General features: G+C 57.4%; 93 protein-coding genes, 1 pseudogene and 1 other annotated feature (1 of these 95 only partly in view). Of the genes and pseudogenes, 36 read left to right on the top strand and 58 right to left on the bottom strand.

Translation table 11 applies throughout. The features are described 5' to 3' along the window. Positions 1-1,028: pseudogene (locus KORM41_RS13785) on the top strand (IS3 family transposase); the annotation flags it as partial. Further along, positions 81-197, top strand: a sequence feature (AL1L pseudoknot). (Overlaps the previous pseudogene by 117 nt.) Here the strand turns inward: KORM41_RS13785 and KORM41_RS13780 are convergent. The 10 genes from KORM41_RS13780 to KORM41_RS13735 all read right to left on the bottom strand — a co-directional run bounded on the left by KORM41_RS13780 (position 1,025) and on the right by KORM41_RS13735 (position 9,976). Continuing rightward, the gene (locus tag KORM41_RS13780; protein WP_156431986.1) at positions 1,025-1,783 is read right to left on the bottom strand and encodes a hypothetical protein; all 759 of its coding nucleotides are present in this window, start codon (positions 1,781-1,783) and stop codon (positions 1,025-1,027) included. The pseudogene KORM41_RS13785 and the gene KORM41_RS13780 sit on opposite strands and share 4 nt — an antisense overlap. A gap of 103 nt (positions 1,784-1,886) precedes the next feature. Further along, positions 1,887-2,933, bottom strand: coding sequence for a type II toxin-antitoxin system antitoxin DNA ADP-ribosyl glycohydrolase DarG (gene darG, locus KORM41_RS13775; RefSeq protein ID WP_068149128.1), 1,047 nt, complete (start codon positions 2,931-2,933; stop codon positions 1,887-1,889). Continuing rightward, positions 2,934-3,614 (bottom strand): DUF4433 domain-containing protein, encoded by a 681-nt coding sequence (locus KORM41_RS13770; RefSeq protein WP_231727275.1) that lies wholly within the window; start codon positions 3,612-3,614, stop codon positions 2,934-2,936. Positions 3,615-3,740: 126 nt separating this feature from the next. Further along, positions 3,741-4,067 (bottom strand): HesB/IscA family protein, encoded by a 327-nt coding sequence (locus KORM41_RS13765; protein ID WP_068149123.1) that lies wholly within the window; start codon positions 4,065-4,067, stop codon positions 3,741-3,743. Between the two features lie 26 nt (positions 4,068-4,093). Then, positions 4,094-4,594, bottom strand: coding sequence for an SUF system Fe-S cluster assembly protein (locus KORM41_RS13760; RefSeq protein ID WP_197421161.1), 501 nt, complete (start codon positions 4,592-4,594; stop codon positions 4,094-4,096). A gap of 26 nt (positions 4,595-4,620) precedes the next feature. Further along, on the bottom strand, positions 4,621-5,865 hold the full coding sequence (locus KORM41_RS13755; protein WP_068149109.1) for a cysteine desulfurase: 1,245 nt from the start codon (positions 5,863-5,865) through the stop codon (positions 4,621-4,623). Between the two features lie 11 nt (positions 5,866-5,876). Further along, positions 5,877-7,169 (bottom strand): Fe-S cluster assembly protein SufD, encoded by a 1,293-nt coding sequence (gene sufD / locus KORM41_RS13750; RefSeq protein WP_068149105.1) that lies wholly within the window; start codon positions 7,167-7,169, stop codon positions 5,877-5,879. 44 nt (positions 7,170-7,213) lie between these two features. Beyond that, positions 7,214-7,951 carry a Fe-S cluster assembly ATPase SufC gene (gene sufC, locus KORM41_RS13745; protein ID WP_068149101.1) on the bottom strand — a complete coding sequence of 246 codons (738 nt, stop codon included), beginning with the start codon at positions 7,949-7,951 and terminating at the stop codon, positions 7,214-7,216. 15 nt (positions 7,952-7,966) lie between these two features. Beyond that, positions 7,967-9,436, bottom strand: coding sequence for a Fe-S cluster assembly protein SufB (sufB, locus tag KORM41_RS13740; protein ID WP_068149098.1), 1,470 nt, complete (start codon positions 9,434-9,436; stop codon positions 7,967-7,969). 69 nt (positions 9,437-9,505) lie between these two features. Further along, entirely contained in the window at positions 9,506-9,976 is a 471-nt protein-coding gene (locus tag KORM41_RS13735) for an SUF system Fe-S cluster assembly regulator (protein WP_197421154.1), read from the bottom strand. Positions 9,977-10,210: 234 nt separating this feature from the next. Here KORM41_RS13735 and KORM41_RS13730 point away from each other — a divergent pair, with 234 nt between their 5' ends. Genes KORM41_RS13730 through KORM41_RS13720 form a run of 3 tightly spaced genes read left to right on the top strand, consistent with a single transcriptional unit; the run spans position 10,211 to position 12,822 of the window. Further along, the gene (locus KORM41_RS13730) at positions 10,211-11,179 is read left to right on the top strand and encodes a thiamine pyrophosphate-dependent dehydrogenase E1 component subunit alpha (RefSeq protein ID WP_082719933.1); all 969 of its coding nucleotides are present in this window, start codon (positions 10,211-10,213) and stop codon (positions 11,177-11,179) included. Beyond that, positions 11,176-12,180: an alpha-ketoacid dehydrogenase subunit beta gene (locus tag KORM41_RS13725; protein WP_068149086.1), complete on the top strand. Its 1,005-nt coding sequence runs from the start codon at positions 11,176-11,178 to the stop codon at positions 12,178-12,180. The genes KORM41_RS13730 and KORM41_RS13725 overlap by 4 nt, the downstream gene beginning before the upstream one ends. A 9-nt stretch (positions 12,181-12,189) precedes the next feature. Next, positions 12,190-12,822: a cytochrome b/b6 domain-containing protein gene (locus KORM41_RS13720; RefSeq protein ID WP_068149082.1), complete on the top strand. Its 633-nt coding sequence runs from the start codon at positions 12,190-12,192 to the stop codon at positions 12,820-12,822. Positions 12,823-12,889: 67 nt separating this feature from the next. On the opposite strand, the gene KORM41_RS13715 is transcribed toward KORM41_RS13720, so the two are convergent. Together KORM41_RS13715 and KORM41_RS13710 are read right to left on the bottom strand one after the other, a co-directional pair. Further along, complete coding sequence (locus KORM41_RS13715) at positions 12,890-13,360, bottom strand: c-type cytochrome (RefSeq protein ID WP_068149077.1); 471 nt, start codon at positions 13,358-13,360, stop codon at positions 12,890-12,892. 210 nt (positions 13,361-13,570) lie between these two features. Beyond that, positions 13,571-13,987, bottom strand: coding sequence for a GcrA family cell cycle regulator (locus tag KORM41_RS13710; RefSeq protein ID WP_068149074.1), 417 nt, complete (start codon positions 13,985-13,987; stop codon positions 13,571-13,573). A gap of 146 nt (positions 13,988-14,133) precedes the next feature. Here KORM41_RS13710 and KORM41_RS13705 point away from each other — a divergent pair, with 146 nt between their 5' ends. The 9 genes from KORM41_RS13705 to bla all read left to right on the top strand — a co-directional run bounded on the left by KORM41_RS13705 (position 14,134) and on the right by bla (position 23,716). Continuing rightward, positions 14,134-14,982, top strand: a complete 849-nt coding sequence (locus KORM41_RS13705) for an ABC transporter permease (RefSeq protein WP_068149072.1) — start codon at positions 14,134-14,136, stop codon at positions 14,980-14,982. Positions 14,983-15,023: 41 nt separating this feature from the next. Continuing rightward, positions 15,024-15,392 carry a hypothetical protein gene (locus tag KORM41_RS13700; RefSeq protein ID WP_068149070.1) on the top strand — a complete coding sequence of 123 codons (369 nt, stop codon included), beginning with the start codon at positions 15,024-15,026 and terminating at the stop codon, positions 15,390-15,392. Between the two features lie 198 nt (positions 15,393-15,590). Then, on the top strand, positions 15,591-17,990 hold the full coding sequence (locus KORM41_RS13695; protein ID WP_068149066.1) for a TonB-dependent receptor: 2,400 nt from the start codon (positions 15,591-15,593) through the stop codon (positions 17,988-17,990). Positions 17,991-18,184: 194 nt separating this feature from the next. Further along, a complete protein-coding gene (locus KORM41_RS13690) occupies positions 18,185-18,442 on the top strand; it encodes a type II toxin-antitoxin system Phd/YefM family antitoxin (protein WP_068149064.1) in 258 nt (85 codons plus the stop codon). Then, complete coding sequence (locus KORM41_RS13685; RefSeq protein ID WP_068149062.1) at positions 18,439-18,822, top strand: type II toxin-antitoxin system VapC family toxin; 384 nt, start codon at positions 18,439-18,441, stop codon at positions 18,820-18,822. Before KORM41_RS13690 ends, KORM41_RS13685 begins: the two co-directional genes overlap by 4 nt. 752 nt (positions 18,823-19,574) lie before the next feature. Next, positions 19,575-20,768, top strand: a complete 1,194-nt coding sequence (locus tag KORM41_RS13680; protein WP_068149060.1) for an aspartate aminotransferase family protein — start codon at positions 19,575-19,577, stop codon at positions 20,766-20,768. A gap of 42 nt (positions 20,769-20,810) precedes the next feature. Further along, positions 20,811-21,749, top strand: a complete 939-nt coding sequence (argF, locus tag KORM41_RS13675; RefSeq protein WP_068149057.1) for an ornithine carbamoyltransferase — start codon at positions 20,811-20,813, stop codon at positions 21,747-21,749. A 64-nt stretch (positions 21,750-21,813) separates the two neighbouring features. Next, the gene (locus tag KORM41_RS13670; protein ID WP_068149056.1) at positions 21,814-22,821 is read left to right on the top strand and encodes an Hsp33 family molecular chaperone HslO; all 1,008 of its coding nucleotides are present in this window, start codon (positions 21,814-21,816) and stop codon (positions 22,819-22,821) included. 145 nt (positions 22,822-22,966) lie between these two features. After that, complete coding sequence (gene bla / locus KORM41_RS13665) at positions 22,967-23,716, top strand: subclass B1 metallo-beta-lactamase (protein ID WP_068149054.1); 750 nt, start codon at positions 22,967-22,969, stop codon at positions 23,714-23,716. Positions 23,717-23,722: 6 nt separating this feature from the next. Here the strand turns inward: bla and KORM41_RS13660 are convergent, their stop codons facing one another. The 3 genes from KORM41_RS13660 to KORM41_RS13650 all read right to left on the bottom strand — a co-directional run bounded on the left by KORM41_RS13660 (position 23,723) and on the right by KORM41_RS13650 (position 28,522). Continuing rightward, positions 23,723-25,192, bottom strand: coding sequence for a TrkH family potassium uptake protein (locus tag KORM41_RS13660; protein ID WP_068149169.1), 1,470 nt, complete (start codon positions 25,190-25,192; stop codon positions 23,723-23,725). Positions 25,193-25,332: 140 nt separating this feature from the next. Then, positions 25,333-27,534, bottom strand: coding sequence for a TonB-dependent receptor (locus KORM41_RS13655; protein ID WP_068149050.1), 2,202 nt, complete (start codon positions 27,532-27,534; stop codon positions 25,333-25,335). 133 nt (positions 27,535-27,667) lie between these two features. Continuing rightward, complete coding sequence (locus KORM41_RS13650) at positions 27,668-28,522, bottom strand: LysR family transcriptional regulator (protein ID WP_068149048.1); 855 nt, start codon at positions 28,520-28,522, stop codon at positions 27,668-27,670. A 127-nt stretch (positions 28,523-28,649) separates the two neighbouring features. Here KORM41_RS13650 and KORM41_RS13645 point away from each other — a divergent pair, with 127 nt between their 5' ends. Then, positions 28,650-28,859, top strand: a complete 210-nt coding sequence (locus KORM41_RS13645; RefSeq protein WP_068149046.1) for a hypothetical protein — start codon at positions 28,650-28,652, stop codon at positions 28,857-28,859. Between the two features lie 4 nt (positions 28,860-28,863). Beyond that, on the top strand, positions 28,864-29,463 hold the full coding sequence (locus KORM41_RS13640) for a 2OG-Fe(II) oxygenase (protein ID WP_068149044.1): 600 nt from the start codon (positions 28,864-28,866) through the stop codon (positions 29,461-29,463). Positions 29,464-29,472: 9 nt separating this feature from the next. On the opposite strand, the gene KORM41_RS13635 is transcribed toward KORM41_RS13640, so the two are convergent. Next, entirely contained in the window at positions 29,473-30,705 is a 1,233-nt protein-coding gene (locus KORM41_RS13635; protein ID WP_068149042.1) for a cation:proton antiporter, read from the bottom strand. Between the two features lie 95 nt (positions 30,706-30,800). Next, the gene (locus tag KORM41_RS13630; RefSeq protein WP_068149041.1) at positions 30,801-38,108 is read right to left on the bottom strand and encodes a DUF4347 domain-containing protein; all 7,308 of its coding nucleotides are present in this window, start codon (positions 38,106-38,108) and stop codon (positions 30,801-30,803) included. A gap of 478 nt (positions 38,109-38,586) precedes the next feature. On the opposite strand from KORM41_RS13630, the gene KORM41_RS13625 reads away from it, so the two are divergent. From KORM41_RS13625 to KORM41_RS13605, 5 genes are all read left to right on the top strand, one after another. After that, the gene (locus tag KORM41_RS13625; RefSeq protein ID WP_068149038.1) at positions 38,587-39,213 is read left to right on the top strand and encodes a phage tail protein; all 627 of its coding nucleotides are present in this window, start codon (positions 38,587-38,589) and stop codon (positions 39,211-39,213) included. Between the two features lie 45 nt (positions 39,214-39,258). Then, positions 39,259-39,705, top strand: coding sequence for a DUF6916 family protein (locus tag KORM41_RS13620; RefSeq protein WP_068149034.1), 447 nt, complete (start codon positions 39,259-39,261; stop codon positions 39,703-39,705). Between the two features lie 20 nt (positions 39,706-39,725). Next, a complete protein-coding gene (locus KORM41_RS13615) occupies positions 39,726-40,349 on the top strand; it encodes a phage tail protein (protein WP_068149031.1) in 624 nt (207 codons plus the stop codon). A gap of 91 nt (positions 40,350-40,440) precedes the next feature. Continuing rightward, entirely contained in the window at positions 40,441-40,791 is a 351-nt protein-coding gene (locus KORM41_RS13610; RefSeq protein ID WP_068149029.1) for a DUF6916 family protein, read from the top strand. Positions 40,792-40,820: 29 nt separating this feature from the next. Further along, entirely contained in the window at positions 40,821-41,381 is a 561-nt protein-coding gene (locus tag KORM41_RS13605; RefSeq protein WP_068149026.1) for a GNAT family N-acetyltransferase, read from the top strand. Between the two features lie 26 nt (positions 41,382-41,407). Here the strand turns inward: KORM41_RS13605 and modC are convergent, their stop codons facing one another. The 3 genes from modC to modA are packed head-to-tail and all read right to left on the bottom strand — an operon-like array spanning position 41,408 to position 43,949. Next, entirely contained in the window at positions 41,408-42,505 is a 1,098-nt protein-coding gene (gene modC / locus KORM41_RS13600; RefSeq protein ID WP_082719929.1) for a molybdenum ABC transporter ATP-binding protein, read from the bottom strand. Then, positions 42,502-43,191 (bottom strand): molybdate ABC transporter permease subunit, encoded by a 690-nt coding sequence (modB, locus tag KORM41_RS13595; protein ID WP_068149024.1) that lies wholly within the window; start codon positions 43,189-43,191, stop codon positions 42,502-42,504. The genes modC and modB overlap by 4 nt, the downstream gene beginning before the upstream one ends. Further along, on the bottom strand, positions 43,191-43,949 hold the full coding sequence (gene modA, locus KORM41_RS13590; RefSeq protein ID WP_197421152.1) for a molybdate ABC transporter substrate-binding protein: 759 nt from the start codon (positions 43,947-43,949) through the stop codon (positions 43,191-43,193). The genes modB and modA overlap by 1 nt, the downstream gene beginning before the upstream one ends. Before the next feature lie 367 nt (positions 43,950-44,316). Between modA and KORM41_RS13585 the strand changes: the two genes are divergently transcribed. From KORM41_RS13585 to KORM41_RS13570, 4 genes are all read left to right on the top strand, one after another. After that, positions 44,317-45,315, top strand: a complete 999-nt coding sequence (locus KORM41_RS13585) for a heme-binding protein (RefSeq protein WP_197421150.1) — start codon at positions 44,317-44,319, stop codon at positions 45,313-45,315. A 91-nt stretch (positions 45,316-45,406) separates the two neighbouring features. Next, the gene (locus KORM41_RS13580) at positions 45,407-47,533 is read left to right on the top strand and encodes a ferritin-like domain-containing protein (protein ID WP_068149017.1); all 2,127 of its coding nucleotides are present in this window, start codon (positions 45,407-45,409) and stop codon (positions 47,531-47,533) included. Then, positions 47,533-48,504: an MNIO family bufferin maturase gene (gene bufB / locus KORM41_RS13575; protein WP_082719928.1), complete on the top strand. Its 972-nt coding sequence runs from the start codon at positions 47,533-47,535 to the stop codon at positions 48,502-48,504. Before KORM41_RS13580 ends, bufB begins: the two co-directional genes overlap by 1 nt. After that, positions 48,501-49,322 (top strand): HvfC/BufC N-terminal domain-containing protein, encoded by an 822-nt coding sequence (locus KORM41_RS13570; protein ID WP_068149014.1) that lies wholly within the window; start codon positions 48,501-48,503, stop codon positions 49,320-49,322. The genes bufB and KORM41_RS13570 overlap by 4 nt, the downstream gene beginning before the upstream one ends. Before the next feature lie 20 nt (positions 49,323-49,342). Here the strand turns inward: KORM41_RS13570 and KORM41_RS13565 are convergent, their stop codons facing one another. From KORM41_RS13565 to KORM41_RS21890, 3 genes are all read right to left on the bottom strand, one after another. Next, positions 49,343-50,221 (bottom strand): helix-turn-helix transcriptional regulator, encoded by an 879-nt coding sequence (locus tag KORM41_RS13565; protein WP_068149009.1) that lies wholly within the window; start codon positions 50,219-50,221, stop codon positions 49,343-49,345. Between the two features lie 142 nt (positions 50,222-50,363). After that, on the bottom strand, positions 50,364-51,962 hold the full coding sequence (locus KORM41_RS13560) for a methyl-accepting chemotaxis protein (RefSeq protein WP_068149006.1): 1,599 nt from the start codon (positions 51,960-51,962) through the stop codon (positions 50,364-50,366). A 181-nt stretch (positions 51,963-52,143) separates the two neighbouring features. Next, a complete protein-coding gene (locus tag KORM41_RS21890; protein WP_156431985.1) occupies positions 52,144-52,383 on the bottom strand; it encodes a hypothetical protein in 240 nt (79 codons plus the stop codon). Between the two features lie 13 nt (positions 52,384-52,396). Between KORM41_RS21890 and KORM41_RS13555 the strand changes: the two genes are divergently transcribed. Genes KORM41_RS13555 through KORM41_RS13545 form a run of 3 tightly spaced genes read left to right on the top strand, consistent with a single transcriptional unit; the run spans position 52,397 to position 56,645 of the window. Next, positions 52,397-53,836 carry a hypothetical protein gene (locus KORM41_RS13555; RefSeq protein ID WP_068149004.1) on the top strand — a complete coding sequence of 480 codons (1,440 nt, stop codon included), beginning with the start codon at positions 52,397-52,399 and terminating at the stop codon, positions 53,834-53,836. 17 nt (positions 53,837-53,853) lie between these two features. Then, the gene (locus KORM41_RS13550; protein WP_068149001.1) at positions 53,854-55,701 is read left to right on the top strand and encodes a multicopper oxidase family protein; all 1,848 of its coding nucleotides are present in this window, start codon (positions 53,854-53,856) and stop codon (positions 55,699-55,701) included. A 5-nt stretch (positions 55,702-55,706) separates the two neighbouring features. Further along, positions 55,707-56,645 carry a nucleoside hydrolase gene (locus KORM41_RS13545; RefSeq protein WP_068148999.1) on the top strand — a complete coding sequence of 313 codons (939 nt, stop codon included), beginning with the start codon at positions 55,707-55,709 and terminating at the stop codon, positions 56,643-56,645. 49 nt (positions 56,646-56,694) lie between these two features. Here KORM41_RS13545 and KORM41_RS13540 read toward each other — a convergent pair whose 3' ends face one another. The 24 genes from KORM41_RS13540 to KORM41_RS13425 form a co-directional block, all read right to left on the bottom strand. Beyond that, complete coding sequence (locus tag KORM41_RS13540; protein WP_231727271.1) at positions 56,695-58,119, bottom strand: TolC family protein; 1,425 nt, start codon at positions 58,117-58,119, stop codon at positions 56,695-56,697. Then, positions 58,119-59,159, bottom strand: coding sequence for an HlyD family secretion protein (locus KORM41_RS13535; protein WP_068148994.1), 1,041 nt, complete (start codon positions 59,157-59,159; stop codon positions 58,119-58,121). Before KORM41_RS13535 ends, KORM41_RS13540 begins: the two co-directional genes overlap by 1 nt. A gap of 15 nt (positions 59,160-59,174) precedes the next feature. Beyond that, positions 59,175-60,878, bottom strand: a complete 1,704-nt coding sequence (locus KORM41_RS13530) for an ABC transporter transmembrane domain-containing protein (protein WP_068148989.1) — start codon at positions 60,876-60,878, stop codon at positions 59,175-59,177. Positions 60,879-61,302: 424 nt separating this feature from the next. Continuing rightward, positions 61,303-63,615 (bottom strand): carbamoyltransferase HypF, encoded by a 2,313-nt coding sequence (gene hypF / locus KORM41_RS13525; protein ID WP_068148985.1) that lies wholly within the window; start codon positions 63,613-63,615, stop codon positions 61,303-61,305. A gap of 18 nt (positions 63,616-63,633) precedes the next feature. Further along, positions 63,634-65,088, bottom strand: a complete 1,455-nt coding sequence (locus KORM41_RS13520; RefSeq protein ID WP_068148982.1) for a nickel-dependent hydrogenase large subunit — start codon at positions 65,086-65,088, stop codon at positions 63,634-63,636. Further along, positions 65,085-66,098 carry an NADH-quinone oxidoreductase subunit B family protein gene (locus KORM41_RS13515; RefSeq protein ID WP_068148979.1) on the bottom strand — a complete coding sequence of 338 codons (1,014 nt, stop codon included), beginning with the start codon at positions 66,096-66,098 and terminating at the stop codon, positions 65,085-65,087. Before KORM41_RS13515 ends, KORM41_RS13520 begins: the two co-directional genes overlap by 4 nt. Next, positions 66,088-67,050, bottom strand: coding sequence for a sensor histidine kinase (locus KORM41_RS22395; RefSeq protein WP_269448980.1), 963 nt, complete (start codon positions 67,048-67,050; stop codon positions 66,088-66,090). The genes KORM41_RS13515 and KORM41_RS22395 overlap by 11 nt, the downstream gene beginning before the upstream one ends. 47 nt (positions 67,051-67,097) lie before the next feature. Next, positions 67,098-68,585, bottom strand: a complete 1,488-nt coding sequence (locus KORM41_RS13505; RefSeq protein ID WP_068148972.1) for a sigma-54-dependent transcriptional regulator — start codon at positions 68,583-68,585, stop codon at positions 67,098-67,100. A gap of 17 nt (positions 68,586-68,602) precedes the next feature. Next, positions 68,603-69,625 (bottom strand): hydrogenase expression/formation protein HypE, encoded by a 1,023-nt coding sequence (gene hypE / locus KORM41_RS13500; RefSeq protein ID WP_068148970.1) that lies wholly within the window; start codon positions 69,623-69,625, stop codon positions 68,603-68,605. Beyond that, on the bottom strand, positions 69,622-70,767 hold the full coding sequence (gene hypD / locus KORM41_RS13495) for a hydrogenase formation protein HypD (RefSeq protein ID WP_068148967.1): 1,146 nt from the start codon (positions 70,765-70,767) through the stop codon (positions 69,622-69,624). Before hypD ends, hypE begins: the two co-directional genes overlap by 4 nt. Further along, positions 70,764-71,018, bottom strand: a complete 255-nt coding sequence (locus KORM41_RS13490) for a HypC/HybG/HupF family hydrogenase formation chaperone (protein ID WP_068148964.1) — start codon at positions 71,016-71,018, stop codon at positions 70,764-70,766. Before KORM41_RS13490 ends, hypD begins: the two co-directional genes overlap by 4 nt. Before the next feature lie 9 nt (positions 71,019-71,027). Further along, entirely contained in the window at positions 71,028-71,930 is a 903-nt protein-coding gene (gene hypB / locus KORM41_RS13485) for a hydrogenase nickel incorporation protein HypB (RefSeq protein ID WP_068148962.1), read from the bottom strand. Further along, positions 71,930-72,271 carry a hydrogenase maturation nickel metallochaperone HypA gene (gene hypA, locus KORM41_RS13480; protein WP_068148958.1) on the bottom strand — a complete coding sequence of 114 codons (342 nt, stop codon included), beginning with the start codon at positions 72,269-72,271 and terminating at the stop codon, positions 71,930-71,932. The genes hypB and hypA overlap by 1 nt, the downstream gene beginning before the upstream one ends. A gap of 1 nt (position 72,272) precedes the next feature. Continuing rightward, entirely contained in the window at positions 72,273-73,358 is a 1,086-nt protein-coding gene (locus KORM41_RS13475; protein WP_068148954.1) for a hypothetical protein, read from the bottom strand. Continuing rightward, the gene (hybE, locus tag KORM41_RS13470) at positions 73,355-73,975 is read right to left on the bottom strand and encodes a [NiFe]-hydrogenase assembly chaperone HybE (protein WP_068148951.1); all 621 of its coding nucleotides are present in this window, start codon (positions 73,973-73,975) and stop codon (positions 73,355-73,357) included. The genes KORM41_RS13475 and hybE overlap by 4 nt, the downstream gene beginning before the upstream one ends. After that, the gene (locus tag KORM41_RS13465; RefSeq protein ID WP_068148950.1) at positions 73,972-74,190 is read right to left on the bottom strand and encodes a rubredoxin; all 219 of its coding nucleotides are present in this window, start codon (positions 74,188-74,190) and stop codon (positions 73,972-73,974) included. Before KORM41_RS13465 ends, hybE begins: the two co-directional genes overlap by 4 nt. Then, the gene (locus KORM41_RS13460; protein ID WP_068148946.1) at positions 74,190-75,047 is read right to left on the bottom strand and encodes a hydrogenase expression/formation protein; all 858 of its coding nucleotides are present in this window, start codon (positions 75,045-75,047) and stop codon (positions 74,190-74,192) included. Before KORM41_RS13460 ends, KORM41_RS13465 begins: the two co-directional genes overlap by 1 nt. Before the next feature lie 11 nt (positions 75,048-75,058). Next, entirely contained in the window at positions 75,059-75,478 is a 420-nt protein-coding gene (locus KORM41_RS13455; protein WP_231727270.1) for a thioredoxin domain-containing protein, read from the bottom strand. A 63-nt stretch (positions 75,479-75,541) separates the two neighbouring features. After that, on the bottom strand, positions 75,542-75,817 hold the full coding sequence (gene hypC, locus KORM41_RS13450; RefSeq protein ID WP_068148936.1) for a HypC/HybG/HupF family hydrogenase formation chaperone: 276 nt from the start codon (positions 75,815-75,817) through the stop codon (positions 75,542-75,544). Continuing rightward, positions 75,817-76,506, bottom strand: a complete 690-nt coding sequence (locus tag KORM41_RS13445; protein ID WP_068148933.1) for a HyaD/HybD family hydrogenase maturation endopeptidase — start codon at positions 76,504-76,506, stop codon at positions 75,817-75,819. The genes hypC and KORM41_RS13445 overlap by 1 nt, the downstream gene beginning before the upstream one ends. Positions 76,507-76,750: 244 nt before the next feature. Further along, complete coding sequence (cybH, locus tag KORM41_RS13440; RefSeq protein WP_068148930.1) at positions 76,751-77,461, bottom strand: Ni/Fe-hydrogenase, b-type cytochrome subunit; 711 nt, start codon at positions 77,459-77,461, stop codon at positions 76,751-76,753. Positions 77,462-77,470: 9 nt separating this feature from the next. Then, positions 77,471-78,040 (bottom strand): HupE/UreJ family protein, encoded by a 570-nt coding sequence (locus KORM41_RS13435; protein ID WP_068148929.1) that lies wholly within the window; start codon positions 78,038-78,040, stop codon positions 77,471-77,473. Positions 78,041-78,051: 11 nt separating this feature from the next. Further along, positions 78,052-79,851 (bottom strand): nickel-dependent hydrogenase large subunit, encoded by a 1,800-nt coding sequence (locus KORM41_RS13430; RefSeq protein WP_068148926.1) that lies wholly within the window; start codon positions 79,849-79,851, stop codon positions 78,052-78,054. Continuing rightward, positions 79,851-80,927, bottom strand: a complete 1,077-nt coding sequence (locus tag KORM41_RS13425; protein ID WP_068148924.1) for a hydrogenase small subunit — start codon at positions 80,925-80,927, stop codon at positions 79,851-79,853. Before KORM41_RS13425 ends, KORM41_RS13430 begins: the two co-directional genes overlap by 1 nt. Positions 80,928-81,415: 488 nt before the next feature. Between KORM41_RS13425 and KORM41_RS13420 the strand changes: the two genes are divergently transcribed. Together KORM41_RS13420 and KORM41_RS13415 are read left to right on the top strand one after the other, a co-directional pair. Further along, complete coding sequence (locus KORM41_RS13420) at positions 81,416-82,669, top strand: DUF3422 domain-containing protein (protein WP_082719926.1); 1,254 nt, start codon at positions 81,416-81,418, stop codon at positions 82,667-82,669. Positions 82,670-82,978: 309 nt separating this feature from the next. Beyond that, complete coding sequence (locus tag KORM41_RS13415) at positions 82,979-84,955, top strand: BCCT family transporter (RefSeq protein WP_197421149.1); 1,977 nt, start codon at positions 82,979-82,981, stop codon at positions 84,953-84,955. Positions 84,956-84,964: 9 nt separating this feature from the next. On the opposite strand, the gene KORM41_RS13410 is transcribed toward KORM41_RS13415, so the two are convergent. The 11 genes from KORM41_RS13410 to mutM all read right to left on the bottom strand — a co-directional run bounded on the left by KORM41_RS13410 (position 84,965) and on the right by mutM (position 101,554). Further along, positions 84,965-86,947, bottom strand: a complete 1,983-nt coding sequence (locus KORM41_RS13410) for a tetratricopeptide repeat-containing sulfotransferase family protein (RefSeq protein ID WP_068148917.1) — start codon at positions 86,945-86,947, stop codon at positions 84,965-84,967. Between the two features lie 91 nt (positions 86,948-87,038). Then, positions 87,039-89,564 carry a TonB-dependent receptor gene (locus KORM41_RS13405; protein ID WP_197421145.1) on the bottom strand — a complete coding sequence of 842 codons (2,526 nt, stop codon included), beginning with the start codon at positions 89,562-89,564 and terminating at the stop codon, positions 87,039-87,041. A 748-nt stretch (positions 89,565-90,312) separates the two neighbouring features. Then, positions 90,313-92,766, bottom strand: coding sequence for a DNA topoisomerase (ATP-hydrolyzing) subunit B (gyrB, locus tag KORM41_RS13400; RefSeq protein WP_068148914.1), 2,454 nt, complete (start codon positions 92,764-92,766; stop codon positions 90,313-90,315). Between the two features lie 21 nt (positions 92,767-92,787). Continuing rightward, the gene (gene recF / locus KORM41_RS13395; RefSeq protein ID WP_068148912.1) at positions 92,788-93,993 is read right to left on the bottom strand and encodes a DNA replication/repair protein RecF; all 1,206 of its coding nucleotides are present in this window, start codon (positions 93,991-93,993) and stop codon (positions 92,788-92,790) included. 97 nt (positions 93,994-94,090) lie between these two features. Further along, positions 94,091-95,206: a DNA polymerase III subunit beta gene (dnaN, locus tag KORM41_RS13390; protein WP_068148911.1), complete on the bottom strand. Its 1,116-nt coding sequence runs from the start codon at positions 95,204-95,206 to the stop codon at positions 94,091-94,093. Positions 95,207-95,537: 331 nt separating this feature from the next. After that, entirely contained in the window at positions 95,538-96,938 is a 1,401-nt protein-coding gene (locus tag KORM41_RS13385; RefSeq protein WP_068148909.1) for an alginate export family protein, read from the bottom strand. A 129-nt stretch (positions 96,939-97,067) separates the two neighbouring features. Next, the gene (gene dnaA, locus KORM41_RS13380; RefSeq protein ID WP_068148906.1) at positions 97,068-98,426 is read right to left on the bottom strand and encodes a chromosomal replication initiator protein DnaA; all 1,359 of its coding nucleotides are present in this window, start codon (positions 98,424-98,426) and stop codon (positions 97,068-97,070) included. 586 nt (positions 98,427-99,012) lie between these two features. After that, positions 99,013-99,276 (bottom strand): 30S ribosomal protein S20, encoded by a 264-nt coding sequence (rpsT, locus tag KORM41_RS13375; RefSeq protein WP_068149149.1) that lies wholly within the window; start codon positions 99,274-99,276, stop codon positions 99,013-99,015. 183 nt (positions 99,277-99,459) lie between these two features. Continuing rightward, positions 99,460-100,236 carry an enoyl-CoA hydratase gene (locus tag KORM41_RS13370; RefSeq protein WP_068148902.1) on the bottom strand — a complete coding sequence of 259 codons (777 nt, stop codon included), beginning with the start codon at positions 100,234-100,236 and terminating at the stop codon, positions 99,460-99,462. A 104-nt stretch (positions 100,237-100,340) separates the two neighbouring features. After that, positions 100,341-100,700: a hypothetical protein gene (locus tag KORM41_RS13365; protein ID WP_068148900.1), complete on the bottom strand. Its 360-nt coding sequence runs from the start codon at positions 100,698-100,700 to the stop codon at positions 100,341-100,343. A 17-nt stretch (positions 100,701-100,717) separates the two neighbouring features. Next, positions 100,718-101,554: a bifunctional DNA-formamidopyrimidine glycosylase/DNA-(apurinic or apyrimidinic site) lyase gene (gene mutM / locus KORM41_RS13360; RefSeq protein ID WP_068148897.1), complete on the bottom strand. Its 837-nt coding sequence runs from the start codon at positions 101,552-101,554 to the stop codon at positions 100,718-100,720. A gap of 116 nt (positions 101,555-101,670) precedes the next feature. On the opposite strand from mutM, the gene ubiE reads away from it, so the two are divergent. The 7 genes from ubiE to KORM41_RS13320 all read left to right on the top strand — a co-directional run. Continuing rightward, on the top strand, positions 101,671-102,444 hold the full coding sequence (gene ubiE / locus KORM41_RS13355) for a bifunctional demethylmenaquinone methyltransferase/2-methoxy-6-polyprenyl-1,4-benzoquinol methylase UbiE (protein ID WP_068149146.1): 774 nt from the start codon (positions 101,671-101,673) through the stop codon (positions 102,442-102,444). 25 nt (positions 102,445-102,469) lie between these two features. After that, positions 102,470-104,005 carry a 2-polyprenylphenol 6-hydroxylase gene (gene ubiB, locus KORM41_RS13350; protein ID WP_068148893.1) on the top strand — a complete coding sequence of 512 codons (1,536 nt, stop codon included), beginning with the start codon at positions 102,470-102,472 and terminating at the stop codon, positions 104,003-104,005. Positions 104,006-104,478: 473 nt separating this feature from the next. Continuing rightward, complete coding sequence (locus KORM41_RS13340; RefSeq protein ID WP_068148886.1) at positions 104,479-104,889, top strand: DoxX family protein; 411 nt, start codon at positions 104,479-104,481, stop codon at positions 104,887-104,889. 94 nt (positions 104,890-104,983) lie between these two features. Next, positions 104,984-106,186: a bifunctional phosphopantothenoylcysteine decarboxylase/phosphopantothenate--cysteine ligase CoaBC gene (gene coaBC / locus KORM41_RS13335; protein ID WP_068148883.1), complete on the top strand. Its 1,203-nt coding sequence runs from the start codon at positions 104,984-104,986 to the stop codon at positions 106,184-106,186. Between the two features lie 5 nt (positions 106,187-106,191). Continuing rightward, entirely contained in the window at positions 106,192-106,656 is a 465-nt protein-coding gene (gene dut, locus KORM41_RS13330) for a dUTP diphosphatase (protein WP_068148880.1), read from the top strand. Positions 106,657-106,659: 3 nt separating this feature from the next. Beyond that, positions 106,660-106,923: a hypothetical protein gene (locus KORM41_RS13325; protein ID WP_068148877.1), complete on the top strand. Its 264-nt coding sequence runs from the start codon at positions 106,660-106,662 to the stop codon at positions 106,921-106,923. Positions 106,924-106,946: 23 nt separating this feature from the next. After that, on the top strand, positions 106,947-107,100 hold the 5' end (the start) of the coding sequence (locus KORM41_RS13320; RefSeq protein WP_068148873.1) for a cytochrome c. The gene runs 314 nt beyond the window's last position; only the first 154 of its 468 coding nucleotides appear in the window; its start codon is at positions 106,947-106,949; its stop codon lies off the right edge, out of view.

Genomic DNA, 107,100 nt, shown 5'->3' with positions numbered 1-107,100 from the left:
GAGGTTGCCGACAAGCTGAAGGCCCTTGAACGGGAGAACCGGGAACTGAGGCAAGCCAACGAGATCTTGCGCAAGGCATCGGCTTATTTTGCCCAGGCGGAGCTCGACCGCCCACTGAGACGTTGATCAGTTTTATCGACGAGCACCGGGACCTGTATGGGGTCGAGCCGATCTGTCGTTTGCTGCAGATCGCCCCATCCACATACCACCACCATCTGGCCTGTCGCCGTGACCCGTCACTTCTGTCTGCACGGGCACAGCGCGATATGGCACTGAAGCCGGAGATTGCCCGTGTCTTTGAGGAGAACTTTCTGGTCTACGGTGTCCGCAAAATATGGCGTCAACTCGGCCGTGAAGGCTTTCATGTGGCCCGCTGCACAGTCGAGCGTCTGATGCGCGAGATGGGGCTACAAGGCGCCATTCGAGGCAAGCCTGTTCGCACCACCTTTAGCGACAAGTCAGCCCCTTGTCCACTTGACCAAGTGAACCGCGAGTTCCATGCCCCGGCACCCAACATGTTGTGGGTGTCTGACTTCACTTATGTCGCCACATGGCAGGGCTTTGTTTATGTAGCTTTTGTCATTGATGTGTTTGCCAGGCGCATCGTTGGCTGGCGGGTCAGCAGGACGGCACATACGGGCTTTGTGCTGGACGCACTTGAACAGGCTCTGCATGACCGCAGGCCAGCAAGAAAAGGCGGGCTTATCCATCACAGTGACCGGGGCAGCCAGTATGTCTCGATCCGATACACCGAACGCTTGGCAGAAGATGGTATCGAACCATCGGTTGGCAGCGTCGGGGACAGTTACGACAACGCACTCGCCGAGACGATCAACGGGCTCTACAAGGCCGAAGTCATCCATCGGCGAGGGCCGTGGCGGTCATTTGAGATGGTTGAATTTGCGACGCTTGAATGGGTCGACTGGTTCAATCATCGACGCCTGCTGGAGCCAATCGGCAACATTCCACCTGCCGAGGCTGAGAGAAATTACTACGCCATGCTGGACGAACGCCCCATGGCCGCTTAACTTAAACCAACCTGCCTCCGACAATCCCGGGGCGGTTCAATCAGCGTCTGGCTCTCGCTACTGTCGGTCACATCCGCAGTCTGGAACGACAGGCCGATGGTGTTCTCGAAATCCTTGGTCCAGGAAAGGTTCACACCCTTGATATTGTGGAAGATGCGGTCTTCGATCGCGTCGATATCTTTCGCCAGCCCCCCGTCGGGCTGCCAATAGGCTGTCACGGTGGGCCAGGCCTCATCCCGCGGCGTGTAAATCAAGGACGCGCCGCTTGTGAATTCGGAAAAGCTGCGGTGTGTCGTCAGCGGGCGTGTGGTGTTGGGCACCAACGGCCCGGCGTGGATGGTGTTCCACTCGCCGACCGTCGTCAGGCTTTTCCCGAGCCTGAGGACAAGATTGTCCTTCAGGTAGGTGTCGTTATAGAGGCGCTCCAGCACCAGCTTGGCGGTGCGGCCCGTGAAGGGGTCGTGGTTTTCCTTCAACACGGGCATGCCCGCGACCTCCCCCTCGAAGAAGGGGTTGAAGAAGCGGTTGAAACGGCCCTGCACAAAAATCGCCAGGTCATCGACAAACAATTCGGCGTCGCCGCCCTTTGGCGCTTCGGCCTCCACCACCAGGTAGCCAGAGACATGAATGTCGTCAAACCGTACGCCCTGCCCGAGCTTATAGTCGTCCTCCGCCTGCGCGGGCAAAGCCGATGCCACAAGCCCCACCGCCCCGCATAGCCGTGCAAGGGGGTAATTTTTTCTATGGCGTCCCATGAACGCGCCTCCACTAGCCCACAAATCAATGAGTTAGCTTAACGTGCGTTCAACTATCTGTCAGGGGGTAAAATGGTCGCAGTGGGGGAGGTGTTGTTTGTTACTAATGGGCTTGAATTAGTCCGTCTTCGTTGAGTCTTAAGAAGGCAGTCGATATTGAAGCATCAGTAAAGTTTCTGCTTTTGTGATCATTCCACGACTTAATCGCGCTGATAATCTCTGCTTTGCGATGAATGCCTTCAACCTCGTGGAGATAATGAACGCTAGCTAAAAGCTCCATGCCAAACGGGCTTTCATAGCCCTCAATTAAGAGCCCGAGTTTTTGGATAATCTCATTAGTGGATGTATCTCGTTCTGACGACAAAAATTCATCTGCTTGGCTGTAAGCGGCTCTTGTCGCTTGAATTTCTGCCTCCGCTTTGGAGAAACCACTAATGTAATTCAGGCGTTCGAACTCAGACAATATTGTATTCAAAGACTCTGAATATGGACCGTGGGTGTTCCGAGTGAATTTAAGATTAAATGGCACTCCAAGAGCTTGAAGAAAGTAAATAATCTTTTGAAGGCTTATGCGTGTTAAGTGGCCACCAAAGAATACTTCGAAATCTCCCACAGCCTTGACTAAGGCTGCGCGTGCCAATGTCATCTTAGGTGGAATATTCTCGTATTCGGGAGAACTAAAGTGATTTTTGGGCGCATAGACAACGAAATCAACACCGTCAATACCGGCTAGTTTTGATTCAATGACTTTGCGGACATCGTTCCAAGGAAGTCCTCCGTTGCCACATCCAAGAGGTGGGACTGCAACAGACTTAATACCTAGCTTTTGGACTTGGATAACAAAGTCGTCTAAACCCTCACTGATATAGGACATTTTCGACTTAGCCCGCCAATGTTGCTTGGTTGGAAAGTTGATCAAATACCTAGGACCGCTTTCGACGAGCATACCGCCATTGTCGTAAATGAACATATGGCCAGGGGAGAGCTGCTTTTGATCGCACAATTTTTTATAGGCTTTAAAATTTTCAGGCCAGCGACGTTTGAATTCTAAGGCAACACCCTTACCCATTACACCTACACAGTTAACGGTGTTCACGATCGCCTCAGACGGATCGTCAAACATATTCCCTTTTTTGTAGATGATGGGCATTTAATAATAGCATCCAGTGTTCGTATAAACCGGTATGTTTATATCGGATTCAGACAGCCAGTTCTCAATTTGGATTTTGATCTCGTCCCTCTTTACAACGATACACTCCAGGACTTCCAATGGCAAAACATCTTTAACGAGAAATTCTGCCATTCTTTTCGATGCCCGGTTTGGCCGAGAGTCTGTGTCGTGTTGCCATTGGCACACGCCAGGGTAACCAATTTGTGGGATGGAAGCTCGGATTGGTTGTTCGTCAAAGACGTGCCAGTCTACATGTGCATCAAGGTTGTTTAGATCATTATCATATTTGGGTATTTGCGAGAGTGTGTTGCAGGCTACGTCAGAAAACCAAAAGTGTAGATTGTTGGCTGCAATTTTGGTGACGTCACAGACAAGAAAGACAAGGTCCTGCATGTTGGCGATACCTAAATCAAGTCCGTTGGGATTAACCAGGTGCACGTTTCCAGCATGAATAGTATAGGCCATCTTCGTTAGAGGTGAGAAATAAAATGGGACAAAATCATTCACGGAACTATTGCATGGGGTGAAAAAATCTGTTGAATTTCTTCTCTGTACAATGTTGGCGTAAGAGGTCTGAAAACACCTTTGAAGTGGCATATGATTTTTTGAGCCAACAAATCCATCACGAAGGAATATTGGTATATTTTGAAAGTATGTCATCCTGAATATGTGACGGTGGTTCATAAATTTCTTGCTTGAGCCTATACTGCAAAGTTGAACTTTATTTACCCACTAACATGAAATATCCGCCAAATAAAATGGATAGGTAGAGCGGCATTGGCTCTTCTAAACGTGGAAGCTTTCGCCGCAGCCGCAGCGGCCCTTCTCGTTCGGGTTGGTGAATTTGAAGCCGGTTGAAAACATGCTGTCTTCCCAGTCCATTTCGGTGCCCAGCAGAAACAGAAGTGATTTCCTGTCCACAAACACCTTCACGCCCTTGTCTTCGACAAGCTCAAAGTCGTCCACCGGTTCCTCGACATAATCGACCGTGTATCCAAGCCCCGAGCAGCCATGGGTGCTGGTGCCCAGCTTGATGCCCACGGCGCTTTCGTTTTTCGCCAGGATCGCCTTGATATGCTCTGCGGCGCGGTCTGTAATCTGGATTACTGCCATCATTTTCTCCTATAGCGAATGTGGGCTTAAAGAAGCCCCAGTTCAAGCCGGGCCTCGTCTGACATGTTGGACATATCCCATGCCGGTTCCCACACCAGCGACACTTCGGTGCCGTTCACGCCTTCAACGCTGTTCACCTTCAGCTCCACCTCGCCGGGCATGCTTTCGGCCACAGGGCAGTGGGGGGTCGTGAGCGTCATGGTCACCTTGACGTTCCAGTCGTCATCGATGTCGATGCCGTAAATCAGGCCCATCTCATAGATATTGACCGGGATTTCCGGGTCATAGATTTCACGGAGCGCTTCAACAATGCGCGCTTCAAGCTCGTCTTTTGACGCAGGCGGGGTGCCGCCAGCCTTTGCAGGCGTGCTTGCGTCCTCAGCCGTTTCCTCATTGCGGTCCTGCTCCAGGAACTTGTTGAGGAAATAGCCGCCTTCCTGTGGGCTCACAGTCGGGCGCTCAACCGCCGCTTTCGGCTGGTTCTCATCCGGCACTTCAGCGCCCGCAGCAGGGCTTGAAAGGTCCATGATATCGCGTTCTTTATCTGTATCCATCATCCAAAGATGTCCGTTACTTTTTTAAGGCCCGCAACCAGGCGGTCCACGTCTGATGTGTCGTTATAGATGCCGAAGCTGGCGCGCACGGTGCCCGGCACGCCGAAGCGGTCCATGATCGGCTGGGCGCAGTGGTGGCCGGCGCGCACGGCGATACCCTGGCGGTCCAGGATGGTGCCGATATCGTGCGGGTGCGCGTGCTCCATGGTGAAGCTGATGAGCGCGCCCTTCTCCGCTGCCGTGCCAATGATGCGCAGGCTGTTGAAGGCGCCAAGCTCGCGTGTCGCGTATTCCAGCAGCGCCTGCTCGTGCGCGTGGATGTTCTCATACCCAAGTGCGGTGATGTAATCCAGCGCATGCTTCATGGCGATGCCGCCTGCAATGTTGGGCGTGCCTGCCTCGAACTTGTGCGGCAGGTCGTTGAAGGTGGTTTTTTCAAACGTGACGGTGGAGATCATGTCCCCGCCGCCCTGCCATGGCGGCATTTTGTCCAGCAGGTCTTCCTTGCCGTAAATCACGCCGATGCCGGTGGGGCCGTAGGCCTTGTGGGCGGAGAAGGCGTAGAAATCAGCGTCAAGGTCTTGCACGTCGATTTTGAGGTGCGGGGCGGCCTGGCAGCCGTCAATCAGCGTCACGGCGCCCGCGTCGTGCGCCATGCGGATGATGTCCTTGACCGGGTTCACGACCCCGATGGAGTTGGAGATATGCGCCACCGCGACCATCTTGGTGCGGCCTGAGAGCAAGCCCTTGTAGGCGTCCATATCCAGCGAGCCGTCGTCATGAACCGGGATCACGCGGATCTTCGCGCCTCGCTCTTCGGCGATCATCTGCCACGGCACGATGTTGGAATGGTGCTCCATCTCCGAAAGGATGATCTCATCGCCTTCGCTTAAGAACGTCCGGCCCCAGGCTTGGGCCACAAGGTTGATGCCTTCGGTCGCGCCGCGCACGAAGATGCATTCCTTGGACTTGGCCGCACCGATGAAATCCTTCACCGTTTCGCGCGTGGCCTCGTAAGCCTCGGTCGCATCCTGGCTGAACTTGTAAACGCCGCGGTGGATGTTGGCATAATAATGCTCATAGAGCTCTTTTTCCGCCTCGATCACAACGCGCGGCTTCTGGGCCGACGCAGCAGTATCCAGGAACGTCAGCGGCTTGCCGTAGACGGTTTCACTGAGGATCGGGAAATCCTTGCGGACTTTCGCCACATCCAGGCCTTGAATTATCGGTGCTGCCTCAATCATCGCTTTACTCTTTACTTGCTCTCAGGGACGGGCTTGTCCGCGCGCGCCGTCATCCAGTCGCCCACACGCGCCATCAGGGCGTCGCGCACGGGCTCGTTTTCTATGCGCTCAAGCGCGGAGGCTGCGAAGGCTTCCACCAGCATCTGGCGCGCGGTCACCGGGTCGATGCCGCGGCTGGTCAGGTAAAAGATCGCTTTCGCGTCCAGGTCACCCACCGTGGCGCCATGGCTGCATTTGACATCGTCGGCGAAAATTTCAAGCTCGGGCTTGGCGTTTGCTTCCGCCGTGCGGTCGAACACCAGCGCCTTGAAGCTCTGGTCGGCTTCCACCTTCTGCGCGTCTTTGTTTACAGTCACTTTGCCCTGGAAACTGGTCTTGCCGCGGCTGTCGGCCACCGTGCGGAAAATCTGGTCGCTGGTGGTGTGCGGCATGGTGTGGCTGATGTGCGTCAGCGTGTCATGGCTTTGGCCGGTGGCCGCAAGGGCCACACCGTCCACCGTGGCCCGGCTTTCGTCAGACATCAGGCGCACATGCGCCTCAAACCGCGCAACCTTGCCGCCAAGCGACAGGTTACAGGCGTGATACTGGCCGCCCGCGCCTACGCCCGCAAACACCTTGCCGGTGTGGATGGCAGCCGCGCCTTCTTCCTGCAGCCGGGTGTGGCTCAGCTTCGCGCCCTCAGCCACGCGCCCCTGCAGGATGCTGTTGGTCCAATATGCGCCGTCGTCGCCGATGAAGCGCTCAACAATATGGGCGCTCGCGCCTTCACCCAGCTCAATGATATGGCGGGTATGGGCGGCGCGGTCTGCCGTATTTGTCATGATATGGATGATCTCAACCGGGTCGTCGATCTCCACGCCTGCGGGGATCGCAATCACCATGCCGTCTTTGGCAAGCGCGGTATTCAGCTGCGAGACACCGTCGCGGCCGCGCACCAGTTCGTTCGCCCGGTCCGGGTTGGCCATGAAATGGTTCGCCAGCGGCCGCACGGATGCTGCCTGCCACAGGTCACCCATGTCGGACCGGCTTTCGCTGAAGCGGCCATTCACGAACACGAAGCGCGCCGCCGTTTCACCGAAGGCTTCCGGGATCGTGGGTTTTTCGCCTGCGTGGGTGGCGGGCGCGAAGGCCTTGCCGCGCAGGTCACGCAAGTCGCTGTAGCGCCAGTCTTCCGACCGGGCTGTCGGGAAACCGTGGGCGACGAAGTCACTCATTGCCTGGGCGCGCGCACCGTCCATGCCCGCGATCGAGCCCTTCAGGCTTTCGGCTTGGTCTTGGTAGCTTTTTGTTACCGCGTCATTCATAAATGGTCCCTAACCCATTTGTGGATGGCTGTGTACGGTGTGGCCTAGGCCACGTCCGCATAGCCTTTTTCTTCAAGCTCAAGCGCCAGTTCCTTGCCGCCCGATTTCACGATCCTGCCGTCGATCATCACATGCACATGGTCGGGCTGCACGTAATCAAGCAGGCGCTGATAGTGAGTGATCAGAAGCACTGCCGTGTCTTCGCGGCGCTGCACATTGATGCCTTCCGCCACGGTTTTGAGCGCATCGATATCAAGGCCACTGTCGGTCTCATCCAGTACGGCGAGCTTGGGGTCGAGAACGGCCATCTGCACCATCTCGTTCCGCTTTTTCTCGCCGCCTGAGAAGCCCACGTTGACAAAGCGCTTCAGCATGTCCGGGTCCATGCCCAGGAGCTTGGCTTTCTCGCGTACGAGCTTCATGAAGTCCGCCGCAGACATATCATCCTGGCCATTCTGCTTGCGCACGCTATTGAGGGCAGTACGCAGGAAATTCAGGTTCGACACGCCAGGGATTTCCACCGGATACTGGAAACCCAGGAACAGGCCGGCGGCCACACGCTCGTGCGGATCCATTTCCAGCATGTTCTTGCCCATGAACTCAATGGAGCCAGAGGTGATTTCATAATCGTCGCGGCCCGCGATGGTGTTGGCGAGCGTGGATTTGCCGGCGCCGTTGAGGCCCATGATGGCGTGGGTTTCACCGGCCTTGATCTCAAGGGAAACGCCCTTCAGGATTTCCTTGTCGGCGATGGTTACATGGAGGTCTTTGATCTTAAGCATCTTTATCTATCCACTTTAGCCAACGCTGCCTTCAAGGGAGATGCCAAGAAGCTTCTGGGCTTCCACGGCAAATTCCATGGGCAGGTGCTGCATTACTTCCTTACAGAAACCGTTCACGATCATGGCGACCGCTTCTTCTTCATCCAGGCCGCGCGCGCGGCAATAGAAAAGCTGGTCTTCCGAAATCTTTGAGGTTGTCGCCTCATGCTCGATCGTGGCGGACGGGTTCTTCACTTCGATATAGGGCACGGTGTGCGCGCCGCATTCGGATGACACCAGAAGCGAGTCGCACTGGGTATAGTTGCGCACATTATCGGCCCCTGACATCACTTTCACGAGGCCGCGGTAGGTGTTCTGGCTCTTGCCCGCCGATATACCCTTCGAGATGATCGTCGAGCGGGTGTTCTTGCCCTGGTGGATCATCTTGGTGCCGGTGTCGGCCTGCTGGTAATTGTTGGTGACGGCAACCGAGTAGAACTCGCCCACAGACCCGTCGCCTGCCAGCACACAGCTGGGGTATTTCCAGGTGACGGCGGAGCCGGTCTCAACCTGGGTCCAGCTGACTTTCGAGTTCTTGCCTTTGCAGAGTGCCCGCTTGGTCACGAAATTATAGATGCCGCCCTTGCCTTCCTTGTCGCCCGGATACCAGTTCTGGACAGTGGAATATTTAATTTCGGCGTCGTCCATGGCGATCAGCTCAACCACGGCGGCGTGCAGCTGGTTCTCGTCCCGCATCGGCGCGGTACAGCCCTCAAGATAGGATACATACGAGCCCTCGTCGGCCACGATCAGCGTGCGTTCGAACTGGCCGGTGTTTTCCGCATTGATGCGGAAATAGGTCGAGAGCTCCATCGGGCAGCGCACGCCCTTGGGGATGTAAACAAACGTACCGTCGGTGAAGACAGCGCAGTTGAGGGCGGCGAAATAATTGTCGCGCACAGGCACCACGCTCGCCATATATTTCTTCACCATGTCCGGATATTCGCGGATGGCTTCGGAAATCGACATGAAGATCACGCCGGCTTTCTTCAGTTCCTCGCGGAAGGTGGTGGCAACAGACACGCTGTCGAACACGGCGTCCACAGCAACCTTGGCCGCGCCCTCAACGCCCGCCAGCACTTCCTGCTCGCGGATCGGGATGCCCAGCTTCTCGTAGGTCGCCAGCAGCTCCGGGTCTACTTCATCCAGGCTCTTCGGCCCGTCTTTCTTCTTCGGGGCGGCGAAATAATAGCTGTCGTTATAGTCGATCGGTGGGTAGTTCACCTTGGCCCAGTCTGGCTCATCCATCTTCAGCCAGGCATGGTAAGCCTTCAGGCGCCATTCCAGCATCCACTCCGGCTCTTCCTTTTTGGCGGAAATGAAACGGATGACGTCTTCGGACAGGCCTTTGGGTGCCATATCCATATCGATATCGGTGACAAACCCGTATTTATACTCGCCCGTAACGTCCTGGACTTGTTTTTGGGCTTCAGCGGTTCCGGCCATGGTGGCGGCTCCTTACGTTATCCATACTCAATAAACTGACGACTCGCTTGGCGCTTCGTTTCAGTGGCCTCAGGCCGTTGCGGCCTTCTTGTCGGCCTGTGCCTTCTGCTCGAAGCGCGAGGCCAGGTCAAAAGTGCCTTCGGGGCCTGCGAGTGCAGAGAGCTTTACGTCCTCAAGCGCGCCGCGGACTGCATTGTTGATCAATTGCCAGCGCGGGCGCATGTGGCAGATATCATCGAAGCTGCAGTCGCTTGAGCCCGTTTCGGCGCAGTGCGTCAGCGAAATCGGGCCATCGATGGCTTCGATAATGTCAGCGACAGAAATCTCATCCGCGGGTTTTGACAATGAGAAACCGCCCTTGAGCCCGCGATGCGACGCAAGAAGCCCGGCCTTGCCAAGGGCATTCAGGATTTTGGCAACAGTGGGCGCCGGGATGCTGGTGGCACCTGAAAGGTCTTGCGCGCTGAGGCGCGCGTCGGCATGCGACATTTCGCACATTAACACGACGGCATAGTCTGCTAGATTGGTTAGCCGGATCACTGTCTTGTCCTTGCTCTCTCACCCCGTTGCGGGGCGCCAGTTCAAACCATATCGGTAAATTCTTACCAATTTACTCTGAATTGACACACATATGGGCATGTCTGGCTAAGGAGTCAACAGATTTACAGCGCCTTATTGCGCATTTCTGACAAAATTACACCTATTTAATGCAGGACATGGGTAAAACTGTGGTTAAGGCCGACAAATTTCGCTAAACCCCGGGTAGGGAAGCGTATGGTATACGGACCGTTTATGGAACTTGAAGACCTGACATCGCTGTTTGAAAAGGCCCATTTCATTCGGGCGTTCGAAGGCGCGCTGGCGGCTGCGGCGGACGCGGGCGAGGTGCCGGGGCTGGTGCACCTTTCAAACGGGGCAGAGATACTTGAACTTGCGGTCGCATCCGCGCTGGACCCCAAGAAAGACCAGGTGACCGGCTCGCACCGCAGCCACGGCATCGCGCTTTCACTCGGGGTAGACCCGCAGGCGCTGGCATGTGAAATCCTTGGCCGCGAAGGCGGGCTTTCGCGTGGGCTTGGGGGCACGCAGCATCTGATCGCGCCCGAAAGCGGTTTTCTGGGGTCAAACGGCATTGTTGGCGGGCAGGTGCCGCTCGCACTTGGTGCCGCGCTCAGCGCCAAAACGCTTGAGACCGGCGGTATCGCCGTCAGCTATTTTGGTGACGGGGCGGCCAACCAGGGCGCGGTGATGGAATCGCTCAATCTGGCTGTTGTGCTCAAGCTTCCCATTTTGTTTGTGTGCGAAAACAATGGCTTTGGCCAGTCCACTGCCTCCAGTTATTCGGCGGGCGGCACAAGCCTATTGGGGCGCGCGCGCGCCTTTGGCCTTGCCGCCGATCATGTAGACGGCACGGACCCGGTTGAATCCGCCAAGACGGCTGAACGGCTTGTAAGCTGGGTGCGCACATCCGGTTCGCCCGCCTTCCTTGAGGCCAGCGTGCCGCGCCTGTCCGGCCACTATCATGGGGATGAGGAAAAATACCGGGCCGCAGACAGCCAGGCGGCTGACCCGCTGCAGCGGCTGGAGGCGATGATTTTGAACCGCGATGTGCCTTCAGGGCTCGTTGAGGACATGAAGCACCGCGCCCATGAACGGGCCTGTGCCGTTATTGATAAAGCCATCGCGGCGCCCGATGTCAGCGACACGGCTCTTGATGCCTATATCAAGGAGGCACAGTCATGACCCGCATGAGCATTTCCGAAGCGCTGAACCGCGCCCACCATGACATCATGGCTGCAGACGAGCGGTCGCTGGTGATCGGTGAAGACATCCGCGGCGGCAGCGGGGTTGACGGCGGGCTTGAGCTCGGCGGCGTGTTCGGGGTGACCAGCGGTCTCGCAGCCAAATTCGGCGAAGGCCGGGTGATCGACACGCCCATATCGGAGACCGCCTTTGTCGGTATGGCCACGGGTGCGGCCATGACCGGCTTGAAGCCGATTGTCGAGGTAATGTTCTGTGATTTCATGGGCGTCTGCTTTGACCAGATCATGAACCAGGCGGCGAAGGCGCGCTTTCTCTCTAATGGGCGGTTTGATCTTCCGCTCACCATCCGCACCACCATGGGCGCGGGGGACGGCTCAGGCGCCATGCACAGCCAGTCCACCTTCGGCATGCTGGCATCCGTCGCGGGGCTGACCGTCGTATGCCCCAGCACACCTGCGGATGCGGCAGGGCTTCTGAAGTCTGCGGTCAAGGCCAAGGGCCCAACCGTGATCATGGAACACAAGGGCCTTTATGATTTTGCTGAGGATGTTCCGGACGAGCTACCGCCTGTGCCGATCGGCAAGGGGCGCCTGATGCGTGAGGGCACAGACCTGACCGTTGTGGCGGTCTCTGCCTTCGTGCACAAGGCTGTGGAGGCAGCCGACACGCTCGCGGCAGAGGGTATCAGCGTCGAGATTATCGACCCGCGCACCATCAAGCCGCTTGATGAAGCCATGATTCTGGCGAGCGTGAAAAAGACAGGGCGGCTGTTGGTTGCGGCGGAAGATGCAGCCTTTGGCGGGTTCGCCGATCAGCTGACGGCCTTCGTGGCAAGAAGCGCCTTCTCCAGCCTGACGGCGGCGCCGGTTTCGGTCACACCGCCGGACGTGCCGGTGCCCTATGGCCGCAAGGCGGAAGCCGTATGGCTGCCGGGCGTGGATGAAATTCTGAATGCGGCTCGCACGCTGGCATCCGCATAAGGAGGGCTTATGAAAATCTGGGACATTGCCATCAGACTTTTCCATTGGACGCTGGTCGTTGCGTTTGTCATGGCGGCTTATTCGGCGTTTCAGGACAAATTCGGCATCTATGCCGATATGCACACCTATGCGGGCGTGACGATCCTGATCCTGATGGTCTGGCGCATCCTGTGGGGGCTTGTGGGCTCTGAAAGCGCCCGGTTCAGCAGCTTCGTGCGAGGCCCCAAGGCCATCATGGGATACTTGAGGCATGGCGACACTGCGAAATGCGCCGGGCATAACCCGCTGGGGGCGCTCAGCGTCGTTGCAATGCTTCTCCTATTGTTGGCGCAGGCGGTGATGGGGCTTTTCGCCACCGATGACATGTTCTTCTCCGGCCCGTTGAACGGTGAGGCAGGCAGTTGGGCGGGGACGCTGACGCGGCTGCACAAGCAACTCGGTCTGGTGCTGATCGGCCTTGCCACTTTCCACGTGCTGGTGGTGCTTTACTATACGCTGATCAAGAAGGCGGGCATCCTGCGCGCCATGATCACCGGCACCAAGGCGGAAGCGAAGAAAGCGCCAAGGATGGCGTCACCCTGGCTGGCGCTTGGGGTTTTGGTCCCCGTGGCGGCCACCCTCTGGTTCGCCATTCTGGGCTAGGAACAGAAACGGCCAATAAAAAAGGGCGCCGGAGGGCACCCTTTCTGTGTCGGTTAAACTGACCAACCTAGTCCAGGTCGGCTTTATATTTGTCGTGGCAGCTTTTGCAGTTTGATCCGAGCTGCTTCATGGCCGGGCCGATCTGCGCCATGTCGCCGGTCTCCGTGGCGGCTGCGAAAGCCTGGGCGTCAACTTCCATCTTGTCGAGGCGGTCGGCGAAATCTTCCCAATTGTCCCAGATCTCGTCCTTGGCTTCGGTAAAGCCTTCCATGCCGCGAGTGTCCTTTTCAAAGGACGCCTTGGTCTTGGTAGACGCTTCGGCCATCTTTTTCGCAATGGTCGGCAGTTCGGCAGGCGTGCCTTCCTCGCCCTTCATGATCTTGCTGATCTTGCCAAAGCCCTTGCCGAACACTTCCATGATATCGTGGCGCACTTTCGATTCCTTGAAGCGCTTGCCTTCGCCGTGTGCAGTGGCTGGGACGGCTGCACCCAGCATAAGCGCTGCAGCAACAGTGCCTACCAGAAGCTTTTTGGTCATGTATCTCTCCCTGTTGATCTTGAGCGGTGATGACGCACCGGGTGTTCTCTGGCCAAGCATTACCCAAGCCGCGATTAAGGGCAAGCGCCTTCCCAATCGCGATTTTGTGATCGGTGCGACGCGGCCCCAAAATAAAAGACCCGCAGGGTGCCCACCTGCGAGTCGCAAATTCTGATTCGGTTTTCTGCCCGTTTGAGCAGCGCGCGCGTTCTATAGAATGGTGCGCGGTGGCTGCTGGCGCTTGTCGCGGCGCGGCGGCTGTGCCTGATAGGCTTCAGCGCAGTGGCCAGCACAGTAAGGCATGCCCGCCTCGGCCTGCTTGCCGCAGAAATGGAAGTCCGTGTCCCCGGGGTGGCCAATCGGCCACTTGCACATGCGGTCCGTCAGGTCCAGAAGCGTAACTAACTGTTTATCAGCCTTTTTTGCGACCTTCTTGGGCGCGGCTTTCTTCTTGTCCTTGTCGGCCTTCACAGGAGATGGGCGCGATTTCAGGCCAAGGCGGTGGGCCTTGCCGATCACGGCGTTGCGGGTCACACCCTCGCCCAGTTCCTTCGCGATCTGGCTGGCGCTCAGGCCATCGTCCCAAAGTTTCTTGAGCTTGTCGATCCGCTCATCCGTCCATGCCATGGTCTTTTCCCTGTATTTCTTTTTTGGGTGCCGGTGACTCCCGAGTCACCCGATTCCCTAAAGCTTATATCGCCCAACGACCCCTCTTGCCAAGGGGACAAACGACACCATATGGTGAGGCCCGCAATTTTTTACGGAGTCAGCCCATGGAATCGACCACATCCAGTATCACGCCAGACGACGCCAACGAAAGCTACCCGGAACTGGGGAGCCGGACCATCGGGGCTGTCAACTGGGTGGGCCTATGGACGCTCTATATGCGCGAATCGCGCCGCTTCATGAAAGTATGGGCGCAGACGCTGGCGGCACCGGCGGTTACCACCATCCTGTTCATGGTCATTTTCACGCTGGCGCTTGGCGGCCGCGGCCGCATGGTGGCGGATATGCCCTACGGCCAGTTCCTGGCGCCGGGCCTGATTGTGATGGCGATCCTGCAGAATGCCTTCGCCAACACCTCAAGCTCGATCCTGATCGCAAAGGTGCAGGGCAATATTGTCGACACGCTGATGCCACCCTTGAGCGCGCTTGAGCTCACTATCGGTTTTGTCGCGGGCGGGGTTACACGCGGGCTTCTGGTGGGGCTTTCCGTGGGCACTGCTTTCTGGGCCATGCCCGGCGTGACCATGGAAATTGCCCACATCTGGGCGGTGGTCTATTTCGCGCTGGCGGCCAGCATCATGCTGTCGCTCATCGGCGTGCTCACCGGTGTGTGGGCGGAAAAGTTCGACCATTCGGCGGCCATCACCAACTTTGTGATCGCGCCGCTCAGCCTTCTGTCAGGCACCTTCTATTCGATCGAGCGCCTCTCGACTGGCTGGCAGGTCTTCAGCCAGATCAACCCTTTCTTCTATATGATCGACGGCGTGCGCTACGGCTTTATCGACCGGGCCGACAGTGACCTCATGACCGGCATTATCTATACGCTGGTGCTCAACACCGTACTTGTTCTGTGGGTCTACCGCGTGTTCAAAACCGGCTACCGCCTGAAGGCGTAAAACGGCGAGTTTCTATTGATCGGTCAATATGTTGGATTCGAATGACGCAGATAATTTCGAGAGCTAATATCAAAGAAGTTCTTGAAAGGTGGGCCGAAGGCACCTTGTCTGCTGAGGAAGTGCATGCTTGGGCGGGGCAGCACTATCAGAACCGTGCGTATGATTTTGAGGATCGTGAAGATCAAGAAGAAAACTCGGTCTCGAATGAAGTTTTAGCACAGTTGGATATGTTGGATATGAACCTGCTGGTTCCAGAAGATATCCCTTCATATATAGAGTTTTTGTCAACGCCATTGGGTGGCTTTGATGACGGTTATTCCAAGCTCAAAGCATATTTGGGGACAGTGAATATTGATGTCCGAAGAGAGCAATTGAAGGGAACATCTCCCTATCAACCATTCTGTAGATAAACTATTGCTATAGTTGTAAGCAAACCCCGGTTTTCCGGGGGTTTTTACATTAATCGTCCAATCGTTCGATTTTATTAACTATTTTATTCCTAAAACACTTCCGCTCTTCGTCATAGAGAGTGTCAGCGGGCAGATGGGTGCCCGCCGATTGCTTAAAAAAACATCGGCGCAAAGTGCCGAACCAGGGAGGTATTCTTTATGATATCCAAGAAAACACTGTTGCTGAGCTCCTCTGTTGCCGCGCTTGTGGGCGCGTCCGCGGGCACGGCAATCGCACAAGACAGCGATTTCACCTTTGAAGAAATCGTTGTGACGGCAACCAAGCGCGCGTCCTCCATCCAGGATGTGCCTTTCTCGATCAACGCCATGAGCGAGACCGACATCAAGCGCACAGGCGCGAGCAATCTGGAAGACCTGGCGCGTAACGTTGCCGGCCTCCAGATCCAGAACCTGGGGCCGGGCCAGAGCCAGGTTGCCATCCGCGGCGTATCTGCCGGCCAGATCGTGCGCGACCAGCCGGGCGTGAAAGAGCAAGTCGGCGTTTACCTGGACGAATCCGTCATCTCGCTCTCGCTCTTTACGCCAGACCTTGACCTTTATGACCTGAACCGCGTTGAAACGCTGCGTGGCCCACAGGGCACACTTTTCGGGTCCGGTTCCATCGGCGGCACCATCCGTTACATCACCAACCAGCCAAGCTTCGACGGCATCGCAGGCAGCTTTGAAGCTGACCTCAATACCGTCAAGGGTGGCGGCACTGGCGGCAGCCTGAAGGGCATGATCAACGTGCCGCTTTCCGACACTATCGCTGTGCGCGCTGTGGCCTACCACACGGAATATGGCGGCTTTATCGATGCCATCCGCGAAGGCGGCTCAATTGACAAAGACGTCAACAGCGGCAACCGCACCGGCGGCCGTTTTGCCCTGACGTTCCAACCATCCGACAGCGTGACCTTCACGCCGCGCGTGGTGTATCAGGAAATCGACATGAACGGTTTCAACCGGCAGGAAGTGTTCAACCTCTATGCCAACCCGTTCACTGATGCATCCGTGGCCGGTGGCCGCGAGCCTGTATCGTTTGATGAGCGCCAGCAGTTCCTGCTCCTGGACGAAGCGTTCGAAGACCAGACCATGATCGCCGACGCCACGCTTGAGATCAGCCTGGACAGTGTCGATATCACGTCCGTGACCAGCTACACCGACCGCGATATCCTGGTGTCCCGCGATGCGTCTGCGCTGACCGGCAGTGTGTCGGTTGACCTTGGCTACCCAACCGAAGCTGTGATGCTGCCATCGAACCTGCGTGACACCACCAAGGTGGAAAGCTTCACCCAGGAGCTGCGCCTGTCGTCAAACGGTGACGGCCCGCTGCAGTGGGTTGTGGGTGCCTTCTATTCCGACACCGACCGCTTCTATAAACAGTTCCTGCCAACGCCGGGCTATGACGGTTTCACAGACGCCGTTCTGGGCGCGGGTACGGCTGCTGCGACGTCCATGGGTGTTGGCCCAGTTGATTCGCCATTCTACAGCGAACTGCCATACTCGATCGAGCAGATCTCCCTCTTTGGTGAGATGACCTACGACATCACAGACCGCCTGCAACTGACAGCCGGTGGGCGCTATTATGACTATAGCGAAGAGCGCTATGTCACCCAGGTTGGCCTGTTCGGTAACGGTGTTGTTGACCAGCTTGATGAGACATCCGCCAACGGCTTCACGCCGCGGGTGCTGGCACGCTATGACGTTTCTGACGACGTCACAGTGAACGCGCAGGTGTCCAAGGGCTTCCGTCTGGGCGGCGTGAATGACCCGCTCAATACAGCGCTCTGTAACGCATCTGACCTGGAGATCTTCGGCGGCTTCCAGAACTATGAAGACGAAACGCTGTGGAACTATGAAGCAGGCATCAAGGTGAATAAGCGCAAGGTGTCCTTCAACGCCGCTGCCTTCTATACCGATATCTCGAACCTGCAGGTCACGCTGGACGCGGGCTCCTGTTCGTCGCGGATCAGCTTTAACGTGCCGAAAGCCCACACCATGGGCGTTGAGGCAGAGTTCAAGGCACGTCCAACCGACAACTTCGAGTTCACTTTCGCGGGCAGCCTGATCGAATCGGAGTTTGATTCGACCGTGACTGACAGCACTAACGCGGTTCTGGGCGGCGTGCGCGACGGCAACCGTTTGCCATCCGTGCCGAAGTTTCAGTTTGGCACCACGGCCACTTACTTCTTCCCTGCTGATTTCATCGCAAACGGCGCGGAAGCCTATTTCTCCGCCACCTTCCAGCATCGCGGCAGCATCTTCACGCAGCCGTCTGACCAGGAAGCAGGCGCAGGCAGCTTCACATCCGGCCTGCCGTTCGGTGGTGCATCGGGCGCGGACACCACGGTTCTTGATCTGGAGCTCGACAGCTACCAGACCATGAACCTGTCGTTCGGTGTAGAGATGGAGCGCTGGGACGTTGTGGCCTACATCAACAATGTGTTTGATGAAAACGCCAACCTGTCGTTCGACCGAGAGCGTGGCGGCCGCGCCCGTCTGGCGTTCCGCACCAACGAGCCTCGCACCATCGGTGTGAAGTTCCGCACCCGCTTCTAAGGGCGGACCAAGAGACTGAGGGAAGGGTTACCCGCAATGCTTTCCCATGCGGGTAACCCTTCCCGAACAGGGGAGCCGACATCTGTCGGGTCCCCTTTTTTCTACCGCTTGAGGAAGGAGTTTGGACCACATTATGGTCCATAATCTTGACATTTCAAATTTGGACTATATTATGGTCCACAAAGGAGTGTTATATGGAAATCGCTATTCACGAAGCTAAGGGCAAGCTTTCCGGCCTTATTAAAGCCGCCGAAACAGGGGAACACGTGGTATTGACTAGGCACGGACGGCCTGTGGCGGAAATCAAACCCCTTATCGCACCAAAGACAGCTGCCGAAAAGCGGGAGGCGTTGATGGCGATCGCCTTGCGGGCTAGGGACAAACAGGCCCAGGGTGCGGATGCCGCCCACGCCGCCGACTTCCTCTATGACGACACGGGGATGCCTTCGTGATTGTTGTCGATACCTCCGCGATTATGGCTGTGTTGCTGAGTGAGCCGAGGGCGGACGAGATTATCCGGTGTTTGTCAGACAATGACCTCTGCATGTCGGCGGGTACCTTGTCTGAGCTGATGATCGTGGCTGCCGCGAGAGGCTTGGCTGATGAGCTGAACGACACGCTGGAGGCCATTGGGATGGAGATTGCCAATGTCGACGGCGCTATCGCCAAAGGCGTGCAGGAAGCTTTCCTGGCCTGGGGCAAGGGGCGGCATCCGGCATCGCTGAACTTCGGCGACTGTTTTGCCTACGCCACGGCAAAAAGCATGGCTGTACCGCTCTTGTTCGTCGGTGATGATTTCAGCCAGACGGATGTGGGTGTGGCCTTGCAATAAAGGACATATTATGAGCGATGAGTATGAAAAGCGTCATGTATTGTTGCGTGACGAAAGTAGGCAGGCTTTTAAGGAGTCCCGTAAGCAGCTATCGTATTACATGCTTTCACTGCCTTTCGCTCTCTAGAGCATCGCCATATCATCTTTCGAAAACCCCCGACATATTGTCTTTGTAGGTCTCGAAATTGCGGTGTGGGGAGCATTCCTAGCCGCAGGTATATGCGGAATCAAAGCAAAGCATTCAGAAATCGAGGTGTTCCGCCAATCCTCTCTAATACACTCTAACGCAGCCGAAAGAGCCGCTGGTAAAAATCCTGGGGACGCTTTTGATAGTCCTTCGTGTAGCGATAGGGGTCGGAAAAAAGAGAATGCGAACGCGGCTAGTATCAAAATGTATAAATGGCAGCGCTCGGTTCTTATTGGTTCTGCGAGTTTATGGATTGTGTCACGCGCTTCCGCAGCAATTTATTTAGCAGCCGGTTAGATATTGCAGATCTCATCACCGTAAACCTCTGTGCCGGAACTACTAGGCATGTCTGTAATCCCCTCTTCCCCCAATTCAACAGAACTTCCCGGATAGCCCAGTTTTTTTCGTGTTTCCTGCGGTGGGCGGCCATTGACTTGGTCGTGCCGTAGGGGCATCCTCTGAACCCTGAAAAGCCGGGCCGGATAAGGGCTCGGCTCAACGCATTTATATAGCCCTGCCATATCACCCAAACAGAGCCTCACAAGAGGCCGGATGGAGAGAAGACGTGATTAGCCCATTGATGCCAACCTACGCCCGTATTCCTGTCGCTTTCGAGCGCGGCGAAGGCATGTATCTATATGACACCGACGGCAAGAAATATCTGGATTTCTATTCCGGCATCGGCGTGATGTGCCTGGGGCACAGCCACCCCACTCTTGTGAAAGCGCTTGCCGAGCAGGGCGCAAAGCTATGGCACACGGCCAATACTTATGAAATCCCGCTTGGCACCAAGCTGGCCGAGCGCCTGTGCGCGGCCTCCTTCGCTGACACTGTTTTCTTCACCAACTCGGGCGCTGAGGCAATCGAATGCGCCATCAAGATGGTGCGCAAGTATCATTATGACAAAGGCAACAAGGGCAAATACCGCCTTGTGACCATGTCGAACGCCTTCCATGGCCGCACGCTGGCGGGCATTGCCGCCGCGGGCCAGGAAAAGCTGACGAAGGGGTTCGAGCCCCTGCCGGACGGCTTTGATGTGGTGCCCTTTGGCGACATTGAAGCCGTGCAGGCCGCCATCGGGCCAGAGACCGGCGGCATCATGGTTGAGCCCGTGCAGGGCGAAGGCGGCATCCGCCCGATCCCCAAAGAGCAGATGCAGGCGCTCCGCGCCCTGTGTGATGAGCACGGCCTTCTGCTGGTGTTTGATGAAATCCAGTGCGGCATGGGCCGGACGGGCAAGCTGTTCGCCCACGAATGGTCTGACATCAAGCCGGATATCGTGACAGCCGCAAAGGGCATCGGCGGCGGCTTCCCGCTGGGCGCCTGCCTGGCGACTGAAGAAGCCGCTTCGGGCATGACGGTCGGCACCCACGGCAGCACTTATGGCGGCAACCCGCTGGCGATGGCTGTCGGCAACGCGGTGCTGGACGAAATGCTGGCCCCGGGCTTCCTCGAGCGCGTGCGCGACATGGGCGACAAGCTTCAGGCGCGGCTGGGCGCCCTGCAGCAGCGCCACGGCGACTATATTTCCGAAGTGCGTGGCATGGGCCTGATGGCCGGTATCCGCCTGCCGGAGGTGCCAACCCGCGATGCGGTGGTGGACATGATTGGCCGGGGCATGCTGCCGGCTGTGGCGGGCGACATGGTTATGCGCATGCTGCCGCCGCTGATTATCGAAGACGAGCATCTGGATGAGGCCATGGACAAGCTGGACGCGGCCATGAACGACTGGCGGGCCAACGGCCTGCCGGGCAAATAGCCAACGAGTAACCCTGTATCTTAGTGAAGAGGAAACAGTGAGATGACGAGCACACCCAACAGCCACTTCATTGACCTGAAGGATATCCCGGCGGAGACGCTTCGGCATATCCTCGATACGGCCAAGGAATGGAAAGAGGCACGACGTCATCTCCCCAAGGGTGCGGTGGATGAAGGCGCGCCGCTCGCGGGCCATGCGCTTGCCATGATTTTCGAGAAGTCCTCCACCCGCACGCGCATCAGCTTCGAGATGGCCATGCACCAGCTGGGCGGCAAGGCCGTTGTGCTGCAGGGCGGCAGTATGCAGCTCGGGCGCGGCGAAACCATCGGCGATACCGCCCGCGTGGTCAGCCGCTATGTGGACGCTATCATGATCCGCGCCAACACCCATGAAGCGGTCATCGAGCTTGCGGAAGAGGGTGATGTGCCGGTGATCAACGCGCTCACGGACCGGTCGCACCCGTGCCAGATCATGGCTGATATCATGACGATTGAGGAGCGTCTGGGCCCCATCAAGGGCAAGAAGCTTGCCTGGGTAGGCGACGGCAACAATGTGGCCACGTCGCTCATCGAAGCGGCGGTGAAGTTCGACTTCACGCTGATGCTGGGCTGCCCGGAAAACTTTGCGCCCTATGACGATGTGCTTGAATGGGCAGAAGTTGAGGGCGGCGACATCCATGTGGTGACGGAAGCCGAGGCCGCCGTGTGGGATGCTGACGCCGTGTTCACAGACACCTGGGTGTCGATGGGCGATGACCGCACAGGCAGCCGCGTGCGTGCGCTGGAGCCCTTCCAGGTCAACCGGGCGCTGATGGAAAAGGCGGCGGATGACGCCGTGTTCCTGCACTGCCTGCCCGCCCACCGCGGCGAAGAAGTGACCAACAATGTGATGGACGGCCCCCAAAGCGTGGTGTGGGACGAGGCGGAAAACCGCCTGCATGCCCAAAAGGCAATCCTTGCCTGGTGCCTCGGAAAGATATAAAAGCGCCGGGAAACGGGCCCCAAGGGGCCCTTTGGCCTTTTAGTTGAGTTTGGAAAGCGGTCCCATGAGCGAAACCCCGATCGTTGTCAAAGACCCGGCAGGCAGCCGGGACAATGAAATCCGCCCCTTTGCCATTGAAGGCATGGACGTGCGCGGCCGCGCCGTGCGGCTTGGCACGGTGGTGGACCAGATCCTGAAGGCGCACGACTATCCGGAACCTGTGGCGAAGATTTTGGGCGAACTGCTCACGCTCACCGCCATGCTTGGTTCCATGCTCAAATTTAATGGCATTGTCACAATCCAGACCAAATCCGGCGGCCCGGTGCCGATGATGGTTGCGGATTATGAGCTCAAGGAAGACGGGGTTGGCCGCCTGCGCGGCTACGCGGACATTAACGCAGAGACCATGGCCCAATATGGCAAGAACCCAAGCTTCCACGGCCTGATTGGGTCCAAGAACGGTTATCTGGCGCTCACCATCGACCAGGGCGAGGACATGGACCGCTACCAGGGTATTGTTGAGCTGAAGGGCGAGACGCTGTCGGAAGTGGCGCGCAACTATTTCCAGAACAGCGAGCAGACGCCCACGGAAATTCGCCTGCGGTGTGATCATGACCCGGTGACCAACTATTGGCGCGCGGGCGGCATCATGGTGCAGCATCTGGCGCGGGGTGAAACCGGCCAAGAGCGTATTCTTGAGCGCAACACTGCCGAGGAATGGAACCGGGCAAGCGTTCTGATGCACAGCGTCAAGACGGAAGAGCTTCTCGATCCGCAGCTGACGCTCGATCAGCTGCTTTACCGGCTCTATAACGAAGACGGCGTGCGCGTGTTCGACAGCGTGGCCCTTGTCCACGCCTGCCGCTGCAGCCGCGAGCGCCTGATCACCGTGATCAGCCAGTTTTCTGACGACGATATCGATCATATGACGGTGGACGGCAAGATCAGCGTGCACTGCCAGTTCTGCAATTCCACCTATGACTTCACGCCGGAAGAGGCCCACGCGGCCCACGCCGCAGCGGCGGAAGGCGTTCCTGAAGAGACATCCGACGAGACTTCAGATAAGAATTAAGGTCTGACTCGGGCCCGACTCGGCCGACTCAGCAAAAGGCGTGCCCAGAGGAACCTGATCCCGGCGCGCCTTTTTCTTTGTCCATTTTTCGCCGTCATTCCATGCCACAAGGATGGGCAGCCGATGTTTGTCCGAGGAGGTCTCTGTGCGCGTGCTTGTGTTGTTTCTGTTCCTTATGCTTATCGCCCCGGTGGGGCGCGCGGAAGATGAAGGCGTGCGCATCCGCCCGCTCGTGAACGGTGTATGGCTGCATGTCTCAAGCCACACGTTCGAAAACGGCTACAGCGCCACATCGAACGGCCTGATCGTGCGCGACCGCGGCCATCTTGTGCTGGTGGACAGCGCTTGGGGCGCGGCTGCGACCGCTACGCTCCTCGATGAAATCGAAGCCGCAATCGGGCTCAAGGTCACCATGGCGGTGGCCACCCATTCGCACGCCGATCGCGCGGCGGGGGCAGAGGTGATGAAAGCCCGCGGCATCCGCTTTTATGCGTCGCGCAAGACCCGCCAGTTGATGATTGCCCGCGGCGAAGTGCCGCCCGAGTATGAGCTTGATCTTGCGGACGAGGCGGGCGCCACCACAAAGCTCGGCCCGCTGGAGGTCATGTTCCCCGGCACGGCACATACCACCGATAATCTTATCGTGTGGCTGGGGCGCGAGAAGCTCTTGTTCGGCGGCTGCGCGGTCCGCGAGGCTTCTGCCCGCAACCTTGGCTATTATAAGGAAGGCGACCCTGGCAATTGGGGTGCTGCGATGGCGCTTGCGAAGGATCATTACGGAAGCGCAACGATTGTTGTGCCAGGCCACGGCACGGTCAGTAACACCAGCCTTCTGGACCACACGGCCACCTTGGCTACCAAGCACCTGATGAAGAAGGCTGGAATGCCGGACTAACCGTGCCTAGTCCCGCCAGAAGTGCGGGTCGAACAGCATGATCAGGGTAAAGACCTCCAGCCGGCCCAGGATCATGGCGAAACTGAGCAGCCATTTGGCGGCGTCCGGCAGGCTGGCGAAATTGCCCGACGGGCCGACGATGTCGCCAAAGCCTGGCCCCACGTTCGTGATGGCGGTGGTCGCGGCAGATAGCGCGGTGACAAAATCGATATCCATCATGGCCAGCATGAGCGTGACGATGGCGATGGAGGCAAAGAAGGCCGCCAGGAACGCCAGCACCGACAGCGGCAGGTCGGTGGGCATGCGCGCACCGTGATAATTCAGGATCACCACCCGGTTCGGGCTGTTGAGCCTGAGCAGCTGTTCGCGAAGCGTGATCCACAGAACCTGAAACCGGTAAACCTTGATTCCCCCCGACGTTGATCCGGCGCAGCCGCCTGCGAATGTCAGCAGGAAGAAGCCGGCCACCGCTCCTGTGCCCCACAGTGTATAGTCGGTGGAGGCGAACCCCGTTGTGGTGACGATGGAGACGATGTTGAAGGCCGCCATGGTCAGCGCATGGAAAAAGTCCCAGTCCCGGTCGGCCATCAGCATGAAGGTGGAACCCAGGATGATAATGGCCAGGAAGCGCAGGAAGGCTTTGATCTGCGGGTCGCGCGCGAAGGCGTGCTTTCGTCCCCGGGCGAACTTGATGTAGGCGATGAAGGGAATGCTGCCTGCCAGCATGAAAAGAATGCCAACCCACTGTGCCCCCATGCCGAAGCCGGCAAACGAGCTGTCATGCGTGCTGAAGCCGCCTGTCGCCAGGGTCGCGAGCGCGTGGTTGACCGCGTCGAACATGGACATGCCGGACAGGTAATAGGCGATAGCGCAAAGGGCGGTCAGTGCCACATAAACGCCGGTGATCCATTTCACCAGCTGGGCAGACTTGGGCACAATTTTTTCGGATTTGTCACTGCTTTCGGTGCGGAAAAGCTGCATCCCGCCGATGCGCAGGAACGGCAGCATGATGATGGCCATCACCACAATGCCGATGCCGCCGATCCAGTTGAGGAGCGACCGCCACAAAAGGATGCCCGGCAGCATGGTATCCAGCCCCGACAGAACCGTGGACCCGGTGGTGGTGATCCCAGAGACGGTCTCGAACACCGCGTCAGTGTAGGAATGCGTGGCATCTTCAGGCAGGCCAAGCCCCAGAAGCGGCAGGGCCGCAAAGATGGGCAGCACCAGCCAGGTTGTGGCGGTTAGAAGGAAAGCCTGCTTGATGTCCAGATTGACTGGCTCGTCATCCCGCGTTGCCAGCACAAGGGCCAGCCCGATAAAGCCGGTAAAGGCAGATGAGAAGATAAACTCCCAAGGCGTGGTGCCTGCCATCTGGGCTTCCACCACGGCCGGAACCATCATGAAGAAGGCAAGCGCCACCAGAAGGAGGCCGATAACCTGAACGATGGGGCGGAAGTCGATGCGGAAAGTCATGGGCATGATTGGCCGTCACAGTGTGGGCAGGGCCCTAAGGGCCCATTGGCGCAGTGTGTGAGGCGCTTTCCTTTCTTGGCAAGCCTTTACACGACGAACGCTAGAAACTGAGGAGGCTCAAGTCAAGCCTCTCAAGCGTGCTAGAAAGCGTATGTCAGCTCGAGCCCATAGCTTCTGGGGGCGGTCTGGGCTTCCACAATGGTGCCGAAAAAGTCCCTCAGGCTCGCCGCGGTGCCGCCGTCCCCAAATCCGTTCTGAAGCCAGAATGCCGCGGTCCAGCCGCCCGCCGGGCTACTGACGCCAACCTTGGCGTTCAGTTGGGACCGGCTGGATATCCGCCCGAACGGCACCTTGCTGCCACCCAGAAGCGTTTGTTCGGAAACATTGTCCGGCGTGATGAAATAGCCGTCAGCGAAGGAAGCGTTCAGGTTTAAGAAGCCCATCAGGGCTTCAGTGACCGCGCGCTCATAAGCGATGCTCAAGCTGGCTTCCACGTCCGGCGCTTCAAGCTTGTTGCCGGAAACATCCGTGGCACCCACGCCGCCATCGGTGAACTGGCGATATTCTGCATCGAGAAGCGCGAGCGAGGCTGAGGCGGAAAGGCCTTCCGCAGGTGTCGCCGTCAGTTCAAACTCCATGCCTTTGGTGCGCACCTTGGCCGCGTTCGCGATGACGATAACCGTACTGCCGCCGCCCTGGTCCAGGAACTGGTTGACCTGAAAGTCCCGATAATCCACCCAGAAGGCCGTGGCACTGAACCAGCCAAGGCCATCCCACAGGTTGCCCTTGAGGCCGGCCTCATAGCTGCGGGCGCTTTCCTTGTCGAATTCAAGCTGGTCGGGGAAGATGGCGGCGCTGACATAATCCAGGTTATAGCCGCCACTTTTGAAGCCTTCACCATAGCGCAGGAAAGCAGTGAAATCATTGTTAGGTTCATAGGTTACGCTGATGGTGGGGGATATGTCGCTATCGTGCCTGGTGTCCAAAAGGGTTCCTGTTGCCAGCCCGAAAGCGGGTGCGCCCCTTGTGTCGATGCCCCAGTCCACGGCCTTCTCGTCACGGGACCATCTGAGCGCCGCCGACAGGGTGAGTGTGTCATTGAGGCGGTAGTCCAGGCTGCCATAAAGCCCCCAGGCTTCAGTGTCTACGCGCCCCACGCTCGCCATATCAGCACCCTCTGCGGCGCCCAGGAGGAAAGCTGCTGCCCCACCGATGGCGTGGCGGTCGGTCTCGCCTTTCTGGTCCAGGTAAGTTAGGCCGAATACATAGCCGAGCGGTTTGTCTTCTGGTGATGTCAGCCGCAGTTCCTGCGAGAAATGTCCATAGTCTTCGCGGTAATCCAGATAGAGGATATCAATGCTGGAATAGTCCGTGTCGTAGGAATGCCCTGTATCATTGGCGCGAAGGCCGGTGAGGGAGAGAAGCTCCAAACCGCTCTCGAAGGTCCAGGCCAGGCTGAGGCCCGCGCCTTTGGTTACCACGCTCTGGCGGGGTACGCGGTTGAAGTCCACCTCAAAGGCGTTTGGGGCTGCTGTTTCAGGGAAAATGCCGAAGGTATCGGAGTTCGGGTCGCCGATCAGCATGCTCTCATCAATTTCGTTCCGGTCCAGGCTCAGGTGCGCCTCGAACTGGTCTGACGGACGGTACAGCATTTGTGCCCGCAGGCTGTTCCTGTTGCGGTTATCGATTTTTGAGCCATCGAAAATATTGGTGGTTAACCCGTCGCGCTTATGGAGGTTGGCAGAAAAGCTCGCAGAGAGCGTATCCGACAGCGGCACATTGATGCTGCCGCCAAGAGTGCGGGTGTCGAACCGACCATAGCGGGCAAGGAACCGCCCGGCCAGATCGGGGCCCGGCTTCTGGCTGACAAGCGTCACCGCCCCGGCGATGGAATTTCGGCCAAAAAACGTGCCCTGTGGTCCGCGCATCACTTCCACCTGCGCGATATCCAGCAGCGATTGGTTCAGGCCGTAAGACGGCCCCAGATAGATGCCGTCCAGATACAGGCCGACGCGTTCGTCAAAGCCGATGTTGCGGCTGAAGGAGCCGACGCCGCGCAATGAGACGGTATTATTGTAGGCAAACTGGGCCGCGGTGCGCAGGTTCGGGACCGCCAGTTCCAGGTCCTCAAGCGACACCAGTGTCCAGTCCTCGATTGCCGCCATGCCAACCACGCTGATGGAAACCGGCGTGTCCGTCAGGGCCTGCTCGCGCTTTCGGGCATGCACGATGATTTCTTCCATCGCCCCTTCGGTATCATCGCCAGATACGGGTGCAGCAACGGTGCAAGTCAATGCGGCATAGATGAGGGTAGGCAGGCGGGTGTGGCGGAAAATGGACACAGTGAGGCTCCCCTGGCGTGAAATGTCCCCTCCTCCCCGAATGGACGCGGCCACTATAGAAAAAAGCTGCGACCGCGGCAAACGTTACACAAATTATGCGGGCAATAGCCGGTTGAGTAGTGAAACGGGCGGGTCAGGAAAGGCTTTCGGCGGCAATCTGCCGAAGCCCCTGAAGCACTGTGCCGATCAGGGCGCTGTCGTGATCCTCGGGGAAGGCTGCATAGACCGGGTAGGTGAATATGGGCGCACCCTCGACACGCGTGAGGGTGCCTGCCGCCAGGTAGGGTGCGGCGATGCGCATGGGAAAATAGCCCGATGCAATGTTGTTCAGCAGAAAGGAAATCCCGAGAGACCCCACATTCAGGTTCAGGCTGGGCATCGTGGCATTGGGGAAATTAAGCGCATGATCCGCCTCAAACTCCGGCCCCCAATCAATATAGACATATTCCGGTTCTTTGCCACGCTCGGGCGGAGAAGCACTGCTCACCAGCACCAGCTGTTCTTCAAATATCTGCCGGATTTCCGTTCCCGGGCGGGCTTCGGGACGATACAGCACCACAAGGTCCAGCGTGTCATCGACCAGCTGCTGCATCAGCTGGCTTGAGGATGCAATCATCTGGGCGCGAATGGCCACTTTGGGCGCGTGGCTCCGCATCCAGGGCAGCCAGTGCAGAAGGAAGCCATCCCACAGGCTGGGCTGGCCGCCGATTGTCAGCATCTTCTGCTGGCCTTCGGGCATGGCGACCGCCAGTTTTGCCTGGTCCCACTGGCGTTGGATGGCGCGGGCATGGCGGGCAAACGCCTGGCCGGCGCGTGTGGGTGCGGCGCCCGTCTTGTTGCGCACAAACAGCTCCTGCCCAAGCATGTCCTCAAGCGCCTTGATCCGGGCGCTGACTGTACTTTGTGCCACATTCACCTTCTCGGCGGCACCAAGGAAAGTGCCGGTTTCCAGAACCGCCAGAAATGTCCGTGCCTGCATGATGTCCATGACTGCCTCATGTATCGATTTTTTCGATATAAACTATCTAATTTATCCGCTTTTCAAATGAAAAGCGCAAGCGCAGAAGAAAAATGAACGGTCCCATGCGGGGCCGAGTCCCTTCTGGAGCAATGCGATGACGCGGTCTGGATTTTTTGACGATGAGCTGGGGCTGGATTATGAGCCCAGCTATAGCGATTCCTACGACGATGAATGGCCGATCGACGAAGCGACACTCGCGGCGGCGCTCAAGCGTGGGCGCACCATGGGCCAGATCGCCAGCAAATACAGCGTCAGTGTCGGTGACGTCGCCGACCTGATCGACCTTTACGATCTGGACCGCTGAGACCATGGCTCCGCGCGGCGATATCGGCTTCATGCCTGCCGTGTCCAGCAGGGAGGCGGTTGTTAGTTTGCCTGACTTTCTGAGCGCTGAGGAATGTGACCGCCTGATTGCCTATGGCGAGACCGCAGGCATGGCGCCAGGGCGTCTGACCGGCGGCGTGATGGTATCAGGCATTCGCTCCGCCAGCACCCTGTGGCTGGATGATGACACCCTGCCGTGGCTTGGTGACCGGTTGATCGAGGGCCTCGCGCTTCTCAATCGGCGCTGGTTCGATTTCGCGCTCATGGGCTTTGATGAAGGCTTCCAGCTGTTGCGGTATGACGGGACGGCAGAGGGCGGCGATTTCTATGACTGGCATATCGATATTGGCCGACAGGGCCTGAATGCCAGCCGCAAGCTCAGCCTGGTGCTGCAGCTTTCGGACCCGGCGGACTATGAAGGCGGATGCCTTGAGGTGAATGCTGACGGCACACCGGCGGCGCAGGTGCGCGCGCGCGGCACACTGACGGCCTTCCCGAGTTATGTGCTCCACCGGGTGACGCCTGTGACCGCGGGGCGGCGCTATTCACTCGCTGCCTGGGCGCATGGCCCGGCCTTCCGCTGAGGCGGGTCTTCAGCCCCTGGTCTGATTTTTCCTGAGCACCAGCTGCAACAAGAGCGGCGTAAGTGCGGTGGTGAGCACGCTGACGAGCACAAGCGCCGTCAACAGGGGTGTGCCGGCAGGGTTATCGCCCGCGCCGTTAAATACACCAGCGTCCACAGCGATACCAAGTACCACAAGGCCCACCACGCCCCGCGCGGCCATGCCGGTGCCGATGATAACGGCGTCGCGGGGGTTGAAGCCCAAAAAGAGCGCGGGCACCCCGGCGCCAACGATTTTGCTCAGCAGTGCAAACACCAACAGCCCGACCAGGAGGGCAGGCATATCTCCGGCGGCGCCAATATCGACGTAAAGCCCCATCGACAGGAAAAAGAGCGGCCCCAGAACGCCTTGTACCATGGTGTTCACAATGGCCAGAATTTCAGTGTAGCTGCGCCCGCCAACCCGCGATTTTTCGAAATACAGGCCTGCCATGAAAGCGCCAATCACCCAGTGCAGCCCCATGGTTTCGGCGAGCCAGCCATACCCGAGAGCCGCGGTGACAAGCGCGCTGAACTCGATCGCCGAAGCCTTCATGAGCTTCAGGCCCTTCTGCACGCGGGGATAGACATGAACCCCAAGAAGCATGGTGATGGTGAAGAAGGCTGCCACCTTCAGCGCCATCAGGCCCAGGTCGGCGGGGGCAGGCAGGCCGCCTGTTTCCACAATCGCCAGCAGGAGCGCGATCAGCACCAGCCCGATAATGTCGTCAAACAGCGCGGCGGTGATGACCATTTCACCGGCACTGCTTCTCAGCTTGTTGAAGTCGGTCAGCACCTTGACCACCACCGGAAGCGCAGTGATCGAAAGCACAACACCGGTCACCAGAGCCTGGCTATGGTGTTCCGGCCCCATGGGCAGCCATTCCCACGCCAGCCACACACCGCCCACCAGCGGCACCAGCACCCCCCCGAGGGCAATCCACAAGGCCTTGCCCGAGGCCTGTGCGATCTCACGCGGTTCCAGCTCAATACCCGCCAACAGCACAAGGAAAAACACCGCGATATCAGCCGCAGCGGCCACGAATTCATCCTTGATGATGGCAGGCAGGAAAGGAACGCTGTCGCCGAAATTGCTGGCGGCCATGGCGATCAGCACGCCGGCCATCATTTCACCCACGGACACGGGCAGGCGTGCGCGCTCTGCGACAAAGCCGCCAAAGCGGGCCAGCAGAAGGAACAGGAAAAGCGCGAGCATCACATTCATGATGTCATCATGACGCGTTTTTCAGCCTGAAGCCAGATATGTGTGGGGTAAAAAAGGGACCGGCGACAAAGTGCCGCCAGTCCCGAGCGTTTAGGCTATATCGTGATAGTCATACTCGCCAGATCGCCGGTATCCAGGCCGACCAGGAACACGCTCTGGCCGTTTCCAAGATCGATCAACAGGCCGTCCTGGCCGTTCTGCGTGACATCGCTTGCGGCTGCCTGGACATCCGCCAGCGCGCCAAAGCCCGCGCCGCTATATTGCAGGTCCAGGGCGTCGTTTGCGACTTCGAAGTCGGTGATGGTGTCATTGCCGGAGTTGGCGCCGAAGATGAAGACGTCATCGCCGTCGCCGCCAGAGAGCAAGTCGTCATCGTTGCCGGCCCAAAGGGTGTCATCACCGGAGCCGCCGATGACGGTGTCGCTGCCTTCACCGTTATAAAGCATGTCGTCGCCGGTGCCGCCGTCAACGGTGTCGCTGCCAAACCGGCCCCACAGGAGGTCGTCATTGTCGCCGCCGTTGATGGAATCGTCCCCGGCGCCACCGCCAAGGCTGTCGAACCCGCCGCTGCCGAGCACCGTGTCATTGCCAAGGTCACCCAGGCCGGCATAAACAAGGTCATTGCCTGACCCGCCATCGACTGTATCGTTGCCGGTGCCGCCCTTGAGGAAGTCGTCGTCGCCGCCGCCGTTGATATCGTCGTTGCCATCGCCGCCGTCGATCGTGTCACGTCCGTTGCCGGTGTTGACGCGGTCGTTGCCGCCAAGGGCCAGGACGAAGTCATCATCGTCGCCGCCATCAAGGGTGTCAGGGTCATTGCCGCCCGTAATTTCGTTGACATCAATAACAGTGATGGTGAAGTCGTCGCTGTCGGATGCGCCTTCGTCGTCGGTGGCAGTGAGTGTCACGGTAACCGTGCTTTCGGTCTCGAAATCCAGTGTCTCGCCAGCTTTCAGCTTCAGCTGGTTGTTCGCATCGATGATGAAGCGGCTGTCGCTGACAGTGTAGGTCAATACATTGTCGTCCACGTCGGTCGCGCTTACGGTGCCGATCACGGCGCCCGGGACAGTTTCCTTCACGCTGCTGTTTGACAGGCTGATGTTGTTTGGCGCGTCGTTGCGGGCCGAAACAGAAACATTCATTGTCGCTGTGCTGGTCGCAAAGCCCGTGCCGTCATTGACGGTGTAGGTAAAGCTGGTGGAGCCAGACTGGTTCGATGGTGGGCTGTAGGTCAGGTTGCCGATGTCGGCGACGGCGATCACGTCGCCAGCCGTGACAGCGACACCGGAAAGCTTCAGCGTGCCGGTGCTTGGCAGCGTGTCGATCCGGACACTCTGGAGCGTGTCGCCCGTGTCTACATCGCTGAAGTTGAAGTTGCTTTCCGCAAAGGCCTTGCTGGTGTCCTCAGCCGTCGCGATCGAGCCGCCGCTGCTGGTTGGCAGGTCGTTGACGCCAGTGACATCCACGCTGACCGTGCCGATGGCAACGTCGCCCGACCCGTCGCCGTCATTTGCCGTAACGGTAATGGTGGCGGCATCTGCAGTATCAACGTCCGCAGCCGTTGTATACTGGATGCGGGAGGCGGTATCGAGATAGGTATCGATATCGTCCGGCGCACCTGCGAGCGTGATGGTAGTTGCGTTCACCAGTGTTGCCGTGACGCCGCCGCCCACGCCCGCGCCGTCGGCCGGTGTGCTGAAGGTGCCTGCATCAATGCTGAGCGTCACGGTGATGCTGGCGCTGTCCACGTCGCCGAAGTTGGCGGCAGACAGATCCACATCGCTGGCCGTGTCCTCTATGACGGTCACATCTGTTGGCAAGGTTGCGCCCGTTGGATCGTCATTGACTGCCGTGATGTCGATATTGACGGTGCCGATGGCCACATCGCCGGAGCCGTCACCGTCATTTGCGGTCACGGTAAGGGTCGCTGCATTGTCACCATTGGTATCCGCACTGCCGGTATACTGAATGCGGGACGCTGTATCGAGATAGGTATCGATATCGTCTGGCGCACCCACCAGCGTGATGGTGGTAGCGTTCACCAGTGTTTCGGTGACGCCTGCGCCCACGCCCGCGCCGTCGGCCGGTGTGCTGAAGGTGCCGTCATCGATCGTGAGTGTCACGGTGATGCTGGCGCTGTCCACATCGCCGAAGTTGGCGGTGGAAAGATCCACATTGCTGGCTGTGTCCTCTGTTACGGTCACATCCGTTGGTAGCGTGGCGCCCGTTGGGTCGTCGTTCACCGCCGTGATGTCGATATTGACGGTGCCGATGGCCACATTGCCAGAGCCGTCGCCATCATTGGCCGTCACTGTAATGGTGGCCGCGTCATTGCCGTTGGTGTTTGACGAGCCGGTATACTGGATGCGGGAGGCAGTATCGAGATAGGTGTCGATATCGTCCGCATCGCCGACCAGTGTGATGGTGGTGGCATTCACCAGTGTTGCCGTGACGCCTGCGCCGACAGCCGCGCCACTGGCGGGTGAGCTGAAGGTGCCGTCATCAATCGTGAGCGTCACGGTAATGGAGGCACTATCGTCGTCCGTGAAGTTGGCGGCGGAAAGATCCACATCGCTGGCCGTGTCTTCTGTGACAGTCACATCCGTTGGCAGGGTGGCGCCTGTTGGGTTGTCGTTGACAGGATCAACATTGATCGTGATGTCTGCCGAACCGGAAGCCGGGTCCGTACCCGCATCGACAATGGTGACGCGCACAACGCGGTCGCCGTCTGTCGGATTGTCCCCGCCCGTATTGTCATACTGGATCGCGCGCAGGAGGTCCTGAACGCGCGCCGGTGTGGCATCGGTGTTGAAGTTGACCACCAGGTCATTTCCCGCAGCGATATTATTGCCAAGGGTGCCAACAATCGTACCGCCGACGGAGACATTGGAGCCTGCCGTTGTGCCCGCGAGGGACACGGTGCCGGACGTGTCGAAGGTCAGCAGGTCTTCCGCGGCCTGTCCGCCCGACTGGAAGGTGGCTGTCAGGTTGCCGCCGTCAAAGTTGGCGGAATCCGCATCCGTAAGTGTGGCATTGCTGCTGACGTCAATTAGGGTTGCGCTATCGCCTTCGGTGAAGGTGAAGCTGTCGCCGTCCACATTGCTGATCACAGGTGGATTTGGCGTTACGGTCAGCGTAAAGGTGGCTGCGGTGTCTTCGTCACCGCCGTTCGCGGTGCCGTCGCCGTCATTCAGGGTCAGCGTGAATGCACGTGCGCCAATGCCGGATGGCCCTTCAAAGGTCAGGGCGCGGATCAATGTCTGGATATTGGCAGAGGTGGCATTGGCGGTATCGAAGTCGATTTGCAGCGTGCTGCCGCCCTGGCCGTCGTTCGTGGCATGGACCGTACCGATCGCCGTGCCGCCCACACTGATGGTCTCGCCCGCTGCGATGGTGCCGTCGCCGCCGGAGGTCACAGTAGTGCCGTCAACACCCCAGTTACCGTTTGCTGTGCCACTGAGTTGCGACAGGGTCAGGGACCCGCCGTTATAATCGGCTGAATCCACGTTGGTGACGGTAACGTCATTCAGATCTGTTACGTCCTGGGCACTAGGTCCGGCAATAATTTCGCTGGCGCTGTCACCATTGAGGTTCGCGATGCCCGGGGCGTCGTTGACTGCCGTGAGAGACACAGTCGATGTGATGTTTGGTGCCGCTGTGTCGCTGCCACCGTTCGCTGTGCCGCCGCTGTCGGCGATGCCGGTGATCGTAACCACACGGTTTCCAGCCGTCGTCGGGTCATCGCTGGCATTGGCATAGGCCATCCCATCCACCAGCGTCTGGAACTGGGCCTCGGTCAGGGTGGCGCCGGTGAAGCTCACTGTTGCGGTGGTGCCCACAACGCTGACGGATACCGTCAGGCCATTGGTGGCAGTATTCACAACATTGCCATTCGTTAGCTGGATGGTAGAGCCATCGAACGTCAAGGTTTCATCCGCACCGTCGCTGACGTTGGTGACAGTCAGCGTCATGCTCGTGATGGTTTGGCCAGCCTCAACCGTGTCTGCTGTGACGCCGGAGAACAGGTCGCTATTGGCGCCGCCTTCAATGAAGTTCGGGTCGCTGCCCGTGGCGCTCAGTGTCGGTGCGTCATTGACGCCGGTGATGGATACAGTGGTTGAGCCGGTGGCGATACCAGGGTTGTCGCCCGAGCCTTGCGCGTTGGCGGAGTTGCCGTCAGAGAGCGACCAGTCAATCTGCACGCTGGCTGCCGGGTCGTTGCTGCTGTTCGAGTAGCGAATGGCCTGCATCACCTCGTTCACCAGCGCCGTGGTCGGCGTGGTGCCAACGTCTTGGAATGTGATGGTCAGCTCATCGTCGTCGCCAGCGTTCGAGATAGTCGCGATAACACTACCGCCCGCGGTAATGGTGCCGCCACCGTTCGGGCCGCCCGCAACCGTCAGGTTGCCACCTGAGACAACCGAAAGGCTGTCATTGGCATTCGCACCGCCATTGCGCAAAACCGTGAGCGATGCACCGCTATAGTCGCCGCTGCCGCCGTTGAGGCTGTCCAGTTCGGCGTCAGAGATAGTGACGTTGCCGTCTAGGGCGACAACACTACCGCCTTCGGTGAAGCTTGGCGTGCCGTCAAGGCCGGTGAAGACAGGCACATCATTGACCGCATTCACCGTAACGCTTGCCGTATCAGTAGAGCTTGAGAAGGCCGTGGTGCCGCCATTGGTGGAGGCATCCACGAAAGTGCCAGCTGCACCCGAAGTCTGGTCCCACCCCCGGAAGGTGATGGTGGATGAGCCGCTATAGTCCGCGCCCGGGACGAAGCGCAGCATGTCTGTGCTGTCCAGCAGAAGCGCATTGCTGTCGCTCGTGGTGCCTGAATTGATGCTGGTCCAGTTTGTGCCGCCGTCGGTGGAGAACTGCCAGGTGCCGTTGGTGTTGTCCACGGCTGTGACAGCAATGGATTCGGGGGCGGCGCCATCCACATCGGTGATCGAGCCGTCGGCCACAATGGCGGCCACCGTCGCACCTGAGTTGCTGGCATCAAGGACATCTTCATCAATCGCCGTCAGGGTCGGCGTAAAGGCGGGGTTCAGAACCGGCGCGTCATTAGCCGCCGTGATGTCCACATTAACGGTACCGAGCGCGACATCGCCGGAGCCGTCGCCGTCATTGCCGGTCACAGTAATGGTCGCCGCGTCGTTACCGTTCGCGTTCGATGCGCCGGTATATTGGATGTTCGATGCGGTATCGAGATAGGTACTGATGTCGGCTGGTGCGCCTACCAGCGTGATGGTGGTGCTGTTGACCAGCGTTTCCGTGACGCCGCCACCAACGCCTGCGCCTTCGCCCGGCGCGCTGAAGGTGCCCGCGCTCGCGGTCAGGGTTACGGTCATGCTGGCGCTGTCCACGTCAGCGAAAGTAACGGCCGAAAAATCCACATTGCTGGCTGTGTCTTCGGTGACCGTCACATCTGTCACGAGGCCAGAGATGGTCGGGTCGTCATTGACTGCTGTGATGTCCAGGTTGACGGTGCCCATGGCCACATTGCCGGAGCCGTCACCGTCATTGGCTGTAACCGTGATTGTGGCGGCATCGTTGCCGTTCACGTTGGATGCGCCGGTATATTGGATGTTCGATGCGGTATCGAGATAGGTGCTGATGTCGGCAGGCGCACCCGCGAGCGTAATGGTGGTGGCGTTCACCAGCGTTGCCGTGACGCCTGCGCCAGCGCCTGCGCCGTTGGCCGGTGAGCTGAAGGTGCCGCCACTGAGGGCTAGCGTTACGGTAATGCTAGCGCTGTCCACGTCGCTGAAGCTGGTGGCGGAAAGGTCCACGTTCGAGGCCGTGTCTTCCGTGACCGTCACATCGGTTGGCACGCCTGTGGCGCCCGGGTCATCATTCACGGCTGAAATTGAGATGGTGACGGTGTCGGCCGTGCCGTCTTCCGTGCCGTCATTCGGCGTGACCGTCAGCGTTGCCGACGTGGTGTCGTTGCTGTCCGTCGTGAAGGTGATCTTTGTGGTGTCGTTCAGATATGTATTCAGGTCAGCAGCGCTACCCTGCAGCGTCATCGATGTTGTGCCCGAGGTGGCGACCGTTACACCTGCCGTTGTGCCGTTGCCGTCGGTCGAGGCAATCGTGCCCCGGTCAACCGCAAGGGTGAGCGTGATGGTGTCACCGTCGCTGTCTGACACATTGTAGGCAGACAGGTCGATCGCGGTGGCTACATCCTCCGTGGCTGTATCGTCTAGCGGCGTGCCGCCCAGGTCCGGCGCGCTATTGGTGATTGCTGCTGAGACAACAATATCATCCAGTCCGACGAACGCCATGGTAGATGGGTCTGAGGGCGTAATGCGAAATTCAACGATGTTGTTGAAGTTAGACCCAAGAGTACCGTCGGAAACCGCTTGGTATCCAACTGTATAGTTTTCAAAAGCGTTATCGGTAGAAGTGGTAAAGCTGTTGAGGGTGATACCCGATCCAATTTGGGTACCCGAAGCATCGTGCGCGGTAACGGTGAAGGTCTGGCCGGCGGTGCCGCGATAATAAATTGAGAAACCATCCAGATTGAATGTGTCTGTACCGTTGTCGGATTTAAGCGAGATATAGTTGATGGTTTGTACGGTGCCTGCGACGCCGCCAGCTCCGGCGAAATTACCGAAAACCAGCGAACTATCTGTACCCGCGGTACCTTCGCCATATTGGGTATTACCGTCAGCATCAACGGACGCCAGGTTTTGCGGGTCACCGATAACGATATCAACCCCTGTCGTATCGCCGGAATAGCTGGCCGACAGACCTGAGCCGCCTACGTTTGTGGCTGGGCCGGCACTGTCTGTCGAGAGTGCGGTGAGGCCTGTACCAAAGTTGGTGGTGCCGATGGTTGGCAGCGTATGCGGATAGGCTGTCTGTGCCTGCATGGTAAAAGGCGACTGTATGCCAATATGCCAGCTGCCGCCGCCAGAGGAGGCACCAACAGGTTGGTCTGATGCATACACACTTGCGCCGGTCAGGTTTGACAGGGCGTCAAGGAAACGTGCGCCGATTTGGCTTTTACCAACATTACAGGCCCACAGGGCGATGCTGCTGGCAGTGGCGGCAACATGGGCCAGCGCGCGTGCAATTGGGGTGCCGCTTTCAAGGCTGGCGGCATCGATCCGCTCGCCCCCCAGTGTGAAGGCGCCGGGTTCACCGTGTGTCAGGATATGGACAGCACTTGTGGGTGCCAGGGCTTCCAGCTCCCGGGCGACTTCCGCCAACTTTCCGGCTTCCGCCCGTACCACATGTGTGCCTGGCACAAGGCCGTCAAGCAGGATCGCCGAATCTTCAACCGTCGAATCAACGATCAATACTGCGGGGTACTGTTCCCCTACAGCCTTGTCGGATTCACTAAATTGGTTGAAACAAGTGTTGGTTGTCGTGGCGCCGCCAAAGCCGTCTACCATAATATTTCCCTATTGTTGAAAACTGGCAGACAACCCCAAGCGCGCTATCGCGTGCAGCTTTTGGCAGTATGCCCAAGTGTACCCATTGCCCCCAAATACACGTGCAGGTTTTTCTGTCACAAGCGCGCGGTCGAAACTTTGACTTAGCAGAGCTTATTCATGTGCACGATACAAAATAGTGAAGAATTACTGCATAGCAAACAATAATTTTACACAAACCCAAGCATTTACGCGTTGTATTCAGGTTGTATTTCATGGCGGGCTGGGTTTGATTGCCTTGTGTGCCCGCATGAATCCCCGGGTTCCAAGCCTTCCCGTCATTGGTGGCATAAAAAGAACAACCGTTTTTCGAGACGTCATGAAAACTTCAGCACTAATAAGTTGACTGCGTCTAATCTTAAGGTTTCAATCCACGTTCTTGTTATGCGTGTGTTTTTCGAGTTTCGACATACATTCCAATCATGTTAGGGGAAATCCTATGGAAGGCTATCTCGGGGTCATTGAGGCTCTTGGTTTCAACTTTACACCGCTTCATTATGGGGCGTGTGCTGGCGCGCTGATCGCAATCAGCCAGAATACGGCGCTTTTCTCGCTGTTGGGGACTGCCTTTGGCGGTGATGGCCGCAGCACCTTTGGCCTGCCTGAACTGCGTGGCCGCGTTCCAATGGGCTGGGGCACAGGGCCGGGCCTGCCACCTTACACCATGGGCCAGAAGGTGGGTACGGAAACGGTTACGCTGAACGCAACCCATCTGCCGTCCCACACGCACGCCCACTCCTACGCAGGTGGTGGTGGCGGCACCAATATTGTCCAGGTTGAGGTATCCACCGCAGGCGGCAAAAAGCCAACGCCGGCAGATGGTGACTATCTCGCCGTTCCGGCAAGTGGTCTTGGTTCGCCTCTCGGCAACGCCTATACGGCACCAGCAGAGGTCACGGCTACGGCAGCCATTGGTGGTGTAACCGTATCCGGGGGCGGCGGGTTCGATTCGAACGCCTTCGCGATCCAGCACACAGGCCAGAACTATCCGTTCGCTATCGTTCAACCAAGCACGGTGATCAACTTCGCCATCTGCATGCAGGGTATGTTCCCGTCACGCAGCTAACCCCAAGGGACGGATTATCCAGCCCTTAAATAAGGAGGTTTAGCTATGCTGGACAAGGTAACATCAAAAAATTTCAAGGATCTCATCGGGTCAAAAGTGACCCTGACGATCATGGACGGCCCGGACATTGAATTGACGGTTGAGGAGGTCCATGAGGCCAAGCTGAAGAAGGACGATGCACGCCCTTCTGATTGCCGTAAGAAGCCCTTCTCGGTGGTCCTGAGCGGACCGGAGTCCTACCAAGCCCCTGATGGCTGTTATGACCTGACGCTTGAGAAGGTCGGCGTGCTTGAAGGCCTGTATGTGGACAACAAGGCTGACAATCCTGAAAGCGACGATTTCAACACAGAGGCGATGAAGAAGGCTGCGGCGATTGCCAAGAAGAAGGCACCCGCGAAAGCCAAGAAGAAAGCCGATGATGCGACGGTCGTTGAAAACGAGCAGGATACCCAGTCGCGCCCTGTTGTGCTTTACGAAATCAATTTCGGTTAACGGGCAGCAGGAGATTTATCATGTATGAACAATATATGGGCGTTATCAAAGCGCTCGGATTTCAATTTACGCCAGCCGAATGGGGCCTTTGCAATGGCCAGTATCTGAGTATCGGCCAGTTCTCCGCGCTGTTTTCGCTTCTGGGCTGTCGATTTGGAGGCGATTGTCGGACCGACTTTACCCTACCTGACCTGAGGGGGCGTGTGCCGATGGGCTGGGGGCAAAGCCCAGGCCTTTCGCCATGGGTCATGGGTGCCAAACCGGGCTGGCATCATGAAGTGCTGTCGCTCTCAAAAATGCCGGACCACACCCACGGTTTCACCTATACGGGGAGTGGTGGCGCTAGCGTAAACGTTAGTGTGTCTGCAAGCGCGGGCCAGGATGCGACTCCAGCAGATGGTGACTATCTCGCCGTTCCGGCAAGTGGTCTTGGTTCGCCTCTGGGCAATGCCTACACGGCACCGGCAGAAGTGACGACAAAAGCCACGATTGGCGGTGTGAATGCAGCTATCAGCGGTTTCAATACAAACGCGCTGACAATCCAGGATACACCGCAGGCGACGCAGGCTGTGTCGATTCAGCAACCAACGCAGGCTGTGCACTATAGCATGTGCCTTGAGGGCCTATATCCATCACGTTCCTGATGCGATCATGAGCTATCGGGGGCCGCGTCCGCGCGGCGCCCATCCGCCTTCGGGGAGGCGGACATGGGTGGTACCAATTAGGGAGAATATTATGACGAGCACAGAAACAGCATCGCTTTCAATCGCAACTGCCAATGCGCAGCTTTTCGATGGCGGCATAGAAAAGGACTATCAGTTTGTTGCGGGTGACCTGGCCATGCCGGTTACCTTGATGGAATGCAAGGAGAAACCGCTATCGGCCGGGCCGGACAGCAAGCGCACGCCCTTTATCCTGATTTTCCGGGCGGATGTGGATGAGGCGCACCTGATGCAGCAAACCCTCGAATTCAAAGGCAGCATTGCCGGGCTCGAGGACGGGTCGCTTGACGGCCTGATGATCCACCGGATGATGCGCCCGGCGAACCTGCCGGAAGGCGCTTATTATCAGGTGATGTTCAACTAGGCTGGTATCAGAGAATACGGAGACAGAGCATGATTGAAGGAACAGTTGACCTGCCGCACGGCATCAGCGCCCGCCCCGCAGGCCGCCATGACAAGGATTTCCTTGCCAAAATGTATAAGGACAACCGCGACGACCTGCGCCTGATCGATGCGGAGAAGGACTATATTGAAACCGTGATCGAGATGCAGCTTGACGCCCAGTCAGGCGGCTATGGGTCGCAGTTTCCGAATGCCATTTATCTGATCCTGGAAAAGAACGGCTCGCGCATCGGGCGGCTGACGCTGGATGTCCAGCCGGTTGAGCTTCGGCTGGTGGACCTGGACTTCATCAAGAAGGCACAGGGCAAGGGCTTCGGTTCCGGCATTCTTCTGTGGCTGATGAAAGCTGCGGCCACGACCAAGAGGCCGCTTCTGGTGCCAACGCGGCGTGATGATTTTGCCATGGGCAAGTTCTTGACGAAATACGGGTTCGTTGAAGATGAAGCCATGTCCGACCAGGTCTTCGCCCGCATGAGCTGGATGCCCACAGCGGACGAGATGGCCGGTATTTCGGACATTAGGCCGCGCGAGGCCGCGGGCGGGATGGTTTAAGCCCGCCCATTGGAACACGTCCCGGCTCAAGCGCCGGGGCGATCAAACGACATGCTTTTGACCAGCGCGTAGACGTTGACGCCCGGCTCAAGCGCCAGTTCCCGGCAGGCCTCATGCGTGATCTGTGACCTGAGCACCCCGCCGCCGATATCAACCAATATATCCACATGGCCCGTGTCGGCAGAGTCCCTAATCTCGCTGATCCGGCCTTCCAGAATGTTGCGGATGCTGATGGCTTCGGGTTTCTTCAGCGCCAGCGCCACATCGCGCGCCTTGATCCTGAGTGTTACCGCCGTGCCAGCCGCGCCCTCGATCTGCGGCATAGTCAGGGTCTGTTCGCCCACGCTCACATGGGTTGTCCGGCTTTCCCTGTCCTGGTCCCGTACGGTGGCACGCAGGATCGCCCCGGCTTCTGCCCGCCCGTCCGGCGGTGTGAAGTCAAGCTGCGCGAAAAGGGTGGCCGTCGCGCCTTCCGCCTGTTTCCGGCCCGCATCGATGATCACCATATGGTCTGCCAGGCGCGCCACCTCGCCTGAATCATGGCTGACATAAAGCATCGGGATTTTCAGTTCCCGGTGCAGGGCCTCAAGGCAGGCCAGCACACTGTCGCGGCCCCGCCTGTCCAGGGCCGACAGGGGCTCGTCCATAAGCAACAGCTCCGGCCCGCGCATCAGTGCCCGCGCAACCGCCACCCGCTGGCGCTCGCCACCGGACAGGTGCTTTGGCGCGCGGTCCATAAGATGCTCAATCTGCATCATGGCCGCGATGTCGCCGAATACGGGGGGCACTTTGCCCTTCTTAAGCGACCTCTTTTCGCCGTAGCGGATATTGCCCTCGACCGACAGGTGCGGGAACAGGCTGGCCTCCTGAAACACATAGCCAATGGGTCGTTCGTGTGGGGCTTTGAAGATGCCGCGGTCGCTGTCCTGCCACACCGTGTCGCCCACTCGCAGCATGCCTTGCATCGGTGCAAGCCCGGCCATGGCGCGCAGGATCGTGGTCTTGCCGCTGCCGGACGCGCCAAACAGGGCGGTCACACCCATGCCCGGCATGGTGAAATCCATATCGATCCTGAGATCGCCTGCCTGCCCGCGGAAAGCCGCGCGAATCATATTGTCGCTCATGACCGGTCCTCGTTCCTGAACCGCCAGCGTTTTTCAAGCGTCATCACGGCGAAGATCACCAGGAAGGAGAATACCAGCAGGCCGCCCGCCAGCAGGTGTGCCGGCGCCCAGTTGAGGGTTTCCACATAGTCATAGATGGCCACTGAAAGCACCCGGGTTTCGCCCAGGATGTTGCCGCCGATCATCAGCACCACGCCAAACTCGCCCACTGTATGGCTGAAACCCAGCACAGCGCCGGTCAGGAACCCTGGGCGCGCCAGCGGCATGGCCACGCTCCAGAACCGGTCCCAGGGGCTCGCGCCCAGCGTTGCGGCCACCTCTAGCGGTCGGTCGCCGATGGCCTCAAACGCGTTTCTGATCGGCTGTACCACAAAGGGCAGCGAATAGATCACCGACCCGATCACCAGCCCTTCAAAGGTGAAGGCCAGTGACCGCGCCCCATAAAGCGAGGCGATAAGCCCGCCCGGGCCTTCCGGCCCCAGCGCCATCAGCAGGTAAAACCCGAGCACCGTGGGCGGCAGCACAAGCGGCAGGGCAACCACGGCTGCCACGGCTTCCTTGAAGCGGTTTCCGGACCGCGCCAGCCACCAGGCGATGGGCGTGCCAAGGAGCATCAATATGAGCGTGGTCACAAAGGCCAGCTTGGCGGTCAGGAAAATTGGTGACCAGAGATTTACATCGTCCATCAGGGCTGGCCTCCCGCGCTGGTGCTGGCCTCATAACCCATGCCTGCGATGATGGCCCGGGCGTTATCACCTTTCAGGAACGCCATGAAGGCGCGGGCGGCAGCGTTCGCTTCACCGTGCGTCAGCAGCACGGCGTCCTGCGCGATAGGGCTGTGAAGATTCGCTGGCACAAGCCAGTAATCCGTGGCGGGCTGGTCGAACACCTGCGCCAGCGCCACAAACCCAAGGTCCGCGTTGCCGGTGGCGATAAACTGGTAGGCTTGTGCCACATTTGTGCCGCGTACCAGCCGGGGTTCAAATCTGGCAACGACGCCCAGCGCCGCCAGCGTTTCCATGGCAGCTGCCCCATAGGGTGCGGTCGCGGGGTTGGCGATAGCCAGCCTGGTTGGCTCTGTTGTCTGCAGCGTCTCACCATGGACAGGGCCTTTGTTGCCGCCAAAAAGCACCAGTCTGCCGATCGCATAAGTGAAGCGGCTGCCGGGGACGGCCAGGCCGTCGTGCTCCGCGCGCATGGGCCGTGCCTGGTCGGCGGCCAGGAAGGCATCATATGGCGCACCCTGGCTGATCTGGGCATAAAGCTGGCCGGTCGATCCGAAGCTGAAATGCACGCGGTGGCCGCTCTCGCGCTCAAATGCGCCACTGACTGCCTTTGCAGCGTGGCTGAAGTTGGCGGCCACGGCAATGCGCGTTTCGCCAGCCTCAGCGGGCGCAGCCAGCAAGGCCAATAGTAGCGGCAGCAGATTAAGAAGGCGCAGCATAGGCGTCAGCCCGATCATTCCCGTGAGACATACTAAAATGTCTAGCGCGCGCGGGTGGTTGTGGCAAGGGCGGGCCTGGCCAAAAAATACAACCGGTCTTTTTCCCAATTCGGCGGGCAGCCCTTGCTTGTGATTGTCACGGATTCTGCACAGTGATATACACCCTATGGTAGATGACGCGTCGCTTTAGCTGTATCAGTATCTGAGTTCCCGAAAACTAAAGAAAGAAGGATTGGGTGCCCCGTCGGGATGCTCTTGAGCTCCTCTGTCCTTCTGGGAAGCGGGGGCAGAAACGTAAGGCAGGGTCCGAATTCGCTCAAACGAGCTGCCTTTTGGCAGCCTCTATGATTGTAAGGGCAACATGATCATGACTATCCATCCGGCCAACACGGCACCAGACCTTTCCACACCGCTGATCTCTGAGCCGCCGCAAATGTCGCCGGGTGTCCCGACTGCCGATCTTGGGCCGCTGGCGCATCTGATCGGCACCTGGACCAACCAAAATCTGGCGGGCACAGACAAGGGCGGGCCGGGCGCGCCCTATTCCTATAATGTGATGCCATTGCCGCAGGTTGACCCGTCAACGCCGGACGGCTTCATTCTGAAGAATTTCTCCTACTATGAAGAGCTGACCTTTTCGGCCATTCACGGCAGTGCCGCCAACCGGGGTGGTGTGGGCACGCAGACGGCCTTTACGGCTTTTTACGAACAGCGGGTCTATTTCGCCGAAGGGCCCAATAAGGACGCGCTGGTACATGCCGAAAATGGCTCGCTCCTGTTCCTCAAAGACGGCACTCAGCAGCTTGGGCCGTACGGCAACGGTGATCTGCCCGGCATTTGCGACAAGACTGTGCATAACAGCATGCCGCCGACGCAGGACTATGACATCGTCAAGCAGGTTTCGGTGCCCCATGGCAACTCAATCCTCGCGCTTGGCAATTATGTTTCCGGTGCCACGGGTGTGCCGTCTATTCCGCAAGCTTCGGTTATTCCGCAGGGCTATTCCGGCTTGCCGCCTGAATATACGACCCAGAATCCGGTGACCAACCCGCAGCCCCAATATACGGCCAACCCGAACCAGGTGCTGACGGACGCGCTGGCGGCACGGGCGCCAACCAATTACCTGGAACTGGAGCTGAGTTCGACAAACGGAACGGGTGCGGTGACCAACATCGGGTTCGAACAGCAGCATGCCAATGTGGAATCCTATGGCTGCACTTATTGGCTGGAATCGTTCGACGGCACGGAAAATTACACCCAGCTGCAATATAGCCAGAACATTTTGATGAAGCTTCCGATTGGCGGCAGGCTGCTTCTTTTCCCGCATGTCACCGCCAACACACTGACCAAAGTTCCGGGTTCCTAAAACAAAAGGCGCGCGCCTTGGTGGGGGCCAGGGCGCACGCTTTCCAGACACAATAATTGAGGTATTCCATAGAGAGGTAAAGGACACACTCATGTATGAAAAGAGCCAGAGTAGCGATCCGCTGCTGCCACCAACAGACGCGGAAAAGACGGTAATCAACACAATCAATACTTCATCCGACTGGAACCGGGACCGGGTCCTGCAGGAACTGAAGGATCATCTTCAGATCGCGGTGGAGATCGAGCTGGCGACCTTGCCGATCTATCTCTACACCTATTATTCCATCAACCGGACGCCAAAGGGGTTCCCGTCTGACCATGTGACCCGTTTTGCCGACGAGGCAGGCGCCATGATCATGAGCGTGGCGGTGGAAGAAATGCTGCATATGTCGCTGGCGTCGAACATCCTGTTCTCGCTGGGGCAGCCGCCAGAGCTTTACGGCAAGTCGCCATGGCCTTACCCAACAAACCTGCCGGGGCATGCGAAACTGGGCCCGGACTCTAAGCCCGTGCAAATCCCGCTGGCGCCCTTTTCGCTGGAGCAGATGTGGCAGTTCCTGGAGATCGAATATCCAGCCAAAGTCGATGCGCCACCAGAAGGCGGTGATTGGGAAACAATCGGGCAGGTCTATTCCTATGTGCGCTGCCTGATCCTGTCGAAATATGTTGAGAACTCTGACTTTACCAAGGGCCAGCAACTGAACCAGATTCAGAGCACCAACTATTCGCCGAACAATATCGACACCGTATTCCCGACCGGCAGCTTCAACAAGACCTGCCCGGTGACGACGCCCACGGCGGGGTCAGCGGCAACGGTGGCTGATTTCACCAGCCGCGACGACAGCCACGCAGGCGGTGTAGAACTGATGACAATCAACACCAAGCATGACGCGCTGCTGGCCATTCAGACGATTGACGCGCAGGGCGAAGGCTATGACTTCACCAAGTTCGACGATCCGTCAGACCAGGAATTTTCGCACTACTATAAGTTCCTGACGCTCCAGTCGAACCTGGAAGGCTATCACCCTACCCACGAAAAAATTCCACAGTCGAATCCCACACCGCCACCAGCACCAGCGAACCCGATCACGAACAAGCAGCTGGAAAGCTTTGTCTATAACGTGCCCACCAACCCGGTTGCAGCAAACTATGCAGACGGCTTCAAGGAATGCGCGGATGTGGTGAACGGGCTTTACCAATATATGCTGATCATGACGGAGACCATCTTCAAGGTGCCGTCGTCTGAACAGAAGCTCTATTTCAACCAGGCCCTTCACCGGTCCATGATCTGGGTTCTCGACAAAGTGCTGCAGGCCATGCGCGGCCAGCAGGCAACCATGGGCGATCAGAAAGTGGCCTTTGCGCCTTCGTTCGAGAATATCGACCTGGGCAAACGGGACGAGGCTTTCGCCAACCTTTCGGCCATGGCCAAGGCGCTTGATGCCAAATATGGCAACGAGCAATGGTACAACAGCGACATCCAATATTATATCAAGCTGATCCCGACGCTCTTTGACGTCAGCCCCTATTGGCGGGGTATCAAGGACCCGGCGGACCCGCTGGACAAGAATATCGCAGCGGCGAAGGCGGCGAAATTCGCCGTACCGGCAAGCACCGGCAGCAGCTGCGACGTATCGAAATATGAAGGCGTTCCCATGTTCCCGGCCAACCCGCCCGTGGCGGTGCAGCCCGGTGAAGTGCGCCATGCCTGCATGGGGCTCAATAGCTGTGCCGGGCAGGGCCGGACGCGTGACAACGCCTGCGCCGGTCAGGGCTACTGTTCAACGGCGCTTGCATACAATTATGCAGATCCGGGCAAACCTTTGGCGCAAGACCATACCTGCCACGTGAAGAACAATTGCGCGGGCCAGGGCGGTTGCGGCCTCTATGGCACGGCTGAGGAGCAATATAAAAACCCCGGCGCCAACGACTGTGCCACAAAGGGTTCTTGCGCCACACCGATCAATGCCGAGCGTTTTTCCACCATGGGGGAAAACCAGGGCAAAAGCGTGTGGGTTCGGGCACGGGAGATCTTCGAGACCAAGACCTATCCGGCGCTTCTCAAGGAGAAGCCGCACCTGCCGCCCAAGCCGCCATCTGTGCCGCACCCCCATCTGTTCCAGTATGGTCCGACCATCCAGTGGATTCAGGACTATAGCGGCCAGGGCATGACTGCCTGCGGTGCGTCGGGCATGAGCGGCGCGGGCAGCTGCAGCTAATGGATGGTTCCGTCACAAAAACCGTTACGCAGCCAGAAACCCAGGGTTCAGCCGATAACCGGCTGGGCCTAGGGGTCGGGCTGCGTAACAGCCACTTCGACCATATCCTTCAGGCCTGGCCGGAGGTGGACTGGTTCGAAGCCATTTCCGAAAATTTCATGGATTCAGGCGGCAGGCCGCGCTGGGTTCTTGACCAGATCAAGGAACGCTACCCCTTGGTGCTGCACGGTGTCTCCATGTCCATCGGCAGCACCGACCCGCTTGATATGGCGTACCTCAATAAGCTGAAAGCGCTCGCGGATGATGTGAATGCCCGCTGGGTCAGCGACCACTTGTGCTGGACCGGGATCATGGGGCTCAACAGCCATGATCTTCTGCCCCTGATGCTGACCGAAGAGGCGCTCGCCCATGTGGCAGCTCGGGTGCGCACCGTGCAGGACGTGCTGGAGCGCCCGCTGGTTCTGGAAAACCCGTCCAGCTATGTGCAGTTCCAGAAGTCGACCATCAGCGAACCGGATTTCCTGGCGGCCCTCAGCGAAGAGACAGGCTGCCAGCTGTTGCTTGATGTCAATAATGTCTATGTAACATGCTTCAACGCCGGCACCAGCGTGGACGACTATATGAAGGCCTTCCCGTTCGAGAAGGTCGTGCAGATGCACCTGGCGGGTCACCAGCACTGCGGCACCCACATTGTGGATACGCACGACGGCCCTGTGTGCGACGAGGTGTGGGACCTGTTCCGCACAGCCTGGCAGAAAACCGGCGGCGCGGCGACGCTTCTGGAATGGGACGGCGACGTGCCGGAATTCGACCGGGTGCACGCGGAAGTGTTGCGTGCCCGCGCCTATATTGACGGGATTGAGCCAGTGCCCGAGGCCGCAACCCAAAAACGCCTTGGCACAGCCACATCGACCCCGGTGGATTTCATGGTGCCGAATGTGATGAATGACAGCAGGATGGTAAGCCAATGAGCGCGAACACAGCCACGCTTCCCGACATGCAGCGCTGGATGATGGAGGCGCTCATTGCCCCCGGTAGCGTGGATGCGCCAAATTTGGACGCTACTTTCAAACCGGGAGCGCACATCGATGCCGCCGCCTGCCTGGGCATCTATCAGCGCAGCTATATCCTGAGGCTCAGGAAATGCCTGATCGAGCAGTTCCCGGCCACAGCCCATGCGCTGGGGGAAGACCTGTTCTGCGATTTTGCGGACGAATATCTGCGCACCTGTCCGTCAGACAGCTATACGCTTTATGAACTTGGCCGCCGGTTCGCAGCCTGGATCGATGAAAACAGGCCCGACCGCGACCTGCCGGTGGACGAGCGTGAAAGATGGATCGATTTCATGATCGACCTGGCGTCATATGAACGTGCGCTCTTTCACCTGTTTGACGCGCCCGGGCATGAAGGTAGGGCCTGGCCGACAGGCGATGAGGCGGACGATGAGCTGGTGCTTCTGCCGTCTTTGGTGTTGGCGCATTCCCGCTTCCCGGTGGCCTGGTATTATCATGAAGTGCGCGCGGGCAAGGCGCCCGGGCATCCTCCCCCGGCGCAGGAGTTCCTGGCCGTCGCGCGGCGGGATTTCCAGACCAGTACCTATCCCCTCAGCCCCTTCCATTACCGGTTCCTTTATGCGGTTCGCCAACACGGCAATATTGGTGCCGCACTCGAGGAACTCGCTGGCTGGAGTGGGCGACCGCTCGCCGATGTTGAACGGTCATGGCGGGATGATGTGCGGCAGGGCTGGATTGACGCCGGGTTCTTTGTTCACCGTGACACGGTGGGATAGGCCGGGCGGTCGGTCTTGGGTCAGCCACCCAGGCTCTGGGTGATGAACTTGGCAACCAGCTCCTCGCGGGTACGGCAATTAAGTTTCTTGCGGGCATTGGCCAGGTGGAACTTCACGGTCTCATAGGTGATGTCCGTCAGATAGCTGATTTCCTGAAGCGTAAAGCCTTCGCTTAGAAGCCTTACAAGCTCTGTTTCCCGTCTGCTGAGGTGCTTTTCAAGGGCCCGAATCTTGAACTTTTCCGGGAAGCTCTTTTCTTCCCATTCGAACAGAATCTCGGTCTCGCCCTGTTTGACATTATCCATATGGTCAAAAAGAACCGTTGACCGGACGTCCCTGAAGCCAAGGAAATCGAGGCAGCCGCATAGGAAGCCCCGGTAATAGTCCGTGCTGGCGGCGGTGTGATACATGCCCTCATGATAGGTGATGGCAAGATGCCCGCTGTTTTTTTTCAGGTCCATGATACGGGGGGTCTTGTTGCGGGCCAATTTTGCGTTGATGCGCGCAATGCTCCGCAGGATCAGGGCCGCTTTCGGGAGCGTCAGCAGGCGCAGCTCCATGATATTGCGCTTTTTCAGCGCCATTTGCGCGGCAGTGGCACCCACGTCCACCATGTTCGGGGTGATGCTTTGCATGTTCCTGTAAAAGGTCAGGCAGGTATCATTATTGAACCACTGTCCGGGCTGGACAAAGTAAGGGTAGCTGATGGGTTTGCCGTTCAGGCTCAGGCTGTCACTGTCAGACAGGTCAGCGGGCAGAATGCCCTTGAAAAGGATCGGAAGGCCTTTCGGGCCCATGACATCGACGACATAGTCCGCCCACAGCGCGCTTTTGGCGGTGGAGACATGCTGGTTGCTGGCCAGGGCGAAATCTTGGTTTAACGCGCTCGTGTCGAGCATAAATATCCTAACCCATAGTTTAGTCCCCAGATCGGAGGCAACCCTAGGCCGGATTAGTTAAGCTAAAGTAAAATAATAGAAAATCCCTCCCCCAAAGCCTGAAATACAAGTTAAGGGGAAGGGAACACACCTGGGAAGTGTGTTATTTTTTGAGAAGCTTCTCAATCTCCATTGCCAGTTCCTGTGCGGCGCTGTCGAGAATCTGCGATGCTTCCAGCACCTGCATGGCACCTGCCGCGGTCTGCCGTGACGTGGCAACCACTTCGGTAATGTTGGCGGATACGTCCTGCGTGCCGGTTGCGGCTTCCTGAATGCTGCGGGCAATTTCCTGCGTTGCGGCCTGCTGCTGATCAACTGAGCTGGCCACATCGGCGGAAATGCCGTTCACTTCACCGATCACGTCGCTGATATGGTTGATCACCTGGACCACCTGGGTGATCTGCTGCTGGATTTCGCCAACCTGTTCGGAAATATCCTTAGTGGCGCCGGATGTCTGTGTAGCGAGGCTTTTAACCTCGCTGGCGACCACAGCAAAGCCCTTGCCGGCTTCACCGGCGCGTGCGGCCTCAATGGTGGCATTGAGCGCCAGAAGGTTGGTCTGGTTGGCGATATCGTCGATCATTTTGACGATGGCACCGATCTGGGTCGATGCCTCATCCAGCGAACCCACCATCTCTTGTGCTTTTTTGGCCTCTGCCGCTGCGTTCGCGGCGATCTCGGATGTCCGCTGTGTGCGTTGGCCAATCTCATGAACCGATGCTGTCAGTTCTTCTGTTGCCGTGGCTACGGTCTGCACATTCGATGTTGCCTCTTCGGCTGACGCGGAAACCGACATGGCCACAGAGCTGTTTTGCTCCGCCCCCGCCGAAAGTTCGTTCGACGTGGTCTCAAGCTTACGGGTATATTCCTTCATCTTGTCCGTGGTTGCCCGGACTGCGCTTTCCATCTGGACCTCATGGGTCACGATGCTCCAGGTCGCCAGCGCGGCCGTATAGTCGCCGGTGTTGGAAATAATGGCGGAAATATTCAGCTCCAGCACCTCTGGCCCCAGCTTGATGCGGGTATGGAATGGCAGGTTTTTCGGGTCCCGCAAAATCCTGCGCTGGTGCTCCGGGTTCTTGTGGAACACGTCGATGCACTGCCCCAGCACGTCGTCCGCACGGATGGGCAGGTATTTTTCAAGCGTCTTCAGGGTCTGGAGGCTGGTTTCGTTCATGTAAACCATTTCAAGGGTGTTCGGGTCTGCGATCATGGCGTTGATCGGCATCTTGTCCAGAACCTGCATCAGCTCGCGTGTCTTGTCCTCGGCCTTCTTCTGCTCGGTGACCACGCTCCAGGACAGCATGGCAAACCTGTAGGCACCTTTTTCGTCCCGGACAGCTTCCACATTCAGGTCCAGAAATTCTTCGCCCAGCTGGATGATTGCCCGGTGCGGCAGGTTGGCTTCATTTGCCAGGATATTCCGCTGGTGGCTCGGCACCTTGTGGAAAACATCGATGTTGGTGCCCACAAGATCTTCAGCCTTGATCGAGACAAGATGCTCGATGGAGCGCATGGTCTCGAACGACTTCTTGTTGGCATAAATGATTTCGCAGCTGTCCTTGTCACACAGCATGACATTGACGGGCAGCATATCAAACATGGCAGCGAAATGCTGTTCCACGCCCTTTGGCGTTGCCTCAAGGGCGACTTCACTTGTCTGGGCGCCTTTTGCGCCCCTGTTCCTTATCATGTCAAACATGGTCTATATCTTCCCAGGTGATTAGGTCTAATGCGACATCGCTGTCTGAGCGGTCTTCTCCGCCTTCACGGTATACGTCTGCTTCTGCAGGATGGATTGATGAAAGGGCAGGGTGGTGCGGTCCATCTAAACTGCCACAAGGCAGCCCTCCACTTATTTCATCTCTTTCACGGCCATTCTCTCAATTTTCGGGGCAATCCCGAAAAAACACCACCTCCCCAATTGGATAGCTTGCTTGTGGCGGAAAGGGCTCCGGCTCATCTGGTGCCGTCACATGGTGGGCAGAAACGCCAAAAATTCCCGTATTTGGTGTAAAGGTGTGAAGAAAGTTTAAAATCTTATTGTCATGGTTGTGCTTGCGTGATCTATTCCACCTTAACCAGTCTTGTTGCTCGTATTGCTTGTTTCCAAGGTCACTCAATGGAGCTACCCCCATGAAAAATCGCTTTAACAAAAAACTTGTCACCCTTGCCGTTTCTTCCCTGACGATAGGCGCTGTTGCGGCCTGTTCTTCAGCGGAAACCGAGCAAGCGCCCGCACAGCCGGCTGAACAATCAATAGCGGCGGATTTCGCCTTTCAAAATGCGGTAAGCGCGCCGCCCCCGGGCTATCAAGGGCCGGTATTTCAGTTGAGCCACGACTATCCAACAGAAGACCCCGGCCAATGCCCCCAAAGCGAATGCCCATGGCTTTATATTGATGTGGATTTCACGTCGGGTGTGCCGGTCAATTGGGAAGAGGGCCCTTGGAACGACTATATCATGGCGATCATGAGCGTGGTGGTCCGCGGGCAGGACCCGAACATGCCCAACGAGGTTGGCTTCAGAACCAAAATCGACGGCGAGACCATGTGGTACCATGTGCCGTGGATGGCGTACGACCCGACGGCCGGGCGTGAATTCGCCCACGGCACCACGAACGAGCGCACGGCGCATCTGTCCGACTTTATCGGCAGCCCCATGCCAAATGCGACGATGCTGCAGAGTATGAGCCCAAGCTGCCAGGCCCAGTTCCCGCACGGCTTTGAGAGCTGGGCGGTGGGTATGTACAACAAGTGGGGCGGCTATGCCCTTGGGCAGGCAATCCCAGATACAGGCGAGCCGGCGCTGACTACGCTTGAAGGCCAGACAGTGCCGAAAGGCCTGCCGTTCCCGGAAGGCACGATGGTCACCAAATTCCTGACAACCAATGCGACACCTGAGTGCGTGCCATACCTGGCGAACTCTGCCGTCTGGCTGGTTAACCGCCATGAAGTGGCACCCGACAGACAATATCTGTGCCAGCGGGCGCTGCAGGAAACGCGGCTGACGCAGGTGGACGTGGCTGTGGTTGACGAACGGTCGCCAACGCGCTGGGTATATGGCACCTTTGGCTATTCCGCTGAAGCTGACGGCGACACGGTGCTGGCGCGCCTCGTGCCGCTTGGGCTGCAGTGGGGCTCAGATCCGAACACATTCCCAGCGGTTACGGCCCAGGATAGCCAGCCGGCGACCGAAAGCGTTCTCAACCTGGATGTCGGCATTTATGAGCATTGGGGCTGCGCATCCCGGCTTGCCGGCCCGGTTGACAACCCACAGTCTTCCTGTGTGTCGTGCCATGGCTCTGCTTTCGCGGCAGCGGACGGTGCTATTTCGGTGATGGGCACCAATGTACCGCCGTCATTCGGGTTCACCGGCATCTGCGAAGCTGGCGGCAGCCCGGAAAACGCGGCCTATTTCGCTAATTATCCGTTCCCGCAGGCGTATCCCGATCCGAAATATGCGGGCGCCATCCCGCTTGATACATCGCTGCAGCTTGAGGTGGCTTTCACCCAATACGCCACCTTCGCCAATAACGGCAAGCCAACAGCCTGCACCAACCCGGATCAATTCTGAGCCAGAAGGAACACGCGATGACAAAAGTTACCCGCCGGGATTTTCTGTCCCGCTCAAGCGCCTTGCTGGCAACCGGAACGGCAGTCGCAACGCTGACGGCTTGCGCGTCGGATGCCAGCGAGGGCATGGAACCACAGGGTCAGGCAGACGATTCCGACCGCCCCAGGAAGGATTATACGCTGAAGGCCCATTGGCTTGAGAAGAAGCTGGACGGCACACCCGTGAAGTTGCGCGCCTGGAACGGCACTGTGCCGGGTCCGCTCCTGAAGGCCAGGCCGGGAGACAGGTTGAATATCAAGGTGGTCAATAATCTGACGCCATACGATTCCTCAGGGTGGGACGGCAATCACAATGTGCCGCACGACCTGAATTCAACCAACCTGCACCTGCACGGCCTTGAAGTGGTGCCGCATCTTTTCGAGCCTGTCGGTACAACAGACGCGACGGCGGAAATGATTGTTATCCCGCCTGAGGGCGGCAGCAAGCAATATAACTTCCAGATCCCGGACGATCAGCCGCCGGGGCTTTTCTGGTATCATCCGCACAAGCATGGGTCGACGGTTGTCCAGGCCGTGAGCGGCATGGCGGGCGGCATCCTGATCGAAGGCGACATCGACGAAGTGCCGGAGATCAAGGCCGCCAAGGACAATATCATCGTGGTGCAGGATATCGGCCTGTTCCCCACCGATAACCCGGATAAGGACGGCGAGGGCACTTATATCTATGAGCCAAAGCAGAATGCCATCTGGCAGACCTTCGGCGGCAATGTCACCATCTATAACCCCAAGACCGGCAAGCCCGAGCCGACAAAGCTGAAGGGCGGCTTCACCACGGGTGACTATGCGCTCAGGTATTTCCTTCTGAATGGGGAGCCCTTCTACAAGGAAGTGCATAACCAGAAAGATCCCACGAGCCCCATAGGCACGCAGATCGACAGCGGCGTGCCAACCTACAAGATGAAGCAGGGCGAAGTGGCGCGCTTCCGCATCCTGAATGCCAATTCGGATGACGTGATGCCCATCTATCTGCAGTCGCACGACCTGCACCTGATTGGCATGGACGGGGTTAATCTGCCCAAGTTGAAAACATTGCCCGCGCTGCCCTCCGGCGCCCCCAATACCGCCTATCAGCTGTTGCTGGCGCCTGCAAACAGGGGCGAATTTCTGGTCAAGGCGATCTCCAAGCCCGGCATCTATGAGCTCAGGCAGGCGCCGCAGAGCCTGCAGTTTCTCAATAGCGATGGGCGCCTTCTCGCGCGGATCGAAGTCACCAGCGAAACCGACGATATGGCACTGCCAGCCAGCCTGCCGATCCAGCGGCGGCATTTCCCGCTCACGCCGGACAGTGAGGTCAGCCGCATCCGGTATGTCACATTCGGTATGCAGTTTCCCGGGCAGGCGAATCCCGTTGTGGGCATCGATTTCCTGATCAATAACGCCCAGTATGATGAACGCAGCATCAGCTATGTGGTCGACACAGGTGAGACGGAAGACTGGATCATCGGCTCGCCCGGTCATCCGAACCATCCGCCTGATCACTCGACCCCCGGGCACCAGGACAACACCGAAGGCCACCCCTTCCATATCCATGTCAACTCGTTCGAAGTGATCGGCGAGGCCGACCTGGCGCCGGACGGCACGGTGACCAACGAGGTGCGCTATGCGCCTGATGAAGTGCTGATACAGGACACCATCTGGGTGCCCATGGGCAAGCAGGTCAGGATACGCAACACCTTCAAGGAATGGACCGGCAAGTCGGTGTTCCACTGCCATATCCTGCCCCATGAAGACACCGGCATGATGCAGAATTTCCTCATTTTGGATGCGGATAAAAACGGTGGCCATGGCGGCCACGGGAAAGGCTAAAGCTAATGACCAAACGTGTGGTTCTCGTCCATGACGCAGCCATCGACGAATATATGTCGACCATCCTGCTCACAACCATGGAAGGTGTCTCGCTCGACGGTATCGTCATCGTCAACGCCGACTGTATCTATGGCCCGGCAATGGATGCGGCATGGAAAATACAGCAATATATCGGGCGCACCGATATTCCGCTGTCGCTCTCTGGCGCGCGGGGGTTCAACCCGTTCCCCTGGCCGTACCGGGCTGACTGCATCAAGCAGGGGGAGGTTGCGGCGCTCGCGCCCTATGGCCCGCACCCCGATTGGCCGCCCTACCCGGACGGTGATGCCTGGCTGGAGCAGTATCTCGATAGCGTGCCGGAGCCGGTCATCCTCCTGTGCCTGTGCCCGGCAACACCAATCGCGGAGCTTTTGAAGCGGCGCCCCGAGCTTGAGGCCAAGATCGACCATATGATCTGGATGGCGGGTGCGGTGGATGTTGCCGGCAACCTTGACCCGGACACGCTGCCCATCGCCAACCCCTATGCCGAATGGAATGTCTTCTGGGACCCGGACGCAGGGCAGTGGCTTCTGGCCAATACCAAATTCAAGATTACCGTCTTCCCGCTTGATGTCACGGATACGGTGCCGGTCGCCAAGGAGTTTATGGCGCAGCTTCTCGTGCAGGGGAAGGTCTACCGCTATTCGGACCTGGCGCTGCAGAGCTATGCCCTAGTGTCTGACGAGCCCTTCTATGACATGTGGGACATGGTAACCACCTGCTATATCTCGCGGCCGGATCTGTTTGATGAGCCACAGAAGATGCATATCGAAATTGTCACCAGTGGTGACAAGGAAGGCGCGATGATCCCCAACAAGGCCATGCGCGAAGTGGATGTGATCATGAAGATCAAAGACACGGATGCCTATTACCAATATGTGCTAGACCAGTTCGCACGTTCATAAGCAGACGGGGATCCACCCAATGGGCAGGTGAGATCCCCAAAGCGGTTGCCTATAGCGGCATTTCCTCAAGCCCCAGGGTTTCCAAATCCATCATCGCAGCAGAATAGCTGGCCATGGAGGCGTGAAACTCCAGCGCCGCCAGAAGGTGGTCGATTTGCGCGCGAGAGGCGGCTTCCTCGCGGACGTTAAGCAGAAAAAAGTCGCTGGCACCGTTGGCAAAACGAATTTCCTCGGCTTTTTGCATGGCTTGGGTCTGGGCCGCATTCTGCCGGGTCAGCATCAGACGCTGTTGTGACATTTCAACGCCCAGCGTGAGATTTTCAAGCTCAACGATGAACTGCTCCATTAACCGCTGCCGCTGGAATGACAGCCTGTCTAAATCTGCCTTTGCTGAGCGAAAGCTGCCGCGTGCAGCACGTTGACCGAGTGGGATCGAGAAGCGCACGCCAACGATGGCATCGGTAGAGTCCCGGCTGCTGCCCCCTTCGGCTATGCCCCCGAAATCTCGGGACACTTCACCCATAAGGGTAAGCTGGGGCTTTAGGCCGTTTTCGCCAAGCCGAAGTTTCTGGCGGGCGCGGTCCAGCGCGACATTCAGGCTTTCCAGTTCCGGCCGTTTGGCGACCAGCGCCTCGGTCGGGCCAGTTGTCAGGTTTACGCCAGCGATGCCGGTAAACACCTCTGCCATGGCGGGCAGCTGCGCTTCTTCCGGTTGCTGTGGGATTCCCTTCGGGCTTCGGTAATAGAGTGACAGCTTGTTGGCGGCCATCAGAAACTTCTGACGCGCATTCATCACCAGGGTCTGCCGCCGGGTGATATTCTGTTGGTTTTCAAGTAATGCAAAGTTGGCGATTGCGCCTTCTTCAACCTGCCGGCTGAGCGCCGTGTCCCGCTGCTTCGCGATGGCAAGCAAATGCTCATAAACCCTCAGCTGGTGTCCGGCCACGACCCATTCCCAGTATGCAATTGTGGCGTTGCGCTGGACTTCAATGGCCTGGATCAGCGTTTTGATCTGCTCTTGCTCCCGTTTCAGGCGCGCATCGGCCACGCGGAAGCGGTTCGTGTCGAAAGCGCGGTCCTGCAACAGCGGCACAAGAACGCCCAGTTTGAATTCCCCCAACGAGTTGGTGAAATACTGGTCTTCATATGTGGGGAAACGACCGTCTGATACGCGGTAGCCGCCATAGACCGAGACACCATTGTCTGTCAGTGCCCTTTTGGCATCGGCTTTCAGGTAGCTTCCGCTCCAGCTGCCGGTGGCGCGACTGCGAAATTCCACATCCAGAGTGGTGTCAAAAGCGCCCTCAGCCGCCAGCACACTTCCTTCAGCGCCCCTGAGCGCTGCCTGTTGTTCCAAAAGTTTCGGGGCATGCTCGCGGGCAGATGTCAGGACTTCCTGCAGGGTCAGTGAGGCGCCTGCCTTGCCAGTGAGAGCTGCAACCAGCGCCAGGGCGATCAGGATCAGGCGTGTCATCATTTCGCCCCCGCGTCGGCGTTGGCTTTTGTGGCCTCCGGGCGAAACTCGGCCGGGAAGTTGTTCAACTGGCGCCAAACTTCATAGCCTACGGTGACCGTCTCAAAGGTAATCCAGCCCCTGGCTTTTGCGCCCAAACGCAGCAGCCGGTTGTCAGGCCAGGGGAGGTCATCCGGGTCTTCACTGACCAGAACCCGGAACCTTCCGCCCGTGCCTGCCGCCGGGTCAATGGCGACAATTCGGCCGCCAAATGTTCCCACCGCCACGGATGGCCAGCCGCTGAACTGTACGACGGGCCACCCCTCGAACTGCAATCGCACCCGGTCCCCAAGGCGGGCAAGGCCAATGTCCCGACCGTCGATATAAAGTTCAACAGCCCGCTCAACCTTTTCGGGGATAAAGGTTGCTACAGGGTCTCCTGCCTTGACGAAAGTGGCTGTATCGCCTGCGAGAACCCTGTGGATGAAGCCATCGCGTGGGGCTTTCACCATCTGGGTGGAGCCGCGGGAGAGGCCGATGTCCAGGCGGTTCAGTTGCGCCGATGCGTCGGCAGTGTCTCCGCGAAGGCTCTCGATCCGGAGGCGAGCTTGCTCCAAGTCACGCTGGGACGCCAGCCCCTCATTCAGCAGCTTGCGGGTTCGGTCAAGATCTATCTCTGCGGTCAGGACCGCGGTCTCCATGGCCCGCAGTTTGGCCATTGCCTGGGCGCGCTCGGCTTCCAGGCTCTGAAGGAAATTGGGGTCATTGTCGACGACCTTGACGATGGGGTCCCCGGCCTTTACGCGGCTACCGTCGCGCACATACCATTCCTTGATACGGCCAGAAACCAGCGCGTTCAGTTCCTGCTGCCGGTCGGTTGGATTAAGCGCCGTGACGGTACCAAAGCCCGAGGCGGTCTGTACCCAGGGGGTGAAAATCAGGAACAGGATGATAGCCAAGGTCCCCAGGCCTAGCATCCAGGCAATCACGCGCATGATGCGGGGCATGCGAATGCTGGCAAGAGTTTGGAAGTGATTGATATGACGCTCGCGGAACGGCATGGTGCCCTCGTCCTTTTACCGGAGTTCTTGTTTGAAAGTTTCGAAGCTGGTGAAGAAGGATTGCGTGTCTGCCCCCAGATAGAGGAATTTCTCGAACCCCAACGCATGATCCCTGTTGGAGAAATAGATCACGGTCGTATTCCAGCGCTCGCGGAACAGCGCGAGGATGTTGACCAGCGTATTCTCTGGGATGATGTCGAACAGCTGATTAAGCACCAGCACCTTGGGGCCTGAGATCAGCGCCGCCGCAAGCTTGAGCTTCAGCACTTCGGTGAGTGACAGGGGCGCGCCGGTGGTCGATACCTCCGTATCCAGCCCATTCTTGAGATGGGTGACAGCGTTCCTGAGCCCTACCTGATCCAGGATATCAAGGGTGTCTCCGCTGTGTTTTTCCTCACCCGCATAGCGGAGGAAGTCGCGGATGGTGGCATTGATCACTGTCGGCCGGTCAAGGATGGTGATGATTTGCCGCAATTCATGCACTTCGATATCCAGCACATCAATGCCTCCGATGCTGACGATGCCGCCATCGGGCCGCACATGGTGCTTCAACAGGTCTGTGAACAGGCGTTGTATACCGTGGTTTTTGGTGCCACAGAAAATGACATCCCCTTGCCCGATGGTGAGGTTGAAAGTGACCTTCTCATCCCGCCCGAAGCCCTGCGCATTGTCGAAGGACAGCACGCTGTTGGTTTCCAGCGGGGTTTTCGTGCCTCTGGGCACTTCCTGGGGGACGGAGTAGAAATGCGAGAGTTCTTCGACGGCGGCAATGATGTCATAGAAGCTGGCAAGATAGACCCCAAGCTGCGAGATGCCGAAAAAGACGGCTGAGAGGATCAGTTCCGCTGCCACCAGCTGACCAAGGCTGAGCTGGCCCAGAATAGTCAGCCAGCCGCCCAGCCCAAGAAGCGCCGCGCTGGCTGCGGCATATATCAGCAGGAAGGCGAGTGTTTGGGAAAAGCTGTAGCGAAAATGGGCCTTGTTCGACGCGATATAGTCTGCCGTTTTCGCATCAGTGAGCTTGAGCGCCCTCTCAATATGGAGGCTGGATTTATAATAGCCGTTTGAAGCCCCAAGGTCTTCAACCCAAGCGGCAACCGCGTGTTTCTTATGGGATTGCTCGATCGCACTTTTGATGGCCTTCTTGCCCCACATGGCCCAGATGAGCCAGATCAGCAGGCAGAGCGTGATGTTGAACACCAGAAATAGGGGATGATAAAGCGATACGATAACAAACCCAACAAGGGCCTGCAGCACGACGGTGAAGCCGCCAATCAGAAGATAAGGCACTGATTTCTGGATGATAACGATGTCAAAATACCGGTTGAACAACGGGTTCTTGCCGTTGTCCGCAAAGAAGGGATTCTGGGCATACAGTGTGCGCAGGGAAATTTCAGCGACCATCCGCGCATAGAACCGCCGACTGAATATTTCCATCAGATGTATTCTGAGCGCATTCAGGAGGCCAGACACCAGCAGCAGGACAAAGAGCACGGTCGCCAAAACCACCAGGGGTGCGGCCAGGCCGATATTCGCCACCGTGTTGATCAGCATCTGTACCGATACAGGCACCGCAAGGCTCAGCAGGCTGATGCCGACGCCATAGACGGCGGCGAGCTTGTAGAAGGATTTTTCGGGCCCGAGGATGGAGCGTAGAAACGCATAAACCTCGCTTAAGTTCGTGGATGATGCAGCGCTCGGGGGATTGGGGGCGGACACGTTTTTTCACTCGCAAAAAGAAGGCCGTGGAGACTGTTCCTGCACGGCACAAACCATCTTTAATTCTGTTTCCTGGCGGGGGTGGCCGCCGAACTAGAAGATGTAGGCTTGCGGTGATAGTTCAATACATGATTTTTGTGATTGAATGATAGATTTTGGCTATCATATGCTGACTCAGCAAATCCGCGACAGGTCGGTTTTTCGCTTACCGAGGCCAACCCCTAAATTATTGCGCTCGAATGGCCGCAATTCATCATTGTCAGTCTTCTGACTCCCCTTACGTATGGCGGCTGGTTCAATTCGGTTTTGGTTCATTTAGGGTGACGCAATTAATGAGACTGTGTGACTCATAAAATGAGACTATCCGACAGGGCCGTCTTTCCATCTAAGAGCAGACCTTCAGTTTTCGTAAGCAGGGGCGGGGCTACCGTTGGGCCGCTATAACGGCCTGACCAAAAGCAATGCCCCCGTCATTTGGCGGAATTTGGTGATGGAGCAGGAAACGATATCCCTGTGCGCCAAGTTTTTCACCAAGGGTTTCGCGCAGAATAGTATTCTGGGCAACCCCGCCTGAGAGGACAATATCGTTCAAGCCGTGTTGGCCCGCGATGAGCTGGGCCTGCGCCACGATCCCTTCTGCGATGGTCAGGTGAAAGTTTGCTGCGATTTGCGGAATGGCTTTGCCACCCATCATATCGTGCAGAAGTGGCCCCCACATCGGGGCAAAAGAAAGCTGCCCGGCCCCACCCTCTTCCAGAATTTCGAAAGGATATGGGTTGGCTGTTTGCATTGAGGGCATTGCGGTGGCCTCAAGTTCGATTGCGGCCTGACCCTCAAAGGACTGACGCCCCGTGCAGATGCCAAGGCAGGCGGCCACGGCGTCGAAAAGGCGGCCCGCCGATGATGACAGTGGTGAGTTCAGTCCTGTCTCCAGCATCCGGTCAAGAACGGCCAGCGGTTTCTGCCGGAAAAATTCGAAAATGGGCAGGTTCGCATAGACTTGTTTTTGCTCATCGGTAAGTCCAGCGGTCATGTGCGCGTACGCGTTTCGCCAGGGCTCCTGCGTGGCTTTATCCCCCCCAAGAAGCGCATGAGGCGAAAACTGGGCGACATGCTGTCGGCTTGAGAGATTTCCAACAAAAAACTCACCACCCCAGATGGCACCATCTGTCCCAAGACCAAAACCATCCAGAATGATGCCAAGGGCCTTGGTTTCGGAAAACCCGGCTTCATTTTCGCCCAGGCAGGCTGCGAAATGGGCTTCATGATGCTGGATGGTTATAAGTTCGGCCCCGAACTCCTGTGCCAGTTTTTGCCCAAGCTGGCTTGCTTTGAAATCCGGGTGGCTATCGATGGCGATGATTTCTGGCCGGAAGTCATAGAGCTTCAGATAGAGGTTCAGCATTTTCTGGTAATCGGTGAAGGTGAACGGCTCATCCAGGTCACCGATATGTTGCGACAGGATCGCTTGGTTTCCGTCTAAGAGGCAAAAGCTCGACTTGAGCTCACCGCCCATTGCCAGGATCGGCCTATTAGTATGGAAGGCGATCCTGATGGGCGCTGGCGCCAATCCCCGCGCCCGCCGCATCACCAACTGACCACTGGCGCTGTGGCACACTACGCTGTCGTCCACCCGGTTGACGATGTCCCTGTCGTGCATCAAGTAGCCGTCAACTAGGCTGTGTAGTTTCTGGCGGGCGGCATCGTTGCTGATTACTTGTGGTTCACTTGAAAGGTTTCCTGATGTCAGCACGATAGGGTGGTCAAGATCGGCCATGATCAGGTGATGCAGGGGGCTGTAGGGTAGCATGAAGCCTAGCTTGTGGGTGCCAGGGGCAAGAGTGGAAGGCAGGGCGCTGGCATCTTGTCGCTTTTCAAGAAGGACGATTGGCGCAGCTTTTGAAGTAAGGCTGGCTTCTTCCGCGCCGTTTACCGTGCAATATCGTTTGATCTGAGTGATATCCCTGGCCATCATGGCGAAAGGTTTCTTGTCGCGGGCCTTCCTCTGCCTGAGCATCTTAACGGCTTCGCTGTTTGTGGCGTCACAGGCAAGGTGAAAACCACCAATCCCTTTGATCGCAAGGATATTGCCTGCTTTCAGCTTATTGACAGCTACTGTTATGGCATCGGCGTCCAGGCGGCCATCCAATGTCTCGAACCAGATTTGTGGACCGCAATCGGGGCAGGCATTGGGCTGGGCGTGAAAGCGGCGGTCAGCAGGGTTTTCATATTCCGCCTGACAGGCTGGGCACATTTCGAACGAGGCCATTGAGGTGTTTTTCCGGTCGTACGGAATGGCGCGAATGATAGAAAGGCGCGGCCCGCAATGGGTGCAGTTTGTGAAAGCATACCCCGCCCGCCGGTCAGCTGGGTCCATGATTTCGTCAAGGCATTCGGGGCAGGTGGCTGCATCAGCCACAATACCGGCCGACTTCCTGTCGTGGGTGCTCTTGGCAATCTGGAAACCTTCAAAGGGCCCAGCTTGGCCCAAAGGTGTGATTTCGGCCGTGTCAATTCGAGCCAGAGGTGGGCACTGTCGGCGAAGCTCGCTCAGCAGATTGCGTGCTTCTTCTACGCTTCCCGCCAGTTGAATCTTGACGCCCTCGCCGTCATTGAGAACCTGGCCCACCAGTTTCATTTCGGTTGCGATGCGCCAAACGGTTGGCCGGAAGCCGACACCCTGTACAAGGCCTTCGATGCGAATTAGGAAATGGTCCTGTTGGGGTTTGGCGGCCATGCGAAAACCAGCTGGTCTTTAATGAACCGTGCAAACGAGGCAGGGGTCAAAGGAGCGCACGATATGCTGCACGGAAACGGGTTCGGTCTCCCCGCTTCTGATCGGGGCCCCTTCGAGGGCCTGTTCAAGTGGGCCCGGTATGCCCTGGTGATCCCTGGGCGAAAAATTCCAGGAAGTGGGGGCAACAATCTGGTAATTTTTGATTATGCCATCTTCTGCGCATAGCCAGTGCCCAAGCGACCCTCTTGCCGCCTCTGTCAGGCCAAGGCCGTTACCGGTGATCGTCTCGCTGCTACCCCGAACGCAGAAAGGCATCTTGTCTTCAAGCTCGCCCACCCATTTCTGCATCGCGGGCACAAGGATAGCGAGTTCAAGCATTCGGCAGACGACGCGCGAGAAAACATTCGCGCCACCGTTGGCCCAAAGATCGACAGCAAGCGGATGTCCCGATATCACCTGCCGGGGATAGGCGCCCACTTCCATCACCCGCCCATCATATCTTGGGGATTTGCACCAGCTATAGGCATCCTCTTTATCTATTTGGGGCAGTGTGGAGCCGTCATAAGGGTTTTTGGGGGTCTCAAGGTCTTCATACCAGGAGCTTGTTGCTTCCTCAGTAATGGTCTCAGGCGCAAGGGCTTGTCGTGCCCCATCGGCATATGTTCCACGGTTGAACAGAAACTCGCCACCCACTTCATATGCGCCAAAGCTCATGAGGCCGTTGTTTGTGTGGCCGAGGCTTTCCAGCCTCAACGCTTTGGAGACATGAAGAAACCTGCCAAAATCGCTTTTGGATGCCCGGTCATTGCTGTGCCAGGCCCATAGCTCTTGTATGTTCGAGATGCCTGCAATTTCCTCAAGCGCACAGCCAAAGAGAGAGCCTTCAAGAAACCTTCTGAAGCTGGCCAATATGACCTCAAGGGCAGTCTTTTCGCTCTTGCCAATCTGTTTGGTCACGCCGCCGGGCTGGATGGTCAGCGTATGTGGCCATTTGCCTGCCAGATGCCCCATAATCTGCATGAAGTTTGCGCGGGCGGGCAGCATTTCTGCTGGCGCCCTTCCGGACACGGATTTGAAGCGGTCCGCGATTTCCTCGTACCAGCTTTCTCCTTGATATATTTCGCGGGCAAAATCGGGCATGAAGAATAGATAGAAATGGGTCAGGTGATCGGCCGCATTTTCGCAGGCATGAATGAGATTGGTAGCAATGAGGCCGTTGGGTGAAGGCGTAAGGCCCTGGGTCATGGCCATTGCCTTTGCCGCCGCAACGGACTGGGACACAGAACAGATACCGCAAATGCGCGGGGCATATACAAGGGCATCGGAAACAGGTTTGCCAGTAAGGATGCGTTCGAACCCCCGGTACATGGGCGATGTGACAAAAGCCTTGTTCACATAGCCGCTCGACACATCCAACCGGACTTCAAGGTCACCTTCAATCCTGTTAAAGGGGCCCATGATCAAGCGGCTCATTTGGAACGCCCTTTCTTGTTGCCGGGCACAAAGTCCAGATGATCACGCCGTGCGTTTTCCTTGAGGCGTTCGGGCGTTGCTGCCTTGGACAAGGACGCCAGCGCCACAAACCAGGCTTTTGGCATGTCGGTCGGAAGCCCGATCGGGATGCCGGAAATCTTCGGGGTTTTTGTATAGGCATGCCCTGCTTCTTCAAAGCCGGGGGCCGTGCAGTTGATGCAGGGGTATCCACCCTCGATGCAGGAACCCACGCCGTTCCATGGCCTGATGTTACAGTCAGCGCGGGCCTGGGTGCCCTTGCAGCCAAGGTTTTCCATCATGCAACCCTGATTGCCGAGCGTTTCAGCGCTGGCCTTATATTCATAAAACTCGTTGCGGGAGCAACCATGATGCACCAGATATTTGGTGTAAGCTAGCGGGCGTTGCCATTCGTCAAGGTCATCGCTTTCAAGCGTACCCGCAGACATCTGATGCAAGGTTTCAGTGACCCATTCCGGATGAACAGGGCAGCCCGCAATATTGACTACCCCAAGCCCATCTGTTGAAGAAAAATCTCCGCCCAACAGGCCACCTTTCTCAACGCCGTCATAAGCAAGGCCGCAGGCTTCAACATGATTATCGCCGGCGGCTGTAATGCCGCCGAATGCTGCACAGGAACCAACGGCAACCACATATTTTGCCTTTGCTGCAAGCTTTGCGATCCAGTTCATATAGGGCTCGTCTGTGCCCGACATCATATGAAAGCGGCCTGTGCCGTTGGGTCCGCGCATCACCGCCCCTTCAAGGCACAGAAAATCCAGTTCAAGCTTGTCATCCAGTATCTGGTTGAACAGGTCAATGACCGGCTTTCCGGAAAGCTCGCTTAATGACGGGTGCCAAAGAAGGTTGATGTTGGCGGCCTCAAACCGGCTGTAAACATCCGGGTTGTTGGCCCCGAGGAGCGACAGGGTGCAGCCACCACAGCCACCGGACTGCAACCAGATCAGGTTCTTTTGGGTCTTACTGGCCATCGTGCGGCACCTTCAGTGTGAATGTGGCACCGCCATTTTCGTTATTTGTGGCTGTCAAGCTGCCCCCCTGCTTGAGAGCCATACCGTAACTGATATAGAGGCCAAGACCGGTTCCCTGGCCAACGGGTTTGGTCGTGAAAAAGGGTTCAAATATCTTGTCCATCTCTTCTGCCTGTATGCCGGGGCCATTGTCGGCAATGGATATTTCCACGGCATCGTCAACTGACCGGCATGAGACCCGAATTTCGGGGTTTTCGGTGTCTGAAAGGGCGTCCACAGCATTCTGGACCAGATTGACAAGTATTTGATGTGTCTGGCCTTTTCTTCCAGTTATTTCCATCGCTTCGGGAAGATCAAGCTTGACGGTCGGGTTGGCTCTTTCAGCCTTTATCACCCAGTCTACTGCAGTTCTGATAACCCGCACCAGGTTGAACTGACCGGGGGCTTCCTCCTGATTGGAAGAAAAGCGACGCAAACCCTGGACAATATCGCTGACACGTTCAGCTCCCTCCAGCGTGCCCTCAACAAGGGGCGTAATATCGGCCAAAATCTTGTCTATTTTCTGCTCTGCGATCAGGTCTTCCACTTCAGGCGAAGGTTGCTTTTTTCGCAGGAGTTCAAAGAATTGAGAAATTTGGCTGCCGTAGCGTTTCAATGCGTGCATGTTGCCAAAGACAAAACTGATCGGATTATTCAGTTCATGAGCGACACCGGCAACCAGGCGACCAAGCGCCGCCATTTTTTCTGATACAATCAATCTTTCCTGGGCCAGGGTCAGCTTTTTGTGTGCGTCGTCCAGTTCCTCATAGGCTTTTTTCAGTTGCTCATTCTTGTTTTCAAGCTCGGTTTGGGAGTTAACGAGGTCACTATAGACTTCGTCCATTTTCTGGACGACTTCAATCCAGGCTTCTTCTCCGGCAGGCCCGATCTGCTGCCCCAGGACGGAGGACATTGGCGCATGCGGTGGGGCGGTTTTGTCGGTTGAAGAATGCATTAAGCCTATTTACCTGTTGCGGTCTTTCGATTTGTGCGGATGGGTTTCACATTTTCAAGACCAAACCTGTCTAGCTTACTGCGAAGGCCAACGCGTGACAAACCAAGTTCTTTCGCGGCCTGTGATTTGTTCCAGCGGTGCCTGATCAGAGTTTCCTTGATGATGCAGGCCTCAAGTGCGTCAACCCGCTCCCGCAGTGTGCCTTCAAGGGTGGCAAAATTGTCAAGGTGGCCCTCTTCATCGGTGGGACTTGCATGCAGGATATGCCTTGAAATCAGGTTGGCCCCTAGAAGCTTTCCTTCTTCGCCCACCACCAGCATATGCTGTATTTCATTTTGAAGCTCCCTCACATTTCCTGGCCAATCATAGTCGCACAGGCATTCGATCGCTTCCTGATCAAGGCCCTGGACCTTCTTGCCAAGCTTTTTCATCGTGTTTGTGAGCAGGGCGTGGGCCAGCACCGGGATGTCGCCCGCGCGATCCTTCAATGAAGGAAGGTGAATAATCATGCCGGTGAGCCGGTAATAAAGGTCGGCCCGAAAACGCCCTTCTTTTACTTCGTCCTCAAGGTTCTTGTTCGTCGCCGCGATTACACGTACATCCACCTTCTTGCTTTTTCCGCTGCCAACGGGCCTGATCTCGCCCTCTTGGAGAACGCGCAACAGCTTGACCTGGAAAGCCTTTGAAACCTCGCCAATCTCATCAAGAAAAACGGTGCCGCCATCGGCCCGTTCAAAAAGCCCTACATGATCGGTGACAGCGCCCGTGAAGGCGCCCCGCTTGTGGCCGAAAAGTTCGCTTTCAAGAAGTTGGTCAGGCAGGGCTCCGCAGTTTTCGACCACAAATGGCTTGTTCCACCGCAGGCTGCCATAATGTAGCGCGCGGGCTGCCAGCTCTTTTCCGGTGCCGGACGCTCCCGTGATCACTACAGAGACATCATAGGGGGCCACTTGCCGCAGGGTTTCGCAGATTTCGTTCATGGGGCTGTTTTTGGAACGCACAATGCCGTCATTGAAATCATACTCCTGCCGCAGCTTGTTCCGTCGGTCAGACATCTTGCTTTCAGCATTCGAGACTGACATTTTCAGCTCAATAGCAAGGAGTTCATGCTCGCGCTGCAGCTTGTAAAGGCGCACAGCGTTTTCCAGCGTCAGGATCAGGTTTTCCGGGTGCCAGGGCTTGGTAATATATTGATAGATGCCTGCTTCATTGAGGCCTTCGATAATGTCGTTTGGGTCGCTATAGCCTGAAATGATCATGCGAATGATGTCGGGCCAGCGCGAGCGCACGTCGGTCAGGAACTCCACCCCGGTCTTGTCGGGCATTCGCTGGTCACAGAGGATTACCTGAATCCACTCATTCTCCAGTATTTCGCTTGCTTCGGCGACATTCTTTGCGGTCTTGACGTCAAACTGCCCCCCCAGAATACGTTCCAGGGATTCAAGCGATCTGACTTCATCATCTACAATCAGAATGGATGGCAGGTCCGTCATTTATTCCTCCAATCCCATTAACATATGCGCGGCAACTGCTCGCCCGCAAGCCAGTCGATCATTCGGGTGCCGCCAAACATGGTTGTCATCCTGACCATCTTGTTTGGGTCTTGTGTGACCGCGCCGATCATGGATGCTTCTTTACCCAAAGGGTGCGCGTGCATCACGGATAGCAATTTGTCTGCATCTTCGGCATTGCAGATGCAGACCAGCTTGCCTTCGTTTGCAATATTCAGGGGGTCCAGTCCCAAGAGCTCGCAGGCGCCGGATACCGCGGGCTTGAGGGGGATTTTCTCTTCTTCAATCAACATGCCCACGCCGGATTGCCCCGCGATTTCATTCAGCGTGGCGGCAAGCCCGCCTCGCGTCGGGTCACGCAACACTGATATGGATGGGGCAGCAGCGAGCATGTCGCTTACAAGGCCGTTCAGGGCTGCACTGTCCGAGACAATCTCGGTCTCGAACTCCAGGTTTTCGCGTTTTGAAAGGATGGCGACGCCGTGGTCACCAACGGTGCCATTGATCAGGATAGCTTGCCCCGGCACGGCCTTGTCGCCGCCGATTGCCAAACCATCCTCAATCACGCCAACGCCTGTTGTGCTGATAAAGACCCCGTCGCCCTTGCCTTTTTCGACAACCTTGGTGTCACCGGTGACAACAGATACATTTGCTTGTCTCGCGGCATCCCCCATGGAACGGACAATTTCCTCGAGGTCCTCCAAGGGGAACCCTTCTTCCAGAATGAAAGAGGCCGAGATATAAAGCGGCGTTGCCCCCATCATGGCCACGTCGTTGACAGTGCCATGAATGGCAAGGGAACCGATATTGCCGCCGGGGAAAAACAGCGGCGAGATCACATGCCCGTCTGTTGCCATCACCAGCCTGCCGCTTGCTTTGGGCAAAAGCGCCCCGTCATTGGCCTGCGACAGATATTCATTGTCCAGATGTTTCCTGAATATATCGGTGATCAGCCGGTCCATGGTGCGACCACCGCCGCCGTGCGCCATTTCAATGCAGGCTTTATTGGTTTTTCCCGTCATGCGACTTTGCCCTCGCTCTGGTCTGCGCGGAAACGGCCGTAGCTATAATATGCGGCACAGGCCCCTTCTGACGACACCATGCATGACCCATAAGGCGTTTCCGGCGTGCAGGTTTTGCCAAACAGTTTGCAGTCCAGCGGGCCTTTGGTGCCGCGCAGAATGGCCGGGCATTCACAGGATTTGACCTCCCGGGATTGTTTGGGTGCAATATCGAAGCGTTTTTCGGCATCATAGTCTGCGAAGCTGTCCCTCAGTTTCAGGGCGCTGTTCGGAATTTGGCCAAGCCCACGCCATTCAAAACTGTCCCGAAGCTCAAAGACCTCAGCGACCAGGGCTTGCGCCTTCTTGTTGCCGTCTGCGGTCACCACACGGGTATATTGATTTTCGACGTCATGACGCCCTTCATTGATCTGGCGCACGATCATGAGGGCCGCCATCATCACATCAAGCGGCTCGAACCCCGTGATGACAACAGGCTTTTTGTATCTCTGTGCGGCAGCTTCATAGGGGCGGGTGCCGATAATGGTGCTGACATGGGATGGTCCCAGAAATCCGTCAAGTTCAACGGGCGGCTCATCCGGCGTGCCGGGGGTGTCGAGGATGGCACCTACAGCGGCAGGCGTTAGCACGTGGTTTGAAAAGACCGAAAAATTTGAAAGCCCGGCTTCTTTCGCTTTCTTGACGGCCACGGCCGTGGGCGGTGTCGTGGTCTCGAACCCAATGGCAAAGAACACCACCTGTTTGGTCGGGTTGTCTGCTGCGATCTTCAGGGCATCAAGGGTTGAATAGACCATACGAACATCAGCGCCGCGTGCCTTTGCCTTCAGAAGGCTGTTCTGCTTGGTGCCGGGAACCCGCATCATGTCACCATAGGAACAAAGGATCACGTCATGATTTTCGGCAAGCTCGATCGCATCGTCCAGCCGCCTGATAGGCAGCACACAAACAGGGCAGCCGGGGCCGTGGATAAATTCAAAATTTGCGGGCATCAGGTCTTGCACCCCGTAGCGGAAAATGGCGTGGGTGTGGCCCCCGCAAAACTCCATGACACGGTATGTGCGGTCGGGTTGTACCTCTTGCGCGATCGCCCGCGCCAGATTGGCAGAGACATCCTTCTGGCGGAATTCGGTGATATATTTCATGAGGCTTCCCCAAGGCTTTCCCGCACTTCTTCGGTAAGCACGCCGGCCTCGGCCATGATTGTCAGTGTTCGCTCGGCCTCTTCCTCGCTTACTTTGTGAAGGGCGTATCCCACATGCACCAGCACATAGTCGCCAACTTGCGCGTCTTCGATCAGGGCGATGGACACGGATTTTTTCACGCCCTCCAGTGCGACAACAGCCATGTCTTCGCCCTCAAGCGCGACTATTTTTGCGGGTAATGCAAGGCACATCGGCGCCTCCTATGCGCTTTGTTCTGACAGGGGGTGCCCGGCCAAAATCATGGAGTGAGCAGCAGACAGCCAGGACAGCCAGTTGTCCATGCCCTCTCCGGTGGTGGCGGAAACCTGCAGTATTTTGGCGGCTGGGTTCACCTTACGGATATTCTCGATGGCTGCATCCACGTCAAACTCGACATAAGGCAACAGGTCAACCTTGTTCAGGAGCACCAGGCCGGAAGCCGCAAACATGTCAGGATATTTAAGGGGCTTATCCTCACCTTCGGTGACGGAAAGGATAGCCACCTTGTGGGCTTCCCCCAGATCAAACGCAGCTGGGCACACCAGATTGCCAACATTTTCAATGAAGACGAGGCTCGCGGGCTCCGGCTTCAGGGTTTCAAGGGCATGGCCCACCATATGGCCGTCAAGATGGCATCCCTTGCCGGTATTCACCTGAATGGCGGGTGCGCCGGTTGCCCTGATGCGGTCTGCGTCTGCGCTTGTCTGCTGGTCGCCTTCAACCACAGAGCAGGCGGTTTTGCCTTTCAGGTCGTTCAAGGTGCGGACCAGCAGCGTGGTTTTTCCTGAACCAGGGGAGGAAACGAGGTTCAGAGCAAGGATGCCCTGATCCATAAAATATCCCCTGTTTCTGGCGGCATACTGGTCATTTTTGGCCAGAATATCCTGTTCGATCTGCACGATGCGGCTTTGGCTCAGGCCGGGTACGCTGGTACCTGCAATACCGGCGCCATAATCATGCGCATGAGTATGGTCATGATGGTGGTGGTCGTGATCATGATGATGCCCGTGACCATGGTGGTGGTCATGACTGTGATCGTGGCTATGGTCATGCGCATGAGCATGCTGCCCATCCTTGCCTTCAATCTGTACATTGCCGTCACTACATCCGCATACTGTACACATCAGTCTACCTCCAGTTCCTTGATTCTCAGTTCTTCCCCGCCGGTTATTTGCAACTGGTGCGAATTGCAGGTGGGGCAGGGGTCATATCTGTTCTTGATCGTGATAGATGCAGCACAAGGCAGACACCAGGCCGTGCCTTTTGTCTCTATGATTTCGAGAGCGGCATCTGTCGCAAGTGACCCTTTCGTCACCACGTCGAAACCAAATTTCAGCGCATCAACTTCGACGCCGGAGAAAGGCCCGATTTCCAGGCGGACTTTTCTGACAACCGAAAAACCCTGCGCAGCCGCTTCTTGCTGAAGGGTCTGCAGGATGCTTTCACAAATCGCCATTTCATGCATGTCAGACACCCTCCAGAACATATGGAACGCACGGGTCGGCGGTACGTACCATCATATTGGCGACATCAGAGAGTTGCGATCTGTTTTTCTCAAATATCTGCTGGAAAATTCTTTGAGCCATGCCGTCAGGGCTGAAATTCACATGGGACGGCGAGGAAATCCGGTACCGGGTCACTATGTTGCCATCCAGTTTCACGCTATGGATAAGGCGGCCTCTTGCTACCTGTACTGTTGCGCTGGCACACCCGCCCTCCAGGGAGCATTTGGTTTCAATTGCCTTGTCCCCCGAATAGGTATTTCGGATGAGGTCCGGTAATTTTGCAATCTCCACAAGGCGGCACAGGAGCCTTGCCAGAAGCCCACCTCTTGGCCCTGTTTCGCATGAACCGATAAGCTTTTCGTTTCTCCAGCGGGTATAGAGGCTGGTTTCCACCGTTGTGGCGTCGGTTGAGGTTTCGGCCGCCATGGTAGGCGCCGGGTCCTGGGCGGCGCCAATCTGCTGCCAGCGGTTTTTGATGACATAAGCCATGGCGCGGGCTGGAAGCTGTTGTCCGTTCAGGCACCAGCTATCAATCTCGTTCCCGCGCAAGCTCAGCCAGCGCGCCAGGGGTATTTCAAGAATTTCGCATTCGATGAATTTCTCAATCTGCGCCAGGGTTGGTTCAAGACCTTTTGGCCCTTGTGACCCAGAGGCATTCTCCTCGTCGAAGATAGTCTTGATGGCATCCACAAGGACCTTGGCGGCAGGGAAGGCGAATTTCGGCGCTGTAGCGCCCGTCCATTTGGGCCAGTCAATCGCCAGCCGCATAAGGTTTTCCCCCAGCCGTTCCGTAAGGATCAGGCATTCCCTTATGCGGCTTTCATGGCCGGTCGGCTGAACGGCTTTGGCTTGTTCAAAGGCCGTGAAAGCCGCCTGTGTCTGACCTGTGCGGCAAAGAGAATAAAGGGCTCCGATGCGCGATATCGCCTCCTCGCAAGAAATGCCTTCCAGTATTTTTTCTGGCTTGAAGGCTTCGCGCATGCCCACCTGCACCCGCCCGTTTTCTTCACGCGGAAACGCAATGGTGATTTTGCCTTCGAACGTCATGAAGATGCCTCGCTGGCATTACGGGCGTGGCCGGCAGAAATAAATCGCCGCCTGCTCATCTCGGTTTTGGAAAGTGGCACTTTTTCTTCCGCCTGCTCCGTGCTGTCTGAAGGTTGATCAAAGCTGTCCTCAGGGCTTGGCTTGGCCGGGCTTGCAGGCAATTCGCCGCGCCAGATCTGCGCCATTTCCTGTTCTTTTTCGCTAACACTTGTTTCCGTGTTCAGAAGTTCAAGCATCGACGTCTGCGCGACGGCGCGCGCTGTTTCCTGGTCCTCAAATTCCAGTACCGGAGAAAAGAGAGAGCAGGAAAGGTAGGTGCCCAGGGCTTCTTCATGGCTGCCGATAAATTCAAATTTTCCTGAAGGGAGCGATAGCATGCGTTTTTCGCCAACGCCTGGGGCGGCGTCTTCCCATTCTTCGCGCAGATACAGAATGCTCAGAAACCAGGGCGTGATCAATATTCCCAGATAGCCACCTCCCCACTCCTGAAAGCCGACTGGCTCGACTTCCAGCTTATGGTTCAGAAAAGGCAGTCCCGCCATGCGGCTTGCTTCAATCTCCCTGAAGCAGTCAGCCACCCATAAGGGCAGATCATTTATGGCGTCTGGGTTTGTCATTCAGATATTTCCAGAAATCCTGACTTTTCGGCGTCACACTCAGGGCAGCTCCAGTGGTCCGGGAGCTTTGAAAAAGGTGTGCCTTTAGGGATTTGCCAATAGGTATCGCCTTCAGCCGGATCATAGACATGCCAGCAGATTTTGCATTCCAGTTTGGCGTCGTCGGCCAAACTTTGTGCATCACCTCCATAGGACCCGTCAAAGAAGGACGCCATCAGACATAAACTCCCAGAATTTCTGTCAGTCTGTCGGCGCTTTCCTCCATGTCTTCGGGGGCCGCGCAAACAACTTCCGGCAATTTGGTGATCTCGATCGAGTTCAGGATGACGGTATCCTGCGAATTATAATATTGCACCCACCATGTGTTTTTGGTTTTGGTCGACGACACGCGGCAGTTGCCGTAGCCGCGCGAAAGCACAATCACATTGCCTTCGCCCACCTGCTGGGTGATGAACTGAAGATCATTTTCCGTGTGCGGTAGCAGCGACAGGTTAATGGCGTGAATGCCGCCCGGCTTTTCTGCCACGGGGATATGTTCGTTGATTTCGCTGAGGAGGGCAGGTGCGTTAAACACACCCTCCATAAAAACACGCGGGATCTCGACCTTTGATTTTGCGCCCTGGCCGGCAATTTCTTTGGCAATCGACGGGAAATCAGCGACTTCGATATAATCCTGAACATCGCCGCCGTCTGTCTTGCCCCGGATGCGCCAGACGCCCGCGAGGATGGTTTCCTGTGCCTGCATATCGGGGCCCGCGATAACCGAAACCTCGCCTTCACCCAGCACCTGATTGACGAAGTCAAGATTGTCTTCAGACAGGCCGGTCAGGTCAAAATAGCGATCCTTGCCGTTCAGGCCTCCCGCTTTCAATGTAGTAAGGACGTCTTGGAGGATGGTGAGGGCGGCCTTCATCCCCCTGGCTTCTTCGGGCTCTGGCAGGTCAGGCGCCTCATAAACCGACATTTCCTTCGGCATGTCCATATATTCAAGCTGCGCGCCGTCTTCATCAAGGGGTTGGGTGCCTGGCCCTGTGGCCGCGGGTCCAGTAAAGCTGAGAGGTGTATCTGACATGGGCTTGCCTTCTAGTTTGCAGGTTGTTGGGGCTGGGTGGCGCAGCCATCAGGCAGGCTGTAGGGCGGCGGTGCGCTGGGTGAACGCTTTAGGATGTCACTGATTTCATTGATATAATCAGTCCAGTCCTGAATTTTCTGAATGGTTCCCAGATAGTCGCCCTTGCGCAGAAAAACGAGTGCTGGATAGGCGTTAAAGCGGTATTTGAGCTGCAGGGCCCGTTCGCTTTCCCGGTGGACTATCACTGCTTCAAAGATATTCTCAAATGCCTTAACAAGTTCAGGCAGCACCACAGCCACATCGTCGCTATCTGCCATTCTTGCGGCGTCGCCCGCAAAGAACAGGACAATATCCTCCCGGTCCGGCGCATAGGCTTCAAGCTCATCAGCAGACATGATCTTGAAATTTTCGCGTTCAACGATTGATTCCAATAGGGGTGAATACATTGGTTTTTGCTCCCTCAATTATTCTTGTCGTTTTGCCGATTGCGCCGATTACGTCGCTTCTTTTGCAATAAGGTCGGCAAACAGATGGTCGATGTCGGTCTCGCCCTGCATTACCTTTTCAAGGGCAATCAGGGCATTCAGGCTTTTCAGGGCATCGTCTTCACTGATGATTTCTCTGGCGGCATTGATAAAGACCATGACCCATTGGCCGGGCTCCACATTTCCAACAAGGATGGTATCAATGGTGCGCTGTTCCCCGCGATAGTCGCACAGGGCCTGGCCAAAACCGGCTTCCAGCACTTTCATCGGCAGGCCGACACACATCAGCTTTGGCCCTGGCTGTGCAATATTTCGTCAATCTCGGCTTCGAAATCCTCAGGTCCCTGCCAGCCTTCGCCAGCCACAATGCGGGCATCTCCTTTTCTATAAGCCATGGCATCGTCCGGGCGTTCGGCCTCATAGCGGCTCAGGACCATATGCTCACATGCGATTGTCAGTTCTTCATCAAGCGGGGTGCTTCGTTTTTCGCCGTTGATGCCATGGGCGATCAGATAGCCAAGCGCCATCTCGATGGCTGGCTGAATTTGCGCCTTTACCTGTGGGCGAAGGCTTCCGCCATAGTCATCAAGTTCAACGGGCTGCACACCCACGAGAAGCAGATGCTTGGGATAGTCCCCCATCATTTCAGCCATGGCCAAAACTTCCTGGAAACCGGTCTGGTGAAGCGAGATTTTCTTGACCCCCAGGAATTTCGGGACTTCGTCGCCCTCGACGCGTTTGAGCGTGCCCGGCTCAAGGCCGTAGTCAACGGCATCAAACACGATCAATATATCCGCGTCACGAATATGCTGAACCAGATAGATGCCCTGTGTGCCGCCATCCATGACTTTGACATTGGGCGGAAAAGACCAGTTTTGATGCAGGCTTTCAACGGCGCGCACGCCGAAACCTTCATCTGCCCATAGCAGGTTGCCGATGCCCAATATCAGGACGGATGGTTGGGTTTCACCCATAGCCGACTTCTCCCCGTTGCCCCTTCAAGGGGCGCTCTTCCCGTCGCCATGAAAGGCAAGGGCCGTGCCAGAAGCATGTCAGCTTCCAAACTGGCAGAAATACTGGAAGTTTGTATTCCACCCCCTCATTAAGTGGAAAGTAACATTCCATTATGCGCAATAGGTGGAAGAATATAATACAAAAATAGCGAGACCAGGCGGGCCTCGCTATTTTCTACCTGTTCCAGTCGGAAACTGGTTGGTTCTATTTCTGGTTAGACGACCTGCTATCCTTGAAGGTTCGCCAGCCAGAGAAGATGGACGATATGATCGATTGCCGCGACATGATGTCTTCCCGCACCGCTGCGTAGATATGAATGATCATGAAGCAGATAATGCACCACATGCCCAGATGGTGCCATGTATGCACATCCTGGCTTTGACCAAACAGTGGGATAACCCAGCTGGAGAAATAGTCGAACTGCCAGCTGCCCATGCCTGTTCCCTCGCCATAAAGGGCAAGGCCGGTAATGATCATAAAGACACTGCCCCAGACAAACATGATATGCATAACCAAAGCCGCCAGCGGGTTATGCCCCGTATATTTCAGGGGCTCCTTGGCCAGCATGGCATACCAGGCAACTTCGTGCTTCACCTCTGACCAGAACTTCCTTGTCCAGAATTTCGGCGCGAAAATCTCTTTGGCATGCTTGTTTCCTGCAAAAGCCCAATAGAGGCGGAACAGGAAACCGATCAGGAAAATATAGGCAGAGACGAAATGCAGATACCGTATCCAGCCGAACAGGTATGAATCGTATGCCTCACCAGACATTGTCGGCGGCGGTGATCCGATGAAATAACCTGTCAGGCAGAGGGTCAGAATGGCAAAAACATTTATCCAGTGCCAGATTCGAATAGGCGCTTCATAGACATATACGGCCTCTTCGGTATGGCTGGGAGTTTGAGTGGACGTCATGCCTCCCTCCTATGCGCTGGCCAGGATAAGCCCGACTGCGGCAACAGACGCGCCCATTGCTGGAACGGCATATTTGTTGCGCGATACAATCGACCCTACGGCATAGCCAAGAAGATGCAGGGCTATGCTTGTGGCAAGGAAGCCCACCATGTAACCGCCTACAGCGCCTGTGGCCTCGGCACCATGCGCGTGACCGTGAAAGAGGCCAAAGCCGCCAATCAAGGCAAGCGCCATAGCCATGGGCACCTTGTGGCGCAGAAGCATCAGGCCACCAAGCGCAATCAGCGACACAATGATCCCGGTCTCAATGAAGGAGGCAGAGGCGCCGCCAAGGCCAAGCCCGAAGCCAACGACAAGGGCTGCCAGGAAGGCCAGCGGCCCCTGGATTGCCTTTTTTGCTGGTGCGAGCGAAGCCCATAAACCAACCGCAAACATGGCGATCAGGTGATCGAGCCCGACCAGCGGGTGCAGAAGCCCTGCGCCCACACCTGCAAGATTGCCTCCTGTGTGGGCTGATGCAGCCCCGGCTACAGTAAGGGCGGCGATTGAAGCCAGACCAATTTTCGTATGTGTTTTCATGATAATCTCCCTTACCTGACTTTCACGGTGCTTAGTTCTTCGCCGTCCGGGCCCATCACATGGGTCGAACAGGCAAGGCATGGATCGAAACTGTGTAGTGTGCGCAGGATTTCGACCGGCTCTTCGGCACGTTCCATCTTGGTATTCATGAGTGAAGCCTCAAAAGCACCAATGTTGCCTTCCTTGTCGCGTGGGCTACCGTTCCAGGTGGTTGGTACAACGCACTGGTAATTGTCGATCTTGGTGTCCTTGATCTTGATCCAGTGGGCGAGGGCACCACGGGGCGCCTCAGTGAAACCAACCCCCTTCACTTCCTTCGGCCAGGTTTTGGGGTCAAAGTTTTCGGTGTTGGCCGTGGCAGTATCGCCGGCCTTGATGTTGGCGATCAGCTTGTCCATGAAATAGCGCTGCTTGCGTGCAGCCCACTGGGCCTCAAGCGCCCGGGCTGCTGTCCTGCCAAGGGTGGAGAACAGAGCGTTCAAGGGAACGTTCAGGGCGGACAAGGTGCTGTCAACTTGCTCCTTGATTTCTTCATGGCCCTGGGCGTAGCCAACGATATAGCGGGCAAGTGGGCCCACCTCCATCGCGTGGCCTTTCCAGCGCGGCGCCTTGATCCAGCTATATTTGGCGTTTTCGTCCAGCTGCTTGATGTGGGTGCGTGTGCCTTTGGCGTTTGGCCCAAGCTCGTATTTCGGCTCGGTAATGCCATCCCAAGGGTGCAGGCCTTTTGTTTCGTCCGGATACTGGTACCAGGAGTGCGGAACAAATTCCTGAATTTCGCTTGGGTCGCGCAAGTCCACTTCATGCACTTTACTGAGGTCGCCGTTGATGATAGCGCCGCGCGGCATCATCAGGTTACTGGCGCTATAGTCATTGGCCTTGTCCGGGATATCGCCGTAGGAAAGGACGCTGGTGCTGGAAAGACCACCACCATAGAGCCAGTCCTTATAGAAGGAGCCGATGGCGATAATGTCCGGGATATAGACATTCTCGATAAACTCGATGGACCGATCAATAATCTGGGAAACATAGTTCAGGCGTTCCATGTTGATGGGTGCGCCTGCAGCCATCGGGCCGTCCATGTTGATCGCACAGGGCACACCACCCACAAGCCAGTTGGGGTGAGTATCCTTGCCGCCAAAGATGGTACGGGTGGTCATGATTTCCTTCTGGAAATCAAGGGCCTCCAGATAGTGCGTTACGGCCATCAGGTCGGCTTCCGGGGGCAGTTTGTAGGCCGGGTTTGTCCAGTAGCCGTTCTTGAACGGCCCCAATTGGCCTGATTCAACAAACTTTTTCAGCCTGTTCTGGATATCCCGGAAATAGCCGGGCGAAGATTTCGCGTGCCGCGGCGATACCGCCTGCTGAAGTTCGGATGTCGCTTTCGGGTCTGCCTTAAGGGCGTTCACCGGGTTTACCCAATCCAGCGCATGCAGATGGTAGAAATGCACCAGGTGGTCGTGAATTTGCAGCGACAACTGCATGATATTCCGGATTGAGTTGGCATTTTCCGGGATCATGATCCCGAGCGCATCCTCAACCGCGCGCACCGATGTCAGGGCGTGCGTGCCTGTGCAAACACCGCAGATGCGCTGGGTGAAGGCCCAGGCATCCCGCGGGTCACGTCCTTTGAGGATAACCTCAAGCCCGCGCCACATGGTGCCGGTTGATACCGCGTTGCGGATGATATTGTTTTCATCCAGGTTAACTTCGCAGCGCATATGGCCTTCAATCCGGGTTACCGGATCAACGACCACGCGCTTGCCGCTGTCATCAAGATTAAATCCGTTTGGGGTTGTGATCGACGACATTAGCTTTCCCCTCCTTTTTCGCGTGCACGTTTGACGGCGCTGACAGCCGCATGCGCAGCTGCGGTCGCACCAACAATGGTGGCCGCTGTGCCGCCGATTTCATCGGCATTCTCTTCTATTCCAAATCCTTTGATGTCGGTCAGGCGGTCATAGAAACTGCCCTTATCCCAGAAGCCGTCTTCCGAACAGCCAATACAGGGATGACCCGCCTGGATCGGGAAGGACAGGCCGCCGTTCCAACGAACGGTGGAGCAGGCGTTATAGGTGGTTGGGCCCTTGCAGCCGACCTTATAGAGGCAATAGCCTTTGCGGGCGCCTTCATCGTCAAACTTTTCGACAAATTGTCCGGCGTCAAAATGCGGCCGCCTGTAGCATTTGTCGTGGATGCGCTGTGAATAGAACATTTTCGGCCGGCCCTGACGGTCCAGCTCCGGGAACTTCTCGAACGTGAGAATATAGGTGATGACGGCTGTCATTACCTCCGAGATAGGCGGGCAGCCGGGTACTTTAATGATCGGCTTGTCCGGCAGGCCGGGAACCTTGTGCACTGGTGTCGCGCGGGTTGGGTTTGGCCGCGCTGCCTGCACACATCCCCAGGATGCGCATGACCCCCAGGAAATAATGGCCTTCGCGTTACTTGCTGCATATTTCAGTTGTTCGACAAACGGCTTGCCACCAATAATGCAAAACATGCCGTCTTCATTGAGAGGGGGGTTTCCTTCTACGGCCAGAATGTAGTTGCCTTTATATTTCTCAACCACTTCATCGATAATAGCCTCAGCCTGATCACCGGCCGCTGCCATGATGGTGTCGTCATAGTCCAGCGAGATCATGGAAAGGATTACATCCTTCACGAGCGGATGCGCGGATCTGATGAAACTCTCCGAACAGCAAGTGCATTCAAGCCCATGCAGCCACAAAACAGGTATCCGGGGTTTGGTCTCCATCGCATGCGCAATTTTCGGCGCAAAAGCCGGTCCAAGCCCAAGGGCCGCGGCTGTTAGGCTGCAAAATTTAAGAAAACTGCGGCGCGTGATACCTTGCCGCCTCATTACATCGTAAAATGTCTCGGTCATGCCAAGCTTCTCCTCCCCTATCCTATAGCGGTGTGGCAAATTGTCCCTATTCCAACTGTCCTATCCGCAAGGCATGTGCCACTTATTCATTATTCAATTAAATCAATGCCTTAAGTTTATTTCTCTGCGAATGGACGACAAAATACGGCGTCAAAACCGAAAGGATTGGTGCCGATCTGATAAGTAAACTTCCACTTTGATTTTTGGTGTCCTGCCAGCAAGCCCGGTCGGGTGACACATAGATTGCAAATGGCTGGCTTTTTGCTTCGACAAGTTTTCAGAGCTGGGTGCAGGCAGTGCTCAGTTGGCGAAAAAGTGGCGGTGCAGAGCGCCTTTGCACTCTGTGCGGTCAGTAGACAGGTCGGTGGGCGGTCGTCAGCGGGGAGGCCCTTCTGGAAAATAGATTTCCAGGTCTTGTCCTGACCGGCAAGTGAGCTTCCGCTTTCCAGCCAAATGCAGGCCAGAATACGGGTACGGGCGATACTGATATGAGAGAACATGAGTTAAGGTATAAAATTGATGCGGAAATCCACAGCAGGCCACCGCTGTCTATTCCCACACCGGGACGGATATTGCATTTCGCCTGGCTGACCGGCTTCCGGAAGAAGGCAAATCCTGGGGCGGCGGTGAAAAAGGCGCTCAGGCTGCTCGACAAAGACCTGTCCACATTTGAGTCACCGCAAATCATCGTGGAAACAGACAATCTCAAGATCAAGTGGGAGCAACATAGCGAGTTCGCCAGCTTTACGCTTGTGCTGTTGAACGAGTCGGAAGACGGCAAGAAACTGGCGAACCGGATCACCGAAATTTTGGATACCCACAAGGGAAAGCGCCTGGTCGCCTGCCAGCTATATGTTATTGGCGGTAATCAGGCGTTGCCCGAAAATACTATCCGTGAGCTTGTGGGTTTTAACCAGTCTGCGGGTGCCATCATTGGCGGCGATACCGCGAAGGTCTGGACTGATTTCCGAATTGATATGGACGGGTTTTCCAAAATTGTTCTGTGGTTGGATTCTGTGGTTCCATCAAGGGCAGGACGTATCACCCAGCGATTGCTGGAAATAGAAACCTATCGAATGATGGCCATGTTGGGCTTCCCGGTCGCACGGAAGGCTCATGGTATCCTCAGTGAAATTGAGGGACGGTTTTCAACGATCATCCATGACGCCAGCCTTCAGGACATGGAGCTTGAAAGCCTCAAGCACTGGTTCGAAAAGCTTCAGGCAGTCAGTTCAGAGGTTAGTCGTTTGATAGACCAAACAGAATATCGCTTGTCTGCCACGCATGCCTATTCGGCAATCGTACAACAGCGCTTGCAGGATCTTAGGGAAGAAAGCATGGAGGGGAAAACCCGCCCTTCCGTTTTTCTGGAGCGACGGATGGGGCCGGCAATGGCCACTTGTGAATCGCTCAGGCGTCGGCAGGACAAGCTGCTCGCTCGGATTGATTCAGCGTCAGCCATGTTTCAGGGCCATATGGAAATAGCCATGGGCCTTCAGAATAATGCCATTCTGAAAACGATCAAAACGAACGCCGAACAACAGGTAAAACTGCAGCACACTGTGGAGGGCCTTTCGGTTGTTGCCATTAGTTACTATCTACTCGGCATCATTAGTCTCTTGCTCAAGGGCGGGGAGAAAGCGGGCCTGTTTTCAGGCTGGGAAATCCTTGCGGCAATATTGGCGCCACCTGCAATTGCAGCCGTTTGGTTGTTTCTCAGGCGACTTAAAAACAAGATTTAGTTAACGTTTGACCTTCGTCTCATCAATTGGGCCGCCTTTCCATCCAAGAGCAGACCTTCAGTTTTCCCTGTCAGGCGTCTCAAACTCGCCAGAAGCGGTCCTCGGGTGTGGAATTCAGTCTGGCTGGCTCAGGGTGGGTTAAGTGCCTGAGTGGAGAACGCAGAGTTCTATCGAATTCAAATTGTTATGTCTGGGCATATGTTGAAAAATGTGAAGACCCCTCATAGAAAGTGGCTGTTTTCTTTTGTTTTAGTATGTGGTTAAGTGTGGCCATTATATTTGAAGTCAAAAGAGTTAGGCGGCCCCTTTATGTTTGCGATGAATGAGGAAGACCAGGTAAACGCATCAAAGCTTGGCATCTTGCCCCCTGTGTTTTTCCCTGCGGCCATCGCGATCAGTTTGATCGTTATTGGCACCATTGTCGCGGGCGACAGCGCCGCAACCTTGTTTTCCTCACTGCAGCTATGGATTTCGGAAACTGCCGGGTGGGTTTATATGCTGGCGGTCACGGGTTTTCTGGTTTTCTGCCTGTATCTGGCCTTCAGCCAACACGGCGAGACGCGCCTTGGACCCAACCACGCTAAGCCCGATTATAGCTTCCTGTCGTGGTTTGCCATGTTGTTTTCAGCGGGAATCGGAATTGGCCTATTGTTCTTTGGTGTGGCGGAGCCGATCACCCACTATCTGGCGCCGCCCGACGCAGACCCACGCACTATTGAGGCTGCAAAGGAAGCCATGCAGCTTACTTTCTTCCATTGGGGGATCAACGGCTGGGCGATCTATGCCATCGTTGGTCTTATTCTGGCTTACTTCAGCTACCGCCATAAATTGCCACTGACCATCCGGTCCGCCCTCTACCCGATCATGGGTGACCGTATCCACGGACCGATCGGGCACGGGGTTGATGTGCTGGCGGTGGTGGGCACCCTGTTTGGCGTGGCCACATCGCTTGGTTTTGGCGTGTCGCAGGTGAATGCCGGGCTGAACCATCTGTTTGATGTGCCCGTGGGCACCGATGTACAGGCCACTCTTATTGTCGTGATCACGGCCTGCGCCACCGTGTCTGTCGTCTCTGGCCTAGACGCCGGGATCAAGCGGCTGTCGGAATTGAACATGATCCTGGCGTTTCTGCTGCTTCTGTTTGTGATCATTCTTGGGCCGACGCTTTTGTTCTTCAACAGTTTTGTTCAGAACCTGGGCCTTTACATAGGCACGATTGTTGAGCGTAGCTTTCGCCTGAACGCTTATAGCGGCGACCATGCCTGGATGAGCAGTTGGACCCTGTTTTACTGGGGCTGGTGGATAAGCTGGTCGCCTTTCGTTGGTATTTTCATTGCGCGTATTTCCCGCGGGCGGACCATTCGGGAATTTGTCATTGGTGTGTTGCTAGTGCCTTCCATTTTCACTTTCATCTGGATGACTGCCTTCGGCAATGGCGCACTATCATTTGAAGCTGCAGGGGCGGGCATCGCCGACGTGATAGCCAATAACCTGCCTTTGGGCCTGTTTGCTTTCCTTGAGCAGCTACCGTTCTCTAGCGTGGTTTCTTTTGTTACGGTCATTCTGATCATTACCTTCTTTGTCACGTCTTCGGATTCCGGGTCGCTGGTGATTGATACGATCACATCCGGCGGGCATATGGACCCGCCCCTGTGGCCCCGTGTTTTCTGGGCTGTGGCAGAAGGTGTTGTGGCAGCAGTTCTGATGCTCACGGGTGGGCTGGCAGCCTTGCAGGCAGCCACCATCACCACTGCGCTGCCCTTCACCTTTGTGATCATCATCGCCTGCTTTGGGCTGATGAAGGGCCTTCGGATGGAAGCGGCAAAAGCCAAAGGCGCGTCGGCAGTGCCAGACGTGCAGATCGTTGGCAAGGGCGCTTCATGGAAACAGCGCCTTAACGCGCTTCTTTCCTATCCGGGCAAGGCCGAAGTTGAAGCCTTTCTGGATGACGTGGTGCGGCCCGCGCTTCAGAAAGTCGCGGCAGAAATGCAGGTCAGTGACCATGATGCGAAAGTGGAAATTCTGCACGGCGGTACAGAGATCAAAATCCTGCATGGTGACGAGATCGACTTCCGCTATGCCATTGAGCCCAGGCGTCTGATGCAGCCGGACTTCGCCTATATCAGTAGGGATGATGAAGCCAAGCGTTTTTACCGGGCTGAGGTGCATCTTCTGGAAGGTAGCCAGGATTACTGCGTGTATGGCTTGACCGAAGAACAGCTGATCCACGATATTCTCAGCCAGTATGACAAGCACATCAACTTCCTGAACATCGCGCGGGTATAAGGCTTTTTGCTAGGCTTTGGCGAGTGGCCCAAGGGCCTCTCGCAGTGGGCCCAGATGGGCGTCGAACGGGCGCCAGGGTTCAAGCCCCTTGGTGTTGATCGGTTGGCGCACCTGCTCGGAACTGGCGGTGCGAACAGACCGGTCCGTCTTGTGGAATTCAAGGCAGGCATCTTCGAACGGCAGGCCGCAATGATCAAGGATGCGCCGCACCTGGGTCTCGAGGTCAGAGACCACATCTTCATATTGCACGCGCAGCACTTTGCCGGGCAGCACATTGTCCCAATGGCTCATCAGCGTGACATAGTCGCGGTAATAGCGGCCGATCTCCGCCAGGCCATAGGTGAATTCTTGGCCCTCAGCGAACAGTTGCTTGAAGCCAGAGAAACAACAGGCCAACGGATTCCGTCGTGCATCAATGATTTTGGCGTTCGGCAAAATCAGCTGGATCAGGCCGATGTGGCGGAAGTTGTTGGGCATCTTGTCGATAAAGAACGGCGCATCATGCCGGTGAATACGCGTGTCTTCGATATATTGTTCGCCAAAGGCGTGCAGCTCATCGGCGCTCAAATGCCACAGATTTTTGGGGTAACCGTCTTCCGCTTGCACGCTTTTCTGCGCCCGCAGCTTGTGCGCCAGCGACAGGATGTTCGGTAACTCCATGGTGCCGTCCACCAAGCTGTGGGACGCAAGGATTTGCTCCAACAGCGTGGAGCCTGCGCGCGGCAGGCCCACAATGAAGATGGGGTCAGGGGCAGGGCAGCCATGGCCCGTTTGCTTTTCAAAAAGCTCTCTGGTGCAGACGCTGGCTTGCGTTTCAAGCTCTTCCTGCATCTGGTCAGCCTTGTAACGGCACTGGTGGCGCTTTAATGCGTTGCCTTCCTCATAGTGGGGGAAGGAGCGGTCATAATCCTTGCAGTCCTCGTATGCCTTGCCCAGCGCAAACTCAAGCTGGATGCGTCCATCCAGCGGTAGCGCGCCGCTGCTGATCTGCTCTTCCATGGCTGCAATCTCAGTATCTTCAAAGCGGTAGGTCTTGAGGTTCGCGAGCGCGTAATAGGCGTCTGCGTGGTTTGGCTGTGCGGCGAACGCTGCGCGGTAGGATGCTACGGCTTCCTGCTGCTTGCCGATGGTCTTGAGGGCATGGCCTTTGGATGTCAGCGTGGTGGCGTCATGTGGCAGCTTTTCAAGGATGCGGTCGAACATCTCAAGCGCAGTGTCATAATCTCCCGCCTGCAGGCTTTCAATCGCATAATGGCTGAGGAACACGGGATTTTTTGGATCGCTATCAAACAGCGACTTGGCTTCTTCAAGTGCCCTGTCGAACTTCTGCCGCTTCCGAAGTACGGCGATATAATCAAGCCGTACTTGCACATTTTCAGGTTCGAACGCCAGCGCGCTTTCCAGCAGGAACTCGGCCTCATCCAGCACGCCAAAGCGAACGCCGATGTCAGCGAGCAAGCGCATGCCCTCAATATGCTTCGGGTTTGCCCGCAGGAAGGTGCGACACAGCTTTTCAGCCTTCAGGAGCTTGTCTTCATAAATAAGGTTGGTCACGGCCTGTAGTTCGCGCGGCAGGGATGAAAGGCGCGCTGCCTGCGCGGCAGCTTGCCCGGCCTCCCCGGTGCGGCCCATAGCCCGCAGAAGGTCTGCCTGCGCTTGCCAGCTGGCGACCAGCGCCGGGTTGGCGCGGCATGCAAGCTGATAGGCCGAAAGGGCTTCCATGGTTTTTCCAAGCGCGCGGTACAGATGGCCTTCTTCCTGCAGTGCACGACCGAAATCAGGGCTGATGCGCTTAAGGGTTTTCAGTGTTGCAAGCGCCGCAGCCGCATTGTTTGCATAGCGTTCGCACACGGCTTTCATATAGAGCGCGTCGATATGCTCTGGCGCGGCATCAAGTACGCCGTCCAGGCTTTTCAGGGCTTCATCGAAGCGCCCGTCGTAAATGAATTTTTGCGCCTGTTTGAGCGCCTGTGTGTGGGACGTGTCCTGCATGGGCCTACTATAGCGGCTGAGCGTGAAGGGGAAAGAGCGAAGGCGCCCCAAGTCGGAGCGCCTTCGGTAATTTTTTGGGCTGTTACCCCGATTAGTATTCGTACGAAAAGCGAACACCAAACGTACGCGGACGATTGGTGGTGATCCGCTCGCGGTCGAACACCAGATTGTTGTTGAGCTGTGCCCGCTCGTCGGTCAGGTTTTCACCAAACACTTCAACCATCCAGCCGTCTTTCCGCACACCGAACGCCAGGTTCATCAGGAAGTAGCTGTCCTGCTTGGCGCGGTTGATCAGCACGATGTCCGAATAAGACGAACCGGAATAAGCGATTGCCGGCTGGATGTGGGCCTCAAGGCCGTTGTCCATCAGCCACTCGTAGCGCACGCGCAGGTTACCCTGGAAGCTTGGCGCGTAGGAGAGGTCTTCGCCTGGCTGGGCGATGGCCACACTGGCGCCCACCAGTTCCTTGATCTCTGTGTCGAGGACGGAGAAGGCGGCAAAGGCGCTCAGGCCCGGAATGGACTGGGAAGCCCACTGCAGGTCACCTTCGATGCCTTTGATCTGCGCGTCTGCTGCGTTATCCGAGAAGAACAGGTTCGTTACAGTCGGGTCGAAAATGGTGGTCTGCAGGTCCTTGATGTCGACAATGAAGGCGCTACCGTTGAAGCGCACGCTATTGTCAAACAGGTCCAGTTTCCAACCCAGTTCATAGTTGGTCACTTCGTCGGTCCGGACAACGGCTGGCACGGCACCGCCGCCTGCGCCAGCAGGCCGGTTAGGCAGGCCAGGACGGAAGCCTTCAGAATAGGTGAAGTAAATCAGCGTATTGTCGTTCGGGGTCCAGGACACGTTCCCCTTGAATACCCAGCCTTTGGCTTCTGCGCCTTTCGGTACTGGTACACCGTTGATCACCTGGGTGCCGTCAAACTGGGTGTCCAGGTTGGTGCCAAAGGCGTTCACGTCTTCGCCGCCGAAGTTATAGAAGGACGAGTTGGCGCTGCCTTTCAGGCGCACATCCACATCGTGCCAGCGCGCGCCGGCCGTGATGGAAAGCGTATCCGGGATCACGTCAAACGTCGCTTCACCAAACAAGCCGACCTGTTTGTCTGTGCGGGTGATGTCGTTAAAGAAGATCACGCCAAGCGGCCGTGGGGTCGGATCGCTAACGCTGGAACCTGGCAGCGGGCCGTTTTGTGGCCAGCCGAACACGCCCGGTGTGAAGCTTTCTGCGAACTGCGAACCTGGGTAGGTGAAGTCATTGCGTTCGATCAGTTTTTGGTCGCTGTAGAAGCCGCCGAAGGTTGCCCGCGCGCGTTTGTCGGACGGCGTATTAAAGCGCAGTTCATGCGTCCAGACCTCTGTTTCCGTTTCAGATGCCACATAGAGGTTCGGCGCCTGACAGGTGCCGGATGGGGCAGCGTCACCCGGATAAGTAACCGAGCCGTCACAGATGTAGTAAGGCAGATACTGGCCCACGAACAGATAGTCGGTATAGTCCACCGTCTGGTCTGTGTCGCGGTTCAGGTAAGCGCCGGCATACACCACCTCAAGTGCGCCAAGGCGGCCTTCGATCGTGAGTGACGTGTTGTCGAAATCATCGCGGATTTCGTCAGGCGAATAACGCTGTACCGAGAGCTCATCCGGGTCGTCCAGTTCAGGATCGAAGAAGAAGACGCCTTCACTGTCGATCCGCTGGCGCGTGTGGCCCAGGTTCACTTCCCAGTCAGGTGTCGGGTAGTAACGCAGGCCAAAGCGCGCACCAGTATAGGACGCGTCGTTGAAGTTTTCTTCTACATACGGAAGGTTAGTGGCTTCAAGGAAGGTGACGCCAGACATGTCAGCGCCCGCCTGGAAGCCTGGGCTGGTTGGTGTTCCGTTCGGGCGCAGTTCAGTGTCTTTGAAGCGCGCGCTTTCAGCGGCCGTGATGGTGCCAGGCACGTTATCGATGTAACCGCCTTGGTTATCCACATAGAAGACACCGCGCACTGCGAGTTTGTCATCGATCAGCGGATAGTTGATCATCGCCTCAACCTTCTCGCTCATCTCGCCGCCCTTGGTGAAGGACACGCCGCCAGAGACTTTCGCTTGGAATTCCAGTGTATCCGGCTTGTTGGTGATCAGGCGGATCGTACCGGCCTGGCTGCTGGCGCCGAAGAGTGTGCCTTGCGAGCCGGGCAGAACTTCAATCCGGTTCAGGTCAGCGGCGTAAACGTCCAGGTTACGGCCAACCTGCGTTACAGGCTGTTCGTCAAGATAGAGGGCCACGTTTGGCGCAAGGCCTGCCACACCAGCCGTCGTCAGGTTGGGTGTGGTGGATGCCAGACCGCGGATATAAATAGTGCCCTGGCCTGGGCCACTGCCGCCAGCGGATACGCCAGGCAATTGCAGCAGATAATCGGTAAAGACATCCACATCAGTTTGTTCAAGTGCGGTCATGCCCATGGCCTGTACAGCCACGGGAATGTCCTGTGTGCTGGCGGCGCGTTTGGTGGCGGTTACCACAACCTCTTCGATGGCGCCATATTCGGCTTCTTCTGCTACTACTGTATGAGCAGCAGCAAAGATGGGGGCGGATGTCAAAAGGCTTAATTTTAGGGCCTTCTTGGCGGTAATCACAAAGTATCTCCCAGTTTTATTTTTGTGCACAAGTGCGGCATAGCCTCCGGCCTATGCAGGTGCGGGTACTCAAATACAGGTGACTAGTCAGTGAGGCTAAATTATTTGAGTTCAAACAATCTTATAGGGCGAGATTCGTGAGGAGTCGAATATTGATCCCTTAAAATATTATAATTTATGGGGTTACGGTAATGATCTGTTGCAAAAAGGTCGATAGAAAACAAAGTAAAATGATGTGTAGGCTGGGGCGAACATGTTGCTTTTATTCCGCAGGTAGAGGTGCGTATCGACCGCTGCGGGGTAGAGACGGAAAGATTATTCTCTCTGTCTAATGCACCTGCTGCTGTTCAGCGAAGCAGCAGTGGATTTCTATCGCTTGGGACGAAAGCTCTCGCTCTAGAAATGGCAGTGTTTGTTGGGGAGGTTAATATCTTCACCAAACATGTCTGGATAGGTACCTCCAGAAACAACAAAGGCAGCTAGCGGATCGCTAACTGCCTCTTTTCTGCGAAACCTTGTCTCACTTTATGTGTCAGCCGACAGGTGTCGGGAGTTTTTTAATACCCGGTCGGGGATTTCTCTACAAAACATGTCCGGGTAGGTACCCCCAGAAACAAGAAAGGCAGCTAGCTCCTCGCTAACTGCCTTTTTTCTGCGAAACTTTGTCTCACTTTATGCGTCACACAGTCTCACTTTATGTGTCAATTGTCTCACTTTATGTGTCAGCCGACAGACACGACACACAGCCTTAGATATCCAGGTTGGCGACAGATAGCGCGTTGTCCTGGATGAAGGTACGGCGTTCCTCAACTACGTCGCCCATCAGCTTGGAGAAGATCTCGTCTGCTGTATCCGCCTGGCTCACCTTCACCTGAAGGAGCGAGCGCACATCAGGGTCGAGTGTGGTTTCCCAAAGCTGTTCTGGGTTCATCTCGCCCAGGCCCTTATAGCGCTGGATCGAAAGGCCCTTGCGCCCGAAGGCGATGATCATGGCAAGCATCTCAAGCGGCGTGCCCACGCTGCGCTCTTCTTCCTTGCGGGCGACCGTGATTGGCTCTGCAAACAGGCCGCGCACTTCTGCCATGCGCTTGTGAAGGCTGCGGGCTTCCTGGCTTTCGATAAAATGGGCGTCAATCTTGTGCATGTCGATCACGCCGCGCACTTCGTGGGCGAAGCTATAGCCGCCGTCCTCTGCCGCGGTGCCGGACCAGCCGTTTTCTTCTTCAGTGGTCGCGAGCACGTTAAGGCGCTCCGCAATACGGTCGGCCATGGCCTGGCGGGCGGGCTGGTCATCCAGCAACTTCTCGTCAAAACCGCCCAAGAGGCCCATGGTTTCAATCAACGTCGCGTTATAGCGCTGGGGCACATTCGCCATGATTGCCTTGATGGCACGGGCTTCGTTGGCCAGATGCTCAATCTCGCCACCGGCGTGCTGGGCGCCTGTGCTGTCGGTGATGACCACGTCGGACTTGCCTTGGCCGATCAGATAGTCATCGAGCGCGCGGTCGTCCTTCAGATAGACTTCTGACTTGCCGCGGCCGACCTTATATAGGGGCGGCTGGGCGATATAAAGATGCCCTCGCTCCACCACTTCCGGCATCTGCCGATAGAAGAAGGTGAGAAGAAGCGTCCGGATGTGCGCGCCGTCCACGTCGGCGTCGGTCATGATGATGATCTTGTGGTAGCGGAGCTTGTCAGGGTTGAAATCCTCGCGTCCGATCCCGGTGCCGAGTGCTGTGATCAGCGTGCCGATCTCGTTCGATGCCAGCATGCGGTCGAAGCGCGCGCGCTCCACATTGAGGATTTTACCACGGAGCGGAAGAATCGCCTGATTCTTCCGATTCCGCCCCTGCTTCGCGGAGCCACCTGCCGAGTCACCCTCCACGATGAAGAGTTCGGAAAGCGCCGGGTCGCGTTCCTGGCAGTCCGCCAGCTTGCCCGGCAGCGATGCGATATCAAGCGCACCCTTGCGCCGCGTCAGCTCGCGCGCTTTCCGCGCGGCCTCGCGTGCGGTGGCGGCGTCGATGATCTTCTGGACAACCGCTTTAGCTTCATTCGGGTGCTCGCCGAACCATTCCAGAAGCTTTTCGTTCATCAGGCCTTCGACCGCGGGGCGAACCTCTGATGACACCAGCTTATCTTTGGTTTGGCTGGAAAATTTCGGGTCCGGAACTTTTACGGATACTACCGCGGTCAGGCCTTCACGGCTGTCGTCGCCCGCGAGCGTAACCTTGGCCTTTTTCGCCAAGCCGCTTTCGGTCACATAGTTGTTGATGGTCCGGGTCAGGGCTGCGCGGAAGGCCGCAAGGTGCGTACCGCCATCGCGCTGCGGGATGTTGTTGGTGAAGCACAGTACATTTTCATGATAGCTGTCGTTCCACTGCAGCGAGATTTCGGCCGTAATGCCGTCTTTTTCACCCATGATGGTGATCGGGTCACCAATCTGGCTGGATTTGTTGCGGTCCAGATATTTCACAAAAGCCGTGATGCCGCCTTCATAGAAGAGATCAACTTCCTTGACGTCCGCGTGACGATTGTCGCGTATCAGGATATGCACGCCCGAGTTCAGGAAAGCGAGCTCCCGGTAGCGGTGCTCAAGCTTGTCAAAGTCGAACTCGATGAATTTGAATGTATCGAGAGACGGCATGAAGGTCACGCTTGTGCCTTTCTTGCCAGCTGCGTCGCCCACGACCACCAGGTCTTCAACAGGCTCGCCTTTTTCAAAGCGCATAAAGTGTTCTTTGCCATCGCGCCAGATCCGGAGCTCAAGCCAATCGGAAAGCGCGTTCACAACCGATACACCCACGCCGTGCAGGCCACCCGATACCTTGTAGCTGTTCTGGTCGAACTTACCGCCGGCGTGCAGCTGGGTCATGATCACCTGGGCGGCGGAGACACCTTCCTCTTCGTGAATGTCGGTCGGGATGCCGCGGCCGTTGTCGGTTACCGTGCAGCTGCCGTCCGGGTTCAGCGTCATGGTCACAAGGTCACAGTGGCCTGCGAGCGCTTCGTCGATCGCGTTATCGGATACCTCGAACACCATATGGTGAAGACCGGAGCCGTCCTCGGTGTCGCCGATATACATGCCCGGGCGCTTCCGTACGGCATCAAGGCCCTTCAGGACCTTAATGGAATCCGCGCCATATTCTGCTGCCACTTCTTCAGCCATTACGTCTGGTGTATCGGTCATGTCTTCACTCATACCTTTGTGATCCTGTTATCCTTATGTGTGCAGCGGCTGGATCTGGCCGTCCCGCACATCGAAAAATTCCGCCCGGCCCTCAAGCCCTGTGAAAAGCTCCCGGTCGGTGCCTGTCAGCCAGCATTGGCTGCCAAGCTTCGATAGCGCTTCAAAGAGCGCCTCGCGGCGGCTTTCGTCCAGGTGCGCAGCTACTTCATCCAGCAGCATCAGCGGCGCCTGGCCCTTCTGGGCCGCCTGCAGTTTCGCGTTGGCGAGCACAAGCGCGATAAGGAGCGCCTTCTGCTCACCAGTGGAACATAGTTCGCCGCGCATGCCCTTTGGTGCATGGGTGACGATCAGGTCCGTCTTGTGTACGCCTTCCGATGCGCGGCCGCTTCTGGCGTCGCGCGCCCGGAGGCTCATCAATTTCTCGCGGTAGGCGCTTTCCGCTTCCACCGCTGCCATCCCTTCGGCGATCAGGCCCTCAAGCCAGCCGTCGATCGCGAGTTCCGCGCGCGGGAAGGGGCTTTCATCAGCCGCTTCCAGCTGTCCCGCCAGTTGCCCGGCGAAATCGAGCCGGGCGATCGCGACAGCCACAGCATGTTCGGCCATCCGCGTCTCCAGCGCCGAAACCCAGGCCATGTCCGCGCCCATGCCCTTATCCGACAGAAGCCGGTTACGCTCGCGCATCACCCGCTCATAGGCGCCGACCTGTCGGCTGTGGTCCGGGTAGAGCCCAAGGACCATGCGGTCGAGAAACCGGCGCCGCGCAGACGGGCCTTCGATGAAAAGGCGGTCCATCTGCGGTGTCAGCCAGGTTACCGACCATCGGTCGCCAAGCAGGTTGGTGCTCGAGACCGCTTCCCCGTCGATCCGTACCAGGCGGCGGGTTGCCCCTTCGCCCATATTGCCCTCAAGCCCGGTGCCGATGCGGACATCGTCGCCCTCCAGCGCCAGCGTCGCAGCCACGGCCCAGGGGCCTGGCGCTGTCTGCCTGGTGACCTCGTCAAGCGGCGCACGCCTGAGGCCCCGGCCGGGCGCCAGATAGCTCAGGGCTTCCAGCACATTCGTTTTGCCGGCCCCATTGGGGCCCGCCAGCACCACCAGGGGGTGGTCCCCCGTGGGCGTGATCTTGGTGCGGCTATAGGACCGGAAATCCGTCAGCATCAGGGAAGAGACAAAGACACCATGGCTTTGGGGCGCAGGACTTGTGCCATCCTCACCCACGGCATGGGCTGGTTCAGCCATGGCTGAACCCCGCCGATTTAAGATGTACCCCATTGGTCATCGTGTCTTCCAATAATCCCAAACATTTCCGGCCTGAAGCCTCTGAACCAAAGGGGCCTTAGACCCGCATCGGCATCAGGACATAGAGCGCGCCTTCGTCGATCATATCCTTCAGAACAGTCGGTGCGGATGGGTCCGCGAGGAACACCTGTACGGTCTCACCTTCGATCTGCGCCAGGATGTCGAGAAGATAGCGGCTGTTGAAGCCGATCTCGAGCGGGTCGGAGCCGTATGAAGCCGCCAGCTCTTCCGTTGCCGTACCGCTGTCCGGGCTGTTGACCGACAGGGTCAACTGGTCCTGGCCAAGCGACAGCTTCACAGAGCGCGTCTTGTCGGAACTGATGGTGGAAACCCGGTCTGTTGCCTCTGCAAACAGGCGGCAGTCCATTTCCAGCATCTTGTCGTTGCCTTCCGGGATCACACGGCTGTAGTCCGGGAACGTGCCGTCGATCAGCTTGGAGGTGATCACGGCGCCGTCGAACGAGAAGCGGATTTTGGTGTCCGACAGGGACACATTCACATTGCCTTCAAATTCGTCGATCAACTTCCTGACTTCGCCAACGGTCTTGCGCGGGATAATGATGCCCGGCATGCCGGCAGCGCCGTCTGGCACCTCCTGTTCAACCTGCGCAAGGCGGTGACCATCTGTGGCGACGGCGCGCAGGCGCTGGCCGTCTTCACTGTTGGCCACATGCAGGTAGATACCGTTCAGATAGTAGCGTGTTTCTTCGGTCGAGATGGCGAAGCGGGCCTTGTCGATGAGGCGCTTCAGCTCTTCGGCGGCCAGGTCGAAACGGTGCGGCATGTCGCCGTCGTTCATGACCGGGAAATCTTCCTTGTCGAGGCACGCCAGCGTAAAGCGGGACCGGCCAGCTTTCACCACCAGGCGCTCGCCTTCCTCAAGTGTCAGTTCAACCTCGCTGCCGTCTGGCAGTTTACGCACGATGTCAAACAGCGTGTGCGCCGGGATCGTGGTGGAGCCCGGTTGCTGAACACTCGCGGATACGCGCTCGATAATCGCGATATCGAGGTCGGTTGCTGTCATCGAGACCATGTCGCCTTCAGCCTCGACCATCACGTTCGACAGAATAGGGATCGTGTTGCGGCGCTCGACCACCGACTGCACGTGTCCCAGCGTTTTCAAAAGTGAATTCCGTTCGATGGTGACTTTCATGGAAATATTCTTCTTGCCTAACTTTATTAACCCCGCCTCGCGGCTGGGGCGCTCCCCTCTCATCCAGTTCCCGGTGGTGAAATCGAGTCGGTGCCCCCGTGCCGGAATTTCATGCTTAAAATCCGGGTCAGGGACGGGTGATTTCAACACCCTACTGGATGAGGATTTGTGTCTTTAGGAACAATAGCGATTTTCAGCCTTAAACCAAACGAAAAAGCGCCCAAAAGGCGCTTTTTTTTGTGGTTTGGAATCGAAGGAAAACTGCCGAGTCGCAAGCCCCATTCCGGCAGACGTGGCAAGGCGGAAAAAATCGCTCTGGCAGGCGTCCTGATCAGAAGTGGAAAGTCAGTTGACCAAAGCCGTACAGCGCGCGGGTGCCGTCCGGTCCGCCGGGTACATTTTTGGTGAACCCACCGAAAACAAACAGGGAGCCGCCAGCCTCCAGGTGAAGGCTTCCGGGGATCAGCCAGTGGCGTAGCGTGCCCTCGATCAGGTGGCCGACGAAGTCCCCGCTGTCCCCGCTTGCGTCCCGAAGCCCTGTGCTGTCCCAGGTGTCTGTACCGCTTGCCAGGTAGGCCGCAGCATAGGTGGCCTGCAGGCTGGTGTCTGTCGACAGGTGCATCCGGCTATTCAGGCGGATATGCTCCTGGTTCACGGCATTGAGCGGGCCAAAGATACCTGTGTTGCCAAGATCGCGGCGCCGGTCGCTGAAATAGCGTTCGTAGCGGCCATAGGTGGCGTCAGCTGGGTCGTCGTCCCCGCCGGTGACGAAATATTCAAGCGCCAGCCGTGGGGCTGCGACGGTCTCAAACGTGTAGCCGACAGCTGCGAACAGCATGTTGGCGCTTACGTCCAGGCTTTCCGTCTCTCCGGGTAGGGCCGAAGCCAGCTGGTCACCAAAGCGCCAGGAGGCTTCCACGTCCATATCCCACTCGCCGGACGCGGGTGCGCGGAACAACCGCCCGCCAATGTCGGTGACCCGCCGGTCAGGGGTTTGTGCGCTTTCGCGGTCGTCCTGGCGGAAGCCGTAAAGGTATGCCTCGCCCCAGAGGTCCGGCGCGATACCGCCAAGCAAATTAGCACGCCGGTAATGCAGGCCGAAGAAACGCTGCTGCCAAAGTTCCTTATCGAAGGCATGGCCGTTATCAAGGATGGCATTCCGGTCGTTTGGCAGGGTTGATACTGGCACGCTGTAGAAGGCGTGAAGCTCGTCTCCATTTGCGGTGTCCAGCCGGAGGTAAGCGCCGGTCAGTGGCCGCACCACGTTCCTGTATCCAGGGCGAAACACCTGCCGCCCGCTGCCCAGGTTCAAGGTCTGGCGGCCCAGCTTCAGTATGGCTTTTGTGTCGGTGCCGAACAGGCTGTCTGTCTCAGCGCTGAGGTAGGCCTGAACAATGTCTGCGGTGTTGACGTCTGCGCCGCCAATGGGCGTGTCACTGCTGTTGAAATAGACCCGGCTGTCGCCCAGTTCCAGCCCGACCTTGAATGGGCCGCGGCCGGCAACGGCGTGGATCAGGGTCCGCATCATCAGGGCCTGGTCATTGCCAGTGCGACCCGGGCGGAACTGCCCGTTTACCAGCTCAAGGCGCTGGCGGTGTTCGCCGGAAACTGTCAGCCAGTCGGGTGTGCCGATTGCGCGTTGAAGGCGCCAGGGGGATTCGGTGGATGCAGAAGTGGGAGAGGTGGCGATGAGGGAAAAAAAGGTAAAGATCAGGCAGATGTTCCGTGGCATACGCGGTCCATGTGTCGAAATATATTGATGGGATTTTGAAGGGGATATAGGGGCTGGGCTCAAAAATTAACGGGCCCATCGGGGCCCTTTCGTACTTTTTGCGTCCATTTTGGCCGTCAGGCCGACGGTCTAGCCTTCGAGAAGGCGGGTCAGGCGCGAGATATCGTCGTCCAGCTGGCTGTCGTCGCGGCGCAGGTCTTCGATCTTCCGGACCGCATGCATCACCGTTGTATGGTCACGACCGCCAAACCGGCGTCCGATTTCCGGCAAGGACCGGCTCGTGAGCTGTTTCGACAGATACATGGCCACCTGGCGCGGGCGTGCGATGTTGCGGGCGCGGCGCTCGGAAAGCATTTCGGCAAGGCGCAGATTGAAATAGTCGGCCACGGCGCGCTGGATCTCATCGATCGTCAGCTTGCGGTCGTTGGCGCGGATCAGGTCCTGCAGCACGTCGCGGGTCATATCCATGGTGATTGGGCGGCCCACAAGCGTTGCGTAGGCCATCACGCGGTTAAGCGCGCCTTCAAGCTCGCGCACGTTCGACGTGATGCGGCGGGCTAGGAACTCAAGCACCTCGGCGGGCACGATCACGCTCTCTGCCTGCTCGGCTTTCGACTGGAGGATGCCGAGCCTGAGTTCATAGTCGGTCGGGTGGATGTCGGCCACCAGGCCCCAGCCCAGGCGGCTGATGATGCGTTCCTGGATGCCTTCAAGGTCGGTTGGCGACCGGTCGGCGGTGATCACCACCTGACAGCGGTTGTCTACGAGCGCGTTGAAGGTATGGAAAAATTCTTCCTGCGTGCTTTCCTTGTTGGCGATGAACTGAACGTCATCAACCATCAGAAGGTCCACGGCGCGGAACTTCTGTTTGAAGGCGTGGGTGTCCTTGAAACGGAGCGCGGCGATAAATTCGAACATGAATTTTTCCGCCGAGATATAGACCACGCGCTTGGTTGGGTTCTGGCGCTTCACTTCCCAGGCGATGGCATGCATCAGGTGGGTTTTACCAAGCCCCACGCCGCCATGCAGGAACAGTGGATTGAAGGTCACCTCGCCCGATTCGGCAATGCGTTTTGCTGCGGCGTACGCCAGCTCGTTCGATTTGCCGACAACGAAGCTGTCAAAGGTGTACTTGGGGTCAAGTGCGGCGCTTTCGTCTGCGCCGGTGGAAGGGTCCACCTCCACTGGGCTAACGGGTGCGCGCTCAGCCGGTCTTGCACCAGCTGCGGCCTGACGCGCTGCCAGACGGATCGACAACCCCTTGATGCGTGGATCTTCCGCAAGAAAATAGTCCTTCAGCCGCGGCGCGTAATGCCGGGTGATCCAGTCGCGGACGAATTTTGTTGGTGCGGTCAGCTCTACCGTGCCGCTGTCCACGCCCTGATAGCCCAGCTGCCCCAGCCAGGTAGTATAGGCGTGTTGGCCGAATTCATGCTTGAATTTGTCGCAAACCTTTGGCCACGGCGACGCGGCAAAGTTTGCGTCCATAGCGGATGCAGCCCCCCTAGAAGCCCCCATTTTATCGCTCTCCCTATCAGCCATCGGGCGACCTAACCCCTTACTACTCTCGGCACAATGCCCAATGCCCGGACCTCTTTAGTGACAATTCTCACAATAAACCTGATGCTGACACAACTGCTCCTGCCTCTCCAGCAAAGCGCCAGTCAGGTCCATGGTCCCGATCTGTTATTTTCAAGTGCGACGGCGTGATCCCAGCCCCCTTCGAGATCCCTGGCAGGTCTCTCCGGTTGTCAGGCCTGAACCACATTCGGGCGGCTCCCAAATTGGGATGGTTGGTTGCCCGGCTGGCCCATCGCGTAAGACTGGAAGATACATCTGGGGTCTTGCCCCAGCAACTGAATCTATCGCTTGACACAAAGATTCTTCACAGCCCTATGGCGTGAATCAGAGCGGCATACAACATCTTGATTCGACTAAAATTGACCTGAATGATGTGCTCTTTTTGTTCCCGGAGAGCTCTGCAAAAATGAAAAAAAGCCACGCCGGGATGGCGTGGCTTAGATCGGATTCTTTTTCCTGTCGGCAGCGAATCGGGTCGCGCCAGACGCTGTCCTTATGCGAGCGCTTTAACGCGAGCGGACAGACGGGAAACTTTGCGGGAAGCCGTTTTCTTGTGAATAACGCCTTTCGTCACACCGCGCATGATTTCTGGCTGAGCGGCCTTGAGGGCGTCACCAGCTGCCGATTTGTCGCCGGAAGCAATTGCTTCTTCAACCTTGCGCACGAAAGTGCGGATGCGGCTTACGCGGGATTTGTTGATCAAGCGACGACGTTCGTTCTGACGAATGCGTTTCTTGGCTTGTGCAGAATTTGCCATTTCTTCTACCTTTTTCGGACCGCGCTCCAAAAACCGTCCAGCGCTTCAGTCCTTGCTTTCTTTGTTCAATCGGGGCCGCGTTCCCTTATGGCCGCGTCCGCCAGTTAATTCGAGGTCGGGTCTATATACCCGATATTGGCCCCAGTCAATAGGCTAGGCCCAGTTTTCTCGCCGATTTACGCCCTAGCAGTTTTTAAACTGCGGCTGGCGTTTCTCGATAAAGGCATTCATGCCTTCTTTCTGGTCCTCTGTCGCGAACAGCGAATGGAACGCCCGGCGTTCAAACAGAAGCCCTTCCGCGAGCGTTGTTTCCAGCGCCCGGTTGGTGGCTTCCTTGGCCAGTGCCACGCTTGGCGCAGAGAGGTCCGCGATCGATGATGCCACTTCCATGGCGCTATCGAGCATGTCTTCGGTTGGCAGCACACGGCTGACAAGACCGGACCGTTCAGCCTCGGACGCATCCATCATGCGACCTGTCAGCATCATGTCCATGGCCTTGGATTTGCCCACGAGGCGCGTCAGGCGCTGAGAGCCGCCAATGCCGGGAATAACACCCAACTTGATTTCGGGCTGGCCGAACTTGGCGTTCTCTGCGGCGATAATGAAATCACACGCCATGGCGATTTCACAGCCGCCGCCAAGGGCATACCCCGATACTGCCGCGATCACAGGTTTGCGCACACGGGCAAACACATTGTTGATTTCAGCAAACATATCCATTTTCAGGACTTCTGCGAATGACCGGCTCGACATCTCCTTGATGTCGGCGCCAGCCGCAAAAGCTTTTTCGCTGCCGGTGACAACAATGGCGCCAATTTCGGCGTCTGCGTCGAGCGCGAGCAGCGCTTCCCCCAGTTCCTGCAGCAGTTTGCTGTTCAGCGCGTTAAGTGCATCGGGGCGGTTAAGCGTGATCAGCCCCACGCCTTCTTGCTTGTCCAGCAGAATGGTTTCGAAAGTCATCTTTCAGCCTTCTATTGCTCTGATCTGTGGCTGAGACTCCTACTGCCCTCGAAGCCATTTGAAAAGACCTTTATCGGGAATGGGGTGTAGCGCCCCATATTTCGTCACTGCTTGGGTTCGAGGCGCAAGATAAGCCGGTCACCGGCTTCATTGTTGGCAGGATGTTTGAAGGTGAGCCGATTCTCTTCGCGCCAGCAATGCATTGCGGTTGTTGGATTGTCACATGTCCAGCCAAGGGCGGTCAGCGATTCCCTGTATGATTCCATGGCTTTGGCGGCGGTGCCTTCAAGCATCAAGGTTGCTTCCGCCACTGTCCCGCCGGGGGTGTCGAACACAACGGGTTCACCCTCAATGGAACGAATCACCGGTAACATGGGTACATCCGGGAATCCGTCGATGAAGCTTTCCTCGGCGCGCGCGGAAAGGCTCAGGAGCAGGATCAACAGTGCTGGCAATAGGCGCATGGTTTACCGGTTTCCCTTCATCGCTGGCAACTTGGGCAATAGAATGTGGATCGATTCGACTGCACAATACGCGAGACCGTACCACCACAGCCGGGCTTTGAACACTCTTCTCCTTCGCGGCCATAGGCCTGGAAGCTGTGCTGGAAATAACCAAGCTCTCCGTCCACGCGGGCATAGTCCTTCAGCGTTGATCCCCCGGCCTCAATTGCCTGTGTCAGAACCTCCCGGATAATCGGAAACAGCCGTTCGGCGCGCTTGCCCGCCACGCTGTCGGCGGTGCGCTTCGGGCTGATGCCCGCGCGCCACAGCGCCTCGCACACATAGATATTTCCCAGCCCCGCCACCAGCTTTTGGTCCAGCAGCGCGGCCTTGATGCTGCTCTTGCGGCCCTTGAGGCCAGCATTCAGCACATCTAGGTTAAACTGGTTGCCGAGCGGCTCCGGCCCGATGTTCTTCAGAAGCGGGTGGCTGTCCATCTCGTCACGGCTTGTGAAGGTGATGATGCCGAAGCGCCGCGTGTCATTGTAAACAATATGATCGCCGCGGTCGGTCACGATCACCACATGGTCGTGCTTGCCCACCTCAGGCGCAGGGCTTCCCGCGGGCGTGATGGTTACGCGCCCTGACATCCCCAGGTGCAGGATCACCACAAGGCCGTCGGCGCATTCGATCAGGATATATTTGGACCGGCGGGTGAGCCGCTCAATGCGGTTGCCCGTAAGACGCTCAGCGAAATCGACCGGGATGGGCAGGCGAAGGTCCGGCCTGTTTGCCGCAGCGCTTTTGATGACAGCGCCTTCAAGAACCGGCACAAGGCCGCGCCTGACGGTTTCAACTTCGGGGAGTTCGGGCATTTTGTCGCGTTCGTCCTTATACTATAAACGAGGCTGGCGCATGGCCGCCGCGTGGGCTATGGTCCGCCAAAATGACAGGGCAAGCCACCATAATGTCAAGCAGCAAAGACGATAAGATGAGCGAATCACACACCCAGGCCCCAACTGAGGGCGAGGCCACCACCCATTTCGGGTTCAAGACCGTGGCCGAAGACAAGAAAGCCGACATGGTCAAGGGCGTGTTCAACTCCGTGGCCAAGCGCTATGACATCATGAATGACGTGATGAGCATGGGCATCCACCGTCTGTGGAAGGATTCGCTGATCAACACGGTCAACCCCCGGCCCGGCATGCATCTGCTCGATCTCGCGGGCGGCACCGGCGATATCGCCTTCCGCTTTCTTGACGCGGCAAAGGGCGGCACCGTGACGGTGTGCGATATCAACGCCGAAATGCTGGCGGTAGGTAAGGAACGGGCTGAGAAGGCGGGCTACGCGGATCGGGCAGAGTTTGTCTGCGGTGACGCCATGAAGCTGCCCTTCGCCAGCCGGTCGGTTGACGCCTACACGATTTCTTTCGGCATCCGGAACGTGACCCGCATCAACGAGGCGCTTGAAGAAGCTTACCGCGTGCTGAAGCCCGGCGGCACCTTCTATTGCCTGGAGTTTAGCCCTGAAGTGGTGCCCGTGCTGCAGAACGCCTACGACACCTATAGCTTCAACGCGATCCCGGCGATGGGTGAGTTCATCACTAAGGACCGCGACAGCTACCAATATTTTGTCGAATCGATCCGCCGCTTCCCCACGCCCACCAAGTTTGCGGCCATGATCAGGGAAGCTGGCTTCAGTCGCGTGAAATATCGCACCATGTCTGCGGGCATCGTGGCGATCCATCAGGGCACCCGGATTTAATAAGCGGCGGATAGGGGACAGGCGCGTGCGCACGATTGGATATCTTTTCCAGCTTTATATGATGGCCGTGGGCCTTCGCCGCTTCGGTGCCATCCGTGCGCTCGCTGGCATCGATCTGGTGCCCGCGTGGGCGCCAAGGCTTCTTCGCCTGTTCACTTTCTATGTGCCGCACAGGTTCGGCCTGCCAAAGTCAGACGGCGAACGTCTGGCGCTTGCGCTGGCCAGCATGGGGCCGGCCTATATCAAGCTTGGGCAAACGCTGGCTACCCGGCCAGACCTGGTGGGCCGCCCGCTCGCAGAAGGGCTGACCACCTTGCAGGACCGCCTGCCGCCCTTCAAGTTCGCGAAAGCCCGCGCCACGATTGAGGCCGAGCTTGGCGGCAAGCTAGAGGACCATTTCCTGTCGTTCGGGGAAGTGCCAGTGGCGGCTGCCTCAATCGCGCAGGTCCACAAGGCCGTGACCGAAAAAGGCGTGCCGGTGGCGGTGAAGGTGCTGCGGCCCGATATCGAAGCCCGCTTCGTGCGTGACCTGAAGCTGTTTGACTGGCTGGCGGGCATCGCCGAGCGGAATGTCAAGGAAGCGCGCCGCCTGCGCCTGACCAAGATTGTCGACAAGGTCAAGGAAACGTCCCTTCGCGAGATGGACCTCAGGCTTGAGGCCGCGGCGGCGGCAGAGCTCGCGGAAAACATGCGCGGGGAAAGCGGCTACCGCCTGCCGCATATCGAATGGGACCACACGGCCCGCCGCGTGATGACGCTTGAGTGGATCGACGGCGTGCGCCTCGCCGACCGTGGGGCGCTTGAAGCCGCGGGCCATGACCTTGAAGCCCTGGGCAAGAAGGTCGTGCAGGTGTTCCTGACGCAAGCGCTTCGGGACGGCTTCTTCCACGCCGACCTTCACCAGGGCAACCTGATTGTGGAGCTCGATGGCACCATCGCCGCCATCGATTTCGGCATCATGGGGCGGCTTTCAAAGCGCGAGCGCCAGTTCCTCGCGGAAATCCTTTATGGTTTCATCCGGCGCGATTACATCCGCGTGGCGCAGGTGCATTTCGACGCGGGCTATGTGCCCAAGAACCAAAGCCTGGAAGAATTCGCGCAGGCCCTCCGCGCCATCGCCGACCCGATCATGGACCTGCCGGTGGAAGAGATTTCCGCGGGGCAACTGCTGGCCCAGCTTTTCGCCACCACCGAGCGTTTTTCGATGCAGACACAGCCGCAGCTTCTTCTTCTGCAGCGCACGATGGTGATGGCCGAAGGCATGGCGCTGCATCTCTACCCCACGGCCAACATGTGGCAAATCTCCGAACCGGTGATTGAAAGCTGGATACGTGCCAACCTGTCTCCCGAAGCGCGCCTCGCCGACATGGTGGCGAACCTTCCGCGCTTCCTTGAACGCCTGCCGCACCGTATTGAAAAGTGGTTGTCGGAAGAGGATGAAGAACCGACTGAAGACGATGACTGGGAAGCCGCACCCGCGCCCGCACCCAAGGTCGGCCTTTGGCCTTTCGCGCTCGGCCTTATAACCGGCGCCGCCATCCTCAAAATTCTGATGCTTTAGGAAGAAGAAATCAGGGCAAACTCTTCTCACATTTCGGACACTCATTTGGTGCCCAAAACATGTTGGAGCAGGGTATATTCCTCTCGAACAGGACTATAGTTCTGATGATCAGGTTCTTTCTACAGAAGGGGCACCTGAACAACATGAGAGACCAGATTAACAGGCTTGCCACGATTATGAGCAGCCCGAAGGCCAGATAGGTCAGCGTCTCGTCAGTCAGGTCAAAAATATGCACTAAGGCAAGGAGGGAAACCCCTCCTGCGACATGCACGCCAACAACGGTTCCCAGCCTGATCCAATGATTCTTGTTTGTTTCGCTAGCCATTTGGAAGCCTTCCTGCAGGGAATTGGTTTCTGTGGTTGATAGGGGAAATAGGGATGACTTTCTACCCTGCGCCAACGCTTATCGCCTAGTACTTGCGCCCCCACACAATTTGGCAGACACTGTCCCTTCCATAACAGGGGAGGGATTTATGGATAATCTGTTATCGAAGTTTGACCCATTCGCGGCCCCCTTGGGCCGCCTGTTCCTGTCGCTTATTTTTATCGGTGCCGGTTTCGCCAAGGTCGCAAGTGGCGGCGCGGGCATGACCGAATATATGGAAGCTGCCGGTGTGCCGGGCTTCCTTTTCTGGCCCGCCGCGCTTTTTGAATTGCTGGCGGGGATCGCGATCCTGATCGGCTTCAAGACGCGGCTTGTGGCCTTCTTGTTGGCGGGCTTCTGCCTTGTCACCGCCGTGATGTTCCATGCGGATTTCGCCGACCAAACCCAGCAGACCATGTTCCTGAAGAATCTGGCCATGGCAGGTGCATTCCTGTTCCTGATGCGCTTTGGCGGCGGTGAGTTCAGCCTGGACAACCGCGCAGCGTCGGGCGACAGCTGAGGCGTTATCACAGCCTTGTGCGGATAAATCCGCCTTGAGACACAACCGGTTCCCGCCTATATGTCGGGGACCGGTTTTTTGAAAAGGGCGCTTTATGCTCAAGGGTAAGAGAATACTGCTGATCATTGGCGGCGGGGTCGCGGCCTACAAGGCGCTTGACCTTGCGCGCCGCCTGATGGAGCGCGGCGCAAGCGTACGCGGTGTGCTGACCGCGGGCGGGCAGGAATTTATCACGCCGCTTTCGGTGGCATCCCTGACGGGTGATGAATGCTATACGGACCTCTTCTCGCTGAAGGACGAAGCCGAGATGGGGCATATCCGCCTTAGCCGCGAAGCTGACCTGATTTTGATCGCGCCCGCGACGGCTGATCTCATGAGCAAGATGGCAAACGGCATCGCCAATGACCTGGCCAGCACGATCCTTCTCGCGACAGACAAGCCTGTGATGATCGCACCCGCCATGAACGCCCAGATGTGGGACCATCCGGCGACCAAACGAAACCTTGAGACGCTTAGGGGCGACGGCATCCATGTGGTGCAGCCCGGCGACGGCATGCTGGCCTGCGGCGAAGTGGGGCCGGGGCGCCTCGCGGAAGTGATGGATATGGTCGCCGCGGTCGAAGACTTTTTCGGTGGCGACAACCTGTTGCTCAGCGGCAAGCACGCGGTCGTGACCGCCGGGCCGACCCATGAACCCATTGATCCCGTGCGCTATATCGCCAACCGGTCCTCGGGCCGTCAGGGCTTTGAGGTTGCGGCGGCGCTTTGCCGCCTTGGTGCCAATGTCACGCTTGTGGCAGGGCCATGCGCGCAGGAAACGCCCGCGGGCGTGACCCGCGTGGACGTGGAAACAGCACGTGAGATGGAAGCGGCCGTGACCGCAGCCCTTCCAGCAGATATCGCCGTGTGCGTTGCGGCGGTCGCGGACTGGCATGTGAAAAACGGCGGCGCGCAGAAGCTGAAGAAATCCAAGGACGGTACACCGTCGTTCGAGTTCGGCGAAAACCCAGACATCCTGAAGGGGCTTTCCGGCATGACCGAAGGCCGCCCGGCGCTGGTGGTGGGCTTCGCTGCTGAAACCGAAAAGGTGATCGAGCACGCCACAGAAAAACGCGCGCGCAAGGGCTGCGACCTGATCGTGGCGAATGATGTCTCGGCTGCGACCGGCATCATGGGCGGCGAGTATAACGAGATTCATCTGATCAGCGCGGCGGGTGCCGAAAGCTGGCCAAAAATGGAAAAAGGTGCGGTGGCCGACAGGCTCGCGCTCAAGATTGCAGAGATACTGAAGGGGTAACGCGAATGCGCGACAGTAAAGTGGTGATTGAGGTCAAAACGCTTGAGCACGGCAAAGGCTTGCCGCTGCCGAAATATGAGACTGAGCAATCCGCCGGGATGGACCTGTATGCCGCGCTGGCGGAAGGCGAAAGCATCACGCTCGGTGCGCTTGAGCGTGCCATGATCCCAACCGGCCTTGCCATGGCGCTGCCCGCGGGTTTTGAAGCGCAGGTGCGCCCACGCTCCGGCCTAGCCGCCAAGAACGGTGTGACGGTGCTGAACACGCCGGGCACCGTTGATGCCGACTATCGCGGCGAAGTGAAGGTGATTTTGGTGAACCTGTCGAACGAGCCTTTTACGATTGAGCGCGGCATGCGCATCGCCCAGATGATCATCGCCCCGGTCACGCAAGGCGCGTGGGCAGAGGTTGAGGAGCTGGATGAGACCGCGCGCGGCGCGGGCGGTTTCGGCTCAACAGGTGTGAAATAGAAAGTGGCATCCTTCTTCAAATGGCTGGCTGCAGCATTTGGGTTGAATGTTTTGATGACCACAATTTCGGTAATTATCAATGAGGAACTGTTTTCATTTGGGGCGCAGTATGACTATCTAGTGATCGGTGCGTTCCCAGCTATTTCTTCGGCTTCCATTTGGAAGAAGGACTATGTTGCTGCGCTTTTAAGCTTTGTCCCAAATGTATTTTTGTCATTTGGCCTGATTTTGGGCGAAGTCTGCATGTTTTATGGTCGATGCTTGTAAAGAACTGATGAAGAGGGATTCCTATGAAACGTAAAATCGCAGCACTGATTTTCCTGGGTTCCGGCCTCGCGGTTACAGGCGGCGCCGTGCTTTCGAGCAGTGGGCCCGAAGACGCCCCGGCGCTTGAGCTTTCGGACCATATGCGCGGTTTCCTGAAGCATGAGATGCTGATGCTGG

Source organism: Kordiimonas lipolytica, assembly GCF_001550065.1.
The sequence above is the reverse complement of the archived record's forward strand: the minus strand, read 5'-3'. Positions and strand labels throughout refer to the sequence as shown.

Excerpts from the sequence above, each read along its gene's own strand:
- KORM41_RS13780 (WP_156431986.1), bottom strand. The coding sequence starts at position 1,783 with ATGGGACGCCATAGAAAAAATTACCCCCTTGCACGGCTATGCGGGGCG.
- darG (WP_068149128.1), bottom strand. The coding sequence starts at position 2,933 with ATGCCCATCATCTACAAAAAAGGGAATATGTTTGACGATCCGTCTGAG.
- KORM41_RS13770 (WP_231727275.1), bottom strand. The coding sequence starts at position 3,614 with ATGACATACTTTCAAAATATACCAATATTCCTTCGTGATGGATTTGTT.
- KORM41_RS13765 (WP_068149123.1), bottom strand. The coding sequence starts at position 4,067 with ATGGCAGTAATCCAGATTACAGACCGCGCCGCAGAGCATATCAAGGCG.
- KORM41_RS13760 (WP_197421161.1), bottom strand. The coding sequence starts at position 4,594 with ATGGACCTTTCAAGCCCTGCTGCGGGCGCTGAAGTGCCGGATGAGAAC.
- KORM41_RS13755 (WP_068149109.1), bottom strand. The coding sequence starts at position 5,865 with ATGATTGAGGCAGCACCGATAATTCAAGGCCTGGATGTGGCGAAAGTC.
- sufD (WP_068149105.1), bottom strand. The coding sequence starts at position 7,169 with ATGAATGACGCGGTAACAAAAAGCTACCAAGACCAAGCCGAAAGCCTG.
- sufC (WP_068149101.1), bottom strand. The coding sequence starts at position 7,951 with ATGCTTAAGATCAAAGACCTCCATGTAACCATCGCCGACAAGGAAATC.
- sufB (WP_068149098.1), bottom strand. The coding sequence starts at position 9,436 with ATGGCCGGAACCGCTGAAGCCCAAAAACAAGTCCAGGACGTTACGGGC.
- KORM41_RS13730 (WP_082719933.1), top strand. The coding sequence starts at position 10,211 with ATGGTATACGGACCGTTTATGGAACTTGAAGACCTGACATCGCTGTTT.
- KORM41_RS13725 (WP_068149086.1), top strand. The coding sequence starts at position 11,176 with ATGACCCGCATGAGCATTTCCGAAGCGCTGAACCGCGCCCACCATGAC.
- KORM41_RS13720 (WP_068149082.1), top strand. The coding sequence starts at position 12,190 with ATGAAAATCTGGGACATTGCCATCAGACTTTTCCATTGGACGCTGGTC.
- KORM41_RS13715 (WP_068149077.1), bottom strand. The coding sequence starts at position 13,360 with ATGACCAAAAAGCTTCTGGTAGGCACTGTTGCTGCAGCGCTTATGCTG.
- KORM41_RS13710 (WP_068149074.1), bottom strand. The coding sequence starts at position 13,987 with ATGGCATGGACGGATGAGCGGATCGACAAGCTCAAGAAACTTTGGGAC.
- KORM41_RS13705 (WP_068149072.1), top strand. The coding sequence starts at position 14,134 with ATGGAATCGACCACATCCAGTATCACGCCAGACGACGCCAACGAAAGC.
- KORM41_RS13700 (WP_068149070.1), top strand. The coding sequence starts at position 15,024 with ATGACGCAGATAATTTCGAGAGCTAATATCAAAGAAGTTCTTGAAAGG.
- KORM41_RS13695 (WP_068149066.1), top strand. The coding sequence starts at position 15,591 with ATGATATCCAAGAAAACACTGTTGCTGAGCTCCTCTGTTGCCGCGCTT.
- KORM41_RS13690 (WP_068149064.1), top strand. The coding sequence starts at position 18,185 with ATGGAAATCGCTATTCACGAAGCTAAGGGCAAGCTTTCCGGCCTTATT.
- argF (WP_068149057.1), top strand. The coding sequence starts at position 20,811 with ATGACGAGCACACCCAACAGCCACTTCATTGACCTGAAGGATATCCCG.
- KORM41_RS13670 (WP_068149056.1), top strand. The coding sequence starts at position 21,814 with ATGAGCGAAACCCCGATCGTTGTCAAAGACCCGGCAGGCAGCCGGGAC.
- KORM41_RS13660 (WP_068149169.1), bottom strand. The coding sequence starts at position 25,192 with ATGACTTTCCGCATCGACTTCCGCCCCATCGTTCAGGTTATCGGCCTC.
- KORM41_RS13650 (WP_068149048.1), bottom strand. The coding sequence starts at position 28,522 with ATGGACATCATGCAGGCACGGACATTTCTGGCGGTTCTGGAAACCGGC.
- KORM41_RS13645 (WP_068149046.1), top strand. The coding sequence starts at position 28,650 with ATGACGCGGTCTGGATTTTTTGACGATGAGCTGGGGCTGGATTATGAG.
- KORM41_RS13640 (WP_068149044.1), top strand. The coding sequence starts at position 28,864 with ATGGCTCCGCGCGGCGATATCGGCTTCATGCCTGCCGTGTCCAGCAGG.
- KORM41_RS13635 (WP_068149042.1), bottom strand. The coding sequence starts at position 30,705 with ATGAATGTGATGCTCGCGCTTTTCCTGTTCCTTCTGCTGGCCCGCTTT.
- KORM41_RS13630 (WP_068149041.1), bottom strand. The coding sequence starts at position 38,108 with ATGGTAGACGGCTTTGGCGGCGCCACGACAACCAACACTTGTTTCAAC.
- KORM41_RS13625 (WP_068149038.1), top strand. The coding sequence starts at position 38,587 with ATGGAAGGCTATCTCGGGGTCATTGAGGCTCTTGGTTTCAACTTTACA.
- KORM41_RS13620 (WP_068149034.1), top strand. The coding sequence starts at position 39,259 with ATGCTGGACAAGGTAACATCAAAAAATTTCAAGGATCTCATCGGGTCA.
- KORM41_RS13615 (WP_068149031.1), top strand. The coding sequence starts at position 39,726 with ATGTATGAACAATATATGGGCGTTATCAAAGCGCTCGGATTTCAATTT.
- KORM41_RS13610 (WP_068149029.1), top strand. The coding sequence starts at position 40,441 with ATGACGAGCACAGAAACAGCATCGCTTTCAATCGCAACTGCCAATGCG.
- KORM41_RS13605 (WP_068149026.1), top strand. The coding sequence starts at position 40,821 with ATGATTGAAGGAACAGTTGACCTGCCGCACGGCATCAGCGCCCGCCCC.
- modC (WP_082719929.1), bottom strand. The coding sequence starts at position 42,505 with ATGAGCGACAATATGATTCGCGCGGCTTTCCGCGGGCAGGCAGGCGAT.
- modB (WP_068149024.1), bottom strand. The coding sequence starts at position 43,191 with ATGGACGATGTAAATCTCTGGTCACCAATTTTCCTGACCGCCAAGCTG.
- modA (WP_197421152.1), bottom strand. The coding sequence starts at position 43,949 with ATGCTGCGCCTTCTTAATCTGCTGCCGCTACTATTGGCCTTGCTGGCT.
- KORM41_RS13585 (WP_197421150.1), top strand. The coding sequence starts at position 44,317 with ATGACTATCCATCCGGCCAACACGGCACCAGACCTTTCCACACCGCTG.
- KORM41_RS13580 (WP_068149017.1), top strand. The coding sequence starts at position 45,407 with ATGTATGAAAAGAGCCAGAGTAGCGATCCGCTGCTGCCACCAACAGAC.
- bufB (WP_082719928.1), top strand. The coding sequence starts at position 47,533 with ATGGATGGTTCCGTCACAAAAACCGTTACGCAGCCAGAAACCCAGGGT.
- KORM41_RS13570 (WP_068149014.1), top strand. The coding sequence starts at position 48,501 with ATGAGCGCGAACACAGCCACGCTTCCCGACATGCAGCGCTGGATGATG.
- KORM41_RS13565 (WP_068149009.1), bottom strand. The coding sequence starts at position 50,221 with ATGCTCGACACGAGCGCGTTAAACCAAGATTTCGCCCTGGCCAGCAAC.
- KORM41_RS13560 (WP_068149006.1), bottom strand. The coding sequence starts at position 51,962 with ATGTTTGACATGATAAGGAACAGGGGCGCAAAAGGCGCCCAGACAAGT.
- KORM41_RS13555 (WP_068149004.1), top strand. The coding sequence starts at position 52,397 with ATGAAAAATCGCTTTAACAAAAAACTTGTCACCCTTGCCGTTTCTTCC.
- KORM41_RS13550 (WP_068149001.1), top strand. The coding sequence starts at position 53,854 with ATGACAAAAGTTACCCGCCGGGATTTTCTGTCCCGCTCAAGCGCCTTG.
- KORM41_RS13545 (WP_068148999.1), top strand. The coding sequence starts at position 55,707 with ATGACCAAACGTGTGGTTCTCGTCCATGACGCAGCCATCGACGAATAT.
- KORM41_RS13540 (WP_231727271.1), bottom strand. The coding sequence starts at position 58,119 with ATGACACGCCTGATCCTGATCGCCCTGGCGCTGGTTGCAGCTCTCACT.
- KORM41_RS13535 (WP_068148994.1), bottom strand. The coding sequence starts at position 59,159 with ATGCCGTTCCGCGAGCGTCATATCAATCACTTCCAAACTCTTGCCAGC.
- hypF (WP_068148985.1), bottom strand. The coding sequence starts at position 63,615 with ATGGCCGCCAAACCCCAACAGGACCATTTCCTAATTCGCATCGAAGGC.
- KORM41_RS13520 (WP_068148982.1), bottom strand. The coding sequence starts at position 65,088 with ATGAGCCGCTTGATCATGGGCCCCTTTAACAGGATTGAAGGTGACCTT.
- KORM41_RS13515 (WP_068148979.1), bottom strand. The coding sequence starts at position 66,098 with ATGGCCAGTAAGACCCAAAAGAACCTGATCTGGTTGCAGTCCGGTGGC.
- KORM41_RS22395 (WP_269448980.1), bottom strand. The coding sequence starts at position 67,050 with ATGTCCTCCGTCCTGGGGCAGCAGATCGGGCCTGCCGGAGAAGAAGCC.
- KORM41_RS13505 (WP_068148972.1), bottom strand. The coding sequence starts at position 68,585 with ATGACGGACCTGCCATCCATTCTGATTGTAGATGATGAAGTCAGATCG.
- hypE (WP_068148970.1), bottom strand. The coding sequence starts at position 69,625 with ATGACGGGAAAAACCAATAAAGCCTGCATTGAAATGGCGCACGGCGGC.
- hypD (WP_068148967.1), bottom strand. The coding sequence starts at position 70,767 with ATGAAATATATCACCGAATTCCGCCAGAAGGATGTCTCTGCCAATCTG.
- KORM41_RS13490 (WP_068148964.1), bottom strand. The coding sequence starts at position 71,018 with ATGTGCCTTGCATTACCCGCAAAAATAGTCGCGCTTGAGGGCGAAGAC.
- hypB (WP_068148962.1), bottom strand. The coding sequence starts at position 71,930 with ATGTGTACAGTATGCGGATGTAGTGACGGCAATGTACAGATTGAAGGC.
- hypA (WP_068148958.1), bottom strand. The coding sequence starts at position 72,271 with ATGCATGAAATGGCGATTTGTGAAAGCATCCTGCAGACCCTTCAGCAA.
- KORM41_RS13475 (WP_068148954.1), bottom strand. The coding sequence starts at position 73,358 with ATGACGTTCGAAGGCAAAATCACCATTGCGTTTCCGCGTGAAGAAAAC.
- hybE (WP_068148951.1), bottom strand. The coding sequence starts at position 73,975 with ATGACAAACCCAGACGCCATAAATGATCTGCCCTTATGGGTGGCTGAC.
- KORM41_RS13465 (WP_068148950.1), bottom strand. The coding sequence starts at position 74,190 with ATGGCGTCCTTCTTTGACGGGTCCTATGGAGGTGATGCACAAAGTTTG.
- KORM41_RS13460 (WP_068148946.1), bottom strand. The coding sequence starts at position 75,047 with ATGTCAGATACACCTCTCAGCTTTACTGGACCCGCGGCCACAGGGCCA.
- hypC (WP_068148936.1), bottom strand. The coding sequence starts at position 75,817 with ATGTGTGTCGGCCTGCCGATGAAAGTGCTGGAAGCCGGTTTTGGCCAG.
- KORM41_RS13445 (WP_068148933.1), bottom strand. The coding sequence starts at position 76,506 with ATGGGTGAAACCCAACCATCCGTCCTGATATTGGGCATCGGCAACCTG.
- cybH (WP_068148930.1), bottom strand. The coding sequence starts at position 77,461 with ATGACGTCCACTCAAACTCCCAGCCATACCGAAGAGGCCGTATATGTC.
- KORM41_RS13435 (WP_068148929.1), bottom strand. The coding sequence starts at position 78,040 with ATGAAAACACATACGAAAATTGGTCTGGCTTCAATCGCCGCCCTTACT.
- KORM41_RS13430 (WP_068148926.1), bottom strand. The coding sequence starts at position 79,851 with ATGTCGTCGATCACAACCCCAAACGGATTTAATCTTGATGACAGCGGC.
- KORM41_RS13425 (WP_068148924.1), bottom strand. The coding sequence starts at position 80,927 with ATGACCGAGACATTTTACGATGTAATGAGGCGGCAAGGTATCACGCGC.
- KORM41_RS13420 (WP_082719926.1), top strand. The coding sequence starts at position 81,416 with ATGAGAGAACATGAGTTAAGGTATAAAATTGATGCGGAAATCCACAGC.
- KORM41_RS13415 (WP_197421149.1), top strand. The coding sequence starts at position 82,979 with ATGTTTGCGATGAATGAGGAAGACCAGGTAAACGCATCAAAGCTTGGC.
- KORM41_RS13410 (WP_068148917.1), bottom strand. The coding sequence starts at position 86,947 with ATGCAGGACACGTCCCACACACAGGCGCTCAAACAGGCGCAAAAATTC.
- gyrB (WP_068148914.1), bottom strand. The coding sequence starts at position 92,766 with ATGAGTGAAGACATGACCGATACACCAGACGTAATGGCTGAAGAAGTG.
- recF (WP_068148912.1), bottom strand. The coding sequence starts at position 93,993 with ATGGCTGAACCAGCCCATGCCGTGGGTGAGGATGGCACAAGTCCTGCG.
- dnaN (WP_068148911.1), bottom strand. The coding sequence starts at position 95,206 with ATGAAAGTCACCATCGAACGGAATTCACTTTTGAAAACGCTGGGACAC.
- KORM41_RS13385 (WP_068148909.1), bottom strand. The coding sequence starts at position 96,938 with ATGCCACGGAACATCTGCCTGATCTTTACCTTTTTTTCCCTCATCGCC.
- dnaA (WP_068148906.1), bottom strand. The coding sequence starts at position 98,426 with ATGGACGCAAACTTTGCCGCGTCGCCGTGGCCAAAGGTTTGCGACAAA.
- rpsT (WP_068149149.1), bottom strand. The coding sequence starts at position 99,276 with ATGGCAAATTCTGCACAAGCCAAGAAACGCATTCGTCAGAACGAACGT.
- KORM41_RS13370 (WP_068148902.1), bottom strand. The coding sequence starts at position 100,236 with ATGACTTTCGAAACCATTCTGCTGGACAAGCAAGAAGGCGTGGGGCTG.
- KORM41_RS13365 (WP_068148900.1), bottom strand. The coding sequence starts at position 100,700 with ATGCGCCTATTGCCAGCACTGTTGATCCTGCTCCTGAGCCTTTCCGCG.
- mutM (WP_068148897.1), bottom strand. The coding sequence starts at position 101,554 with ATGCCCGAACTCCCCGAAGTTGAAACCGTCAGGCGCGGCCTTGTGCCG.
- ubiE (WP_068149146.1), top strand. The coding sequence starts at position 101,671 with ATGAGCGAATCACACACCCAGGCCCCAACTGAGGGCGAGGCCACCACC.
- KORM41_RS13340 (WP_068148886.1), top strand. The coding sequence starts at position 104,479 with ATGGATAATCTGTTATCGAAGTTTGACCCATTCGCGGCCCCCTTGGGC.
- coaBC (WP_068148883.1), top strand. The coding sequence starts at position 104,984 with ATGCTCAAGGGTAAGAGAATACTGCTGATCATTGGCGGCGGGGTCGCG.
- dut (WP_068148880.1), top strand. The coding sequence starts at position 106,192 with ATGCGCGACAGTAAAGTGGTGATTGAGGTCAAAACGCTTGAGCACGGC.